Annotated in this window: 117 protein-coding genes (2 of these 117 only partly in view); 95 read left to right on the forward strand and 22 right to left on the reverse strand. The window is 71.6% G+C overall.

Annotated features, from left to right (window positions below):
* The 35 genes from NJC10_RS00815 to ppk2 all read left to right on the forward strand — a co-directional run.
* Positions 1-104: the 3' portion of a hypothetical protein gene (locus NJC10_RS00815; protein ID WP_248116033.1), read on the forward strand. 34 nt of this gene lie to the left of the window's left edge; the window shows 104 of its 138 coding nt (coding positions 35-138); its start codon lies off the left edge, out of view; its stop codon occupies positions 102-104.
* Positions 101-568, forward strand: coding sequence for a DUF3817 domain-containing protein (locus tag NJC10_RS00820; RefSeq protein ID WP_248116031.1), 468 nt, complete (start codon positions 101-103; stop codon positions 566-568). The genes NJC10_RS00815 and NJC10_RS00820 overlap by 4 nt, the downstream gene beginning before the upstream one ends.
* A 352-nt stretch (positions 569-920) precedes the next feature.
* Complete coding sequence (gene rpsJ / locus NJC10_RS00825) at positions 921-1,229, forward strand: 30S ribosomal protein S10 (protein ID WP_002857463.1); 309 nt, start codon at positions 921-923, stop codon at positions 1,227-1,229.
* A gap of 20 nt (positions 1,230-1,249) precedes the next feature.
* The gene (rplC, locus tag NJC10_RS00830) at positions 1,250-1,903 is read left to right on the forward strand and encodes a 50S ribosomal protein L3 (protein WP_248116029.1); all 654 of its coding nucleotides are present in this window, start codon (positions 1,250-1,252) and stop codon (positions 1,901-1,903) included.
* A 4-nt stretch (positions 1,904-1,907) separates the two neighbouring features.
* Positions 1,908-2,543 (forward strand): 50S ribosomal protein L4, encoded by a 636-nt coding sequence (gene rplD / locus NJC10_RS00835; protein ID WP_248116027.1) that lies wholly within the window; start codon positions 1,908-1,910, stop codon positions 2,541-2,543.
* Positions 2,540-2,851 (forward strand): 50S ribosomal protein L23, encoded by a 312-nt coding sequence (rplW, locus tag NJC10_RS00840; protein WP_248116025.1) that lies wholly within the window; start codon positions 2,540-2,542, stop codon positions 2,849-2,851. Before rplD ends, rplW begins: the two co-directional genes overlap by 4 nt.
* 36 nt (positions 2,852-2,887) lie before the next feature.
* Positions 2,888-3,727, forward strand: a complete 840-nt coding sequence (rplB, locus tag NJC10_RS00845) for a 50S ribosomal protein L2 (protein ID WP_248116023.1) — start codon at positions 2,888-2,890, stop codon at positions 3,725-3,727.
* Positions 3,728-3,742: 15 nt separating this feature from the next.
* Positions 3,743-4,024, forward strand: coding sequence for a 30S ribosomal protein S19 (gene rpsS, locus NJC10_RS00850; protein WP_248116020.1), 282 nt, complete (start codon positions 3,743-3,745; stop codon positions 4,022-4,024).
* A 46-nt stretch (positions 4,025-4,070) separates the two neighbouring features.
* Positions 4,071-4,436: a 50S ribosomal protein L22 gene (rplV, locus tag NJC10_RS00855; RefSeq protein ID WP_248116018.1), complete on the forward strand. Its 366-nt coding sequence runs from the start codon at positions 4,071-4,073 to the stop codon at positions 4,434-4,436.
* Positions 4,437-4,439: 3 nt separating this feature from the next.
* Complete coding sequence (gene rpsC / locus NJC10_RS00860; RefSeq protein ID WP_248116016.1) at positions 4,440-5,273, forward strand: 30S ribosomal protein S3; 834 nt, start codon at positions 4,440-4,442, stop codon at positions 5,271-5,273.
* On the forward strand, positions 5,273-5,689 hold the full coding sequence (gene rplP / locus NJC10_RS00865) for a 50S ribosomal protein L16 (protein WP_248116014.1): 417 nt from the start codon (positions 5,273-5,275) through the stop codon (positions 5,687-5,689). Before rpsC ends, rplP begins: the two co-directional genes overlap by 1 nt.
* A gap of 3 nt (positions 5,690-5,692) precedes the next feature.
* Positions 5,693-5,965 (forward strand): 50S ribosomal protein L29, encoded by a 273-nt coding sequence (gene rpmC, locus NJC10_RS00870; RefSeq protein ID WP_248116012.1) that lies wholly within the window; start codon positions 5,693-5,695, stop codon positions 5,963-5,965.
* Entirely contained in the window at positions 5,962-6,243 is a 282-nt protein-coding gene (gene rpsQ / locus NJC10_RS00875) for a 30S ribosomal protein S17 (protein ID WP_298711718.1), read from the forward strand. The genes rpmC and rpsQ overlap by 4 nt, the downstream gene beginning before the upstream one ends.
* Positions 6,244-6,583: 340 nt before the next feature.
* A complete protein-coding gene (gene rplN / locus NJC10_RS00880; protein ID WP_248116010.1) occupies positions 6,584-6,952 on the forward strand; it encodes a 50S ribosomal protein L14 in 369 nt (122 codons plus the stop codon).
* A 5-nt stretch (positions 6,953-6,957) separates the two neighbouring features.
* On the forward strand, positions 6,958-7,299 hold the full coding sequence (gene rplX, locus NJC10_RS00885; RefSeq protein WP_248116008.1) for a 50S ribosomal protein L24: 342 nt from the start codon (positions 6,958-6,960) through the stop codon (positions 7,297-7,299).
* Complete coding sequence (rplE, locus tag NJC10_RS00890) at positions 7,299-7,874, forward strand: 50S ribosomal protein L5 (protein ID WP_248116006.1); 576 nt, start codon at positions 7,299-7,301, stop codon at positions 7,872-7,874. Before rplX ends, rplE begins: the two co-directional genes overlap by 1 nt.
* A gap of 72 nt (positions 7,875-7,946) precedes the next feature.
* Complete coding sequence (gene rpsH, locus NJC10_RS00895; protein WP_248116004.1) at positions 7,947-8,345, forward strand: 30S ribosomal protein S8; 399 nt, start codon at positions 7,947-7,949, stop codon at positions 8,343-8,345.
* Between the two features lie 30 nt (positions 8,346-8,375).
* The gene (gene rplF / locus NJC10_RS00900) at positions 8,376-8,909 is read left to right on the forward strand and encodes a 50S ribosomal protein L6 (protein ID WP_248116002.1); all 534 of its coding nucleotides are present in this window, start codon (positions 8,376-8,378) and stop codon (positions 8,907-8,909) included.
* The gene (gene rplR, locus NJC10_RS00905; protein ID WP_248116000.1) at positions 8,909-9,283 is read left to right on the forward strand and encodes a 50S ribosomal protein L18; all 375 of its coding nucleotides are present in this window, start codon (positions 8,909-8,911) and stop codon (positions 9,281-9,283) included. Before rplF ends, rplR begins: the two co-directional genes overlap by 1 nt.
* Positions 9,280-10,026: a 30S ribosomal protein S5 gene (rpsE, locus tag NJC10_RS00910; RefSeq protein WP_248115998.1), complete on the forward strand. Its 747-nt coding sequence runs from the start codon at positions 9,280-9,282 to the stop codon at positions 10,024-10,026. The genes rplR and rpsE overlap by 4 nt, the downstream gene beginning before the upstream one ends.
* Before the next feature lie 3 nt (positions 10,027-10,029).
* Positions 10,030-10,254, forward strand: a complete 225-nt coding sequence (gene rpmD, locus NJC10_RS00915; RefSeq protein ID WP_248115996.1) for a 50S ribosomal protein L30 — start codon at positions 10,030-10,032, stop codon at positions 10,252-10,254.
* A complete protein-coding gene (gene rplO / locus NJC10_RS00920) occupies positions 10,247-10,699 on the forward strand; it encodes a 50S ribosomal protein L15 (RefSeq protein WP_298987176.1) in 453 nt (150 codons plus the stop codon). Before rpmD ends, rplO begins: the two co-directional genes overlap by 8 nt.
* Positions 10,700-10,861: 162 nt before the next feature.
* On the forward strand, positions 10,862-12,169 hold the full coding sequence (secY, locus tag NJC10_RS00925; protein WP_248115992.1) for a preprotein translocase subunit SecY: 1,308 nt from the start codon (positions 10,862-10,864) through the stop codon (positions 12,167-12,169).
* A gap of 45 nt (positions 12,170-12,214) precedes the next feature.
* Positions 12,215-12,832, forward strand: coding sequence for an adenylate kinase (locus tag NJC10_RS00930; protein WP_248115988.1), 618 nt, complete (start codon positions 12,215-12,217; stop codon positions 12,830-12,832).
* A 4-nt stretch (positions 12,833-12,836) separates the two neighbouring features.
* Positions 12,837-13,679 (forward strand): type I methionyl aminopeptidase, encoded by an 843-nt coding sequence (gene map / locus NJC10_RS00935; RefSeq protein WP_319074050.1) that lies wholly within the window; start codon positions 12,837-12,839, stop codon positions 13,677-13,679.
* Positions 13,680-13,839: 160 nt separating this feature from the next.
* Positions 13,840-14,061: a translation initiation factor IF-1 gene (gene infA / locus NJC10_RS00940; RefSeq protein ID WP_010080397.1), complete on the forward strand. Its 222-nt coding sequence runs from the start codon at positions 13,840-13,842 to the stop codon at positions 14,059-14,061.
* Between the two features lie 37 nt (positions 14,062-14,098).
* A complete protein-coding gene (gene rpmJ, locus NJC10_RS00945) occupies positions 14,099-14,212 on the forward strand; it encodes a 50S ribosomal protein L36 (protein ID WP_002857509.1) in 114 nt (37 codons plus the stop codon).
* 283 nt (positions 14,213-14,495) lie between these two features.
* Positions 14,496-14,864 carry a 30S ribosomal protein S13 gene (gene rpsM, locus NJC10_RS00950; RefSeq protein ID WP_248115979.1) on the forward strand — a complete coding sequence of 123 codons (369 nt, stop codon included), beginning with the start codon at positions 14,496-14,498 and terminating at the stop codon, positions 14,862-14,864.
* Positions 14,865-14,948: 84 nt separating this feature from the next.
* Positions 14,949-15,353, forward strand: coding sequence for a 30S ribosomal protein S11 (gene rpsK / locus NJC10_RS00955; RefSeq protein ID WP_248115977.1), 405 nt, complete (start codon positions 14,949-14,951; stop codon positions 15,351-15,353).
* Between the two features lie 133 nt (positions 15,354-15,486).
* On the forward strand, positions 15,487-16,485 hold the full coding sequence (locus NJC10_RS00960) for a DNA-directed RNA polymerase subunit alpha (RefSeq protein WP_298987195.1): 999 nt from the start codon (positions 15,487-15,489) through the stop codon (positions 16,483-16,485).
* Between the two features lie 72 nt (positions 16,486-16,557).
* On the forward strand, positions 16,558-17,301 hold the full coding sequence (gene rplQ / locus NJC10_RS00965; RefSeq protein WP_248115972.1) for a 50S ribosomal protein L17: 744 nt from the start codon (positions 16,558-16,560) through the stop codon (positions 17,299-17,301).
* Positions 17,302-17,398: 97 nt separating this feature from the next.
* The gene (gene truA / locus NJC10_RS00970) at positions 17,399-18,379 is read left to right on the forward strand and encodes a tRNA pseudouridine(38-40) synthase TruA (protein WP_319074055.1); all 981 of its coding nucleotides are present in this window, start codon (positions 17,399-17,401) and stop codon (positions 18,377-18,379) included.
* Positions 18,380-18,692: 313 nt separating this feature from the next.
* On the forward strand, positions 18,693-19,136 hold the full coding sequence (gene rplM, locus NJC10_RS00975) for a 50S ribosomal protein L13 (protein WP_248115967.1): 444 nt from the start codon (positions 18,693-18,695) through the stop codon (positions 19,134-19,136).
* 37 nt (positions 19,137-19,173) lie between these two features.
* On the forward strand, positions 19,174-19,668 hold the full coding sequence (gene rpsI, locus NJC10_RS00980) for a 30S ribosomal protein S9 (RefSeq protein WP_248115965.1): 495 nt from the start codon (positions 19,174-19,176) through the stop codon (positions 19,666-19,668).
* 188 nt (positions 19,669-19,856) lie between these two features.
* Positions 19,857-20,900 (forward strand): polyphosphate kinase 2, encoded by a 1,044-nt coding sequence (ppk2, locus tag NJC10_RS00985; RefSeq protein ID WP_319074056.1) that lies wholly within the window; start codon positions 19,857-19,859, stop codon positions 20,898-20,900.
* Positions 20,901-21,024: 124 nt separating this feature from the next.
* Here the strand turns inward: ppk2 and NJC10_RS00990 are convergent, their stop codons facing one another.
* A complete protein-coding gene (locus NJC10_RS00990) occupies positions 21,025-21,822 on the reverse strand; it encodes a peptidoglycan recognition family protein (RefSeq protein WP_319074058.1) in 798 nt (265 codons plus the stop codon).
* A gap of 167 nt (positions 21,823-21,989) precedes the next feature.
* Here NJC10_RS00990 and glmM point away from each other — a divergent pair, with 167 nt between their 5' ends.
* Both glmM and NJC10_RS01000 read left to right on the forward strand, forming a co-directional pair.
* Positions 21,990-23,345, forward strand: coding sequence for a phosphoglucosamine mutase (gene glmM, locus NJC10_RS00995; RefSeq protein WP_248115958.1), 1,356 nt, complete (start codon positions 21,990-21,992; stop codon positions 23,343-23,345).
* A gap of 3 nt (positions 23,346-23,348) precedes the next feature.
* On the forward strand, positions 23,349-23,528 hold the full coding sequence (locus NJC10_RS01000) for a hypothetical protein (RefSeq protein WP_319074060.1): 180 nt from the start codon (positions 23,349-23,351) through the stop codon (positions 23,526-23,528).
* Positions 23,529-23,634: 106 nt separating this feature from the next.
* Here the strand turns inward: NJC10_RS01000 and mscL are convergent, their stop codons facing one another.
* Together mscL and coaA are read right to left on the reverse strand one after the other, a co-directional pair.
* Positions 23,635-24,081, reverse strand: coding sequence for a large conductance mechanosensitive channel protein MscL (mscL, locus tag NJC10_RS01005; RefSeq protein ID WP_298987216.1), 447 nt, complete (start codon positions 24,079-24,081; stop codon positions 23,635-23,637).
* Positions 24,082-24,172: 91 nt separating this feature from the next.
* Entirely contained in the window at positions 24,173-25,090 is a 918-nt protein-coding gene (coaA, locus tag NJC10_RS01010) for a type I pantothenate kinase (RefSeq protein WP_248116156.1), read from the reverse strand.
* Between the two features lie 208 nt (positions 25,091-25,298).
* On the opposite strand from coaA, the gene galE reads away from it, so the two are divergent.
* The 13 genes from galE (at position 25,299) to NJC10_RS01075 (ending at position 39,436) form a co-directional block, all read left to right on the forward strand.
* The gene (galE, locus tag NJC10_RS01015) at positions 25,299-26,342 is read left to right on the forward strand and encodes a UDP-glucose 4-epimerase GalE (protein WP_319074062.1); all 1,044 of its coding nucleotides are present in this window, start codon (positions 25,299-25,301) and stop codon (positions 26,340-26,342) included.
* Positions 26,343-26,387: 45 nt separating this feature from the next.
* Positions 26,388-28,259: a glutamine--fructose-6-phosphate transaminase (isomerizing) gene (glmS, locus tag NJC10_RS01020; RefSeq protein ID WP_319074064.1), complete on the forward strand. Its 1,872-nt coding sequence runs from the start codon at positions 26,388-26,390 to the stop codon at positions 28,257-28,259.
* Positions 28,260-28,408: 149 nt separating this feature from the next.
* Positions 28,409-29,644 carry a serine hydrolase domain-containing protein gene (locus NJC10_RS01025; RefSeq protein ID WP_319074065.1) on the forward strand — a complete coding sequence of 412 codons (1,236 nt, stop codon included), beginning with the start codon at positions 28,409-28,411 and terminating at the stop codon, positions 29,642-29,644.
* Between the two features lie 182 nt (positions 29,645-29,826).
* Positions 29,827-31,959, forward strand: coding sequence for a glycogen debranching protein GlgX (gene glgX / locus NJC10_RS01030; RefSeq protein WP_319074066.1), 2,133 nt, complete (start codon positions 29,827-29,829; stop codon positions 31,957-31,959).
* A complete protein-coding gene (locus NJC10_RS01035; protein WP_319074067.1) occupies positions 31,956-32,708 on the forward strand; it encodes a hypothetical protein in 753 nt (250 codons plus the stop codon). Before glgX ends, NJC10_RS01035 begins: the two co-directional genes overlap by 4 nt.
* Entirely contained in the window at positions 32,705-33,082 is a 378-nt protein-coding gene (locus NJC10_RS01040; protein WP_248115940.1) for a holo-ACP synthase, read from the forward strand. The genes NJC10_RS01035 and NJC10_RS01040 overlap by 4 nt, the downstream gene beginning before the upstream one ends.
* Positions 33,079-34,683 (forward strand): NAD(P)H-hydrate dehydratase, encoded by a 1,605-nt coding sequence (locus NJC10_RS01045; protein ID WP_319074069.1) that lies wholly within the window; start codon positions 33,079-33,081, stop codon positions 34,681-34,683. Before NJC10_RS01040 ends, NJC10_RS01045 begins: the two co-directional genes overlap by 4 nt.
* Positions 34,684-35,895: an alanine racemase gene (gene alr, locus NJC10_RS01050; protein WP_413466364.1), complete on the forward strand. Its 1,212-nt coding sequence runs from the start codon at positions 34,684-34,686 to the stop codon at positions 35,893-35,895. It abuts the gene before it with no gap.
* Positions 35,892-36,476 (forward strand): tRNA (adenosine(37)-N6)-threonylcarbamoyltransferase complex ATPase subunit type 1 TsaE, encoded by a 585-nt coding sequence (gene tsaE / locus NJC10_RS01055; RefSeq protein ID WP_248115933.1) that lies wholly within the window; start codon positions 35,892-35,894, stop codon positions 36,474-36,476. The genes alr and tsaE overlap by 4 nt, the downstream gene beginning before the upstream one ends.
* A 10-nt stretch (positions 36,477-36,486) precedes the next feature.
* The gene (gene tsaB / locus NJC10_RS01060) at positions 36,487-37,158 is read left to right on the forward strand and encodes a tRNA (adenosine(37)-N6)-threonylcarbamoyltransferase complex dimerization subunit type 1 TsaB (RefSeq protein ID WP_319074072.1); all 672 of its coding nucleotides are present in this window, start codon (positions 36,487-36,489) and stop codon (positions 37,156-37,158) included.
* The gene (locus tag NJC10_RS01065; RefSeq protein WP_319074074.1) at positions 37,158-37,724 is read left to right on the forward strand and encodes a GNAT family N-acetyltransferase; all 567 of its coding nucleotides are present in this window, start codon (positions 37,158-37,160) and stop codon (positions 37,722-37,724) included. The genes tsaB and NJC10_RS01065 overlap by 1 nt, the downstream gene beginning before the upstream one ends.
* Positions 37,725-37,751: 27 nt before the next feature.
* Entirely contained in the window at positions 37,752-38,843 is a 1,092-nt protein-coding gene (tsaD, locus tag NJC10_RS01070) for a tRNA (adenosine(37)-N6)-threonylcarbamoyltransferase complex transferase subunit TsaD (protein ID WP_319074075.1), read from the forward strand.
* A gap of 41 nt (positions 38,844-38,884) precedes the next feature.
* A complete protein-coding gene (locus tag NJC10_RS01075) occupies positions 38,885-39,436 on the forward strand; it encodes a hypothetical protein (protein ID WP_319074076.1) in 552 nt (183 codons plus the stop codon).
* Between the two features lie 9 nt (positions 39,437-39,445).
* Here NJC10_RS01075 and NJC10_RS01080 read toward each other — a convergent pair whose 3' ends face one another.
* From NJC10_RS01080 to NJC10_RS01100, 5 genes are all read right to left on the reverse strand, one after another.
* Positions 39,446-40,468, reverse strand: coding sequence for a cation transporter (locus NJC10_RS01080; protein WP_319074077.1), 1,023 nt, complete (start codon positions 40,466-40,468; stop codon positions 39,446-39,448).
* Entirely contained in the window at positions 40,465-40,959 is a 495-nt protein-coding gene (locus tag NJC10_RS01085; protein WP_319074079.1) for a transporter substrate-binding domain-containing protein, read from the reverse strand. The genes NJC10_RS01080 and NJC10_RS01085 overlap by 4 nt, the downstream gene beginning before the upstream one ends.
* A 5-nt stretch (positions 40,960-40,964) precedes the next feature.
* Entirely contained in the window at positions 40,965-41,996 is a 1,032-nt protein-coding gene (locus NJC10_RS01090) for an NAD-dependent epimerase/dehydratase family protein (protein ID WP_319074080.1), read from the reverse strand.
* Entirely contained in the window at positions 41,993-43,180 is a 1,188-nt protein-coding gene (locus NJC10_RS01095; RefSeq protein ID WP_319074081.1) for a zinc-dependent alcohol dehydrogenase, read from the reverse strand. The genes NJC10_RS01090 and NJC10_RS01095 overlap by 4 nt, the downstream gene beginning before the upstream one ends.
* Before the next feature lie 72 nt (positions 43,181-43,252).
* Positions 43,253-44,689, reverse strand: a complete 1,437-nt coding sequence (locus NJC10_RS01100) for a polysaccharide biosynthesis tyrosine autokinase (RefSeq protein ID WP_319074082.1) — start codon at positions 44,687-44,689, stop codon at positions 43,253-43,255.
* 248 nt (positions 44,690-44,937) lie between these two features.
* Between NJC10_RS01100 and NJC10_RS01105 the strand changes: the two genes are divergently transcribed.
* From NJC10_RS01105 to NJC10_RS01170, 14 genes are all read left to right on the forward strand, one after another.
* Positions 44,938-45,186 (forward strand): hypothetical protein, encoded by a 249-nt coding sequence (locus tag NJC10_RS01105; RefSeq protein WP_319074083.1) that lies wholly within the window; start codon positions 44,938-44,940, stop codon positions 45,184-45,186.
* 34 nt (positions 45,187-45,220) lie between these two features.
* Entirely contained in the window at positions 45,221-47,032 is a 1,812-nt protein-coding gene (locus tag NJC10_RS01110) for a nucleoside-diphosphate sugar epimerase/dehydratase (protein ID WP_319074084.1), read from the forward strand.
* Between the two features lie 32 nt (positions 47,033-47,064).
* Complete coding sequence (locus NJC10_RS01115; RefSeq protein ID WP_319074085.1) at positions 47,065-48,210, forward strand: DegT/DnrJ/EryC1/StrS family aminotransferase; 1,146 nt, start codon at positions 47,065-47,067, stop codon at positions 48,208-48,210.
* On the forward strand, positions 48,207-49,277 hold the full coding sequence (locus NJC10_RS01120) for a GNAT family N-acetyltransferase (protein WP_319074086.1): 1,071 nt from the start codon (positions 48,207-48,209) through the stop codon (positions 49,275-49,277). The genes NJC10_RS01115 and NJC10_RS01120 overlap by 4 nt, the downstream gene beginning before the upstream one ends.
* Positions 49,277-50,323: an ATP-grasp domain-containing protein gene (locus NJC10_RS01125; RefSeq protein WP_319074087.1), complete on the forward strand. Its 1,047-nt coding sequence runs from the start codon at positions 49,277-49,279 to the stop codon at positions 50,321-50,323. The genes NJC10_RS01120 and NJC10_RS01125 overlap by 1 nt, the downstream gene beginning before the upstream one ends.
* Positions 50,320-51,573: a glycosyltransferase family 4 protein gene (locus tag NJC10_RS01130; RefSeq protein ID WP_319074088.1), complete on the forward strand. Its 1,254-nt coding sequence runs from the start codon at positions 50,320-50,322 to the stop codon at positions 51,571-51,573. Before NJC10_RS01125 ends, NJC10_RS01130 begins: the two co-directional genes overlap by 4 nt.
* On the forward strand, positions 51,570-52,610 hold the full coding sequence (locus NJC10_RS01135) for a polysaccharide biosynthesis protein (RefSeq protein ID WP_319074089.1): 1,041 nt from the start codon (positions 51,570-51,572) through the stop codon (positions 52,608-52,610). Before NJC10_RS01130 ends, NJC10_RS01135 begins: the two co-directional genes overlap by 4 nt.
* A gap of 2 nt (positions 52,611-52,612) precedes the next feature.
* Positions 52,613-53,707, forward strand: a complete 1,095-nt coding sequence (locus NJC10_RS01140) for an NAD-dependent epimerase/dehydratase family protein (RefSeq protein ID WP_319074091.1) — start codon at positions 52,613-52,615, stop codon at positions 53,705-53,707.
* 2 nt (positions 53,708-53,709) lie between these two features.
* On the forward strand, positions 53,710-54,840 hold the full coding sequence (gene wecB, locus NJC10_RS01145) for a non-hydrolyzing UDP-N-acetylglucosamine 2-epimerase (RefSeq protein WP_319074092.1): 1,131 nt from the start codon (positions 53,710-53,712) through the stop codon (positions 54,838-54,840).
* Positions 54,841-54,911: 71 nt separating this feature from the next.
* Positions 54,912-56,000, forward strand: coding sequence for a glycosyltransferase (locus NJC10_RS01150; RefSeq protein WP_319074094.1), 1,089 nt, complete (start codon positions 54,912-54,914; stop codon positions 55,998-56,000).
* A gap of 51 nt (positions 56,001-56,051) precedes the next feature.
* The gene (locus NJC10_RS01155) at positions 56,052-57,254 is read left to right on the forward strand and encodes a hypothetical protein (RefSeq protein WP_319074096.1); all 1,203 of its coding nucleotides are present in this window, start codon (positions 56,052-56,054) and stop codon (positions 57,252-57,254) included.
* A gap of 1 nt (position 57,255) precedes the next feature.
* Complete coding sequence (locus tag NJC10_RS01160; protein WP_319074097.1) at positions 57,256-58,434, forward strand: polysaccharide pyruvyl transferase family protein; 1,179 nt, start codon at positions 57,256-57,258, stop codon at positions 58,432-58,434.
* Positions 58,435-58,540: 106 nt separating this feature from the next.
* Positions 58,541-59,365 (forward strand): hypothetical protein, encoded by an 825-nt coding sequence (locus tag NJC10_RS01165; RefSeq protein ID WP_319074098.1) that lies wholly within the window; start codon positions 58,541-58,543, stop codon positions 59,363-59,365.
* A 259-nt stretch (positions 59,366-59,624) separates the two neighbouring features.
* Entirely contained in the window at positions 59,625-60,803 is a 1,179-nt protein-coding gene (locus NJC10_RS01170) for a hypothetical protein (RefSeq protein WP_319074100.1), read from the forward strand.
* Between the two features lie 43 nt (positions 60,804-60,846).
* Here the strand turns inward: NJC10_RS01170 and NJC10_RS01175 are convergent, their stop codons facing one another.
* On the reverse strand, positions 60,847-62,052 hold the full coding sequence (locus NJC10_RS01175; RefSeq protein ID WP_319074101.1) for a glutamate--cysteine ligase: 1,206 nt from the start codon (positions 62,050-62,052) through the stop codon (positions 60,847-60,849).
* 70 nt (positions 62,053-62,122) lie between these two features.
* Between NJC10_RS01175 and NJC10_RS01180 the strand changes: the two genes are divergently transcribed.
* From NJC10_RS01180 to NJC10_RS01200, 5 genes are all read left to right on the forward strand, one after another.
* Positions 62,123-63,481: a class I SAM-dependent methyltransferase gene (locus NJC10_RS01180; RefSeq protein WP_319074102.1), complete on the forward strand. Its 1,359-nt coding sequence runs from the start codon at positions 62,123-62,125 to the stop codon at positions 63,479-63,481.
* Positions 63,482-63,660: 179 nt separating this feature from the next.
* Positions 63,661-64,710 (forward strand): siderophore ABC transporter substrate-binding protein, encoded by a 1,050-nt coding sequence (locus NJC10_RS01185; protein ID WP_319074103.1) that lies wholly within the window; start codon positions 63,661-63,663, stop codon positions 64,708-64,710.
* A complete protein-coding gene (locus tag NJC10_RS01190) occupies positions 64,707-65,762 on the forward strand; it encodes an ABC transporter permease (protein WP_248115883.1) in 1,056 nt (351 codons plus the stop codon). Before NJC10_RS01185 ends, NJC10_RS01190 begins: the two co-directional genes overlap by 4 nt.
* Positions 65,755-66,825, forward strand: coding sequence for an iron chelate uptake ABC transporter family permease subunit (locus NJC10_RS01195; RefSeq protein ID WP_298711614.1), 1,071 nt, complete (start codon positions 65,755-65,757; stop codon positions 66,823-66,825). Before NJC10_RS01190 ends, NJC10_RS01195 begins: the two co-directional genes overlap by 8 nt.
* On the forward strand, positions 66,822-67,577 hold the full coding sequence (locus tag NJC10_RS01200) for an ABC transporter ATP-binding protein (protein WP_248115879.1): 756 nt from the start codon (positions 66,822-66,824) through the stop codon (positions 67,575-67,577). Before NJC10_RS01195 ends, NJC10_RS01200 begins: the two co-directional genes overlap by 4 nt.
* 141 nt (positions 67,578-67,718) lie before the next feature.
* Here NJC10_RS01200 and NJC10_RS01205 read toward each other — a convergent pair whose 3' ends face one another.
* Complete coding sequence (locus tag NJC10_RS01205) at positions 67,719-68,351, reverse strand: hypothetical protein (protein ID WP_319074107.1); 633 nt, start codon at positions 68,349-68,351, stop codon at positions 67,719-67,721.
* Here NJC10_RS01205 and NJC10_RS01210 point away from each other — a divergent pair.
* The 3 genes from NJC10_RS01210 to groL all read left to right on the forward strand — a co-directional run bounded on the left by NJC10_RS01210 (position 68,337) and on the right by groL (position 71,324).
* Complete coding sequence (locus tag NJC10_RS01210) at positions 68,337-68,591, forward strand: hypothetical protein (protein ID WP_319074108.1); 255 nt, start codon at positions 68,337-68,339, stop codon at positions 68,589-68,591. The two genes, NJC10_RS01205 and NJC10_RS01210, sit on opposite strands and share 15 nt — an antisense overlap.
* Before the next feature lie 718 nt (positions 68,592-69,309).
* Positions 69,310-69,606 carry a co-chaperone GroES gene (gene groES, locus NJC10_RS01215; RefSeq protein WP_248115875.1) on the forward strand — a complete coding sequence of 99 codons (297 nt, stop codon included), beginning with the start codon at positions 69,310-69,312 and terminating at the stop codon, positions 69,604-69,606.
* 110 nt (positions 69,607-69,716) lie between these two features.
* Positions 69,717-71,324 (forward strand): chaperonin GroEL, encoded by a 1,608-nt coding sequence (gene groL, locus NJC10_RS01220; RefSeq protein WP_319074109.1) that lies wholly within the window; start codon positions 69,717-69,719, stop codon positions 71,322-71,324.
* 353 nt (positions 71,325-71,677) lie between these two features.
* Here the strand turns inward: groL and NJC10_RS01225 are convergent, their stop codons facing one another.
* Positions 71,678-73,108 (reverse strand): dicarboxylate/amino acid:cation symporter, encoded by a 1,431-nt coding sequence (locus tag NJC10_RS01225; RefSeq protein WP_319074111.1) that lies wholly within the window; start codon positions 73,106-73,108, stop codon positions 71,678-71,680.
* Between the two features lie 276 nt (positions 73,109-73,384).
* On the opposite strand from NJC10_RS01225, the gene guaB reads away from it, so the two are divergent.
* The 7 genes from guaB (at position 73,385) to NJC10_RS01260 (ending at position 83,495) form a co-directional block, all read left to right on the forward strand.
* On the forward strand, positions 73,385-74,929 hold the full coding sequence (gene guaB, locus NJC10_RS01230; RefSeq protein ID WP_319074112.1) for an IMP dehydrogenase: 1,545 nt from the start codon (positions 73,385-73,387) through the stop codon (positions 74,927-74,929).
* Positions 74,930-74,980: 51 nt separating this feature from the next.
* Positions 74,981-76,117, forward strand: coding sequence for a GuaB3 family IMP dehydrogenase-related protein (locus NJC10_RS01235; RefSeq protein ID WP_319074113.1), 1,137 nt, complete (start codon positions 74,981-74,983; stop codon positions 76,115-76,117).
* Positions 76,118-76,217: 100 nt separating this feature from the next.
* Positions 76,218-77,144 carry an SURF1 family protein gene (locus tag NJC10_RS01240; RefSeq protein WP_319074114.1) on the forward strand — a complete coding sequence of 309 codons (927 nt, stop codon included), beginning with the start codon at positions 76,218-76,220 and terminating at the stop codon, positions 77,142-77,144.
* Entirely contained in the window at positions 77,141-77,704 is a 564-nt protein-coding gene (locus NJC10_RS01245) for a DUF3817 domain-containing protein (RefSeq protein ID WP_248118274.1), read from the forward strand. Before NJC10_RS01240 ends, NJC10_RS01245 begins: the two co-directional genes overlap by 4 nt.
* Positions 77,705-77,749: 45 nt before the next feature.
* A complete protein-coding gene (gene guaA, locus NJC10_RS01250) occupies positions 77,750-79,369 on the forward strand; it encodes a glutamine-hydrolyzing GMP synthase (RefSeq protein ID WP_413466365.1) in 1,620 nt (539 codons plus the stop codon).
* Positions 79,370-79,468: 99 nt separating this feature from the next.
* On the forward strand, positions 79,469-83,227 hold the full coding sequence (locus NJC10_RS01255; RefSeq protein WP_319074116.1) for a DUF4011 domain-containing protein: 3,759 nt from the start codon (positions 79,469-79,471) through the stop codon (positions 83,225-83,227).
* A complete protein-coding gene (locus tag NJC10_RS01260; RefSeq protein WP_319074118.1) occupies positions 83,217-83,495 on the forward strand; it encodes a hypothetical protein in 279 nt (92 codons plus the stop codon). Before NJC10_RS01255 ends, NJC10_RS01260 begins: the two co-directional genes overlap by 11 nt.
* A gap of 44 nt (positions 83,496-83,539) precedes the next feature.
* Here the strand turns inward: NJC10_RS01260 and NJC10_RS01265 are convergent, their stop codons facing one another.
* Positions 83,540-83,851: an FmdB family zinc ribbon protein gene (locus NJC10_RS01265; protein WP_319074120.1), complete on the reverse strand. Its 312-nt coding sequence runs from the start codon at positions 83,849-83,851 to the stop codon at positions 83,540-83,542.
* Between the two features lie 58 nt (positions 83,852-83,909).
* Positions 83,910-84,602 (reverse strand): 5-formyltetrahydrofolate cyclo-ligase, encoded by a 693-nt coding sequence (locus tag NJC10_RS01270; protein ID WP_319074121.1) that lies wholly within the window; start codon positions 84,600-84,602, stop codon positions 83,910-83,912.
* 54 nt (positions 84,603-84,656) lie between these two features.
* Between NJC10_RS01270 and NJC10_RS01275 the strand changes: the two genes are divergently transcribed.
* The 3 genes from NJC10_RS01275 to NJC10_RS01285 are packed head-to-tail and all read left to right on the forward strand — an operon-like array spanning position 84,657 to position 87,598.
* Complete coding sequence (locus NJC10_RS01275) at positions 84,657-85,286, forward strand: GNAT family N-acetyltransferase (RefSeq protein ID WP_319074123.1); 630 nt, start codon at positions 84,657-84,659, stop codon at positions 85,284-85,286.
* A gap of 10 nt (positions 85,287-85,296) precedes the next feature.
* Complete coding sequence (locus NJC10_RS01280; RefSeq protein WP_319074124.1) at positions 85,297-86,271, forward strand: hypothetical protein; 975 nt, start codon at positions 85,297-85,299, stop codon at positions 86,269-86,271.
* A 19-nt stretch (positions 86,272-86,290) separates the two neighbouring features.
* Positions 86,291-87,598: a phosphotransferase gene (locus tag NJC10_RS01285; RefSeq protein ID WP_319074125.1), complete on the forward strand. Its 1,308-nt coding sequence runs from the start codon at positions 86,291-86,293 to the stop codon at positions 87,596-87,598.
* 49 nt (positions 87,599-87,647) lie between these two features.
* On the opposite strand, the gene NJC10_RS01290 is transcribed toward NJC10_RS01285, so the two are convergent.
* Positions 87,648-89,534, reverse strand: a complete 1,887-nt coding sequence (locus NJC10_RS01290) for a hypothetical protein (protein ID WP_319074126.1) — start codon at positions 89,532-89,534, stop codon at positions 87,648-87,650.
* A gap of 147 nt (positions 89,535-89,681) precedes the next feature.
* On the opposite strand from NJC10_RS01290, the gene NJC10_RS01295 reads away from it, so the two are divergent.
* The 5 genes from NJC10_RS01295 (at position 89,682) to NJC10_RS01315 (ending at position 94,281) form a co-directional block, all read left to right on the forward strand.
* Positions 89,682-90,167, forward strand: a complete 486-nt coding sequence (locus NJC10_RS01295) for an NUDIX hydrolase (protein ID WP_319074127.1) — start codon at positions 89,682-89,684, stop codon at positions 90,165-90,167.
* Positions 90,164-91,393 carry a glycine betaine ABC transporter substrate-binding protein gene (locus NJC10_RS01300; protein WP_319074128.1) on the forward strand — a complete coding sequence of 410 codons (1,230 nt, stop codon included), beginning with the start codon at positions 90,164-90,166 and terminating at the stop codon, positions 91,391-91,393. Before NJC10_RS01295 ends, NJC10_RS01300 begins: the two co-directional genes overlap by 4 nt.
* Before the next feature lie 43 nt (positions 91,394-91,436).
* Positions 91,437-92,678, forward strand: a complete 1,242-nt coding sequence (locus NJC10_RS01305) for a pyridoxal phosphate-dependent aminotransferase (protein WP_298987937.1) — start codon at positions 91,437-91,439, stop codon at positions 92,676-92,678.
* The gene (locus NJC10_RS01310) at positions 92,671-93,558 is read left to right on the forward strand and encodes a PPK2 family polyphosphate kinase (protein ID WP_319074129.1); all 888 of its coding nucleotides are present in this window, start codon (positions 92,671-92,673) and stop codon (positions 93,556-93,558) included. The genes NJC10_RS01305 and NJC10_RS01310 overlap by 8 nt, the downstream gene beginning before the upstream one ends.
* 129 nt (positions 93,559-93,687) lie before the next feature.
* Positions 93,688-94,281: a type 1 glutamine amidotransferase domain-containing protein gene (locus NJC10_RS01315; protein ID WP_248118299.1), complete on the forward strand. Its 594-nt coding sequence runs from the start codon at positions 93,688-93,690 to the stop codon at positions 94,279-94,281.
* A 71-nt stretch (positions 94,282-94,352) separates the two neighbouring features.
* Here NJC10_RS01315 and NJC10_RS01320 read toward each other — a convergent pair whose 3' ends face one another.
* Positions 94,353-94,625: an exodeoxyribonuclease VII small subunit gene (locus NJC10_RS01320; protein ID WP_248118301.1), complete on the reverse strand. Its 273-nt coding sequence runs from the start codon at positions 94,623-94,625 to the stop codon at positions 94,353-94,355.
* Positions 94,622-95,923, reverse strand: a complete 1,302-nt coding sequence (gene xseA, locus NJC10_RS01325; protein WP_319074180.1) for an exodeoxyribonuclease VII large subunit — start codon at positions 95,921-95,923, stop codon at positions 94,622-94,624. Before xseA ends, NJC10_RS01320 begins: the two co-directional genes overlap by 4 nt.
* A 222-nt stretch (positions 95,924-96,145) precedes the next feature.
* Here xseA and NJC10_RS01330 point away from each other — a divergent pair, with 222 nt between their 5' ends.
* The 3 genes from NJC10_RS01330 (at position 96,146) to NJC10_RS01340 (ending at position 98,771) form a co-directional block, all read left to right on the forward strand.
* A complete protein-coding gene (locus NJC10_RS01330) occupies positions 96,146-97,168 on the forward strand; it encodes a hypothetical protein (RefSeq protein WP_319074130.1) in 1,023 nt (340 codons plus the stop codon).
* A gap of 108 nt (positions 97,169-97,276) precedes the next feature.
* On the forward strand, positions 97,277-98,389 hold the full coding sequence (locus NJC10_RS01335; RefSeq protein WP_413466366.1) for a 4-hydroxy-3-methylbut-2-enyl diphosphate reductase: 1,113 nt from the start codon (positions 97,277-97,279) through the stop codon (positions 98,387-98,389).
* A 181-nt stretch (positions 98,390-98,570) separates the two neighbouring features.
* On the forward strand, positions 98,571-98,771 hold the full coding sequence (locus NJC10_RS01340) for a hypothetical protein (RefSeq protein WP_319074132.1): 201 nt from the start codon (positions 98,571-98,573) through the stop codon (positions 98,769-98,771).
* A 53-nt stretch (positions 98,772-98,824) separates the two neighbouring features.
* Here the strand turns inward: NJC10_RS01340 and rmuC are convergent, their stop codons facing one another.
* Both rmuC and NJC10_RS01350 read right to left on the reverse strand, forming a co-directional pair.
* A complete protein-coding gene (gene rmuC, locus NJC10_RS01345) occupies positions 98,825-100,087 on the reverse strand; it encodes a DNA recombination protein RmuC (RefSeq protein WP_319074133.1) in 1,263 nt (420 codons plus the stop codon).
* 80 nt (positions 100,088-100,167) lie between these two features.
* Positions 100,168-100,632: a hypothetical protein gene (locus NJC10_RS01350; protein ID WP_319074134.1), complete on the reverse strand. Its 465-nt coding sequence runs from the start codon at positions 100,630-100,632 to the stop codon at positions 100,168-100,170.
* Between the two features lie 56 nt (positions 100,633-100,688).
* Between NJC10_RS01350 and NJC10_RS01355 the strand changes: the two genes are divergently transcribed.
* Entirely contained in the window at positions 100,689-101,219 is a 531-nt protein-coding gene (locus tag NJC10_RS01355) for an O-acetyl-ADP-ribose deacetylase (RefSeq protein WP_319074136.1), read from the forward strand.
* Between the two features lie 81 nt (positions 101,220-101,300).
* On the opposite strand, the gene NJC10_RS01360 is transcribed toward NJC10_RS01355, so the two are convergent.
* On the reverse strand, positions 101,301-102,530 hold the full coding sequence (locus tag NJC10_RS01360; RefSeq protein WP_319074137.1) for an MFS transporter: 1,230 nt from the start codon (positions 102,528-102,530) through the stop codon (positions 101,301-101,303).
* Between the two features lie 176 nt (positions 102,531-102,706).
* On the opposite strand from NJC10_RS01360, the gene NJC10_RS01365 reads away from it, so the two are divergent.
* The 3 genes from NJC10_RS01365 to NJC10_RS01375 all read left to right on the forward strand — a co-directional run bounded on the left by NJC10_RS01365 (position 102,707) and on the right by NJC10_RS01375 (position 108,380).
* The gene (locus NJC10_RS01365; protein ID WP_319074138.1) at positions 102,707-103,180 is read left to right on the forward strand and encodes an Hsp20/alpha crystallin family protein; all 474 of its coding nucleotides are present in this window, start codon (positions 102,707-102,709) and stop codon (positions 103,178-103,180) included.
* 140 nt (positions 103,181-103,320) lie between these two features.
* The gene (ychF, locus tag NJC10_RS01370) at positions 103,321-104,406 is read left to right on the forward strand and encodes a redox-regulated ATPase YchF (protein WP_319074139.1); all 1,086 of its coding nucleotides are present in this window, start codon (positions 103,321-103,323) and stop codon (positions 104,404-104,406) included.
* A gap of 377 nt (positions 104,407-104,783) precedes the next feature.
* Positions 104,784-108,380, forward strand: coding sequence for a hypothetical protein (locus NJC10_RS01375; RefSeq protein ID WP_319074141.1), 3,597 nt, complete (start codon positions 104,784-104,786; stop codon positions 108,378-108,380).
* Between the two features lie 268 nt (positions 108,381-108,648).
* On the opposite strand, the gene NJC10_RS01380 is transcribed toward NJC10_RS01375, so the two are convergent.
* The 3 genes from NJC10_RS01380 to NJC10_RS01390 are packed head-to-tail and all read right to left on the reverse strand — an operon-like array spanning position 108,649 to position 110,728.
* Positions 108,649-109,431 carry an SCO1664 family protein gene (locus NJC10_RS01380; RefSeq protein WP_319074142.1) on the reverse strand — a complete coding sequence of 261 codons (783 nt, stop codon included), beginning with the start codon at positions 109,429-109,431 and terminating at the stop codon, positions 108,649-108,651.
* A complete protein-coding gene (locus NJC10_RS01385; protein ID WP_319074143.1) occupies positions 109,431-109,973 on the reverse strand; it encodes a DUF3090 domain-containing protein in 543 nt (180 codons plus the stop codon). Before NJC10_RS01385 ends, NJC10_RS01380 begins: the two co-directional genes overlap by 1 nt.
* Positions 109,970-110,728: a histidine phosphatase family protein gene (locus NJC10_RS01390; protein ID WP_319074144.1), complete on the reverse strand. Its 759-nt coding sequence runs from the start codon at positions 110,726-110,728 to the stop codon at positions 109,970-109,972. The genes NJC10_RS01385 and NJC10_RS01390 overlap by 4 nt, the downstream gene beginning before the upstream one ends.
* Positions 110,729-110,820: 92 nt before the next feature.
* Between NJC10_RS01390 and NJC10_RS01395 the strand changes: the two genes are divergently transcribed.
* Positions 110,821-111,024, forward strand: partial view of a hypothetical protein gene (locus tag NJC10_RS01395; RefSeq protein WP_319074145.1) — the 5' portion only. 21 nt of this gene lie beyond the right edge of the window; 204 of the gene's 225 nt are visible here — the first part of the coding sequence; it begins with the start codon at positions 110,821-110,823; the stop codon falls past the right edge of the window.

Below are 111,024 nucleotides of genomic sequence, written 5' to 3' on the forward strand. Positions count from 1 at the left end.
CCGTCGTGGCCGCCGTCGTCTGGGGCCTGCGCACCTTCCGCCCCGAGATCGAGCGGGCCCGCCGCATCCGCCGTGCCGAGCGCGGGGGAGAGCTGCGCCGGTGAGCGCTCCCGGCCCGCGCACGCTGTTCCGCCTGGCCGCAGGCGCGGAGATGGTCACGTGGGCGCTGCTCCTCGCGGCCATGGCGCTCAAGTACAGCGGCACCACGGACGCCCTGATGGCGGCCGCCGGCGGCGTGCACGGGTTCGTCTTCCTCTGCTACGCCCTGATCACCGTGGCGGTGTGGATCGACGGCCGCTGGTCCGCGGGCCGGGGGCTGGCCGGCCTGGCCTCCTCCGTGGTGCCGTTCATGACGGTCCCCTTCGAGCGGTCCGCGGCCCGTCGCGGAGAGCCGGCGGAGTCCTGGCGCGCCCCGGCCCGTGCCGAGCACGAGCGCACCGCCCCTGAGCGCCTCGTCGTGGCCGTCCTGCGCCACCCGCTCGTCAGCGCCCTCGCCGCCGTCGTCCTCGTGGCCCTCGTCTTCACCCTGCTCCTGAACGCGGGACCGCCGACCGAGTGGGGCCGCTGAGGCCGTACGACGGGCCGCCCTGCGGCCGCGGGGGAGGGGCTCACCGGCCGATTGGCGCGGTGGGCCCTTCTCTGTCATACTGGATCAGTTGCTCAAGCGCCATTGTGCGGTCGTCGTGTGTCTCGCGGCGTCGCTCGGCCCAGACGCAGCGCATCCACTCCGACCGCGCCTTCAGGGCGCGTGCCTCCTCACCGAGGCGACACGCCCGAGTGCGTGGACCGGAGGCCGGCGGCGGCGAGGAACCCGGTGGAACCGGATTCGCCCCGCGCGGACGATGGACAAGAAGGCGGGCCCCCCGGGGTGCGCCGCACAGGGACAGGAACAGCACACCCGACGAGAGAGGCGTGACGCCATGGCGGGACAGAAGATCCGCATCCGGCTGAAGTCGTACGACCACGAGGTCATCGACGTCTCGGCCCGCAAGATCGTTGACACGGTCACGCGCGCAGGCGCGACGGTGGTGGGCCCCGTGCCCCTGCCGACGGAGAAGAACGTGTACTGCGTTATCCGTTCTCCCCACAAGTACAAGGACAGCCGCGAGCATTTCGAGATGCGCACCCACAAGCGGCTCATCGACATCATCGACCCGACCCCCAAGGCCGTCGACTCGCTCATGCGACTGGACCTGCCCGCGGACGTCAACATCGAGATCAAGCTCTGAGAGGGAGGTGCTGAGAGACTATGACCAACAACACCCAGAACGTGAAGGGCCTGCTGGGCACGAAGCTCGGCATGACCCAGGTCTGGGATGAGGAGAACAACCTCATCCCCGTGACCGTGGTCCAGGCTGACGCGAACGTCGTCACCCAGCTGCGCTCGGCCGAGACGGACGGCTACAGCGCCGTCCAGATCGCCTACGGCCAGATCGACCCCCGCCGCGTGACCAAGCCCCTGGCCGGTCACTTCGAGAAGGCCGGCGTCACGCCGCGCCGCCACCTCGTCGAGCTCCGCACCGCGGACGCCGCCGAGTACACGCTCGGCCAGGACGTGACCGTCGAGGTCTTCCAGGCCGGCCAGAAGGTCGACGTCGTCGGCACCACCAAGGGCAAGGGCTTCGCCGGCGCCATGAAGCGCCACGGCTTCTCCGGCGTGGGCGCCTCGCACGGTGCGCACAAGAACCACCGCAAGCCCGGCTCCGTGGGCGGCGCGTCCACCCCCGGTCGCGTGTTCAAGGGGCAGCGTATGCCCGGTCGCATGGGTGCCGTCCGCCAGACCACCATGAACCTGACGCTCCACGGCATCGACGTGGAGAACAACCTCCTGCTGATCAAGGGCGCCGTGCCCGGCTCCAAGGGCCAGGTCGTTCTCGTCCGCAGCGCCGTGAAGGGAGCCTGAGACCATGGCTGAGAACTCCGTGAAGACCGTCCAGGTCGAGCTGCCCGCCGAGATCTTCGACGTGCAGGCCAACGTCCCGCTGATGCACCAGGTCGTCGTGGCCCAGCTGGCCGCGGCCCGCCAGGGCACGCACAAGGTCAAGCGCCGCGGCGAGGTGTCCGGCGCCGGCCGCAAGCCGTTCAAGCAGAAGGGCACCGGTCGCGCCCGTCAGGGCTCCATCCGCGCCCCGCACATGACCGGCGGCGGCATCGTCCACGGCCCCACGCCGCGTGACTACTCGCAGCGCACCCCCAAGAAGATGAAGGCCGCCGCCCTCCGCGGCGCCCTGTCGGACCGCGCCCGCAACGGCCGCGTCCACGTCGTCGAGGCCCTCGTGTCCGGGACCACCCCGTCCACCAAGGCCGCCAAGGCGGGTCTCGAGTCGCTGAGCACCGGCCGGAAGAACATCCTGCTGGTGATCGATCGCGCCGACGACCTCACCGCCCTGTCCGCACGCAACCTGCCCGCGGTCCACACCCTCTACGCCGACCAGCTGAACACCTATGACGTGCTCGTCTCCGACGACGTCGTGTTCACCCAGGCGGCCTACGAGCAGTACGTGGCCCAGGCCTCCGGTGCCAAGAAGGAGGATGCCCAGTGAGCGGCTCCATCAACAAGGATCCCCGCGACGTGATCATCGCTCCCGTCGTGTCGGAGAAGAGCTACGGTCTGATCGACGAGGGCAAGTACACCTTCCTGGTCGACCCGCGCTCCAACAAGACCGAGATCAAGCAGGCGGTGGAGCGCATCTTCAACGTCGACGTCGCCTCGGTCAACACCCTGAACCGTCCCGGCAAGCGCCGCCGCACCCGCTTCGGGTGGGGTCAGCGCAAGTCGACCAAGCGAGCCATCATCTCGCTCAAGGACGGCGCGACCATCGACATCTTCGGAGGTCCGCTCGCCTCTTGAGGCGACGCGGAGACCACTTAATCGAGGAAGACACCCATGGCTATCCGTAAGTACAAGCCGACCACCCCGGGCCTTCGCGGCTCGTCCGTGGCCGACTTCGCAGAGATCACCCGGTCCACGCCGGAGAAGTCCCTTCTCCGCCCGCTGCACAAGACCGGCGGCCGCAACAACACGGGCCGCATCACGACCCGTCACAAGGGCGGCGGCCACAAGCGCCAGTACCGTCTGGTCGACTTCCGTCGCCACGACAAGGACGGCGTGCCCGCCACTGTCGCGCACATCGAGTACGACCCGAACCGCACCGCCCGCATCGCGCTCCTGCACTATGCGGACGGCGCCAAGCGCTACATCCTGGCCCCGGCCAAGCTGCAGCAGGGCGACACGGTGGAGGCCGGCCCGAACGCCGACATCAAGCCCGGCAACAACCTGCCGCTGCGCAACATCCCCGTGGGCACCACGATCCACGCGGTGGAGCTGCGTCCCGGCGGCGGTGCCAAGATGGCCCGCTCCGCCGGCGCCTCCGTGCAGCTCGTCGCCCGTGAGGGCAAGTACGCGCAGCTGCGCCTGCCCTCCGGCGAGATCCGCAACGTCGACGTCCGCTGCCGCGCGACGATCGGCGAGGTCGGCAATGCCGAGCAGTCGAACATCAACTGGGGCAAGGCCGGCCGCATGCGCTGGAAGGGCGTCCGCCCGACCGTCCGCGGCGTCGTCATGAACCCCGTCGACCACCCGCACGGCGGTGGCGAGGGCAAGACCTCCGGTGGTCGCCACCCGGTCAACCCCAACGGCAAGCCCGAGGGTCGCACCCGCCGCCCGAACAAGGAAAGCGACAAGCTCATCGTGCGTCGCCGCCGTACCGGCAAGAACAAGCGATAAGGGAGCTGAGAAGACATGCCTCGTAGCCTGAAGAAGGGCCCCTTCGTGGATCAGCACCTTTACCTCAAGGTTCTGGCCGAGAACGACAAGGGCAGCAAGAACGTCATCAAGACCTGGTCCCGCCGGTCGATGATCATCCCGGACATGCTGGGTCACACCATCGCCGTCCATGACGGCCGCAAGCACGTCCCGGTGTTCGTCACCGAGTCGATGGTGGGTCACAAGCTGGGCGAGTTCGCCCCCACCCGCACGTTCCGCGGCCACGTGAAGGACGACAAGAAGGGCAAGCGTCGCTGAGCCTCACGGCTCGCGGTGCTTGACCTTCGAGAGAAAGAGAGAAGCAATGGAAGCCAAGGCAATTGCGCGCCACCTGCGCGTGACGCCGATGAAGGCCCGGCGCGTCGTCGACCTGGTCCGTGGCAAGCAGGCCACCGAAGCGCTCGCCATCCTGAAGTTCGCCCAGCAGGGCGCTTCGGAGCCGGTGTTCAAGCTCGTGACCTCCGCGGTGGCGAACGCCCGAGTCAAGGCCGATCGCGAGGGCGTCGCCTTCAACGAGGACGCCCTGTACATCACGGAGGCCTTCGTGGACGAGGGCCCGACGATGAAGCGGTTCCAGCCCCGTGCTCAGGGCCGCGCGTTCCGCATCAACAAGCGCACCAGCCACGTCACCGTGGTGGTCGCATCCAAGGACGAGAAGGGTGGGAACTGACCAATGGGACAGAAGATCAACCCCAACGGGTTCCGCCTCGGCATCACCACCGACCACGTCTCGCACTGGTTCGCGGACTCCCACAAGGAGGGCCAGCGCTACGCTGACTTCCTCAAGGAGGACATCAAGATCCGCGAGCTGATGACCCACGGCATGGAGCGCGCCGGCATCTCCAAGGTGGAGATCGAGCGCACCCGTGACCGCGTGCGGGTGGACATCCACACCGCCCGCCCGGGCATCGTGATCGGTCGCCGCGGCGCAGAGGCCGACCGCATCCGCGGTGAGCTCGAGAAGCTCACCCGCAAGCAGATCCAGCTGAACATCCTCGAGGTCAAGAACCCCGAGACCGATGCGCAGCTCGTCGCCCAGGGCGTCGCGGAGCAGCTCGCCTCGCGCGTGGCCTTCCGCCGCGCGATGAAGAAGGCCATCCAGTCCGCCATGCGGGCCGGGGCCCAGGGCATCCGCATCCAGTGCGCCGGCCGTCTCGGCGGCGCCGAGATGAGCCGTTCGGAGTTCTACCGCGAGGGCCGCGTGCCGCTGCACACCCTCCGCGCGAACATCGACTTCGGCAAGTTCGAGGCGAAGACCACCTTCGGCCGCATCGGCGTGAAGGTCTGGATCTACAAGGGCGACCTGACCGCCAAGGAGCTCGCGGCCAAGGAGGCGGCCCAGCCGTCCGGCCGCGGCCGTGGCCGTGACGACCGTCGCGGCGGCGCCCCCGCCGGCGGCGAGCGCCGCCGTCGCAATGACCGTGCCGAGCGTGCTCCCCGCCAGGAGAACGCCGGCGCCGGCGCCGAGACCCCGGCCGCCGCTCCCGCTGAAGGAGGCAACGCCTGATGCTGATCCCCCGTCGCGTCAAGCACCGCAAGCAGCACCACCCCAAGCGTTCCGGCGCCGCCAAGGGCGGCACCACCGTGACGTTCGGCGAGTGGGGCATCCAGGCGCTCACGCCGGCCTATGTGACCAACCGTCAGATCGAGGCCGCCCGTATCGCCATGACCCGCTACATCAAGCGTGGCGGCAAGGTCTGGATCAACATCTACCCGGACCGCCCGCTGACCAAGAAGCCCGCCGAGACCCGCATGGGCTCCGGCAAGGGCTCCACGGAGTGGTGGGTCGCCAACGTCAAGCCCGGACGCGTGCTGTTCGAGCTCTCGGGCGTCTCCGAGGACGTGGCCCGCGAGGCGCTGCGTCTGGCCATCCACAAGCTGCCGCTGAAGGCCCGAATCATCCGTCGAGAGGGTGGTGAGTGATCCATGGCCATCGGTACCAAGGATCTGAACGTCGAGTCCCTGGACGGACAGGACAACGCGAGCCTGCTGGAGGCCCTCAAGGCCTCCAAGGAGGAGCTGTTCAACCTGCGCTTCCAGGCCGCCACCGGCCAGCTGGACAACGCCAGCCGGCTGAAGACCGTCAAGCGTGACATCGCGCGCATCTACACGATCCTGCGCGAGCGCGAGCTGGGCATCCGTGGCGATGTCCCCGCCGCGGCGCAGGCTGAGCCGAAGAACGAGGAGGCTGCCCAGTGACCGAGCAGACCGCTGCCAGCACCGAGGAGCGCGGCTACCGCAAGGCGCTCCGCGGCGTCGTCGTGTCCGACAAGATGGACAAGACCATCGTCGTCGAGGTCGAGGACCGCAAGAAGCACGCCCTGTACGGCAAGGTGCTCAAGTCGTCGAAGCGCGTGAAGGCGCACGACGAGGAGAACACCGCCGGCGTGGGCGACCGCGTCCGCATCGCCGAGACCCGCCCGCTGTCCGCCTCCAAGCGGTGGCGCCTGGTGGAGATCGTCGAGCGCGCCAAGTGATGCCCGCGGTCCGGTGAGTCCGGACCGCACCACAGAGCCGCCCCGTGCATCAGCACGGGGCGGCTCTGTGCTAGAGTGGAGTGTTCGTGCGCCCTTTGTTGGCAGGACCATCCATCCTGCGTGCCGAGGGTGTCGCACGCCGATCCCGGATCCGCCTCGGCCCTGCCCCGCGCATCGATCCGCGTCCATGAGCCCGCAGCTGTCTGAAAACGCTGTGCGGCCCGTGCCGCGGAGACGTCCGCCACGGGGGCAGGGGTAAGCGTCCCGGGATGACCGTTCAACCGTTCCGCAAGGCTCGCCCAACAGTGGGGGAGAACCGGCGCGACGCTAGGAGAGACAAGTGATCCAGCAGGAGTCGCGGCTCAAGGTCGCCGACAACACCGGTGCGAAGGAGATCCTGACCATCCGTGTTCTCGGTGGCTCAGGACGCCGCTACGCAGGAATCGGCGACACGATTGTCGCCACCGTCAAGGACGCCATCCCCGGCGGCAACGTCAAGAAGGGCGATGTCGTCAAGGCCGTGGTGGTGCGGACCCGCAAGGAGTCCCGCCGTCCCGACGGCTCGTACATCCGCTTCGATGAGAACGCGGCCGTGATCCTCAAGACCGACGGCGAGCCCCGTGGCACGCGCATCTTCGGTCCCGTGGGGCGCGAGCTGCGCGACAAGCGCTTCATGAAGATCGTGTCGCTCGCCCCGGAGGTGATCTGACCCTCATGGCCAAGATCAAGAAGGATGACCTCGTGCAGGTCATCGCAGGCAAGGACAAGGGCAAGCAGGGCAAGGTCCTGCGCGTCTTCCCCGCCGACGAGCGAGTGCTGGTGGAGGGCGTCAACCGCGTCACCAAGCACCTGCGCGCCGGCCAGAACAACAACGGCTCCACCGAGGGCGGCCTGCAGGTCGTCGAGGCCCCGATCCACATCTCGAACGTGGCCGTCGTGGACCCCGAGACCCAGAAGCCGACCCGTGTGGGCTACCGCTTCGAGACCGTCCAGAAGGGCGGCGAGGACGTCACCGTGAAGGTGCGCTTCGCCAAGTCCTCGGGGAAGGAGCTGTGATGACCGAGGTGCAGCAGACCGAGAAGGTCACCCCGCGTCTGAAGGCCAAGTACCGCGACGAGATCCGCGGCGGCCTCCAGGAGCAGTTCCAGTACGCGAACGTCATGCAGGTGCCGGGCCTCGTGAAGGTCGTCGTGAACATGGGTGTCGGCGAGGCCGCCAAGGACTCCAAGATCATCGACGGCGCCGTCACGGACCTCACCGCGATCACCGGCCAGAAGCCGATGGTCACCAAGGCCCGCAAGTCCATCGCGCAGTTCAAGCTGCGTGAGGGCATGCCGATCGGCACGCACGCCACCCTCCGTGGCGACCGCATGTGGGAGTTCCTGGACCGCCTCGTCACGCTCGCGCTCCCGCGCATCCGTGACTTCCGCGGCCTGTCCGACCGCCAGTTCGACGGCAACGGCAACTACACCTTCGGCCTGTCCGAGCAGACCGTGTTCCACGAGATCGATCAGGACAAGATCGACCGCGTGCGCGGCATGGACATCACCGTGGTGACCACCGCCAAGAACGACGACGAGGGCCGCGCGCTGCTGAAGGCGCTGGGCTTCCCGTTCAAGACCGACCAGTAAGACCTCCGCGCCACAGGTCCCCCACCGGTGAACCGGTGCGGGAAACCACGGCGAGAAAGGGCGGAAGCCCACATGACCATGACCGATCCCGTCGCAGACATGCTCACCCGTCTGCGCAACGCCAATTCGGCCTACCACGACACCGTGTCCATGCCGTCCTCCAAGCTGAAGACCCGCCTCGCGGAGATCCTCAAGGCAGAGGGCTACATCCAGGACTGGCGTGAAGAGGAGGCCGAGGTCGGCAAGAAGCTGACCATCGACCTGAAGTTCGGCCCGCAGCGTGAGCGCGCGATCGCCGGCCTGCGTCGTATCTCCAAGCCGGGCCTTCGCGTGTACGCGAAGTCCACCACCCTGCCCCACGTGCTGGGCGGCCTCGGCATCGCCATCCTGTCCACCTCCTCGGGTCTGCTCACGGACCGCCAGGCCGCCAAGAAGGGCGTGGGTGGGGAAGTCCTCGCCTACGTCTGGTGACGGGCGAGACGGAAGAAAGGCTGAACTGATATGTCGCGAATCGGACGTCTGCCGATCACCATCCCGAGCGGCGTCGATGTCACCATCGACGGCGCCCGCGTCTCCGTGAAGGGCCCCAAGGGCCAGCTGGAGCACACGCTGCCCACGCCCATCACGGCCACCCTCGAGGAGGGGCAGGTCATCGTGGCCCGTCCCGACGACGAGCGCGAGTCCCGCTCCCTCCACGGCCTGTCCCGCACCCTGATCAGCAACATGGTCGAGGGCGTGACCAACGGCTTCTCCAAGCAGCTCGAGGTCGTCGGCACCGGCTACCGCGTGCAGGCCAAGGGTCAGGACCTCGAGTTCGCCCTGGGCTACTCCCACCCCGTCCCGGTGAAGTGCCCCGAGGGCATCGCGTTCACCGTCGCGGGCAACACGGTGACCGTCGCCGGCATCGACAAGCAGAAGGTCGGCGAGACCGCCGCCAACATCCGCAAGCTGCGTCGCCCTGACCCGTACAAGGGCAAGGGCGTCCGCTATGCGGGCGAGCAGATCCGCCGCAAGGCCGGAAAGGCAGGTAAGTGATGTCTACTCTGAAGGTGAAGGGCAAGGGCAAGTTCAACGCCCGCACCCGCCGCCACCTCCGGGTGCGCAAGCGGATCTCCGGCACCACCGTCCGTCCCCGCCTCGTCGTCAACCGCTCCGCGCGCCACATGTTCGTGCAGATCGTGGACGACACGCAGAGCCGCACGCTCGCCTCTGCCTCCACCATGGAGGCTGACGTGCGCGCGCTCGAGGGCGACAAGACGGCCAAGGCCAAGCGCGTCGGCGAGCTCGTCGCCCAGCGTGCCCAGGCCGCCGGCATCGACGCCGTGGTCTTCGACCGCGGCGGCAACAAGTACCACGGGCGCGTTGCGGCCGTGGCCGACGGTGCGCGAGAGGGTGGGCTGAAGCTGTGAGCGAGAACAACAACGAGAAGGGCACCCAGGTGACCGAGACCACCGAGACCCCCGTGTCCGAGACCGCCTCGGGCTCGGCCAGCCACACCACCGAGCGTTCCGCCGGCGGCCGTGGCGGTCGCGACGGCGGTCGCGGCGGGCGTGACGGAGACCGTCGCGGTCGTCGTGACGACCGCAACGGTCGCGGCAACGACGAGGAGAAGGACGCGTTCCTCGAGCGCGTCGTCGCCATCAACCGCGTGTCCAAGGTCGTCAAGGGCGGCCGCCGCTTCTCCTTCACCGCCCTCGTGGTGGTGGGTGACGGCGACGGCACCGTCGGTGTGGGCTACGGCAAGGCGAAGGAGGTCCCCGCCGCGATCCAGAAGGCCGTGGAGGAGGCCAAGAAGTCCTTCTTCCGCGTGCCCCGCGTGGGCTCCACCATCCCGCACCTCGTGCAGGGTGAGGACGCCGCCGGCGTCGTGCTGCTGCGTCCGGCGTCCCCGGGTACCGGCGTGATCGCCGGCGGTCCGGTGCGTGCCGTGCTGGAGTGCGCCGGCATCCACGACGTGCTCTCCAAGTCCATGGGCTCCGTGAACGCCATCAACATCGTCCGCGGCACCGTGGACGCGCTGAAGCGCCTCGAGGAGCCCCAGGCCGTCGCGGCCCGCCGCGGCAAGTCCCTGGACGAGATCGCGCCCCACGCGATGCTGCGCACCATGGAGAACGACCGCGCCAAGAAGAGCGCGCAGAAGGCAGGTGTGTGAGCTGTGTCTGAGCCCACTCGCAAGAACGTCCAGCCCTCGGACGCCACTCTGGTGATCACCCAGACCCGTGGCGTGACGGGGACCAAGCAGAACCAGCGGGACACCCTCCGCTCGCTCGGCCTCAAGCGGATCGGCCACCAGGTCACCCGCAAGGCCGACGCGGCGACCGTGGGCATGGTCAACACCGTGCCGCACCTGGTGTCCGTGGAGGAGGTCAACCATGGCTGAGAACGACGCCATCAAGATCCACGACCTGCGTCCTGCCCCCGGAGCCAAGACCGCCAAGACCCGCGTGGGTCGAGGCGAGGGCTCCAAGGGCAAGACCGCCGGCCGTGGCACCAAGGGCACGAAGTCCCGCTACCAGGTCCGTGTGGGCTTCGAGGGCGGCCAGCTGCCCCTGCACATGCGCCTGCCGAAGCTTCGCGGCTTCAAGAACCCGTTCCGCACCGAGTACCAGGTGGTCAACCTGGACAAGCTCTCGGCGCACTTCCCGCAGGGCGGTGAGGTGTCCGTGGACGCCCTCGTCGCCGCGGGCCTCGTCCGCAAGAACCAGCCCGTGAAGGTGCTGGGGACCGGCGAGATCACCGTTCCGGTGCAGGTCACCGCGAACGCCTTCTCCGCCTCCGCCGTCGAGAAGATCGCGGCGGCCGGCGGCTCGACGCAGACCGTCTGATCCGCTGATCGACCACACGGGCCCCGGGCCCGGGGCCATCCGCCCCGGCCCGGGGCCTTCGTGCTCCGTGTAGACTCGCACGGTGGCCCGCCCGGTGCGGCGGGCCCTCGTGCGTCCCCCGCGTGGGGGAGCGCCGAACCCCCACCCCCCGCAGGAGGACATGTGTTCAAGGCCATCGCGCGGATCGCCCGGACGCCAGACCTGAGGCGGAAGATCTTCTTCACGCTCGGTCTCATCGCGGTCTACCGGCTCGGCGCCTTCGTGCCCTCCCCGGGTGTGGACTACGCGGCGGTGCAGACCTGCCTGGCCTCCGGCAGCACCACCGGGGGCCTCTACTCGTTCGTGAACATGTTCTCGGGCGGGGCGCTGCTCCAGGTCTCGGTCTTCGCGCTGGGGATCATGCCGTACATCACGGCCTCCATCATCGTCCAGCTGCTGCGCGTGGTGATCCCGCGCTTCGAGCAGCTCCACCAGGAGGGGCCGCAGGGCCAGGCCACCCTGACGCAGTACACCCGGTACCTCACCATCGCGCTCGCCCTCCTCCAGGCCACCACCATGACGTCGCTGGCCCGTTCCGGCGCGCTGCTCAACTGCAGCATCCCCCTCCTGCGGGACGACTCGCTGCTCACCGTCCTCCTCGTGGTGATCGTCCTGGCCACCGGCTGCGTCGTCGTGATGTGGCTGGGCGAGCGGATCACGGAGAACGGGGTCGGCAATGGCATCTCCCTGCTGATCTTCGCCTCGATCGCGGCGAGCTTCCCGTCCGGCATCGCACAGGTGCTGCAGACCCAGGGGTGGCGCACGTTCGCCGTCGTGATGGTGGTCGGTCTCCTGACGATGCTGGCCATCGTGTTCGTGGAGGAGTCCCAGCGCCGGATCCCGGTGCAGTACGCGAAGCGGCAGATCGGCTCGCGCACCGTGGGCGGCTCGAGCACGTTCATCCCGATCAAGGTCAACATGGCCAACGTGATCCCGGTGATCTTCGCGTCCTCCGTGCTGATGCTCCCGGGCATCCTGATCCAGTTCAACACCCCGCAGGACGGCTCCGCACCGCCCGCATGGGTGGGCTTCCTCAGCACGTACTTCTCCGGGGGGGACCACCCCGTCTACATGGCGCTGTACCTGCTGCTGATCATCGGCTTCACCTACTTCTACGTCTCCATCACGTTCAACCCGCAGGAGATCTCGGACAACATGAAGCGGTACGGCGGCTTCATCCCGGGTGTGCGGGCGGGGCGCCCCACGGAGCGCTACCTCCAGTACGTCATCAGCCGGATCACGCTCCCCGGTGCCCTGTATCTGGGTATCGTGGCCATGATCCCGCTGATCGCCTTCGTGCTGATCGGCGCCAACCAGAACTTCCCGTTCGGCGGCACGTCCATCCTCATCATGGTGGGCGTGGGCCTCCAGACGGTGAAGCAGATCAACGCGCAGATGGAGCAGCGCCACTATGAGGGCCTGCTGCGCTGAGCGGCCGCCACGGACGTCCACCATCTCGAGAGTGAGGAACACACGATGACCCGCATGCTGATCATGGGCCCTCCCGGATCCGGTAAGGGCACCCAGGCCTCCCGGATCGCCGACAAGCTGGGGATCGTCCCCATCTCCACCGGCGACATCTTCCGCCACAACGTCAAGGCCATGACCCCGCTCGGCGTCGAGGCCAAGCGCTACATCGACAACGGCGACTTCGTGCCCGACGACGTCACCAACCGCATGGTGGCCGACCGCATCGCCCAGCCCGACGCGGAGCACGGCTTCCTCCTGGACGGCTACCCCCGCACCGCGGGCCAGGTCGAGGCGCTCGACGCCATGCTGCGCGAGGCCGGCCAGGCCCTGTCCGCCGTCGTCGAGCTCGAGGTGCCGGACGCCGAGCTCGTGGAGCGTCTGCTCAAGCGCGCCGAGATCGAGGGCCGCGCCGACGACACCCAGGACGTCATCCAGCACCGCCTCGACCTCTATCACCGCGAGACGGAGGTCGTGATCGAGAACTACGTGGACCGCGGCATCGTGGCGCGCGTGGACGGCACGGGCCAGATCGACGACGTCACGGAGCGCCTGCTCCAGGCCGTCTACTCGGTGCGCGCGGCGACCGGCACCCTGCCCGTCATCACCCCGCGGACCGAGGCCTGACCGCGTGATCGGACGTCGCTCCCTCGAGCTCAAGACCACCCCCCAGCTGCAGGCCATGCAGCGTGCGGGGGTGGTCCTGTCCGCGGCCCTCGATGCCGCCGTGGACGCCGCCGCCCCCGGTGTGACCACCGCGGAGCTGGACGCCGTGTTCCGCGGCGTCCTCGCCGAGCACGGCGCAACCTCGAACTTCCTGGGCTACCACGGCTTCCCCGCCACGATCTGCGCGTCGGTGAACGAGGAGGTGGTCCACGGCATCCCCGGGGAGCGCGTCCTGCAGGCCGGCGACGTCCTGAAGATCGACGGCGGCGCGATCGTGGACGGCTGGCATGCCGACTCCGCGCGCACCGTGATCCTGGGGTCCTCCGCGGCCGGCACGGCGGACCCCGCGGACGAGCGCCTCTCCGCCATCACCCGCGAGGCCATGTGGGCGGGGATCGCCGCCTTCGCGTCCGCCACGCACGTGGGGGAGATCGGCGACGCCATCGACGACCACGTCTCGGCGCAGGACGGCCCCGAGCTCGGCATCCTCGAGGACTACGTGGGCCACGGCATCGGCTCGGCCATGCACCTGCCCCCGGACGTGTTCAACTACCGCACCGGGCACCAGGGCCCGCGCGTGCGCCCCGGCCTGGCGCTCGCGATCGAGCCCATGCTCGTGCGCGGCGGCATCGAGACCCGCACCCTCGAGGACGACTGGACCGTGGTGACGGAGGACGGGGCCCGGGCGAGCCAGTGGGAGCACTCGGTGTGCCGCCACGCCGGCGGCCTGTGGGTCCTCACCGCCCCCGACGGCGGCGCGTCCGAGCTGGCCCGCTTCGGCGTCACCCCGGTCCCGCCGGGGGAGTGACCCCGCACGCCCGGGCGTGGTGGTCAACCGGCTCCGGATGCGGTATCATCGAATGTTGATCGTGTCCGTTCGCCGTCGGCGTGCCGCCGCGATCCACCCCGTTCCCGCCCCGTGGGCGGCGCCACCGCGCCGCTGTCGGAGCATGACGATAGTGGAGGACATGGCTAAGAAGGAAGGTGTCATCGAGGTCGAGGGCACGGTGTCGGAGGCGTTGCCCAACGCGATGTTCCGCGTCCGTCTGCAGAACGAGCACGTCGTGCTCGCCACGATCTCCGGAAAGATGCGTCAGCACTACATCCGCATCCTCCCCGAGGATCGCGTCGTGGTGGAGCTTAGCCCGTACGACCTCAATCGAGGTCGCATCGTCTACCGCTACAAGTAAGACCCAACCCGTCCAAGCGAGCGCAGGAGGAAGAGCCGTGAAGGTTCAGCCGAGCGTGAAGCGGATTTGTGACAAGTGCCAGGTCGTGCGCCGTAAGGGCCGCGTTCTGGTGATCTGCTCGAACCCGCGCCACAAGCAGCGCCAGGGCTGATCGCCTCCCCCGTCTCGCGGGGGAGCGACGCCGTGCGCTGACGAGAACACCCAACCGGCCATGATGGCCGAACAGCAGGGACAACGGTCGCCCCCGTCACACGGGACGCGGCCGACACCTCCGGTGGCAGGGGCCGGAGACCGACGACGGCGGACGACCGCCGCGGAGCACGCCGAGCACTCGCTGGGCGCCGCGGCTCGAGGGTCCGCTTGGCCGTGAGCCGCGTCGTCCGGGCGTCCCTGGTGCAGACCTCTGCTGCTTCAAGGAACAGGAGGACGGCCGCATGGCTCGTCTTGCAGGCGTTGACATTCCGCGCGAGAAGCGCGTGATCATCGCACTCACCTACATCTACGGCGTGGGCAAGACCCGCGCCGAGGAGACCCTCGCCGCCACCGGGATCGACCCGAACATCCGCGTGAAGGACCTCTCCGACGAACAGCTGGTGCAGCTGCGCGACCACATCGAGGGCACCTACAAGGTGGAGGGCGACCTCCGCCGCGAGGTCGCCGCCGACATCCGTCGCAAGGTGGAGATCGGCTCCTACGAGGGCCTGCGCCACCGTCGCGGCCTTCCGGTGCGCGGTCAGCGCACGAAGACCAACGCCCGCACCCGCAAGGGCCCCAAGAAGACGGTCGCCGGCCGCAAGAAGTGATCCTGCCGGCGAGGCCGAGCCCGGACCCGTCCGGCCGCCCCGCCGCAGCACCTGCACCGTCAGCCTTTTCGTCAGGAGAACCACATGCCCCCCAAGACCCGCGCCGCAGCGGCCCGCAAGCCGCGCCGCAAGGACAAGAAGAACATCACCGTGGGCCAGGCCCACATCAAGAGCACGTTCAACAACACCATCGTGTCCATCACGGACACCACGGGTGCCGTCATCTCGTGGGCCTCGTCCGGCGAGGTGGGCTTCAAGGGCTCGCGCAAGTCGACCCCCTACGCCGCGCAGCTGGCCGCCGAGCAGGCCGCCAAGCGCGCCCAGGAGCACGGCATGAAGAAGGTGGACGTCTTCGTGAAGGGCCCGGGCTCGGGTCGCGAGACCGCCATCCGCTCCCTGCAGGCCGCCGGCCTCGAGGTGGGGTCCATCCAGGACGTCACCCCCATGGCCCACAACGGTGCTCGCCCCGCGAAGCGCCGCCGCGTCTGACCTGAGCGTCTTCTCCGCACCCGCCCCGTCCCCCGGGGCGGGTGCGGACAGGTCTGCGACCTGATCCCATCCCGTCCTCGTTTCCACCCCCCGCGTGCGTCATATGGCGGACGCTCGCCGAAAGGAAATGTTCGTGCTCATTGCACAGCGCCCCACGCTGACCGAAGAGGTCGTGTCCGACCGTCGGTCCCGGTTCGTGATCGAGCCGCTGGAGCCCGGCTTCGGCTACACCCTCGGCAACTCCCTGCGCCGCACTCTGCTCTCCTCCATCCCCGGTGCTGCCGTGACCAGCATCCGCGTGGACGGCGTCCTGCACGAGTTCAGCACCGTCAACGGCGTCAAGGAGGATCTCACCGAGATCATCCTCAACATCAAGCAGCTGTCCGTCTCCTCCGAGAACGACGAGCCCGTCGTCGCCTACCTGCGCAAGCAGGGGGCCGGCGTCGTGACCGCCGCGGACATCACCGCCCCCGCCGGTGTGGAGATCCACAACAAGGACCTCCACATCGCGACGCTCAACGCGAAGGGCAAGTTCGACATGGAGCTGACGGTCGAGCGCGGCCGCGGCTACGTGACGGCGGCCCAGAACAAGTCCGCGGACGCGGAGATCGGCCGCATCCCGGTCGACTCCATCTACTCGCCCGTGCTCAAGGTGACCTTCAAGGTCGAGGCCACCCGTGTGGAGCAGCGGACGGACTTCGACCGCCTGATCCTGGACGTGGAGACCAAGGAGTCCATGCTGCCGCGCGACGCCGTGGCCTCTGCCGGCTCCACGCTCGTCGAGCTGTTCGGCCTGGCCCGCGCGCTCAACGTCGAGGCCGAGGGCATCGACCTGGGCGAGACGCCGGCGGAGGGCGACGTGTCCGCCGACCTGGCCCAGCCGATCGAGGAGCTCGAGCTGACCGTGCGCTCCTACAACTGCCTCAAGCGCGAGGGCATCCACTCCGTGGGTGAGCTCGTGGCCCGCTCCGAGGCCGACCTGATGGACATCCGCAACTTCGGCGCGAAGTCGATCGACGAGGTCAAGGAGAAGCTGGAGGAGCTGGGCCTGTCCCTCAAGGACTCGCCGGCCGGCTACGACCCGCAGCTCCACGCGCGCCAGATGGACGACGATCCGTTCTCGGATTTCTGAGCCGCACCGCACCCCTGAATCTTTGACCCCGAGGCCGACGCCGGCACCGGGGACCACCTGAGGAGAAACACCATGCCTACCCCCACCAAGGGTCCGCGCCTGGGCGGCAGCCCGGCCCACGAGCGCATCATGCTGGCCAACATGTCGGCCCAGCTCTTCGAGCACAAGTCGATCACCACGACGCTCACCCGCGCCAAGCGCCTCCGCCCCCACGCGGAGCGCCTCATCACCTTCGCGAAGAAGGGCGACCTGCCCTCCCGTCGCAAGGTGCAGGGCATCATCGCGGCGAAGAACCGCACCAACAAGTCCATCGTGCACGAGCTGTTCACGGTGATCGCCCCGGCCATGGCCGAGCGCAACGGCGGCTACACCCGCATCACCAAGATCGGCAACCGCCACGGCGACAACGCGCCCATGGCCGTGATCGAGCTCATCATGGATCCGGTCTCCCCGAAGCAGGCCGTCGTCCGTGAGGCCGAGCGCGCCGTCGAGACGGCTCCGGCCGCCCCGGTCGAGGCCGAGGCCGTCCCCGTGGAGGCCGTGGACCCGGCCGCCACCGAGGACGTCACCGTGGCCGAGTCCGAGGAGACCGCCGCCGAGATCGACGGCGCCGTCGCCACGACCGAGGACGGCTCCGCTCCCGAGGGCGCGACCATCAAGGGCAACGCCAGCTCGAAGAAGTACCACGTCCCCGGCTCCCGCTGGTACGACCAGACCACCGCCGAGGTCTGGTTCACCACCGTCGAGGAGGCCGTGGCCGCCGGCTTCGAGCCCGCCGGCGGCGCTGCGGCGCAGAAGATGCCCGCCTCCGAGTAAGGCCGTGCGCACCCCCTCGGCGGGGAGCGCATCCCCTGAGCGAAGGGCCGTCCACCTCGGTGGGCGGCCCTTCGTCGCGTCGACCCCCAGGAGCACCATGACCGAGCACCGCTCTGCCGAGCACATCCGCCCGCGCGGGGACGCGTCCGCCGAGGCCGACGCCACCCCGTCCGCCGCCGCGGACCTCGCCGCGCCCGCCGCAGACGCCGCCGCGGACCTCGCCGTCCCCGACGCGCGCCTCCGGGTGCGGCTCGATCTCGCCTATGACGGCTCGGCGTTCTCCGGCTGGGCCTCCCAGCCGGGGCTGCCCACCGTCCAGGGCGCGCTCGAGGAGGCGCTGGAGCGGATCCTGCGCCGCCCCGTGGCCACGGTGGTGGCCGGGCGCACCGACGCCGGCGTCCACGCGCGTGGCCAGGTGGTCCATCTGGACCTCTCCGCCGCCGAGTGGGAGGGCCTCTCCCGGGGCCGGCCGGGCGATGACCCGGGGCAGGCCCTGCTGCGCCGCCTCGCGGGCGTGCTCTCCGGCTGGGGCGGCGCCGTCGTGGTGCACGGCGCGGCCCGTGCACCGGAGGGCTTCGACGCGCGGTTCGGCGCCCTGTGGCGCGAGTACGAGTACCGCATCAGCGACCGCCGAGCGACGCAGGACCCGCTCACCCGCCGGGGCACGCACTGGCACGGCGCCGCCCTGGATGTGGGGCGCATGCAGACGGAGGCCCACGCCCTCCTCGGCCTGCACGACTTCCTCTCCTTCTGCAGGCCGCGCGAGGGTGCCACCACCATCCGCGAGGTCCAGGATCTGCGGGTCGAGCGGGACCCGGAGGGGATCGTCCGTGTCCAGATCCGCGCGGACGCGTTCTGCCACCACATGGTGCGCTCCATCGTGGGGGCGCTCCTGGAGGTGGGGGAGGGGCGTCGCGCTCCCGGCTGGGCGGGCGAGCGGCTGGCGGCCCGCGTGCGGGACTCCCATGTGCGCCTCGCGCCGCCGGGTGGGCTGACCCTGGCCCGCGTCGCCTACCCGGCGAACCCGGACGTGCTGCGGGCCCGCGCCGCGGGGACACGGGCCCGACGCTCCCTGTGAGTCCGGGCGTCGACGTCGGGGGCGCCCCCGAAGGGCGCCGCGGGACGTGGGCCCGCGCTTTTGCCGCGGGGACGCGGACCCGGTAGCATGGGGAGACGTTGCGCATGTCCGCACCCGGATGCGTCGTGCCGCGAGTGGCTCAGTTGCATGGCCTTCAGCTCGCGCCGCACCCCCGGGATCCTCGGGCCCGGTCGCCTTCCAGTCCTCACCTGGAGCCCCGGCGCGCACGGAGAACTGACAGTGCGCCCCACGCCGGAATCACGCCCCAGCGCGCGGCCACTGTGACCGATCACCGACCCTGAAGGCAGACAACGTGCGTACGTACTCTCCCAAGCCTGGCGACGCCGACCGCCAGTGGCACATCATCGATGCCACCGACGTCGTCCTCGGCCGCCTGGCCACCCACACCGCCACCCTGCTGCGCGGAAAGCACAAGCCGACGTTCGCCCCCCACATGGACATGGGCGACTTCGTCATCATCGTGAACGCCGAGAAGGTGGCCCTCACCGGCGCCAAGCTCGAGAAGAAGCGCGCCTACCGCCACTCGGGCTACCCGGGCGGCCTGAAGTCGCAGAGCTACGCCGAGCTCCTCGAGACCAACCCGGTCCGCGCCGTGGAGAAGGCCGTCCGCGGCATGCTCCCCAAGAACTCGCTGGCCGACCAGCAGATGGGCAAGCTCAAGGTGTACCGCGGTGCCGAGCACCCGCACGCCGCCCAGCAGCCCGCCACCTTCGAGATCGGCCAGGTCGCCCAGTGACCCTGGCGACCGCCTGAGACTTTTCCTGAGGAGAACCATGAGCATCAATGAGCATGAGGACGTGGAGCTGACCAGCTACACCTCCGAGTCGTCCGCCACCGCCTCCACCGACGAGGCCGCCGTGTCCGAGCGTCCCGCCCTGACCGTCCCCGGTGCAGCCGTCGGCCGCCGCAAGGAGGCCGTGGCGCGCGTCCGCCTCATCCCCGGCTCCGGCCAGTGGACCGTGAACGGCCGCACCCTGGAGAACTACTTCCCCAACAAGCTGCACCAGCAGGAGGTCAACGACCCCTTCACGCTGCTGGAGCTCGCCGGCGCGTACGACGTGATCGCCCGCATCCACGGCGGCGGCCCCTCCGGCCAGGCCGGTGCGCTGCGCCTGGGCATCTCCCGCGCCCTGAACGAGATCGACCGCGAGCACAACCGCGCCGCCCTCAAGAAGGCCGGCTTCCTCACCCGTGACGCCCGCGTCATCGAGCGCAAGAAGGCCGGCCTCAAGAAGGCCCGCAAGGCCTCGCAGTTCTCGAAGCGCTGATCCGCGCCTCGGCTCCGGCCGAGCGGATCCGCCCCGCAGACCCCGTGTCACCGTTCCCCGGTGGCGCGGGGTCTGCCGCGTCCGGCGCCTAGACTGTGAGGGTCCCCGCAGTGCGGCGGGGGCTCGCCCGGGGCGTGAGGGCTCCCGCCGGTGGCGCGAGACGTGTGAGAGCCACGAGGAGATCCGCCATGGCAGATTCATCCCACCGCCCGGAGGACGCCCCCCAGGAGGCCCAGGGCCAGGCGCAGACCGACGCGCCGGCGTCGCCGGAGAGCACCCCCGTCCACGTGCTGGAGGCGGGGGATTCCGATCTCCCGTTCGCCGTGACCCACGACTACGCCGCGGAGGTCGACGAGATCCACGAGCTCGGCCGCAAGCTGCGCGGGGACAAGGCCCTGCCGACCCCGGACCCGCTCGCGTGGCGCGAGGGCTACCCCTACGAGACGAAGATCAGCCGACGCCTCTACGAGCGCCGCAAGCGCGAGCTCCAGATCGAGCTGCTGAAGATGCAGCTGTGGGTCAAGGAGACGGGCCAGAAGGTCCTGATCATCTTCGAGGGGCGCGACGCGGCCGGCAAGGGCGGCGCGATCAAGCGCTTCAACGAGCACCTCAACCCGCGCGGCGCCCGCACCGTGGCCCTCGAGAAGCCCACCGAGGCCGAGGCCTCGCAGTGGTACTTCCAGCGCTACATCCAGCACCTGCCCTCCGGCGGGGAGATCGTGATGTTCGACCGGTCCTGGTACAACCGGGCCGGCGTCGAGCGCGTCATGGGCTACTGCACGCCGCCGCAGTACCTCGAGTTCATGCGGGAGACCCCGGAGCTCGAGCGCATGCTGGTCAACTCCGGCATCCACCTCGTGAAGTTCTGGTTCTCCGTCTCCCAGCGCGAGCAGCTCAACCGCTTCGCCTCCCGCGAGACCGATCCCGTCCGCCGCTGGAAGCTCTCGCCCACCGACATGGCCTCCCTCGACAAGTGGGACGACTACACGAACGCCAAGGAGGCCATGTTCTTCTACACGCACACGGCCGACGCGCCGTGGACCGTGGTGAAGTCCAACGACAAGAAGCGCGCGCGCCTCGAGGCCATCCGGCACGTGCTGCACACGCTCCCGTACCCGGACAAGGACGCGCGGATCGTGCACGCCCCGGACCCGCTCATCTGCGCACCCGCGACGGACCTGTTCGAGATGGGCGAGGACCACGACAGCGGCTCCTTCCCGCGCGTGCGCTGAGCACGTCCGGGACGCGGCGCCCCGCCGAGGCCCCCGCATGACGACGGCGGCCCGCCGAGGCCCCCGCATGACGACGGCGCCCCCGCCCGCTCGGGTGGGGCGCCGTCGTCGGCGGTGCGGATGCTCAGGGGTTGCGCTTGACCCACTCCGCGTTGACGTGGGCGTCGTCGAGGAGGTTCTCCGCCCCGAACCCCTCGCTGATGCGGTACTCGCCGGCCTCCAGGGAGGCGCGCACGTCCTCGCGCAGGATCGGGAGCTTCGCGTAGAACGCGTCGCCGCAGCAGCTGGTGGCCACCACGTCGCGGTGGCCGATGATGCGCGAGGGCGGCATCTCGTACTGCTGGCAGATGTAGGCGGAGAGCCGCACGAGCCCCGCGTAGAGGCTCTGCGGCGGCGGATTCACCATGTAGAAGCCCTCGCACTCGATGCCCAGGGCGTAGGCGTTGAAGCCGAGGGCGTGGATGCCCAGCATGAAGGTCTCCCCGCCCTCGAGGGCGTGGCGGGAGCCGTGCCGGGCCTCCATGGGGAAGCCGCCGCGGGACAACGTGAACTGCTGGCCGGAGTCACCCCAGCCCTGGGCGATGTGGCCCTTCTGCACCATGCGGGCGAGGTCCATGGCGGCCTGGCGGGACCCGTCGGAGGTGTTCGGCGTCGTCGTGTGGTGGATGACGAGGTACGAGGGGCGCTCGTAGAGGGTCTGGAGGTAGTTGGCGGGCGTGACCGCGCCCCAGTCGTCCGTCGTGAGGATCTCCGGCGCGGGCAGGCGGGGGCGGTCGTCGCCGCCGGCGGAGGCGGACGCCTCGGGGGCCTCGTCGCCGGATCCGCAGGCGACGGCGGCGGAGGCGAGCGCGATGCCGGTGCCGCCCAGGACGGCGCGGCGCGGCCAGCGTCGTCGTGGGGTGGTCTCGGGGAGATCGGCCATGGAGGGGTCCTTCGTGTCGGGGCGGCGGGGGGCCGCGAGGCCGCCCGTCCGGGAGCCGGACGGGCGCACGGGCGCGGGCCCACCGGCTCGATGGTACCGGCCGCGCGGCGCGCTCGAGACCCCGGGGGTGGTGCTCCGGGCCACTCAGGCTCGTAGACTCACTGATCATGTCGAGATTGTTCGGAACCGATGGCGTCCGTGGCCTGGCCAACGAGACCCTCACTGTGGAGCTGTCCCTCCAGCTGGCCCAGGCGGCCGCCCCCGTGCTCGGGGCCGAGGCCCTCGAGGCGGGCAGGCGGCCCGTGGCCGTCGTCGCGCGGGACCCGCGGATCAGCGGCCAGTTCATCGGCGCGGCCGTGGTGGCCGGCCTCGCCTCGTCCGGCGTGGACGTCTGGGACGCGGGCGTGCTGCCCACGCCGGCGGCCGCGTTCCTCGTGGCGGACCTGGGCGCGGACTTCGGCGTGATGATCTCCGCCTCCCACAACCCCGCGCCGGACAACGGCATCAAGTTCCTCGCCCGCGGTGGCCAGAAGCTCACCGACGGGCAGGAGGACGAGATCATCCAGCACCTGGAGGGCGCCGACCCGCTGCGCCCCACGGGTGCCGACGTGGGCCGCGTGCGCGTCTTCTCCGACGCCGAGGACCGCTATGTCCTCCACCTCCTCCAGTCCCTGCCCCACCGCCTGGACGGCCTCACCGTGGTGCTGGACTGCGCCCACGGCGCGGCCGCCGGCTGCTCACCGGAGGCGTTCCGCGCCGCCGGCGCGCAGGTGGTCGTCATCGGCGCCTCCCCAGACGGGCTGAACATCAACGAGGGCTGCGGCTCGACGCACCTGGAGATGCTCCAGGCGGCGGTCAAGGAGCACGGCGCGGACCTGGGCATCGCCCACGACGGCGACGCCGACCGCTGCCTCGCGGTGGACGAGCACGGCGAGGTCGTGGACGGCGACCAGATCATGGGCGTCATGGCGCTGGCCCTGAAGGACCGCGGCGCCCTGCGCGACGACACCCTCGTGGTCACCGTCATGTCCAACCTCGGCCTCAAGCTGGCCATGGGCCGCGAGGGGGTCCAGCTGGTGGAGACCCAGGTCGGCGACCGCTACGTCCTGGCCGGCATGAAGCTGGGGGACTACTCGCTGGGCGGCGAGCAGTCCGGCCACGTGATCTTCGCGGACCACGCCACCACGGGCGACGGCGTGCTGACCGGCCTGCAGCTCGCCTCCCGCGTGGCCCAGACCGGCACCCCGCTCTCCGAGCTCGCCGGCGTGATGCAGCGCCTCCCGCAGGTGCTCGTGAACGTGCGCGGTGTGGACAAGGCCCGCGCCGGGACGGACGAGGCCGTGCAGGCCGCCGTGGCCGAGGCCGAGGCGCGCCTCGGGGAGACGGGGCGGGTGCTGCTGCGCCCGTCCGGAACGGAGCCGGTGGTGCGCGTGATGGTGGAGGCCCCGGACGAGGACACCGCCCGCGGCGAGGCCGAGTCCCTGGCCGCCGTCGTGCAGCGCGAGCTCGCGCTCCACGCCTGAACCGTGCGCCCGGACCAGCCGCCTGGCAGGGCGGTGCTGCTCGGCGCACTGACGGCCGGGCTGGCGCTGCTGTGGGGTGTGGCCTACGCGGCCGTGGACGCCCCGGTGTGCGGCCGCGGCGTGGCGCTCGAATGGCTGCCGTGCCTGGACGCGGAGACCGGCGGCGCGGCCACCGCACCGTAGGGGGCGGCCCCGTGCCCCCGGCGGGTGAGCCCCGTGACAGGACGGGCCCCGGACGCCTCCGTTGGGGAGGTGTCCGGGGCCCGTCGGGGTCGGGGAGCCGGGAGGCTCAGAGGCGGGGGTCGGTCCCGGTGGGGGTGCCGGTGACGGTGCCCGCGGCGCCGCCGCGCTGGGCGGCGAGCAGGTCGCGGATCTCGGAGAGCAGGGCGACGTCCTCCGGCACCTCCTCGTCCTTCGGGGTGATGCCGAGGCGCCGGTTGCGGCGCTCGATCATGGCGTTCATCGGCAGGATGATCACGAAGTAGACCGCCGCGGCGATGAGCAGGAAGTTGACGATCGCGGTGAGGAGGACGCCGAACTGGATGGCGTTGCCATTGAGCATCACGACGCCGAACTGGTCGAAGTCCGGCGCCTTCACGAGCCCGGAGATGAACGGCATGAGCACGTTCTCCACGACCGCGTTGATCACCTTGCTGAAGGCGGCGCCGATGACGACGGCCACGGCGAGGTCGATGACGTTTCCCTTGAGGATGAATTCCTTGAATCCTTGAAGCATGGGGCAAGTCTATGGCCATTCGAGGCCGGCGCCGACCGTGCCCGGGGCTCGGCCGGGCCGGGGCGACGAGGGTCCGGCCACGAGGCGGGCGTCAGACCTTGCGCAGCAGGACCCGCGTGACCTCGTGCCGCTCGTTCTTGGTGAGCACGAGTCGCGCCCGCCCCCGGGTGGGATGCACGTTCTGCTGGAGGTTGGGCCCGTTGATGGTGTCCCAGATGTGCTCCGCGGTGGCCTGCGCCTCGGCGTCGGAGAGGTGGGCGTAGCGGTGGAAGTAGCTGCGCGGATCGCGGAAGGCGCCCGAGCGCAGGTCCATGAAGCGCTCGATGTACCAGCGGCGGATCCAGTCGGCACGGGCGTCCACGTACACGGAGAAGTCGAAGAAGTCGGAGACGCTGAGGCCGGCCGTGCCGTCGGTGCGGGTGCGTGGCGGGGCGAGCACGTTCAGGCCCTCCACGATCAGCACGTCCGGGCGGTGCACCGCCTGCTCCTCGCCGGGGACGATGTCGTAGGTCATGTGCGAGTACACGGGCGCACGCACCTCCTCCGCCCCGGACTTCACGTCGGCCATGAAGCGGAGCAGAGCGCGCCGGTCGTAGGACTCCGGGAAGCCCTTGCGCTTCATGAGCCCGCGTTCGGCGAGGACGGCGTTCGGATGGAGGAAGCCGTCCGTGGTGATGAGCTCCACGCGGGGGGTGGTGGGCCAGCGGCGCAGCATCTCCTGGAGGACGCGCGCGGTGGTCGACTTGCCCACGGCCACCGAGCCCGCCACGCCGATCACGTAGGGGGTCCGGCCGGTGTGCTCGCCCAGGAAGGCATTGGTCGCGCTGCGCAGCGCACCGGACGCCTCGACGTTGATGCCCAGGAGCCGGGAGAGGGGGAGGTACACCTCGGCCACCTCGGTGAGGGAGAGGGTGTCGCCGATGCCGCGCAGCCGCTCCACGTCCGCCTGGTCGAAGGGCTGGGCCATCTCCGCGGCGAGGCGGGACCAGGTCTGCCGCTCGAGCTCCACGAAGGGAGAGCGGTGGTGGTCGGCCGCCCGGGCGGGCTCGCGGGGCCGGGCCGGGAGGGCAGGGCTCGCGGGGAGCGCGTCGGTGTCCGTCACCGCACCATTATGACGGTCGCCCTGCGGCGGGTCGGAGCCCGCCGTTCCGTGGCGCGTCCCGGGCCCCCTGCGGCGCGCCCCCGGGCCCCGACCCGCCGCCGCTAGGATCGGACCCATGCGCGTTCTCGTGACCGGTGGTGCCGGATACCTCGGGTCACACACGGTGACCACCCTGCTCGACGCCGGCCATGACGTCCTGGTGCTGGACAGCCTCGTCAGCTCGTCCCGGGCAGCCCTCGAGCGGGCCGCCGAGGTGTGCGGCGTCGAGCTCGGCGGCCCCCGCCTCGACCTGCTCCAGGCCGACGTCTGCCGTCCCGAGCACTACGCCGACGCGGTGGTGCGCTACGCGCCGGACGGCGTCGTGCACTTCGCGGGCCTGAAGTCGCCGACGGAGTCGATGCGGGAGCCTGCCGCCTACTACAGCGTCAACGTGGCCGGGACCGCACAGGTCGCGCGCGTGGCCGCCGAGGCCGGCGCGCGTGTCCTGCTCTTCTCCTCCTCCGCCACGGTCTACGGCGACGACGCCCCCGTGCCCGTCGCCGAGGACGCGCCCACCGCGCCCGTGAACCCGTACGGCCACTCCAAGCTGATGGCCGAGCAGGTCCTGCGCGACGTCCACGGGTCCGTGCCCGCGCTCTCCGTGGCGGTGCTGCGCTACTTCAACCCTGTGGGCGCCCACCCGTCCGGCCGCCTGGGGGAGGATCCGCAGGGCACGCCCGCCAACCTCATGCCGTTCGTGGCGCGCGTGGCCACCGGGCAGTGTCCCGAGCTGCAGGTGTTCGGGGCGGACTTCGCCACGCGGGACGGCAGCGCCATCCGCGACTTCATCCACGTGATGGACCTCGCCGAGGCCCACGTGGCCGCCCTCGAGTGGATGACGGAGCACACGCGGGACGCGCCGGCCGTGAAGGTCTGGAACATCGGGCGCGGGGAGGGCGTCACGGTGTTCGAGATGGTCCGCGCCGTCGAGGCCGTCACCGGCCGCGCCGTCCCGTACCGGGTCGTGGGCCGCCGCGCGGGGGACATCGGGGAGTCCCGCGCGGCCGTCGACGCGATCGGCGGGGAGGTCGGCTGGCGCGCCCGGCGCAGTGTCGAGGCGATGGTCCGGGACATGTGGGCCTGGCAGGAGGCCAACCCCCACGGCTACCGCGAGTCCTGAGCGCGGCGGCGCGCGCCCGGGGCCGCGGCCGGTATCCTCATCCGCATGTGCGGAATCGTCGGATACATCGGCCACCCCTCCACCACTCGGGACCACGGCGCCCTCGAGGTCCTCATGGAGGGCCTGCGCCGTCTCGAATACCGCGGATACGACTCCGCCGGCGTCGCCGTCGTGGCGGACGGCGAGCTGTACCACCGCAAGAAGGCGGGCAAGCTGGCCAACCTGGCCGCCGAGCTCGAGGCGCACCCGGTGCCCGCGGCGCAGGTGGGCATCGGCCATACGCGCTGGGCCACCCACGGCGGCCCCACGGACGTCAACGCGCACCCGCACGTCGCGGACGAGGGCCGTCTGGCCATGATCCACAACGGCATCATCGAGAACTACGCCGAGCTCCGCGAGGAGCTGCTGGCCAAGGGGGTGAGCTTCCTCTCGGAGACCGACACCGAGGTGGCCGCCCACCTGCTGGGCGACATCTACCGCAACGGGGCCGCCGGGGACCTGACCCGCGCGATGCAGATGGCCTCCCAGCGCCTCGAGGGCGCCTTCACCCTGCTGGCCGTCCACGTGGACCACCCGGACCGCGTGGTCGCCTCCCGCCGCAACTCCCCGCTCGTGGTGGGCGTGGGCGAGGGGGAGAACTTCCTCGGCTCGGACGTCTCGGGCTTCATCGACTTCACGCGGAACGCCATCGAGCTCGAGCAGGACCAGGTGGTGACCATCACCGCCGACGCCGTCGAGATCACCGACTTCGCGGGCGCGCCCGCGCAGGGCAAGGCGTTCTCCGTGGACTGGGACGCCTCCGCCGCGGAGAAGGGCGGCTTCGCCACCTTCATGGAGAAGGAGATCCACGACCAGCCGCAGGCCGTGCAGGACACCCTGCTGGGCCGCACGGACGCCTCGGGCGCGCTCGTGCTGGACGAGCTGCGGATCGAGCCCGAGGAGCTGCGCAGCATCACCAAGATCATCGTGCTCGCGTGCGGCACCTCGGCCTACGCCGGGATGGTGGCCAAGTACGCGATCGAGCACTGGTGCCGCATCCCGGTGGAGGTGGAGCTCTCCCACGAGTTCCGCTACCGGGACCCCATCATCGACGACGGCACGCTCGTGGTCTCCATCTCCCAGTCCGGCGAGACCATGGACACGCTCATGGCCGTCCGGTACGCGAAGGAGCAGGGCGCCCGCACGGTGTCCATCTGCAACACCAACGGCTCCACCATCCCGCGCGAGTCCGACGCCGTGCTGTACACGCACGCCGGCCCCGAGATCGCCGTGGCCTCCACGAAGGCGTTCCTCGCCCAGATCACGGCGGCCTACCTCCTCGGCCTCTACCTCGCGCAGCTGAACAAGAAGCTCTTCAGCGGCCAGATCAGCGACATCATGGCGGACCTCGCCGACATCCCCGCGAAGATCGGCGAGATCCTCGAGAACGCGGACCAGGTCAAGGAGCTCGCCCGCTCGATGGCGGACGCCACCTCCGTGCTGTTCCTCGGACGCAACGTCGGCTACCCCGTGGCCATGGAGGGCGCGTTGAAGCTCAAGGAGCTCGCGTACATCCACGCGGAGGGCTTCGCCGCCGGCGAGCTCAAGCACGGGCCGATCGCGCTGATCGACGAGGGCCAGCCGGTGTTCGTGGTCATGCCCTCCCCGATGGACCGCCACTCCCTGCACGCCAAGGTGGTCTCCAACATCCAGGAGGTCCGCGCCCGCGGGGCCCGCACCTTCGCGGTGGCCGAGCGGGGCGACGCCGCGGTGCGCTCGCAGGCCGAGGTCGTCTTCGAGGTCCCGGAGACGCAGCCCATGCTCATGCCGCTGCTCACCACCGTCCCGCTGCAGATCTTCGCGCTCGAGCTCGCCTCGGCGAAGGGCTACGACGTGGACCAGCCGCGCAACCTGGCGAAGTCCGTCACGGTGGAGTGACCTTCCGCGCCGTCAGGCGCGCAGCGGCGGGCCGGGTCTCCCCCGGGGACCCCCCCCCCCGCCGCCGTCGTGGAGGGCGCCGCGGCGCACGAGCCGCTAGGGTGATCTCGGTCACACATCGGTGACCCCGACCCCGAGGAGGCCCACCCATGCATCCGTCCCGCCGCACCGTCACGCAGGGGCTCGCCGCCGGCCTGGCCGGCCTCGCCCTTCCCGCCGCGCTGGCCGAGTCTGCCCTCGCCGCGCCCCGGACCGCCGGGGCGGACGCCGACATCCTCCAGCGCTCGCTGGACGCCCTGGTCGCGTGGCCCGTCGTCGGCGCCGTGTGCGCCGTGGCCTCCCCGGCCGGCCGCCTCGAGCTCGCCGCCGGTCGGCGCTCCGCGACCACCCCGGCGCCGGCCCGCCCCCAGTCGGTCGCCCGCGTCGCCAGCGTCACCAAGGCCATGACCGCGACACTCGCGTTCCAGGAGATCGAGCGCGGCACCCTGCGCCTCGACTCCACGATCGGGGAGGTCCTCCCCGGCCTGTGGCCGGGCCGCGAGGAGGTCACCCTGGGCCAGCTGCTCAACCACACCTCGGGCATGCCGGATGCCGTCTGGGTGATCATGGAGCACCTGGGCCTGTGGGACCTGCCGCTCACGCACGTCCGCGACGTCGTCTCCCGCCCCTACACGACGCTGGAGCTCGTGGAGCTGGCGAAGCAGGACGGCTGGTGGTTCGAGCCCGGGACCGACTGGGGCTATTCCAACACCGGGTACGTGGTGGCACAGCTGATGGTGGAGGCCGTCACGGGCCGCCCGCTCTCCCGCCTGATCCGCGAGCGCGTGTTCCGCCCCGCGGGCATGCACCGCGCCCGCCTCGAGGAGGGCACGCTCGTGCGCGGCGCCGAGATGGAGGACGCCGCGGTGCGTCCCGCCGAGACGATGCGCCTCGAGGTCATCGACCAGTCGGTCTTCGCGGGAGCGGCCGCGGTCATCGCGACGGCGGGCGACGTCGTCCGCTTCTACCAGGCGCTCCTGCAGGGCCGCCTCGTCAGCCAGTCGTCGGTGGACGCCATGATCACCCCCGTCGGAGCGGCCGCCCCGTACGGCTACGGGTACGGGATCTTCCAGATGCCGGACCCGGCGGTGCCCGGCGGCACGCTGTACGGGCACGACGGCGGCGGGTTCGGCTCCGCGTCCCTCGCCCTGGCCAGCCGCGACGGCTCGCGCGCGATGGCGTTCACGTTCGTCGGCCGCCCGTACTGGGCGGAGGGAGCCGCCCAGGTGTGGGAACGCCAGACGGCCGTCCTGCGCGCCGCCTTCGCCCTGCCCCGGGGCGTCGACGCCGAGGCCCAGGCCCGTGCCGCCCACGGCGCCGCCGCCGGACGCCTGCGCATCGGCTGACGCACCGGCGGGCAGCCCGCCCGGTCCTGGCGCACCCCCACGGGAGGGTGCGCCGGGGCCGTCCGCCGTCCGGACCCGGCGGCGGGGCAGACCTTCGCCACCGCGAGGGTCTGCGGACCGCCCAGTAGACTCGCTGACGATGCGCGTCGGCTCCGGCGCGCCCTGCCTGACCTCGGAGAGACATGCGCACAGTGGACATCGGCCAGCCGTACCCCCTCGGGGCCACGGTGGACGACACCGGCACCAACTTCGCCATCGCCGTCGGCCGGGAGGTCGAGGCCGTGGAGCTGTGCCTCGTGGGGGAGGACGGCACGGAGGAGCGCATCCCGATCGAGGAGCGCCACGACACCACATGGCACGTGCACGTGGCCGACGTCGGCCCGGGCCAGCGCTACGGGTACCGGGTGCGCGGTCCCTGGGAGCCTGCCCGCGGGCTGTGGCACAACCCCGCCAAGGTCCTGGTGGACCCCTACGCGCGCGCCTTCACGGGCGAGTACGCGTGGGGCCAGCAGCACCACTCGTACGACTTCGACGAGCCGGACCGCATGGACACCACCGACAACCTGGGTTCGACCATGCTCGGCGTGGTGGTGGCCGACGACTTCGACTGGGGCGAGGACGCCCCGCCGCACACCGAGCTCACGGACACCGTGGTCTACGAGACGCACGTGAAGGGCATGAGCCGGCTGCACCCGGACGTGCCGGAGGAGCTGCGCGGCACCTACGCCGGCATGGCCCACCCCGCCGTGGTCGGGCACCTGACGCACCTGGGCGTGACCGCGGTCGAGCTCATGCCGGTGCACCAGTTCGTCAACGACGCGACGCTCCAGGAGAAGGGGCTGGACAACTACTGGGGCTATAACACGATCGGGTTCTTCGCCCCGCACGCCGCCTACGCGGCGGCGGACGACCTCGGCGGCCAGGTGCGCGAGTTCAAGCAGATGGTCAAGGACCTCCACGCGGCCGGCCTCGAGGTCATCCTGGACGTGGTCTACAACCACACCGCCGAGGGCAACGACAAGGGCCCCATGCTCTCCCTGCGCGGCTTCGACAACGCCGGGTACTACCACCTCGTGGAGGGCGACGAGCGCCACTACATGGACTACACGGGCACGGGGAACTCGGTGGACCTCTCCAGCCCCAAGGCCCTCCAGCTCGTCATGGACTCGCTGCGGTACTGGGTGACCGAGATGCACGTGGACGGCTTCCGGTTCGACCTCGCCACCACCCTCACACGCGTGGAGGGGGAGAAGGGCCCGGACATGTTCTCCGGCTTCTTCGACGTGGTGCGCCAGGACCCGGTGCTGCGCATGGTCAAGCTCATCGCCGAGCCCTGGGACGTGGGGTGGGGCGGCTACCAGGTGGGCAACTTCCCCGGCATCTGGAGCGAGTGGAACGGCATGTACCGGGACACGGTGCGCGACTTCTGGCGCGGTGAGCCGGGCACCCTCGGCGAGTTCGCCACCCGCCTCACCGGCTCAGCGGACCTGTACGAGGGCGACGGCCGCAGCCCCGGCGCGTCCGTGAACTTCGTCACCGCGCACGACGGCTTCACCCTGCGCGACCTCGTCTCCTACAACGAGAAGCACAACGCCGCCAACGGCGAGGACAACAAGGACGGCGACTCGCACAACCGCTCCTGGAACTGTGGCGTCGAGGGGCAGACGGACGATCCGGAGGTCCTCACCCTCCGTGCCCGGCAGCAGCGCAACTTCCTCGCCACGCTCCTGCTCAGCCAGGGCGTGCCGATGATCAGCCACGGCGACGAGCTCGGCCGGACGCAGGGCGGCAACAACAACGCCTACTGCCAGGACAACGAGATCGCCTGGATCGACTGGTCCACGGTGGACGCGAACCTCGTGGAGTTCACGCGCACGCTCATCCGGCTGCGCTGTGAGCACGCGGTGTTCCGCCGGCGCCAGCACTTCGACGGCCGCCCCGCCGCCCGCGACGTGGACGCGCCCCTGCCGGACATCGTGTGGCTCGAGCCGGACGCCTCGCCCAAGACGGAGGACGACTGGGGCATCGAGGCCCGCTCGATCGGGTTCTACCTCAACGGCCATGCGCTGCCGCGCCGAGACGGGGAGGAGGAGCCCTACCGGGACTTCTACGTGCTGATGAACGCGTGGTGGGAGCCGGTGCCGTACACCCTGCCCGGCCCCACGTTCCCCGCGGCCTGGGAGATCGTCCTGGACACGTCCTCGCACGTGGCGCCCCAGGGCACCCATCCGATCGTGCGCGCCGGCGAGGTGGTCGAGCTGCCGCCGCGCTCCACCATGATCCTGCGCCAGACCCCCGAGGACGCCTCGGCGTGAGCCGCCCGGCCGAGGGGCGCGTCCCGGCGCGCCCGCGGCGTGCGGGGCCCCGGGCCCCGCGGTGGATGCTCGCGGCGCTCGCGGTCCTGGCGATCGCGGCCCTCGCGTACGGCGCGGCATGGGCCGCCCGCCAGACGCTCGAGCCCCACGCGGAGAACCCTGAGCACGTGGACGCGCTGCTCGTGCTCTACAGCCAGCCGGCGGTCTACGACGCGGCGCTCGACCTGCTCGGCGCGGGCGTGGCCGACCGCGTGTTCGTCTCCGCGCACCTCGGGCCGGACGGCCATGAGAAGCTGTGCGGAGAGCCGGCGAAGGCCGACCCCCGCCTGCACGGCGTCACCGTGGAGTGCTTCTCCCCGGATCCGGTGACCACCCAGGGGGAGGTCATGTACGCGGGCGAGCGCATGCGGGCCCTCGGCCTGCAGGACCTGGGGGTGCTCACCTTCGGCGAACACCTCGAACGCGCCCGCCTGCTCGCGCAGCGGTGCTGGCCGGAGGAGGAGGGCACGGTGTCCATGTACGAGTTCGACGCCGGATACGACGACGGCGTCCGCGCACGACAGGCGGCCTACGCGGTCCTCGCGTACGGGAAGGCGGGCCTCACGCCCGGCTGCGGCGACGAGCTGCCCGGCGTGGTGCGCTGGCCGCTCGACCTCGCCAAGCGAGCCCTGGGCATGCCCGTCGAGGCCGCCGTGCGCACGGCTGGCGTCCGGCCGGTCGGCGTCACGCTCGCGGAGACGTCGGCGTGATCGTCGGCGTCGGCGTGGACGTGGTGGACGTGCCGCGGTTCCGCGCGCAGCTGGAGCGGGCGCCCGCCCTGCGGGAGCGTCTCTTCACCGTGGACGAGCGGGACCTCCCGCTGCGCTCGCTCGCCGCGCGGTTCGCCGCGAAGGAGGCCATCGCCAAGGCGATGGGCGCCCCGCCCGGCATGATGTGGCACCACTGCTGGATCCCTCGCCCCGAGCACGGCGACGGCCGCCCCGAGGTGCGGCTGACCGGCACGGTCGAGGCGCAGGCCCGAGCCCTCGGCATCACCCACTGGCACCTCTCGCTCAGTCACGACGGCGACGTCGCCGCCGCCTACGTCGTGGCCGAGCGGCGAGCGGAGGAGGACACCCCGTGACCGCATCCCCGACCCCGTTCGCCGTCACCGGCTCCGCCGTGCGCGCCGCCGAGGAGCCCCTCCTGGCCGCCGGCCAGGGCGCCGCGCTCATGCGCTGCGCCGCCTGGGGGCTCGCCCAGCACGTGCTCCGGGTCCTGCGCGGGCGCGGCCCGGTGGCCGGCGCGACCGTCGCCGCGCTCGTGGGCACGGGCAACAACGGCGGCGACGCGCTGTGGGCCCTGGCCCTCCTGCGCCGCCGCGGGGTGGCGGCCGTCGCCGTGCCGATCGCGCGGGACGAGCACGGCGCGCCCCGCTGGCACGCCGAGGGCTGGGCTGCCCTGCGCGCGGCCGGCGGCACGGCCGCGGACGTGGTGCCGGCCCGGGCCGACGTCGTGGTGGATGGGATGCTCGGGACCGGATTCCGGGGGGAGTTCGCCGTGCCGGACGCGGCGCGCTGCCTGCCCGCGGGCGCCGCCGTGGTGGCGTGCGACGTCCCCTCCGGCGTGAACGCGGACACGGGCGAGGTGCGCGGCGGGGGCGTGCGCGCGGAGGTCACCGTCACCTTCGGCGCGCTCAAGACGGGCCTGCTGCTCGGCGACGGAGCGGACCTCGCCGGGGACGTCCGCCTCCTGGACATCGGCCTCGGGCCCCACTTGCCGAGCGCGCCGGCGGCCCGGCTGCGCGTCATGGACGGCCCGACGGCGGCCCGGCTGCACCCCGCCCCCGCGGCGGACGGCCACAAGTACACGCGCGGCGTCGTCGGGGTGGTGGCGGGCTCCGCGCGGTACCCGGGCGCGGCCGTGCTCGGCACCTCCGGGGCGCTCGAGGCGGGCGCCGGGCTGGCGCACCACGCCGGCCCCGCGACGACGCGGTCCGCGGTCATCGCGGCGCACCCGGAGGCGCTCGTCTCGGCGGAGGGGCCCGCGCCGGAGCGCACGGACGCCTGGGTCGTCGGGCCCGGGCTGGACACCGAGGACGACGCGCGGGAGCGCTTCATCCGGGTGCGCGACGCCGTCCTGGCGAACCCGCGGGCGGCGCTCGTGGTGGACGCCTCCGCCCTCACCCTCGTGACAGCGGAGGACCTCGCCGCCCTGCGCGACGCCGGGGCCCGCGTGGTCCTCACGCCGCACGCGGGGGAGTGGGCGCGCCTCACCGAGCGGATCCCCGTGCCGGGGGCCGACGGCGCCGGCCACGCCCCGGACGAGCTCGCCCGCCTACGGGCGTGGTCCGCCGCCCACGGCGCCGCCGTGCTGCTGAAGGGGCCGCGCACGCTCGTCGTGGCGCCCGACGGCGAGGCGTGGCTCATGGGCGAGGGCGGCCCCGAGCTCGGGGTCGGCGGGACGGGAGACGTCCTCTCCGGCGTGCTCGGCGCGGTGCTGGCCGCCGATGCGGCGCGCCGGGCCCGCGCGGCCGAGGAGGAGGGCGCGACGTGCGGGGCCGGGGAGGTCGAGCACGTCCCGACCCTCGCGTCCCTCGCCGCCGCGGCCGCGTGGCTGCACGCCCGCGCCGGCGCCGACCAGGCCCGTGCGGGCCGCATGACCGCCGGGACCCTGCCGGCCGCGGTCGGGGGGACGGTGGCGCGGATGTGGTGGGGCGAGGCACGCGGAACCCGGGCTGATTGAATGGGATCCGTGACCGACCACCCCCTCGAACGCCGCGCCCGCATCGACCTCGCCGCCGTCCGCCACAACGTGCGGACGCTGAAGGAGCGCACCCGCCGTCCCGACGGCACGGCCCCCGCGCTCATGGCCGTCGTCAAGGCGGACGCCTACGGCCACGGCGCCGTCCCCGTGGCCCGCGCCGCGCTCGCGGCCGGTGCCGACCGCCTGGGCGTCGCGCACGTGACCGAGGCGCTCAGCCTGCGGGCCGCCGGCGTCGACGCCCCGGTCCTGGCGTGGCTGCACACGCGGGACACCCCGTTCGCTCAGGCGCTCGCGGCCGACGTCGCCCTCGGCGTCTCGGGGTGGGAGATCGAGCCCGTCGCCGACGCGGCCCGCGCCGCCGGACGTCCCGCCACGGTCCACCTCAAGCTGGACACCGGCCTGGGGCGCAACGGCTGCCCGCCCGCCGCGCTGCCGGACCTCGCCGCGCGCGCCGCGGCGCTCGAGGCCGAGGGCGTGCTGCGGGTCGAGGGCGTCTTCTCCCACCTCGCGGTCGCAGACGAGCCCGAGCGCGCCGCGGAGACCGACGCGCAGCTCGCGGCGTTCGAGGCGGGTGTCCGGGTCCTGCGGGAGGCGGGCCTGACGCCCTCCGTCCGCCACATCGCCAACACGCCCGCCACGCTCACCCGCCCGGACGTGCACCTGGACATGGTCCGCGTGGGCCTCGGCCTCTACGGCCTCAGCCCTTTCCCGGATCGCCCCGCGCCGGAGTTCGGGCTGCGCCCCGCGATGTCGCTGCGGACGTCGCTCGCGAGCGTCAAGGCGGCACCCGCCGGCCAGGGCGTGTCCTACGGCTACCGGCACCGCACCGCCGCGCCCACCGTGCTCGGCCTCGTGCCGCTGGGCTACGCCGACGGCGTCCCGCGCGTGGCGGAGGACGCCCCCCTCGACGTCGCCGGACGCCGGCTCACCGTGGCCGGACGCATCGCGATGGACCAGTTCGTGGTGGACCTCGGCCCGGACGCCGCGGAGCGCGTGGGCGACCCCGTCGAGCTGTTCGGCCCGACGTCGGGCATCCCCGCGGACGCCTGGGCCGAGGCCGCGGGAACCATCAACTACGAGCTCGTCACCCGCATCGGGAGCCGCGTGCCGCGCGAGCACGTGGACTCGGACCACGGGCTCGAGGCGAGCGCCGGGGACGCCGCGGCGACGACGGGGGAGGCCCGCGCATGACCACCCTGCCTGCGCCCACGCTCACCACCGCCGTCGAGCTCGACGGGGCCGTCGGCACCCGCGCCGTCGGGCGCGCCCTGGCGCGGGTGCTCGGCCCCGGCGACGTCGTCATCCTCACGGGCGACCTCGGCGCCGGGAAGACGACGCTGACGCAGGGGCTCGGGGAGGGCCTCGGCGTGCGCGAGGGCGTCATCTCGCCCACGTTCGTGCTCGCCCGCATCCACCCGGGACCCGCCGACGGGCCGGACCTCGTGCACGTGGACGCCTACCGCCTGCGCTCCGGGGCGGAGCTGACCGACCTCGACCTCGAGGAGAGCCTCGACCGCTCCGTCACGGTGGTGGAGTGGGGCCGCGGGCTCGCGGAGTCGCTCGCGGGGTTCCCCGAGGACCCGGACGCCTCGTGGCTCGACGTGGAGATCGTCCGCGCCCGCGGCGGGGAGTCGGCCGGCCCGACGTCGGACGGCCGGCCTGCCGTGATCGTCACCGACTTCTCCGACGAGGAGGGCGAGTCGGCCGAAGAAGTGCGCACCGCCGTCGTGACCGGCTACGGGCCGCGGTGGCGCGGGGTGCGCCTTCCGTAGACTGGCGGGCATGCCGCTGCTCCTCGCCCTGGACTCGTCCGCCGCCGCCTCCGTGGCCGTGCTCGCCGACGGGGAGGTCCGCGCGGCCTGGGCCACGGAGCGCACCACGACGCACGCCGAGGTGCTCGCCCCCGCCGTCACCCGTGTCCTCGCCGAGGCCGGCGTGCGCGGAACGGACCTGGACGGGATCGCCGTCGGCGTGGGCCCGGGGCCCTTCACGGGCCTGCGCGCCGGCCTCGCGACGGCGGCCATGCTCGGCTTCGCGTGGGACGTGCCCGTGCACGGCGTGCGCAGCCTCGACGCGCTCGCCCACCGCGCCGGCGTCGACGCCTTCCGCCGGGGCGCCGAGGAGTTCGTCGTCGCCACCGACGCGCGCCGGCGCGAGGTCTACTGGGCGCACTACGTGCAGGTGGGCGGCCAGCCGACCCTCCTGCACGGCCCGTTCGTCACGCCGCCCGCCGAGGTCACCCCGCTGCCCGCCTACGGCGCCGGCGCCGGCCTCTACCCGGAGGCGCTCGCGGGCGTGGACGGGTGGACCGCCGCCGTGCCGGACGCGGAGGGCCTCGGCGCCGTCGCGGAGCTGGCCCTGCGGCGCGGGCGCGGCCTGCTGCCGCCCGTCCCGCTCTACCTGCGCGAGTCGGACGCCAAGGTGCCCGCCCCTCGCAAGCGCGCGGGGGCCTGATGGCGGCGCACGACGACGCCGCCGCGCCCGCGGGCGCCGGCGTGGACCTCCCGACCGGCCTCCTGCTGCGGCCCATGACCGTGTGGGACATCCCCGAGGTGCTGATGCACGAGCACGCGCTCTTCCCCCTCGACGCGTGGCCGGCCCGCTTCTATGAGGAGGAGCTCGCCCAGGTGGGACCGGCCGGCGGCGCGGACGCGCACGGGCGCCCCGCGACCCGCGACTACCGCGTGGTCGTGCGCGACGAGACCGCGGACGTCGACGCCGGCGAGCACCCGGGGGACATCGTCGGCTACGGCGGGATCATGGTGGCCGGAGACGTCGCCGACGTGCAGACGATCGGCACCGTGGCCTCGGCCCAGGGACGTGGGATCGGCGGCGCGCAGCTGCGGTGGATGGTCGCCGAGGCCGCGGCGCGCGGCGCCCGCGGCCTCATGCTCGAGGTGCGCGCGTCCAACGACCCCGCCCGCCGCCTCTACACGCGTCATGGCTTCGCCGACGTCCGCGTGCGGCGCCGCTACTACCCGGGCGGCGAGGACGCCGTCGTGATGCTGAAGGAGCTGTGAGCCGGGCGCGTCCCTAGAATGGAGCCCATGCCCACCGCCACCGCCGCCCCCCTCGTCCTCGGCATCGAGTCCTCGTGCGACGAGACCGGCGTCGGGATCGTGCGCGGCACGACCCTGCTCGCCCACGAGGTCGCGTCCTCCGTCGAGGAGCACGTGCGCTTCGGCGGTGTCATCCCCGAGATCGCGGCGCGCGCCCACCTCGAGGCCCTCGTTCCGACGGTGCGCCGGGCCCTCGAGGCCGCGGACGTCACCCTCGAGGACCTCGACGCGATCGCCGTGACGTCCGGGCCGGGCCTGGCCGGCGCGCTCATGGTGGGCGTGTCGGGAGCCAAGGCCCTCGCGGCCGCCCTGGGCAAGCCCCTCTACGGGATCAACCACCTCGTGGCCCACGTGGGCGTCGGCATGCTGGACGGCGTGCGCCCGACCGCGTGGGACGACCTCCCCGCCGATCTCGGCGCCCTGCTCGTCTCCGGCGGGCACACGGAGATCCTCCGCGTGGACCGCATCAGCGCGGACGTCACCCTGCTCGGCTCCACGATCGACGACGCCGCCGGTGAGGCCTACGACAAGGTCGCCCGCCTCATCGGCGCCGGCTACCCGGGCGGCCCCGTCATCGACCGGATGGCCGCCGAGGGCGATCCGAAGGCCTTCCGCTTCCCGCGCGGGCTCACGGCGGGCAAGTTCGTCGGCTCGGCGGAGGAGCCCGGCGCGCACCGCCACGACTGGTCGTTCTCCGGCCTGAAGACCGCCGTCTCCCGCGCCGTGGAGCAGTTCGAGGCCCGCGGCCTCGAGGTGCCCCGGGCGGACATCGCCGCGTCCTTCCAGGAGGCCGTGGCCGACGTGATCACGGCCAAGGCCGTGCGCGCGTGCCGCGAGCACGGGCTCACCCACCTCCTGCTGGGCGGCGGCGTGGCGGCCAACTCCCGCCTGCGCGCGCTGCTGGCCGACCGCTGCCGCTCCGCCGGGATCGAGCTCACGGTCCCGCCGGTGAACCTCTGCACGGACAACGGCGCCATGGTCGCAGCCCTCGGCGCCCGTCTCGTGCGCGACGGCGTCGCCCCCTCCGACCTGGCGTTCGGGGCGGATCCGGGCCAGCCGGTGGCCACGGTGAGCGTCTGACCCCTTGATGACGGAGCGGGATCTGCCGTAGACACGAGGGCATGTCCGAGACCCCCCTGACTTCCGACCCCTCCGCCCCCCAGCCCGCCGCGGCCCCCCAGCCCTCCGCCCTCGACCGGGAGATGCTGGAGGACTACCTCAACCAGCACCTGCTCGGGTCCCGCCCGGGCGTGCCCGCGTTCCGGGCCGCCGCCGACACCTGGGAGGGCACGCCCCAGCACGCGGTGCTCGCCCGCCTGGCAGACGGCGTCGAGGCCAGCCAGGAGCGGCTCGAGGAGATCATCGCCCGCCTCGGCTTCCGCACGCCCGTGCGGGACCGGGCCGCCGGGGCCGTGGCGGCCGCGGGCGGGCGGCTGAACCCCGTCAACGCCGTGCGCGCGAAGGGCTCGGGGTGGACGCAGGTGGAGCTGGACGTGCTGACCGGCGCCCTGCAGGGCCAGTCCGAGATGTGGCGCATCCTGGAGCGCCTGGCCCCCCACGTGCCGGGGCTCGACGCCGAGGAGGCGCGGGGCCTGCTGGAGCAGACCCGGGAGTACCTGGCCGAGGTCCAGCGCGTCACCGACGAGACCCTGCTCCGCCGCTTCCTGGGCTGAGGCCCGCCCCTACTCGCTGCCCTTGGACTGCTCGTCCCCGGAGCGGCCGCCGTGGACCTCCTCCGGCAGCTCGGCCACCGGGATCACCAGGACGTCCTCGAGCTTCCAGTCCAGCTCCTCGATCTGCTCGCGCAAGTCCGCGCAGCGGCCAACGGTGACGTCGGCCCCGTGCTGGGGCACCACGAACATCTCGACGTGGAACACGTGGCCCTCGTCCCGGACGCGGGCGCCGGCGTGGCGGACCCAGGGCTGCGCCCAGGCCACCCGCTCGGCGTGGTCGATGAGCGGGTGCGGCTTCTTTCCCTCGATCTCGGTGGCGCGCCGGTCGGCGAGGACGCCGATCGCCTGGCTGAGGTTGGACCAGCCGTCCTTGAGGATGCTGACCGCCACGAAGATCGCGGCCGCCGAGTCGAACCACCACAGGCCGAGCCCCACGCCGGCCACGCCGACGATGGTGGCCACGCCCGTCTGCCAGTCGGCCTTGTTCATGTCCGCGTCGGCGTAGAGCACGCGGTCGTGGAGCTGCTCGGCGAGCTTGAGCTTCTTGTGGCCGAGGATCACGGGCGCCGGGATGGACAGGGCCATCACGACCATCATGAGCCACCCCTGCCACACGGTGTGGCCGAAGAGCTGCAGGGTGCCGATCGCCGGGTGCTCGCCGGTGATCAGGGTCATCGCGGAGTCCACGATGAGAATCAGGCCCATGGCGGTCAGGGCGACGGCGGCCACGAGATGGCCCACGCCCACGGAGCGGTGGTCGCCGTAAGGCCGCTCCCGCCGCGGACGCCGACGCGAGACGCGCAGCGCGATGAGGAAGGCGATCGGCGGGACGAGGGAGAGCAGGTCCTCGATCCAGGCCGCCTTCATCGCCTGCGAGGATCCCATGACGAGCACCACGAGGCCGATGGTGACCGAGAGCGAGGCGAGGGTCAGCCATTCGAGGACCACGGCCTGATGGGCCGCGCGCTGGATCTCGGGGGGCAGCTCGGTGCGTCCGAATCGGCGCCCGGCGGGGGAGTCGGTGCGGCTCATCCTCGGTCCTCCTGCGGCTGCTCGTCGAGGAACCTCTCCAGGGCCCCGAGCATCTGGTTCTCCCCGAGCGGGACCGCCATCACGAGCTTCGCGTCCTCTCCGTCTGGCCCGGTGACCTCGGCGTAGGGTCGGGTGAGGCTCGCGTGGGTGGTCCACGGGGACCTCTCCGTGAAGCCGCCGACGGCGATGTCCAGGTCGCCCTTCTCGAGGGCCGTCATGAGCGCCTCCTCGCCGGAGGGCGTCCACTCGACTGTCGCGCCGCGCGACTTTGCGAAGCGGCGCACGAGGTCCGCCTCGGAGCCCGTGGGCTCCGCTCCGGTGATGTCGACGTAGGGCGGGTGGTGGGCCGCGCCGGCGCGGAGGACGCCGCCCGTGATGCGGTCGAGGGTGCCCTCCGGGTCGGCCGGGTAGCCGGAGGAGGTGCAGCCGGTGAGGCCGAGGCCCGCGGTGGCGAGCAGACCGGACAGCACGAGACGTCGCGTGATCCCCATCGCGCTCACTCCGCGGGGGAGTGGGAACGGTGCCCGGCGTTGCCGAGCCCCTCCCGCCCGTCGAGGTGGTCCAGGACGAGGCGGACGGCCTCCCGCGCGTCCGTGGTGGGCCGCCAGTCGGTGGCCCGGCGCAGGGCGGAGGTGTCCATGACCGGCACGGCGGCGGCCATGTCGATCCATCCCGGATCGGTCGGCTGCAGCCGGGCGCTGTAGGTCGCGGCCGCGAGGGCACGGAACACGCCCACGGGCAGCTCGAGGATGCGGCGCGCGCCGAGCACGGTCCCCATCGTGTGGGCGTCAAGCACGGGCTCGGCGGCGACGTTGAAGGCCCCGCCCGCCCGGTGCAGGATGACCTGCCAGTAGGCCTCGGCCACGTCCTGCGCGGTGAGCGCCTGGAAGCGCAGGCCCGCCGGGAAGGGAAGCAGCGGCGTCCGCAGCCGGGCGACCAGCCGGCCGGGGACGAGGTCCCCGAGGAAGTAGTCCTTGATCTCCGGACCGGCGGCGGCCTGGAAAATGAGGCCTGGCCGCAGCCGGGTCACGAGCATCCGGGGGTTCTCTGCCTGCACGCGGTCGAGGACCGTCTCAACTTCCGCCTTCTGGGCGGCGTAGTGCGAGGTCGGCACGCCCGTCGTCGGGTGCGACTCGTCGACGGCGACGTGCTTCGGACCCGGTCCGTACGCGCCCACCGAGGACGCGTAGACGAGGTGGGGGACGCCCGCGGCGGCCGCGGCCCGGAAGACCCGCTCGTTCCCCACCACGTTCACGGCCCGCAGGTGCGCGCGGTCCCGGTTGGGGCGGATCACCCACACGAGGTCGACGACGGCGTCGGCGCCCCGCAGAACCTCCTCCAGCTCAGGGGCGGAGGCGGGGTCGGCGATGTCGAGACGGTGCCACTCCACGCCGTCGTAGGGGGGCCCCGCCCTGTCCGGGCCCCGGCGGCTCACACCGACGACGCGGGTGACCTCCGGGGCCCGGTGGAGGCGTTCGAGCAGGGCGGTGCCCACATTGCCCGTCGCGCCGAGGACGACGATCCTCACGGCTGCAGGACCACCTTGATGCAGCCGTCCTCCTTCTTCTGGAACATGTCGTACATGCGGGGGGCGTCCTCGAGCGCGGCCGTGTGGGTGGTGAGGTCCAGCACGCCGAGCGGGTCGGACGGGTCGTCCACGAGCGGCAGCAGGTCGTCGATCCAGCGCTTCACGTTGCACTGGCCCTCGGTGAGGGTGATCTGCTTGTCGAACATGGTCAACATGGGCATCGGGTCCTGCATGCCCCCGTACACGCCGGAGAGGGACACCGTGCCGCCGCGGCGGACGGCCTCGATGGCCGTGTGGAGGGCGTTGAGGCGGTCCACACCGGAGGTCTTCATGGCCGCCCGGCCCACAGGGCCGGGCAGGATCCCCACGGCCTGGTGCGCGGCCTTGGCCACGGGGGAGCCGTGGGCCTCCATGCCGACGGCGTCCACCACGCCGTCCGGACCGCGCCCGCCGGTGGCCTCGCGCAGCAGCTCCGGGACCTCGCGGCCGCCCCAGCCCTGCATGTCCATGACCTCGACGCCATGACGCGCGGCCATGTGGCGACGCTCGGCCACCGGGTCCACGCCGATCACCCGGTACCCCAGGTGCACGCCGATGCGGGAGGCCAGCTGGCCGATGGGGCCGAGGCCCAGCACGGCGAGCGTGCCGCCGGCGGGGACGTTCGCGTACTGCACGCCCTGCCACGCGGTGGGGACCACGTCGGAAAGGAACAGCCACTGCTCGTCGGGGCCGGTGTGGGGGACCTTGATGGGCCCGTAGTCGGCGTGGGGGACCCGCAAGTACTGGGCCTGGCCGCCGGGCACGGAGCCGTAGAGGCGGGAGTAGCCCAGCAGGGCCGCGCCGGAGCCCTGGGAGCGGACCTGAGTGGTCTCGCACTGGGACTGCAGCCCGCGCTCGCACATCCAGCAGTGCCCGCAGGCGATGATGAAGGGGATGACCACGCGGTCGCCGGGCTTGATGTGGGTGACGGCCGAGCCGACCTCCTCCACGATGCCCATGGGCTCGTGCCCGATCACGTCGCCCGCGTCCATGAACGGGCCCAGCACCTCGTAGAGGTGCAGGTCCGATCCGCAGATGCCCGTGGAGGTGACCTTGATGATGGCGTCCGTGGGCTCCTGGATCCGCGGATCCGGGACGTCCTCGACGGCGACGTTGCGCTTTCCCTGCCATGTGAGTGCTCGCATGGTGCAGACACTACAGGCCCGCCACCGGGGCGAGTACCCCTCACCCGCGCAGGTCGTGCGGGTCGGCCCAGGTCAGGCGGTGGATGCGGGGGATGTGTAGTCCGAGCGGTAGTAGGCGTACCGGCCGGATCGGTCCTTGAAGTCCACGCGGTTGAGCACGGCGCCCAGGATCGGGGCGTGGACACGTTGGAGCGCCTGCACGGCGTGGCGCAGCTCATCACGCGTGGTGGACTCGGCGTCCAGGACGAGCAGTGCCCCGTCCAGCCGAGTGGCCACCACGGACGCGTCCGGGACGGCGAGCAGCGGGGGAGCGTCCACGATCACCATGTGCGTCTCGGCGAGTGCCTCGATGGCCTCCTTGAACCGGGCCGAGGTGAGCAGCTCGGTGGGGTTTGGGGGGAGCTGACCGGCAGGCAGGATCACGAGGCCCTGCGGGTCCGCGGACTCATGGAGCACGTCCACGAAGCTGGCCCGCCCCACCACCACATCGCTCAGGCCGGCGCCCGCGGGCAGGCCGAAAGTCGTGGCCACCGTGGGCCGGCGCAGGTCCGCATCCACCAAGACGACCGGTACGCCTGCGCGGGCCAGGGCGATGGCGAGGTTCGCGGCCACCGTGCTCTTGCCGTCGGCAGGGCCGGTGGAGGTGACGGTGATGATACGGGGCGGGTCGTCCGGGTTCATGTACTGCAGGTTGATCCGCAGCTCGTTGAAGGCCTCGCGGATCCGGAAGTGACCGGCGTCCTGCCTGCCGGCCGCCTCCAGGACGCGCTGACCTTTCGCGAGGCTGGTGGACTTGGGGATGGCGCCGATGGGCGTCACGCCGGCGCGCTGAAGATCCTCCGTGCTGCGGATGCGGCGGTCCAGTGCCTCCAGGGCCAGGGCAAGCGCGGCTCCCGCAGCGAGGCCCAGGACGGCCCCCACCACGAGGTTCAGAGGCGGGTTGGGTGACGTGGGGGAGGCGGGCGCTGTAGCCGGGAGCAGGCGGTCGATCTGTACCTGCGGATCTCGCCCGTCCGCCGCGTCGAGCTCGCCCACCTGGTCCTGCAGTGCCTGCACCCAGGCGTCGGCGAGCTGGGCGGCCTGGGCGGGGTCGGACCACTCGGCACGGACCTTGATCAGGGCCGTGTTGGTGGGCACGGACGTGGTCACCGCGGACAACGCCTGACCGGTCGAGACGGGGAAGTCCACCATGGCAGCTGCCCGCTCGGCCACGAGGGCTGAGCCGGCCAGCTCGTCGAACTGCACCGCCCGGGACTTGGCCACCGAGTCCTGGCTCAGTGCGGCCGCCGGATTGTCCGTGACGGTTGGATTGACCACGGCTGTGGCCGACGCCGTGTAAGTGAGCGGCTGGAGTGCGGTGAGGACCGCGGCGACGGCCAGGCCCAGGAGTGTGAGCGCCGTGATGGCCTTCCAGCGGCGGCGCAGGAGCTGCAACACGTCCCGCAGCGAGAACCCGTCCGGGTCCTCCTCCATGGGCACCGTCTCATCTACCGTCTGATCCTGGTGCATCCGTCTCCCTGTCTGCCGTCCCGATCGGATAGGACCCTGCCAGCGGGGCCGGCAGGGTCACCGACCCCGTTGTCTTGCAGGTCAGCGTAGCGCCGCCGCGGCCCGCCATTGGCGTCCACCTGATATTCAAGTGGAATCAAGGTCAGGTTGTCGAGGTCATCGCTTTGATGAGGCAACTGCAGGCCGCATTTCGGGTGTGATGTACGCTCGCTTCAGCGAGGCTGAGCGGTCATCACAGATCCCGCGAGATGCCCTTGTCGGTCGTCAGAGTCGATGTGCAGCGCACGGGAAAGCGGGGTCATGCGGTGAAACTGGTGGTCATCGGCCCGGGATATGTTCGGCTGCCCGTCTGCATGCGAGCGGTCGAGGCGGGCTATGACGTGGTAGTGACCCCCGACCGTGCCGACGTGGACCACTCGGCCGTTGCAGCACTCCGCGTACCCGTGTACGGCACCCGCAATATGTTCTCCGCCGGGGATAACGTGACCGTTCTGTGATGTCGAGGGGTGCGGAAAGAGAAGGAGTACGGCGATGACAACCAAGGCGTGGACGGCAGCGAGACGCCACGATTGGGTGATCACCCTCGTGTGCGATGTCGGGGTGTGGGCGGTGGCGCTGGCCGCTGCCACGCTGTTCCGTTTTGAGTTCGCCGTGGGCCCGGTCCGATGGGCGGGCGTGCTCAGCGTCGTCGTGCTCACCGCGGTGGTGCAACTGGTGGCTGGGTACCTCGTAGGCTTCTACCGCGGGCGGTACGGCTACGGCACGTTTGAAGAGGTCCGCGGCCTGACGGCACTTGTCATCGGCGTGTCGGCCCTGGTCACTGCCGTGTTGCTGGTGGTGGGGGACGCATGGCAGGTCCCGCGGAGCCTACTGCTCATCGCGGGGCCCATTGCGCTGGTCCTCATGCTGGGGCTGCGCTACATCCATCGCCTGCGGCGGGAGGCGAGGATTGGCCCCGGCGAGGACGCCGCCCCCACCCTCATCTACGGGGCAGGCATGCTGGGCGAGGTTCTTGCGCGCCGGATGCAGATTGACTCGGAGTCCGAGTACCGGCCCGTCGGGTTCCTGGACGACGACCCCGACCTGCGGCGGCGTGTGGTGCGGGGTGTCCCCGTGGTGGGGGCTCTCAAGGATCTGCGCAGGGCAGTGGACCGCACGGGTGCCACCGAGCTGATCGTGGCCATCGCGGCCGCCGACAACCGCCTCATCCGCGCGGTGGCGGATGCCGCCGCCCCGTTGAGCCTCCATGTGCGGGTGCTGCCGGTGCTGGACCGCCAGCTGACGTCCGCCGTGGGTCTGGAGGACCTGCGGAACCTGTCCATCGAGGACCTGATCGGCCGCGAGCCGGTGGACACTCAGGTGGACACCGCGGCCGAGTACCTTGTGGGGAAGCGGGTGCTCGTCACTGGCGCCGGCGGGTCGATCGGCTCGGAGCTGTGCCGTCAGATCGTGAAGTACGCCCCGGCGGAGCTGATCATGGTGGACCGGGATGAGACCGCCCTGCAGGACGCCCAGCTGGCGACCGTGGGCCACGGGCTTCTGGACACCGAGGATGTGGTTTTGGCGGATATCCGTGACGTGGCTGCTCTGAACCGCATCTTCCAGGACCGCCGCCCGGAGGTGGTGTATCACGCCGCAGCCCTGAAGCATCTGCCCATGCTGGAGCAGTACCCCGAGGAGGCGTGGAAGTCCAACGTCCTCGGCACGTTGAACGTGCTTGAGGCGGCCCGGGCGGTGGGCGTCGATGTGTTCATCAACATCTCCACGGACAAGGCGGCCAACCCCACGTCCGCCCTCGGGCACTCCAAGCGGGTGGCTGAGAAGCTCACGGCCTGGATGGCGCGGGAGACGGGGCGGCCCTACCTCTCCGTGAGGTTTGGCAATGTGATCGGCAGCCGCGGATCCATGTTGCCCACGTTCCGGCGGCTGATTGAACAGGGCGGCCCGGTGACCGTCACCCACCCGGAGGTGACCCGATACTTCATGACCATCCCGGAGGCCGGCCATCTGGTCATCCAGGCCGGAGCCATCGGCCGGCCAGGTGAGGTGATGATCCTGGATATGGGGGAGCCGGTGCGGATTCTGGACATCGCCCAGCGGATGATCGCCATGTCCGGGAAGGACGTCCCTATCACGTTCACAGGACTCCGCCACGGGGAGAAGCTCCACGAGGAGCTCATCGGGCAGGGCGAGACGGATGACCGTCCCTTCCACCCGAAGATCTCCCACGCCGCGGTGGACGTGCTCGCGCCAGACGCCCTGGACTACGACGAGTGGCTGAGGCGGACGCGGGCCAGCACCCCACGAGTGGCCTCGTCCGACGTACCGGCTCGCAACGCATGAACCTGACCAGCTCTACGAGGGAGAACGGCGAGATGACCACCCACACGCGCATCCTCATGTCTTCGCCGGATGTGGGCCAAGCCGAAGAAGACGCCGTGGTGGCCGCGATCCGCTCCGGATGGATCGCTCCGCTCGGCCCGGACGTGGACGCCTTTGAAGCGGAGATGGCCGAGCGCATCGGCGTCGGCCACGCCGTGGCATTGTCCTCGGGGACGGCCGCCCTGCACCTGGGACTGCTCACCATGGGCATCGGGCCGGGGGACATCGTGGTGACGTCGACCATGACGTTCGCGGCCACCGCGAATGCCATCGTCTATACCGGAGCCACCCCCTACTTCGTCGACAGTGTCGAGGCGACCGGGAACATGGACCCTGACCTGCTCGAAGAGGCGCTGACGGCCCTGGAGTCGGCGGGTACCCCCGCCCGTGCCGTGGTGCCCGTGGACTTGCTCGGCAAGGCCTGCGACTACACCCGCCTGATGGAGATCGCCGAGCGCCATCAGGTCCCGGTCTTCGCGGACGCTGCCGAGTCCCTCGGTGCTTCGCATGCGGGCACGCCTGCCGGCAGGTTCGGACGGGCCTCCGCGTTCTCTTTCAACGGGAACAAGATCATGACCACATCGGGGGGCGGCATGCTCCTCACGGACGACGCCGACATGGCGGGTCGTGTGCGCTACCTCGCCACGCAGGCCCGTCAGCCGGTCACCCACTACGAGCACACGGACATTGGCTACAACTACCGCCTGAGCAACCTCCTGGCTGCGCTGGGCCGCGCTCAGCTGGGTCGGCTCGACGCGATGATCGCACGGCGCCGCGAGTGGCGCGAACGCTATCGGGATCTCGTGGCTCAGGTGCCAGGTGTGGAGATCTTCGGAGGCGCGGACGACACAGGGGACAACTGCTGGCTCACCTCTTTGGTGATTGACCCGGATGTCGCTCCCCTGCCGGTGAGCGATCTGCGGCTGCGGCTGGACGAGGCCGCGATCGAGTCCCGTCCTCTGTGGAAGCCCATGCACCTGCAGCCGGTCTTCGCCGACGCCCCCAGACTGGTCAACGGCGCCAGCCAGCGGCTCTTCGAAACCGGTCTGACCCTGCCCAGCGGCAGCGCGCTGTCCACCGAGGCCATCGATCGGGTCCTCTCCGCACTCGCGGCGGCGTGGGGGGTGGACCCATCGTGACCCTCTACCCCCGAGTCAAACGTGTCGGTGATGCCACGCTGGCAGGGCTGGGGCTGGTCGTGACGGCTCCTCTCATGGCCGGCACCGCCGCTGCGGTGGCGGTGAAGCTGGGCCGCCCGGTGCTGTTCGCTCAACCGCGGCCCGGCCGCGACGGCCGGGTGTTCACGATGTACAAGTTCCGTTCGATGCTCACCCTGGACGCGGAAGCCGGACGGATCACCAATGAGGACAGGATGACGCCGTTCGGTGCTCTCCTCCGATCGACGAGCCTGGATGAGCTCCCGTCACTGTGGAATGTTGTGAAAGGGGACATGAGCCTCGTCGGGCCGCGCCCTCTGAGGCAGAAGTATCTCGGGCGCTATTCCGACACCCAGCGCACTCGGCACAGCGTCCGTCCCGGCCTGACGGGACTTGCTCAGGTCTCGGGCCGGAACGCTCTCAGTTGGGACGATCGATTCGACCTCGACGTCCAGTACGTGGCGTCCATGAGCGCGCTTCTGGATCTGAAGATCATTGCCAGGACCGTCTCCAAGGTGCTGCGTCGAGATGGCGTCCAAGAGGAGGGCCAAGCCACGATGAGTGAGTTCTTCGGCCCAACGCGAGTGGATGCGCTGACGCTGCGGCGCTTGGCCTCGGACGACCTGTCCGACAGGGTCGAGTGGCTGCGGGATCCTTCAGTGCGCGCAGGCATCACGATCGACTTCTGGCCCACTCTCGACGGCATGCGCAGCTGGTATCAGCGGGCCAGCCGGAACGAGCACCGAGAGGACTTCGTGTGTGTCGAGATCGAGGAGGGCACCCCGCTGGCCATGACCGGGTGGACCGACGAGGCTGACGGAGTGGCGGAACTGTACATCTACGTCCGACCGCAGGCGCAGGGCCGGGGAGTCGGTCGCCGGACCCTGCAGATGCTCGAAGCGCGAGCGCGTCAAGCCGGGCTGACGCAGCTGCTTCTGGAGACCAAAAGGGCCAACGCGGCCGCGTACCGGCTCTACGAAGGGCTCGGGTATGTCGTCGACCCGGGGCGGTCGACGGAGACCAAGATCGCTATGAAGAAGGAACTGTGATGACACCGGTGAAGCCGACAGTCATCCTGGGATCCGCGGGGCGCCGTCTGTACCTGATCGAGTGGTTCCGTGACGCCTTCGCGGAAGCCGGGGTTCGCGGCCAAGTGGTCATTGCTGAAGGGGATCCCTCCAGCGCTGCGTTCTCCGCAGGAGACCGCGGATGTCTCCTTCCCCGCTATGACGACCCGGACTTCGAGCAGGCATTCTGGGCCATGATCGACGACGTGGCCCCGGACCTCTACGTGCCGCTCAACGACTACGAGATTGAGCGTCTGGGCAAGGGCATCGCTGCACGCCTCCGGACCCGGGGTGTCTTGGTGCCCGGTGTGGGGACGCGGTGGACCTCGGCGTCATCGGATAAGCACCAGATGTACGAGGAGCTCTCGTCGCATGGAATCCCCACTCCATGGACGGTCCTTGGGGACGACGAGGACGCCATCCGCGTGCTCGCCCGGGACGAGGAGCCGGTGGTCGTCAAGCATCGCTTTGGTTCGGGCTCGTCGGGGGTCGAGTTCGCCGTGGGGGAGGGCATCCATCAGGCCGTGGAACGCAGCGCCCGGACTTCACCAGGGCCGTCAGGGGACGGTGACCCTCGTCGGCGGGTCGTCGTCCAGCCTCGCCTCGACGGACACGAGTATGGCGTCGACCTGGTCTGTGACCTGAAGGCTCCCGGGGTCCTCCACGGTGTCCTGGCTCGACGCAAATATCGAATGCGTGCGGGCGAGACGGACAAGGCCGTGTCGGCGAACGCTGAACCTTTCCAGAGGGTAGCCGCTGACTTGGCACGGCTGATGGAGGTGCGAGGGATCGTCGACACCGACATGTTCGTAACCTCCAACGGGACGGTGTCGGTCATCGACATCAACCCCCGGTTTGGGGGTGGCTACCCGTTCGTCCATCTGGCTGGGGCCGACGTCCCCCTGCTCTACGTCCAGCAGGCCCTGGGACTGGAGCCCAGCCCCGAAGCGCTCGCATACGACGTCGGAGTCGTCTCAGCGAAGTTCGAGTCCGTCCGCATCACGACGAAGGAGCAAGACGCCGGATGAGGATCGTCATCGTCAGTCAGTTCTTCCATCCTGAGCCCGCGATCACGGTGAACGAGCTGTGCCGGAGGCTCGTCGCCGACGGTCACGATGTCCACGTGGTCACCGGGTATCCCAACCGTCCCGGGGGCAGGCTCTATGACGGCTACCGGCAGCGACTCCGTCACACGGAGACGTGGGAGGGAGCAGTTGTCCACCGTGTGCCCCTCCTGATCAATCACGACCGTCATGCCGCCCGACGCATCGGAAACTTCGTGTCGTTCGCTCTTGCCAGCCTGCTGAAGACACGCATCGGCGGCTCGGCCGATGTCGTGTACGTGTACGCGACACCCATGACAGCGGCGGTCGCCCCCCTTGTCTGGAGGAAACTCTTCGACACCCCCTACGTCCTGCATGTCCAGGACCTCTGGCCGGAGTCGGTGACGGAATCCGGGATGCTCGGACGCGGCGTCGTCGTCCGCGCTGCCGACCTGATCCTTCGGCAGTTCGTCGGACGGCTCTATCGAGAGGCCTCCCACGTGGTGGCCATCGCCCCGAGGATGGCCGGCACCCTGGCTGCCCGCGGGGTGCCCGCTGACCGTCTGCACACCTCGTTGAACTGGGCGGACGAGAGGTCGGTGTCGCCGGTGGATCGCGTCCCTGAAGAAGGCGGACCCGTGCGGTTCGTCTATGCCGGCAACATCGGAGTCTTCCAGGACGTGGGGACGATCCTCGAGGCGGCCGCGATGCTGCAGGACCTGCCTGGGGTGCACATCGACGTCTTCGGAGATGGGACGGAGCTGCCCGGCTTGCTCGAGCGCTCACGCGCACTGACCAACATCACCTTCCATGGACGAGTGCCGAGGACTGAGATGGCGGAGGTGTATCGCAGGTCTGACTTCCAACTCATCACGCTGCGCGATCTGCCCCTGTTCCGAGGGACCATCCCCTCGAAGTTCCAGGGAGCCATGGCAGCCGGCATTCCCGTCGTGACGTCCGTCCCTGGGGACGTCAACGCATTGGTCTCCAATCACGGCGTCGGGCTGACCGCTCGCCCCGAGGACCCGAAGGACCTGGCGGCCGCCATCCGGCGTGCTGCAGAACTGACCGACGAGGAGCGTAAGAGCATGCGTGACCAGGCCAGGAACTTCTATCGTGCCCGCATGTCAGTCGACCAAGGGTACGCGCGTCTCAGAACCCTCCTGGAGCGGGCTGGCACCAGCCGAGTCCGCTCTGCTCGTCACCGACTGCAGAAGAATGGAGATCCCCGATGACCTCTCCCGCACTCAAGATCCTGATCACCGGTGGCACCGGATCGTTCGGGCACACCGTGACCCAGAAGCTGCTGGAACGTGAGGACGTGGCGGAGATCCGTATTCTCAGCCGCGACGAAGCCAAGCAGGACCAGATGCGCCATGACCTCGGCGACGACCGTCTGCGCTTCTATCTGGGCGACATCCGGGACTACACCAGCGTGTGCCGCGCGGTCAGGGAAGTGGACTACGTGTTCCACGCGGCCGCCCTCAAGCAGGTGCCCTCCTGTGAGTTCTTCCCGATGGAGGCCGTCCGGACCAACATCCACGGGTCGGGCAATGTGGTCCGCGCCTCCGATGAGGCCGGCGTCCGCTCGCTGGTGTGCCTGTCGACGGACAAGGCCGTCTACCCGGTGAACGCGATGGGCATGTCCAAGGCTCTGATGGAGAAGGTGGCACTGTCCCACGGGCTCAACAATCCGACCGCCGCGACCACCGTCTCCTGCGTGCGCTACGGCAACGTCATGTATTCGCGCGGTTCCGTGATCCCCCTCTTCATCCGTCAGCTCAAGTCCGGCAAGAACCTCACGGTGACAAATCCAGAGATGACGCGGTTCATGATGTCCCTGGCAGACTCCGTGTCTCTCGTGGAGTTCGCCTGGGAGAACGCCAGGCAGGGCGACCTCTTCATCCGCAAGGCACCCTCCTGCACCATCGGCACCCTGGCCCAGGCCGTCATCAACCTGTTCCAGTCGGACGCTCAGGTGGACGTCATTGGTACTCGGCACGCCGAGAAGCTCTCGGAGGCCCTGGCCAGCCGGGAGGAGCTGTCCCGCGCGGAGGACATGGGCGAGTATTTCAGGATCCGTGCCGACGCGCGGGATCTGAACTACAAGGTCTACGTGGACGAGGGGGACAAGGCGCTCACGCAATACGACGACTATGACTCCAACACGGTGGAGCTGCTGTCAGTGACCGAAGTCGAGGACCTTCTTCTGACTTTGCCTGACGTTCGCAGGGAGCTCGACCTGGCGGGCATTCGAGTGGAGGAACGCTGAGCATGGCGCGATACGTGATGACCGGCGGACATGGATTCCTGGGGCTCCATACCCGTGCTGCCCTGCAGGACCACGGCCATGAGGTCCGCTTCATTCCGATGGGGGAGCGATTCGACGCGTCCCAGGCTCGCGCGGCTCTCGACGGCGCCGACCAGCTGCTTCACCTGGCGGGGGTCAACAGAGGGACGGACGGAGAAGTCGCAGACGGCAACAGGCTGTTCGCGCAGCAGGTGTGTGACGTGCTCCTCGAAGTCGACCGCGCGCCAGCCCGGGTGGTCTTCGCCAACAGCGTCCAAGCGTCCAACGGCTCTGTGTACGGTGAGGCCAAGTCGGCGGCGGGGGAGATGCTGTCCCGTGCTGCAACCTCCCGGGGTGCCTCGTACGACGACGTCCGCCTGCCCAACCTGTTCGGCGAGTTCGGCCGCCCCTTCTACAACGCGGTCACAGCGACGTTCTGTCATCTGATCGCCGCTGGAGAGGAGCCTCAGGTCCACCAGGATCGGGAACTGACCCTCCTGCATGCGCAGAACGCGGTGGACGTCCTGATCGGGACCGTGCCGGTGTCAGCGATGGCGGACCTAGCGGTGAACGAGACGGTAGGCGGTCTCGCCCGGCGGCTGACCGCGATGGCACGGGTCTATGAGCGTACGGAGATCCCCGATCTGGCGTCTCCCTTCGATCGTGACCTGTTCAACACCTACCGGTCCTACCTGTACCCCGGCGGGCTGCCGCTCGACATCATTCGCCATGCCGACGCCCGCGGCTCGTTCTTCGAGATCGTTCGCGCGCACGGGGGATCGGGTCAGACGTCGTTCTCCACCACTGCCCCCGGGGTCACGCGCGGCGACCACTACCATCGCCGCAAGGTGGAGAGATTCACGGTCCTCGCAGGGGAGGCCGAGATCTCGCTGCGCAAGCTGGGGACGTCCGACGTGCACACTTTCCGGGTAAACGGCGAGACCCCGGTCTCCGTTGACATGCCCACGCTCGTGTCGCACAACATCACCAACGTGGGCGACGACACGCTGTACACCGCGTTCTGGACCAACGACATCTTCGACCCCAAGAACCCCGACACGATTCCTGAGGTGGTGTGACCATGAGCGGTCGCCTGAAAGTTATGACCGTGGTGGGCACGCGCCCGGAGATCATCCGCCTGGCGTGTGTCATCCGCCGGCTGGAGAAGCACACGGACCACGTGCTGGTCCATACCGGGCAGAACTACGACTACAACCTCAACGGCGTCTTCTTCGAGGATCTCCGTCTGCGCGCCCCGGACCACTTCCTCGAGGCGGACACCTCGTCTCTGGGCAGTGTCCTAGGCGACGTCCTGAAGGGGACGGAGAGGGTGATCCTGGAGGAGAAGCCGGACGCGATGGTTGTCCTGGGGGACACCAACAGCTGCGTATCCGCCATCATGGGCAAGCGCATGAAGGTGCCGGTGTTCCACCTGGAGGCGGGCAACCGCTCCTTCGATCCCAACGTGCCAGAAGAGATCAACCGACACCTGGTGGACCATGTCAGCGACTACAACCTGGTCTACACGGAGCACTCCCGGCGCAATCTTCTCGCCGAGGGCCTTCACCCCGCCTCGCTGCTGGTGATGGGTTCCCCGATGCTGGAGGTCCTGACCTCGTACCGTGACCGGATCGAGGCCTCTGATGTGCTCGAGCGTCTGGGACTCACCCCCGGGGAGTACCTCCTGGCCAGTGTGCACAGGGAGGAGAACGTGGACCGCCAGGACCGGCTGGAGAAGGTCCTGGCGTCCCTGGCCGCGGTAGCGGAGGACCAGGGCGTGCCGTTCTTGGTCTCCACCCATCCACGAACGCGCAAGCGGATCGAGGCCTTCCACCTGAATGCCGACAGCAACCTGCGGCTGCACGAGCCCCTGGGCTTCCACGACTACAACAAGCTGCAGCTCAATGCGCGGTGTGTGATCTCGGATTCCGGCACCATCTCCGAAGAGTCATCCATGCTTGGCTTCCCAGCGGTCACCTTGAGGGACGCCATCGAGCGCCCGGAGGCGATCGACACCGGTGCCATCATCGCCACCGGGCTGGATCCCGAGGATGTCGTGGACGCGGTCCGCATGACCATCGAGGACTTCACCGTCGACGGGCGCCCCACGATCCCCGACGACTACACGATCACGGACTCGTCCCGCCGCGTGGTGAACTTCATCCGCACCAATGCGGCCACGCACCACCTGAGAAAGGGGGTGCGGCGGTGAGAGTGCTCCTCACGACGGCGGGTTTTCCCCCCGCCTATCTGGGCGGCGGGCCCATCCGCACGATCTCCGCGATGCTCTCCGCCGCCCCGGCCTCCCATGAGACGTTTGTCCTGACCTCCAACCACGATCTGGGCCGGCTGGAGCGACTGGTGGAGGAGAACAGCACATGGCAACGCGTGGGCACGGCGCGTGTCCTCTACGTGGATCGCGGGCCTGCGGCTTGGATCCGCGCCGTGCGCCGTGGTCTGCGGGAGGACCCGGACGTGGTCTATGTCAACAGCCTCTTCAGTCCGCAGTTCTCCCTCGCGACCATAGCCCTGGTCCGGCTGTCTCGATACAGGCCTGCACTTGTCATCGCGCCCCGTGGTGAGCTGAGCCCCGGGGCGCTGGCCATCAAGAGCCGCAAGAAAGCCACCTTCTTGGCAATGCTCCGACGAACGCGGGCCTTCTCCAGAGTCCTGTGGCACGCGTCCACACCGATCGAGGCCGGGCACATCCGGGATGTGTTCGGACCGGGGGCCAGGATCATCGTCCGCGAGGACGACACGGGTCTGCCCCTGCGCGCCGATCGTCCTGGACCCGTCGCCCGTGAGGGCCGACGGCCCCTGAATATAGTCTTCATGTCCCGCCTCGCTCGGAAGAAGGGCCTGCACGTCCTGTTGCGGGCGCTGGCCTCTGTAGATGAGGCCGTCGACCTCTGCGTCGTCGGCCCCGAGGAGGACCCGGACTACGCGCGCGAATGCCATGACCTCGCCTCCCACCTGCCGGCGCACATCCGCGTGCGTTTCCTGGGCGCCGTGCCGCACGAGCGCATCCGCGCCACCCTGGGGGAGTTCGACGTCATGGCGCTCCCCACGGCTGGCGAGAACTTCGGGCACGTGATCCCCGAGGCCCTCTCGGTGGGGTGCCCCCTGATCCTGACGGATACGACGCCCTGGACACCCGTCATCCGCTCCCACGGCGCCGGCGTCATATTAGTTAACCAGGAACCGTCCCGGTGGGCGGCAGCGATCGCGGACTATGCGCGCCGCGGTTCGGACGAGTGGTCGGCCAAGCGGCAGGCCGCGGCCGGAGCATACGACGCGTGGCGGGCCACGCAGGTCCAGCCGCACTTCTTCGACATGCTGGATCGGGCGTTGGAGGATGCACGTGCGGACTGACCCGGCGCCGACGGACAGGCCGATGCCCCGCATTCTCGCGACGGGGGTATGGTGAACGGCTTCGCGGGCTTCCTCCGGAGGGTTCTCACCTACGCCCGGATGTACTCAGCACTGCTGACGGCGCTCTTGACCAGTATCTCTGGCCTAGCCGTGTCCATTACCGTGGCCCGTAACGCCTCGGTCGACGAGATGGCTCGCTTCGCCGTCGCTTTCGCCGTGTATCTGTTGGTGACGGGCATGACAAAGGCCATGGTGGCCGAGCCGCTCTCCGCCGCCCTACCCGACGCCCGTGGTGTTCGGGCGGGAGGCGGGGTCAACGCGTCCTGGTCTCTGCTCTTCGGGGGGCTGGCGATCGGCACAGGGCTCCTGGTCAGTTCTCCCTATCTGCTGCTCGTCGGTCTCACCGCCCATGGCGTGTGCCTGGGAGAGTTCTCCAAGTCCGTGTCGACGGCTTTCTTGAATCCCTGGACGGCGGTGTGGCAGGAGGCAGGTCGGCTCGTGCTGTTCCTGGCGATGCTGCTCTCCTTAGGAAGCGGGAGCAACCCGGTGGTAACGTTCGGTGCCTGGCTAGTCGCCGGCGCCGTGGCCGGCTACGCCGGGGCCCTCGCTCAGCGGCTTGCCCTGCGGCCGGCGCGGCGTCATCCCTTGATTCCCACCCGCATGTCGCTCTCCTACGCCGCGGACCATCTGCTGGGGGACGGGACCACGCAGTTGGGGACCTTCGGCATCGCGGTATGGGCGCCCCCCAGCACCAACGCCGGCATGCGGGGCGTGGGCACGCTCCTTGGCCCGGTCGCCACCCTGGTGGCCGCGGGCCGGCCCCTCATCATCCCGTTCCTGTCGCGGGGACGCAGACGGGGTGTGGCTGCAGGATCCACCCGTCATCTGGTGCTGGCGATGGTCCTGATGGCGGTGCCGATGCTTGTGGTGGTGAACTGGATCCCCGATACTCTCGGCGAGGCCATCCTGGGAGACACCTGGGGCGTTGCCAAGCCCCTCCTGCCCATCATGTCTGTCGAGGCTGTCCTCGCGATGCTGAGCACGATCGCCTATGCCGGTCACCGCAGCTATGCGGCCCAGGGCCGCACTCTTCGCATCCGCTGCGCGGTCTCACCGGTCCGCCTCGCCTTCATAGTAGGGGGTGGTGCGTGGGCGGGGCTACTGGGTGCGGCTTGGGGGACACTGATCGCCACGATGACCTCCTCCGCCGTGTGGTGGATGAGCTATAGCAACCTCATGAAGAAGGAGGACTGACATGAAGATCGGCGCCGTGCTTCTGGGAGAGGCAGGCAATTACGGGGACGACCTGATTCTCGTAGCCGTCCTATCCGCGATTCGCGATGCGGACCCCACCGCGGAGGTCGCGTTCCTTTCATTCGGTAACCCGCTCCCGCTCGCGGAATTGATGGAGGTCTTCGCACTCCCCCCGGTCCTCGAACGCCGGCGGCACGGGGCTGCAACGGTGTGGCCGCTGCGCCACACGCTGTTCGCCGACAGGGACCTGGTCATCTTCGGAGGGGGGGGACTGCTGGAGACATCGCACCATCCCCGACGGCCCTACCACTGGCTTGGTTCCTTGCCCCCGCGCGGTTCCCAGGCCCCGGTGGTGGGGGTTGGACTGGGCATTGGTCCGGTCAGCGAACACTGGCAACGATTCTTCAGGCGGACCCCCTCTCCGTTCTCCCACCTCCACGTCCGCGACGCCGAGTCGGCACAGCTGAGCCGCTCATGGGGCTGGGACACACAGGTCTGCGAAGACTTCATCCACGGCGCGTTCCTGCGGCAGTGGCTCGAAGCAGCGGGAGTCAGCCCAGGCGTGGCCGGCACGGACTCCGGTCCGCGTCGGCTCGGAGTGAGCTTGCGGGAATGGCCGGGCGCGGACGAGCGGCGCATGGCGCGGTTCATCATGGAGGTTGCCAAGGCTGAGTCCTGCACCGCCGTGGACTTCTACACCCTGGAGTCGAAGAACGGCCGCGGAGTGGATGTCGAGTACGTCCACCGTGTGGGAGCACTCGTGGACGGCCTCGACAGCTCCTTCCAGGTCTACGACTCGCATAACCTCCTTGGCTTCACCCGGTCCATGGCGTCGGTGGATGTGGCCATCTCCATGAAGCTGCACTCCAGCGCCATCTGGGCCGCGGCCGAGATCCCCATGTACCCGGTCATCTACGCGCCGAAGATGGCGGCGTTCTTCGACCGTCCCTACCGTGGGCTGGAGCTCATCGCCCAGCGCGTCGCGCCCGGGGCGCCGGGGGAGCGCGTCTCGGCGCAGGACGTGGTACGGGCCGCCCTCCGTTCCGCGGAGGCGGGAGAGCTGCCCAGACCGGAATGGCGGCCGTCGACGGTATGGTCGGCGGCTCAGCAGGCGCGATCATTGGCGGTCGGCGCCATCAACAAGTGTCGGGAGATGAGGAGAGACAACCGTGCGCGTTAGAGATGTCAGAGGAGGGTTCCGCCTCACGCCGCATCGCGTCGCCGCCGCGTTAGCGCGGCGAGCAATGTTGCCCGCCAACTACGCGCGCCTTGTCACTCTGTCCCAAATGTCGCGCGCTGCCGTGGTGAATCCTGAGTCGGATGTGATCGTGACGCTCACCACTCACGGGCCGCGGCTCAAGACCGTCCATCTGACGATCGAGTCAATAGCGCGGGGGACGTATCTGCCCGGCCGCATCATCCTCTACCTGGACGCGCCCATGCCCAGAGAGCTGCCCCCCGGCCTGACCCGTCTGATGAGGCGCGGACTCGAGATCCGAGAGTCCGCGGGACGATTCGGACCCCACACGAAGTATTTTCCGTATGTTTCGGACGCCCCCGAAGGGTCAGGACGCCACGTCACCGCGGATGATGACATCGTCTACCCGAGGGAATGGCTGGAGGAACTCGTCACCGTGTCCGACGCCCATCCACAGGACATCGTGTGCCATCGTGCGCACCGCATCACGCTGGACGATACGGGTGAGCGTCTGCTGCCCTATGCCCAGTGGGAGTGGGCCGGCGTGCCAGGCGCGTCCCACCGCAACTTCCTCACTGGCGTATCAGGTGTGCTCTATCCGGAAGAGATGCAGAGCAGTCTGCGTATGCGGGGCAGCGCCTTCATGGAGGTGTGTCCTCGCGCTGACGATATCTGGCTCAACTGGGTGGCCTTGCGCAGCGGGATCAAGGTGCGTCAGGTGGCGGACCGACCCCACGACTACCCCACGTTGATGTCGACGCAGGCCGTGAGCCTGCTCTCCAGCAATGTGGACGATGGGGCGAACAACGCACAGTTTGACGCCACGTACTCCGCGGAGGACGTGCGACTCCTCCGAGCTTTGGGCGACCCCCGGTCCGGCTCCGGGTCCGAGGGTAGCGGTTCGCCGCGGTGAACCGTCCGGACCTTCCGTATGCCTGCCGACGGACGCAGGCACCGGGCCGATGCAGGGAGGGTGAAAAGTGAGAGGCGCACGCGATGGAAGGCTGATGAGGACTGTGAGGACGCGGACCGATCACGCGCACCCGGCGGGGAATGGCACACCCGGGTCTCGCGTCCAGCAGCGCGCCGCCGCAACCTCGACAACTCGACGACGTTTGGGCGTCGTCGGCAACGCCGCCGTCACATTTGTTCAGGAGTTCCCGGCGACCTTCATGGTGATCGCCCCCTTCCTGATCCTCATCCTGCCGCCGGCTTTCTTGAATCAGAATCCCCGGACCGGATTCATCGTCCTGCTGGCCGCAGCCGCTGGAGGAACCACGTTTGTCTCAGAATGGTTCTCTCGCACCGTGGCGCGCAGCCGACATGGACTACGACATCGACGCACGGTGATCCGCCGCAGCGTCGAGGGCACGTCCTACAGATCCGCCCGCGCCTCGTTCATGGTCGGTGCCGCATTGGTCGTCCTGACGGTTGCGGCCAAGGTGTCCGCTGCCCAGCTCGGCATCGGAGCCATCGACGCGCAGGTTCAAGGCAAGACCGGCGTCACCGGTACCATCGGGGCCGTCGTCTCCCTTCTCACAGGTTTCGACGTCATCGGGGTCGCGCTCTTGGTCTGGGGGCGCCTCTGTAGGGGCGGAGCGCGCGTCACCTTCTGGCTGCTCATCGGAGGCTCCGTGGTGGCCGCATTCGGCCAGGCCCTGATGCTCGGCATCACCGCGCCCGCCTTTCGCTACACCATCTTTGTGGCGGTGATGTTGCTGCTCACAGGTCTCCTGACGCCCCGGGCGGGCCTGATGCTCGCGCTGCTGCTCGTCGTCCTCTGGCCCGCCCTCTATCTGGTGCGTAACGCCATCCGCATGGACCTCGGTGTGTGGGTCTCGCAGGATCTCGGGGCATACGACCGGTTGGGCTATGACCGGCAAGTCGCGAGGGCGGCGGGCTTCGAACCTGGGGTGGACATCGGTCAGATCGGGGCAGGGGACATCTTCCGCTTCGGACTTATTCCCCGCATTCTCGACCCGGATCGCCCGCCGCTGAACACGGCATTCCTCATCAATTCAGAGCTCCTTGGCGGTACGAGCACGTCCGCGAGTACCTTTCTCGCTGCGGGGACGGCATTGGTGCTTCTGGGGGTGGGCGGATTCCTCATCCTATACCTCGTTATCGGTGCTCTGCCGAGCGCCGTGTTCGACGGGCCGCGCCGTCCTGGCGCGTACTCGTTCTGCTTACTGGCGGTGGTGGTAGCCGGACCCCTCGACTGGTTCTCTTACTATCCGGACTCCATCGTCGGATCGCTGCAGCAGGTGGTATATCTGATCCCCGTAATCTTGATGCGTGAGATCGCGCAACGTTACCGCTGGCGTCGTCCTCCACGGGGCGGATGGACATAGTTCCTGGAGAACAACCCGCCGAGAGGCGCGCACGAGATGTCTGCTACGAGCCTGACCAAGGGCGCAGCGACTCACGAGTCCGTGCCGCCGCGTCGCGAACCACGGCGCGCAGCGGGGCCACCGTGTCGCCCGCGTCCGCGCCCTCGGCGGGGGGCGCGGCGGCCGCCTCGCGCTCCACCCTGCGCTGACGCTCGGCGGCGGTGCCCTCGGCCATCATCGTGCGCACGTGGGCCAACTCGGCCTCGCACTCCAGCTCGCGGGCCACCGGGGCCAGCCGGTCCAGTTCGTCGGAAAGGTGCTCGGCCACCGGCACCGTGGTGCCCGCGGCGTCCATGACGACCTCGGCCTGCATGCCGTAGCGCGCCGCCCGCCACTTGTTCTCCGCCACGTACCAGGGCGGGAGGATCGCCGGCGGCTCCTGGCCGCGCTCGAGACCGGCGGAGAGGTCGTGCACGAGGCACTGCGTGAGGGCGGTGACGGCGGCGATCTCCTCGATCGTGGCCATGCCGTCGCACGCGCGCATCTCCACCGTGCCCAGGCGGGGCACGGCGCGCACGTCCCAGCGGCACTCGGTCGCGTCGTTCACCATCCCCACCTGCACCATCTGCTCGAGGCACCGCTCGAAGTCCCGGTAGTCCTCGAACTGGTGGGGCAGCCCCGCCGTGGGCAGCTGCTGGAACACCTGCGTGCGCTGGGACTGGTAGCCGGTGTCCCCGCCGGCCCAGAAGGGGGACGAGGCGGACAGCGCCAGGAAGTGCGGGAAGCGGTTGACCAGGCCGTTCACCACCGGCATGGCCTTGGAGACGTCGTCCAGGCCCACGTGCACGTGCACGCCGAAGATCAGCATCTGCCGCCCCCAGTACTGGGCGATCTCCACCACCTGGTTGTAGCGGTCCTTGTCTGTCACGGGCTGCAGGTTCGGATCCTCGAACGGGTGGGATCCCTGGCAGTACAGGTGCATCCCGCGCCGCTCGGCGGCGTCCAGGATCCCGGAGGCGATGCCCCGCAGCTCCTCGGCGGCCGAGCCCACGGTCCGGTGCACCCCCGTGACCAGCTCCACGGTGTTCTGCAGCATCTCCGCGGTGACGTGCGGATGCTCCTCCTCGGGCCCCAGCCCTGCGGTCTGCAGCGCCTCGGCGATGACCTCCGGGGCCTCGGCACGCAGGTCGCCGGTGACGGCGTCCACGAGTGCGAGCTCCCACTCGATGCCGAGGGTGGACTGCGCCGACTGCTGGAACGGGAGGCTCATGCAGACATCTTAGAGGCGCGGGCGAGCCCGGCGGGGCGGCGCTGCCCGACCCGGGCCCTAGCCTGGATCCATGGCCGACGACCGCGACCCCCGCCCCTCCGCCGAGGACTCCTCCCCGGACGCCACGCACCTGGCCCCCGCACTGACCGGGGCCGGCCGGGAGCTGTTGGACTCGCTGACCGACGCGGACGTCGCCGACCCGCTGGCCTCCACCACGCGGCTGCGGGCCGCCGGCCACGCCCCCGAGCTCGTGGCCGCGGTGCTCACCCAGGCCGCGCTGCGCCGGGCGGCCCGCACCAAGCTGGGCGACCTCGCCGATCGGATGCTCTTCACTCGCGACGGGCTCGAGCAGGCCACCCGCCGGGTCGTGGCCGAACGCCGCGCTGAGCGGTTCACGGCGGCCGGGCTGCGCTCGGTGGCGGACCTGGGCTGCGGGATCGGGGCCGATGCCCTCGGCCTTGCGCGCGCCGGGCTGTCCGTCGTCGCCGTGGAGCGGGACCCCGTGGTGGCCGCCGTGGCCGCCGCCAACATGGCCGCGCTGGCGCCCGGGGCGCGGGTGGAGGAGGGGGACGCGCTCGCGTGGGCGGGCGCCCACGCCGACGATGTGGACGCCCTGTGGTTCGATCCGGCCCGACGCCGGATCTCCAGCTCGGGCTCGGCGCGCGTGTTCGACCCGGAGGCATTCTCCCCGCCGCTGTCCTTCGTCCTGGGGCTGGCCGCCGAGGGGCGCGCGGTGGGCGCCAAGCTCGGCCCGGGGCTGCCGCACGAGCACGTCCCCGCGGAGGCCGAGGCGGAATGGGTCTCCGTGGACGGCGACGTCGTCGAGGTGGTGCTGTGGTTCAACGCGCTGACGACGGCCCCGGGGGTCCGCGCGGCCGCCGTCATCGACACGCGGAGACCCCGGCCGTCCGTCGCCGTGCTGCGCGATCGTCCCGGCGGCTCGCCCGCCCTCGAGTCCGTGGGGGAGGCGGGACTGGACGCCCTGCCGGGCTGCGTCCTCCACGAGCCCGACGGCGCCGTGATCCGCGCGGGCCTCGTCGCGGACCTCGGCGCCGCATGGGAGGAGGGCGGCGCGGTGGCCCGGCTGCTCGACCCGCACCTGGCCTACCTCGTGACCGAGGCCCCCGTGCCCTCCCCGCTGGCGCGCGGATACCGGGTGGAGGCCGTCCACCCCCTCGACGTGAAGGCGCTGCGCCGCTGGGTGCGCGAGCGCGGCATCACCCGCCTGGACGTGAAGAAGCGCGGCGTGGACGTGCGCCCGGAGGAGCTGCGGGCCCGCCTGCTCGCGGGGGCGGGGAAGGGCGCGGGGAAGAAGGGCCGCCGGGCCGGCGGCGTGGCAGCGGCGGGCGCGCACGGGACCCTCGTCCTCGCCCGCGTCGGCGGACGCCGCGTGGCCCTCGAGGTGACGCCCCTGGACGGGGTGGGCTGAGGGTCTCGATGTCGCCGTCCGACATCGGATCCGCGGAGTCGGGGCCCCGGTTTGTTGATTAGCGCACTCATATGTACTCTAATCCACTGAGGCAAGCCTCACCTGAGGGTGGGCCCTGCCGACCCTGACGAGACACCCCAGACCTCGGCCCGCCTCGAGCGGCGCCCGGGAGGAGAACCATGCAGCGCGCCCCCCACTCCCCTCGCCTGTCGGCGATCGCCCTGACCTCGGTCGCCGCCCTCGCCCTCGTCGGCTGCTCCGCGGGAGGCTCCAACGGCTCCGCGGGGATGAGCTCGGCCGCCGACGGCGCCGGCGTCTCCTCGTCGGCCGGCTCCGCGCAGGGCGTCGCCGCGGGCGCCACCGTGACCGACATGTCCGGTGCGCAGATCACCCTCCCGCAGGAGGTGGACTCCGTGATCGCGACCGACAACCGGACCTTCCGCACGCTGGACGAGTGGGGAGTGGAGCTGAGCGCCGCCCCGAAGCAGATCATGTACAAGGGCGAGGGCGGCCCGTCGTACCTCGACGACGCGGACGTGAAGGACATCGGCAACCACCGCGAGCCGGACATGGAGGCCTTCGTCACCGCCGAGCCGGACGTGGTCCTCAACGGCCAGCGCTTCCGGGACCGCAAGGCCGAGATCGACGAGCTCACCGGCGACGCCGCGATCGTGGACACCGACTTCGACCCCGTGAAGACCCCGCTGGACGAGGGCCTCAAGGAGCTGACCACGCTCCTGGGCGACACCACCGGCCACCAGGAGGAGGCGAAGCAGCTCAACGCCGACTTCGACGCCGCCGTCGAGCGGGCCAAGGAGGCGTACGACCCGGAGCAGACGGTCATGGGCCTGATCGCCACCGGCGGCGACCTCGCCTACGTCGCGCCGTCGACGGGCCGCTCGATCGGCCCCCTCTTCGACATCCTGGGCTTGACCCCCGCCCTCGAGCAGTCCGGCTCCGACAACCACCAGGGCGACGACATCTCCGTGGAGGCCATCGCCTCCTCCAACCCGGACTGGATCATCGTCATGGACCGCGACGCCGCGATCGGCGAGGAGAACGCCACCGCCAAGGAGCTCATCGAGCAGTCCGAGGCGCTGAAGGACGTGCCGGCCGTCAAGGAGGGCCACATCGTCCACCTGCCCGCGGACCTGTACGTGGCCGAGGACATCCAGAACTACACGACGATCATGGAGGATCTCGCGGACGCCTTCGAGGGCGCCCGGTGACCCAGTCGCCCACCGGCACCGTCGACGCCCGGACCCAGCCCCTCGCGGCGGGTCCGGGCGAACGCGTGTGCTGGGTCCCTCCCGCCGTCCTGCGCCCCGAGCGTTCGCGCTGGCAGCGCACGTGGCCCCTGCTCGCCGGCGCCGCGATCACCGTGGCGCTCACCGTCCTCTCCCTCTTCGTGGGGGTCTACGACCTCGGCGCGGAGGGCGGGGCGGAGATGTTCGGCATCACGCGCGTGCCCCGCACGATCGCGCTGATCCTGGCCGGCGCCGCCATGGCCATGTGCGGGCTGATCATGCAGCTCATGACGCAGAACCGGTTCGTCGAGCCCAGCACGACCGGCACCACCGAGTGGGCGGGGCTGGGGCTGCTGGTCACCATGCTCCTCATCCCGGGCGCCGGGATCATGACCCGCATGGTCGGCGCCGTGCTGTTCGCCTTCGTGGGCACCATGGTCTTCTTCCTGTTCCTGCGCCGCGTGCGGCTCTCCTCCTCCCTGATCGTGCCGATCGTGGGCATCATGATGGGCGCCGTCGTGGGCTCGGCCTCGACGTTCCTCGCGCTGCAGACCGACATGCTCCAGCAGATGGGCGCGTGGTTCGCCGGCTCCTTCACCTCCGTGGTGCGCGGCCGCTACGAGCTGCTGTTCATCGTGCTGGCCGTGTGCGTGGCGGTCTTCGTGATCGCTGACCGCTTCACCGTGGCCGGGCTGGGCAAGGACATCGCCACGAACGTGGGGCTGAACTACGAGGCGGTCGTCTTCACCGGCGTCGCCATGGTGTCCGTGGCCACGGGCGTGGTCACCGTGGTGATCGGGGCCCTGCCCTTCCTGGGGCTCGTGGTCCCGAACATCGTCTCCATGGTGCGCGGGGACAACCTGCGCACCAACCTGCCGTGGGTGGTCATGGTGGGCATCTGGGTGGTCATCGTGTGCGACGTCATCGGGCGCACCGTGATCATGCCCTTCGAGGTGCCGATCTCCCTGATCCTCGGCGTCGTGGGGGCCGTGGTGTTCCTCGCCCTGCTCCTGAGGCAGGCCAAGCATGGCTGAGGCCCGCACCGTCCCGGGACTGCGCCGCGGCTCCACCGCCGCCGGTCCCCTCGCCGACCGCGCTCGCGCGTCCGGCCCGTTCGTCACCCGCGCCGAGCGCACCCGGTACCTCGTGACCGTGGCGGTGCTCGCCGTCGTCGGGCTGGCCGCGACGGCCGGCATCCTGCTGTGGGGCAATGAGGCGACGCCGGGCTCCCGCGCGTTCTGGCTCATCGCCGGGATGCGCGTGGACGCGATCGGGGTGATCGCCCTCGTGGCCCTGTGCCACGCGTTCGCCACGGTCAGCTTCCACACCGCCACCGGCAACCGGATCATCACTCCCTCGATCATGGGCTTCGAGGCCCTCTACGTGGCGGTGCAGACCGCCGCCGTATACGCGCTGGGGGCTGCCGGCGTCGCCGTGGTGAGCGGGACCGGGCCCTTCCTGGCCCAGGCTGCGCTCATGGTGGTGCTGGCCACCGCCCTGTACTCGTGGCTGCTCTCCCGGCCGTACGGGAGCATGCACCTGATGCTGCTCGTGGGCGTGGTCCTGGGCGGGGGACTGGCGGCGCTGAGCACCTTCATGCAGCGCCTGCTGGACCCCAACTCGTTCGACGTGCTCTCGGCCCGCCTGTTCGGCAACATCTCCAACGCGCGCACCGAGTACGTGGCGGTGGCCGCGCCGATCGTCGTCGTGGTGTGCCTCCTGCTGTGGCTGCGCTCGCGGCGAATGAACGTGGTGGCCCTCGGCGCCGACGTGTCCACCAACCTGGGGCTGAGCCACCGTCGGGAGCTCATGGGGACGCTGCTGCTCGTCTCCGTGCTCATGGCCATGACCACCGCCCTGGTGGGGCCGATGACGTTCCTCGGCTTCCTCGTGGCCACACTGGCGTACTCCATCACGGACACGTACGACCACCGTCTCGTGCTGCCCGTGGCCGCACTGGCCGGCTACGCCGTGCTCGCGAGCGCCTACTTCGTGCTGCGGCACGTCTTCTACGCGGGGGGTGCGGTCACCGTGGTCATCGAGCTCGTGGGCGGCATCACCTTCTTGATCGTCGTGATGAGAAAGGGTCGGCTGTGATCGAACTGCGGGGCGTCACCAAGCGCCACAGTGACGAGGTGTGCATCGGTCCGGTGGACCTGCAGATCCCCGCCGGGGGCATCACCGCCCTCGTGGGACCCAACGGCGCGGGCAAGTCCACCGTGCTGACGATGATCGGGCGGCTTCAGGACGCGGACGCCGGGACGATCGCCGTGGGCGGCCAGGACATCACCGCGACCCCGTCGCGGCGGATCGCGCAGACCCTGTCCATCCTGCGCCAGGAGAACCACTTCATCACGCGCCTGACGGTGCGGCAGCTCGTGGGCTTCGGGCGGTACCCGTACTCCCGCGGGCGGCTGACCCTCGACGACGAGCGCCACATCTCCGAGGCCGTGGACTTCCTGGGCCTGGGGCCGTTCGAGAACCGCTACCTCGACCAGCTCTCCGGCGGCCAGCGTCAGCGTGCCTACGTGGCCATGGTGCTCGCGCAGAACACCGAGTACGTGCTGCTCGACGAGCCGCTGAACAACCTGGACATGCAGCACTCGGTGCAGATGATGCAGCAGCTGCGCCGCGCCGCCGACGAGCTGGGCCGCACCGTGGTGATCGTGCTGCACGACATCAACTTCGCCGCGCACTACGCCGACCACATCGTGGCCATGGGCGACGGCCAGGTGGTGGAGACGGGCTCGCCCCACGAGATCATGCGCCCCGAGGTCCTCGAGCGGATCTTCAAGACGCCGTGCCACGTGGTGGAGGGGCCGGCCGGCCCGCTCGCCGTCTACTACTGAGCGGGGCTGGGCGGGGCTGGAGCTGCCGTCGGCCGCCCGTGTGGTCTCCGGTCCCTCCATCCGACGCCCACACCCTCCGAGAGACGCCCACACCCTCCCAGAGACGCCCACACCCTCCCAGAGTGGTCACAACACGCCGTCTCAACTCTCTGCAGGCGGCGCGTCGTGACCACTCTGCGAGGTGGACTCCGCGCGCGGGTCGATGCGATGCCCCGCTGCCCGCCGTTCGAGAATGACCTCGACCAGCCGTCGGCAGGCCTCACGGTGATCCTCGACCGTCACCCGCAGGGGAGCGACCCCCCGCGCGAGGAGCCAGCGGTCCCGCCGGGCGTCCCGGGCCTGCTGCTCCCGCGCGAGGTGATGCGCGCCGTCGTACTCGAGGGCGACGGCGCCGTCGGCGTAGTACAGGTCCACCTCGGGACACTGGGGATCGGCGGCGTCGAGGCGGAACTGCAGGATGGGTTCGCCCAGCCCCGCAGCGATCAGATCGAGCCGCACACGCGTCTCCAGGGGAGAGTCCGACCCCACGCGCACCTGCGCCAGCGCCCGTCGCGCCGCATCGATGCCCGGTACACCACCCAGCGCCTCCACGACGGCGGCCAGCCCCTCCGGAGTCGACGCCGGCTTGCCTCGTCCTCGCCGCGACCAGGGCCGGGCGAGCAGGTGGTCGCCGGCGGCGATGAGGTCCTCCGGCGTCCACGGAGCGCCGCGCGTGCACAGGTCCGCCCACGTCCGCTCCGGCGTGGTGGCCCGCAGCCCGTGGACGGCACCCACGTGGTGCGCTGGAAGATCCCGACGGTGCGGGGCGACGCCCTCGCGCCGCAGCCGCTGCCCCGGCGGGAGCGTGACGTGGACGAGGCTGGAGGGGGCCGCGGCGTGCGGGGTCGGCATGCCGTGCAGATGAGCCGCGGTGTCGTGGGAGAGCACCGCCGCACCGCGTCGGCGCAGCAGGGCGGCGAGGACAGCACCGCTCCATCCGTGGCCCGGTTCGGCCAGGCCGACGTCCGCCCATGACGGGCCGGGAGACTCCGCGCGGACCCGCACGCCGTGCAGGGGAGTGGAGAGGTCAGCGCGTCGCAGCCGTTGAGGGGGCACCCCCGCTGTCCGCGCTTCAGCTGTGGTGAACGCAGGAGGCAGGGGAGGAAGGCCCGAGGGCGTCGTCGGCGACATGGCCGAAGCCTCGGCGCAGCGGGACCGTGCGACGCTCGCGGCGAGCACATCTGGGGATGGGGCAGCCCGCCGTCGGTCGCTGTGCAGGGGGCGTTGCGTGTCCGCTCCGGGGGAGGGTGGCCCCGCCTCCCTCCCGACGACCCCTATGGCCCTCCCGCCCCGTCCCGGCCCCGGCCCTGCCGCCCCGCCCCGCCCCGGCCCCCCGCAGGCTGGTCGCAACACGCCGCCTGAACTTCTTGCAGACGGCGTGTTGTGACCACCCTGGAACCGGGTTCATACGGCAAGGGGCAGGAGTGGGCGCTGACGACTCGAGCCGCGCGGCGAGTCGGCGAGCGGACCCCGCCCCCGGACGCGGCTGGCACTCGTGTTGAAGGAGTGCCAAGGCCCGGAGTAGAGTCGACACTGGCACTCGGGGGTACCGGGTGCCAACGCCCGAGGATGGACCCTGCGGCACCGCGACGACGGAGGGTCTCCACGCCCGTGGCACCCCCTGAGACCACGTCAACGCAGACTCGGCGGCCCTGTCGCCGGCCCGCACGTCGAACAAGAAGGAGTGTGCAGCATGTCCGTTGCCATCAAGCCCCTCGAGGACCGCATCGTCGTCCGCCCGCTGGAGGCCGAGCAGACCACCGCCTCCGGCCTCGTCATCCCGGACACCGCCAAGGAGAAGCCCCAGGAGGGCCAGGTCGTGGCCGTGGGCCCGGGCCGCGTCGCCGAGAACGGCAGCCGCGTGCCGGTGGACGTCGCCGAGGGCGACGTCGTCCTGTACTCCAAGTACGGCGGCACCGAGGTCAAGGTCGGCGGCGAGGAGTACCTCGTCCTCTCCGCCCGCGACGTGCTGGCCATCGTCACCAAGTGACCCCCGCGCGTCGGGCCCGGTGAGCGGAGCGCACCCCACCGGTGCGCCGCCCCGGGCCCGACGCGTCCCGCACTCCCCGAAGACTTCCTGAACCGAAAGGAGCGTCCGTCATGGCCAAGCAGCTGGCATTCAACGACGACGCACGCCGCGCCCTCCAGGCCGGCATCGACAAGCTCGCCGACACCGTCAAGGTGACGCTCGGCCCCAAGGGCCGCAACGTGGTGCTTGACAAGGCGTGGGGCGCACCCACCATCACCAACGACGGCGTCACGATCGCCCGTGAGATCGAGCTGGACGACCCCTACGAGAACATGGGCGCCCAGCTCGCCAAGGAGGTCGCCACCAAGACCAACGACATCGCGGGCGACGGCACCACCACCGCCACCGTGCTGGCCCAGGCCCTCGTGAACGAGGGCATGCGCCAGGTCGCCGCCGGCGCCGCGCCGAACGACGTCAAGAAGGGCATCGAGGCGGCCGTGTCTGCCGTCGAGAAGCGCCTGCTGGAGAACGCCCGCCCGGTCGAGGGCAAGAACGTGGCCCACGTGGCCGCCATCTCCGCGCAGTCGGACGAGGTCGGCGAGCTGCTGGCCCGCGCCTTCGACACCGTGGGCACCGACGGCGTCATCACCATCGAGGAGTCCTCCACCACCTCGACGGAGCTGGACGTCACCGAGGGCATGCAGTTCGACAAGGGCTACCTGTCCCCGTACATGGTCACCGACGCCGAGCGTCAGGAGGCCGTGCTCGAGGACCCGTACATCCTCATCAACTCCGGCAAGATCTCCAACGTGCAGGAGCTGCTGCCCCTGCTGGAGAAGGTCCTGCAGTCCAACCGGCCGCTGTTCGTGATCGCGGAGGACGTCGAGGGCGAGGCCCTGTCCACCCTCGTGGTCAACAAGATCCGCGGCACCCTGAACGTCGTGGCCGTGAAGGCCCCGGGCTTCGGCGACCGCCGCAAGGCCATGATGCAGGACATCGCGATCCTCACCGGCGCCCAGGTGGTCTCCCCGGACCTCGGCATGAAGCTCGAGCAGGCCGACCTCGACGTGCTCGGCACCGCCCGCCGCATCACCGTGTCCAAGGACAACACCACGATCGTGGACGGCGGCGGTGAGAAGGCCGACGTGGACGCCCGCGTCTCCCAGATCAAGGCCGAGGTCGCCGCGACCGACTCCGACTGGGACCGCGAGAAGCTGCAGGAGCGCCTCGCCAAGCTCGCCGGCGGCATCGGCGTGATCCGCGTGGGCGCCGCCACCGAGGTGGAGCTCAAGGAGCGCAAGCACCGCATCGAGGACGCCGTGTCCTCCACGCGTGCCGCGCTCGAGGAGGGCATCGTCGCCGGCGGCGGCACCGCCCTCATCAACGCCCTCTCCGTCCTGGACGAGGACGCCGACGTGCAGGCCCTCACCGGGGACGCCGCCGCGGGCGTGGAGATCGTGCGCAAGGCGCTCAAGCAGCCGCTGCGCTGGATCGCCCAGAACGCGGGCGAGGACGGCTACGTCGTCGTCTCCAAGGTCGCCGAGCTGGAGCCGAACCACGGCTACAACGCGAAGACGGGCGTGTACGGCGACCTCCTCGCCGACGGCGTGATCGACCCCGTGAAGGTCACCCGCTCCGCGCTGGCCAACGCGGCGTCCATCGCGGCGCTCGTGCTCACCACCGAGACCCTCGTGGCGGACAAGCCCGAGGACGAGGGCGAGCACGGCCACCAGCACTGAGCTGAGTGACGTCGCCGGCAGGGCCGGCTCCCTCACGACGACGGCCCGTCATCTGCGCGCGCAGATGACGGGCCGTTTCGCGCCTCCGCACCTGTGCCCGCTTCCGTTGGCGCACCGGGGCGCTCCGCGGCCGCGTCCCTTGACGCAACGGGATCGATGGCGGTCCGGGACGTCGGACCCGGCGCCGTGACGGACCGCCGCGTGATGAGGTCCTGCGCCAGGGGGGGTCGCGGGGGAGAGGGCTCGGGACCACCGGGCAGCGCGCCGAGGGAGTCGCCGACGTGGGGATAGGCCAGGGGAGGAGGGGCCATGGCCCCTCCTCCCCTGATCAGCGCGTCGAGCGAGGGGCCGCGTCAGGGACGCGTGTCGACCCCGACCATCGGCGCCTGCGTGTCGGCGCGGTCCTGCGCCCGGGCTTCGACGATCTCGGCGTCGTCGTCGGCCATCACGTCGCCGCGCTCGGCGTCGTAGCGGGCCTGGTCCAGGATGCCCTCCTGCTTGGCCACGAGGGCCGGGATGAGCGCCTGGCCGGAGACGTTCAGGGCGGTGCGCCCCATGTCCACGATCGGGTCGACGGCGAGCAGCAGCGCCATGCCCTCGAGGGGCAGGCCCGCGGTGGAGAGGGTGAGCGTGAGCATCACGGTGGCGCCGGTGGTGCCGGCCGTGGCCGCGGAGCCCAGCACGGAGACGAGCACGATCAGCGCGTACTGGCCGAGGCTCAGGTCGATGCCGTAGAACTGCGCCACGAACACGGCCGCGATGGCGGGGTAGATGGCGGCGCAGCCGTCCATCTTGGTGGTGGCGCCCAGCGGGACGGCGAAGGAGGCGTAGCCGGTGGGCACGCCGAAGTTCCGCTCGGCCACGCGCTGGGTCACGGGCAGGGTGCCCAGCGAGGAGCGGGAGACGAAGCCCAGCTGGAACGCCGGCCACACGCCGGAGAAGAACTGCCGCACGGAGAGGCCGTGCGCTCGGGCCAGCAGCGGGTAGACCACGAGCATGATGAGGGCGAGGCCGATGTAGATGGCGATCACGAACTTCACGAGCGTGCCCATGGTGGACCAGCCGTAGGAGGCCACGGCGGTGCCCAGCAGGCCGATGGTGCCGATCGGTGCGAGGCGGATGATCCACCACAGGACCTTCTGGATGATGGCCAGCATCGAGCGGGAGAACGCGAGGAACGGCTCGGCCTTCTCACCCACCTTGAGGGCGGCGACGCCCACCGCGATCGAGATGACGAGCACCTGGAGCACGTTGAAGGTGGGGGAGGCGACGACGGCGCCGGCGTCGTTGGTGGACGCCTTCACGGTGAGGCCGAGGAAGTTGACCGGGACCATGGAGGTCACGAAGTCGAGCCAGCCCACGTCGCGGGCGTTGTATGAGTCCGGGGCGGTCTGCCCGGTGCCGACGCCGGGCTGCAGCATCACGCCCACGGCGAGGCCCACCAGCACGGCGATGAGGCTCGTGATCGCGAACCACAGCAGGGTCTTCGCGGCCAGGCGGGCCGCGTTGGTCACCTGGGCGAGGTTGGCGATGGAGGCGACGACGGCGAAGAAGACCAGCGGGACGACCGCGGCCTTCAGGAGGGTCACGTAGATGCCGCCGATCAGGTCGAGCATCTCTCCGAGCCAGGTCGGGTTCTCCTCGGTGTGGCCCATGCCGCGGGCGAGGAGGCCGAGGACGAGGCCGAGGACGAGGGCGGCCACGATCTGCCAGCCGAAGTTGGTCATCCAGGCGGGGAGCCGGCGTCGCGCGGCCGGTGCGGGGGAGGTCTGTGCTGTGCTCACCGGGAGAGGCTAGGAGGGCGCTTAGCACGACGACGAAACGGGTTGCGTTCTGTGACTCGGGCGTGACGTCGGTCTCGCCGGCGGCCCGTGCGCGAATCATGGCGGACCTCACGGGACCGCCCCGACCGTCACAGCATCGGGGCGCCCCCATGCCGACCTCCGTCTCCGGTCCTCCACCCGGACCCGCCCGACCCTGTGACCGCCGACGCACCCATCCCCGGCGCACCACCCCGTGGGCATAGAATCACGGAAACCCCCGTCTCGAAAGGCCCCTTCGTGACCACCACCAGCACCGGCCCGTCCTCGGACCCCGTCCACTCCGCCGCCGATCCGTTCGGATTCTTCGGCCTGACGTACGACGACGTCCTCCTCCTGCCCAGCCACACGGACGTCATCCCGGCGGACGCGGACACCGGGACGCAGGTGACCAAGCGGATCCGCCTGAACATCCCCGTCATCTCGGCCGCCATGGACACCGTGACCGAGGCACCGCTCGCCATCGCGATGGCGCGCCAGGGCGGCATGGGCATCATCCACCGCAACCTCTCCATCGAGGACCAGGCCTCGCACGTGGACACGGTGAAGCGCTCCGAGTCCGGCATGATCACGGACCCCGTCACCGTCGGCCCGGACGCCACCCTCGAGGAGCTCGACGAGCTGTGCGCGCAGTACCGCGTCTCCGGCCTGCCCGTGGTGGACACGGACGGCGTCCTGGTCGGCATCATCACCAACCGCGACGTCCGCTTCGTGGACCACGAGGACTTCGCCACCCGCACGGTGCGCTCGGCCATGACGCCGATGCCGCTCATCACGGGCCCCGTGGGCATCTCCCGCGAGGAGACGGTCGCGCTCTTCTCCCGCCACCGCATCGAGAAGCTCCCCCTCGTGGACGATCAGAACCGGCTGCAGGGCCTGATCACCGTCAAGGACTTCGACAAGGCGGAGAAGTACCCGGACGCCGCGAAGGACGAGGAGGGCCGCCTGCGCGTGGGCGGCGCCGTCGGCTTCTTCGGCGACGGCTGGGAGCGGGCCATGGCGCTCGTCGAGGCGGGGGTGGACGCCCTCGTGGTGGACACCGCCAACGGCCACACCCACGGCGTGCTGGACATGATCGCCCGCCTGAAGAAGGAGAAGGCCGCGGCGCACGTGGACATCATCGGCGGCCAGGCCGCCACGTACGCGGGCGCCAAGGCGATCGTCGACGCCGGCGCGGACGCCGTGAAGGTCGGCGTCGGCCCGGGCTCCATCTGCACCACGCGCGTGGTGGCCGGCGTCGGTGTCCCCCAGATCACCGCGATCTACGAGGCGGCCAAGGCCACGCGCCCCGCGGGCGTGCCGCTGATCGCCGACGGCGGCCTGCAGCACTCCGGCGACATCGGCAAGGCGCTCGTGGCCGGCGCCGACTCCGTGATGCTCGGCTCCCTGCTGGCCGGCACCGCCGAGTCCCCGGGCGACCTGGTGTTCTACCAGGGCAAGCAGTTCAAGGCCTACCGCGGCATGGGCTCCCTGGGCGCCATGCAGACCCGCAACGGCAAGCGCTCCTACTCCAAGGACCGCTACTTCCAGGCGGACGTGCCGGCCGAGGACAAGCTGATCCCGGAGGGCATCGAGGGCCAGGTGCCCTACCGCGGCCACGTCGCCAACGTGGTGCACCAGCTCGTGGGCGGCCTGCGCCAGACCATGTTCTACACGGGCGCGCCCACCATCGCGGACCTCAAGGAGAACGGACGCTTCGTGCGCATCACCTCCGCGGGCCTCAAGGAGTCCCATCCGCACGACATCATGATGACCGTGGAGGCGCCGAACTACAGCTCCCGCTGAGCCCGGCGCCCTCCCCGGTGGCGCCCAGGATCCCTGGGATAGGCTGGGGAGGTGACGAATCAGATTGAGATCGGCCGTGGAAAGCGCGGCCGCCGCGCCTTCTCCCTCGACGACGTCTCCGTGGTGCCGGCCCGCCGGACCCGGGACCCGGGGGATGTGAACCTGTCCTGGCGGATCGACGCCTACACGTTCGACATGCCCGTGATCGGCGCCCCCATGGACTCCGTGATGAGCCCGGACACGGCCATCGCGCTGGGCCGCCTGGGCGGCCTCGGCGTGCTGAACCTCGAGGGCCTGTGGACCCGGCACGAGGATCCCGCGCCGCTGCTGGAGGAGATCGCCGCGCTCGAGGCGGCCCCCGGCAGCCCCGAGGTCACCCGCCGCCTCCAGGAGATCTACGACGCGCCGATCCAGGCCGAGCTGATCACGGAGCGCCTCGCACAGATCCGCGAGGCCGGCGTCGTGGTGGCCGGCTCCCTCACTCCGCAGAACACGCAGCAGTTCTACAAGACCGTGCTCGCCGCGGGCGTGGACCTCTTCGTCATCCGCGGCACCACCGTCTCCGCCGAGCACGTGTCCTCCACGCACGAGCCGCTGGACCTCAAGCAGTTCATCTACGAGCTCGACGTCCCCGTGATCGTGGGCGGCGCCGCGGGCTACACCCCGGCGCTGCACCTCATGCGCACCGGCGCGGCCGGCGTGCTCGTGGGCTTCGGCGGCGGCGCCTCGACGACGACGCGCCGCGCCCTCGGCATCCGCGTCCCCATGGCCACGGCCATCTCGGACATCGCCGAGGCCCGGCGCGACTACATGGACGAGTCCGGCGGCCGCTACGTGCAGGTGATCGCCGACGGCGGCCTGGGCACGTCCGGCCAGATCGTCAAGGCGCTCGCGATGGGCGCCGACGCCGTCATGCTCGGCACCGCGCTCGCCCGCGCCGCCGAGGCGCCCGGAGCCGGCTGGCACTGGGGCCTCGAGGCCGCCCACCCGGACCTGCCGCGCGGCCACCGCACGCACGTCGGCACCGTCGCCCCGCTCGAGGAGCTCCTGTGGGGCCCCGGCCACCAGACGGACGGCACCTCCAACCTCATGGGCGCGCTCAAGCGCGCCATGGCGACCACGGGCTACACCGAGCTCAAGGACTTCCAGAAGGTGGAGGTCATCGTCGCGCCCACGCACGTGATGTGACCACCGGCGCCGGGGCGGGCCACCGCCAGCCCCGGCCGACCGCCCCTCGGCCCGCCGTCGCTGCGGCCCGCCCGTCCCGTTCCGGAAGAAGTGATCTCGGGTGCTCCGTACCGCCCTGAAGCCCGTGTGGCTGGCCACGCTCGTGCTGGCCCTCGTGGCGGCCGGCCTGTTCGTGGCCCTCTCGCGCTGGCAGTTCCAGTCCGCGGAGACGGCGGCCCCACCGCCCCGCACGCAGACGGAGAACGCCGTCCCGTTCACGGACCACGTCCGCCCCTCCGAGCCGCTCCTGGCCTCGCAGGCGGACCAGGTCGTCACCGCGTCCGGGGCGTTCCTCCCGGGCACGGACGCACTCATCGCCCGGCGCCTGCACGAGGGGCGGCAGGGCTTCTGGACCGTGACGGCCTTCCGGGTGGCCGGCGCCCCGGACGGCGAGGTCGTCCCCGTCGTGCGGGGCTGGTCGGAGGACGCCGCCCTCGTGGACCCGGCGCCCACGGGCGAGGTGACCCTGACCGGGCGCCTCCTGCCCCCGGACGGCCCCCTGCCCCGTTCCACGGAGCCCGCGGAGACCTCCGGACGCCCCGTGTACACCACGCTCGCCCCCGGCCAGCTGGTCAACATCTGGGACGAGCCCTCCTACGCCGCCTACGTGGCCGCGTTCGCGGTGACGGACGCGGTGGGCGCGGACGTCTCGGCGGGGGCCGCCCCGGGAGGCCTCGAGCCCGTGTGGGTGCCGCCGCAGCCGGAGGAGACGCAGGTCGTCTGGCTGAACGTGTTCTACGCGATCGAGTGGATCCTCTTCGCGGGCTTCGCCCTCTTCCTGTGGTGGCGGTTCGTGCGCGACGACCACGAGCGCGAGCTGCAGGAGGCCCGCCTGGACGAGGAGTGGGCCGCCCAGTGGCGGGCCGAGGAGCTCGCCCGGCGCCGGGCCGCCGCGCGCGAGGCCAAGGAGCGGGCGCTCGCGGCGCAGGCCGCGCGCACCCCGCATGACGACGGACCCGCGGGTCCCCCGAAGGAGCAGACACGATGAGCCATCCCGACCCCCAGTCCCGACCGGACGCGCACGCCGCCGTGGACCCGACGAGCCTGCCGGACCCCGAGGACATCACCGAGGCCGACCTCCCCGAGCCGCCGCCACGCCCGGGCCGGGAGAGCCGCCGGTTCGCCGGCACGCAGCAGCAGATCCGCTCGGCCACCCGGTTCTACGTGGTGTGCGCGTGGATCACGGGCGTCATGCTCCTGCTGCTCGTGGCGGAGATGGTGTTCAAGTACGGCCTCCACCAGGAGCTGTTCGCGGGCGGCACCACGGTGGACGGCGAGCCCAACGTGCTGGGCCTGCATCCGGAGGACTCGGTGACCGGGGGAGTGAACCTCTCCCTCCTCATCCTCATCGCCCACGGCTGGATGTACGTGGTCTACCTCCTCGCGTGCTTCCGCCTGTGGTCCCTCATGCGCTGGGAGCCGGTGCGCCTGCTGGCGATGGCGGGCGGCGGCGTCGTGCCCTTCCTCTCCTTCATCGTGGAGAAGCGCATGACCCGCGTGGTGCGCGACGAGGTCCACCGGTACCCGTCCGCCGCCCGCCGCTACTGAGGCGCGGGCGCGGCGCCCCGGGACGCCTGGACTATCCTTGGTCGGGTGACGCAGAACCCCCCCACCCCCGAGAAGCCCGCCCCGCTGAGCGACGTGATGCCCACCGTCCTGGTGATGGACTTCGGTGCGCAGTACGCCCAGCTCATCGCCCGTCGCGTGCGTGAGGCCAACGTGTACTCCGAGGTGGTGCCGGCGTCCACGCCCGCCGCCGAGGTGCTCGCCCGTGAGCCCGCGGCGCTGATCCTCTCGGGCGGCCCCTCGTCCGTGTACGAGCCCGGCGCCCCCCGGCTCGACCCCGCGCTGCTCGAGGCCGGCGTGCCCGTGCTGGGCCTCTGCTACGGCTTCCAGTCCATCGCCCACGCGCTCGGCGGCGAGGTCGCCCGCACCGGGACCCGCGAGTACGGCTCCACGCGCCTCACCGAGGTGGATCCCGAGTCGGTGCTCTTCGCGGGCCAGGACGAGGAGCAGGTCGTGTGGATGTCCCACGGGGACGCCGTGACAGCGGCGCCCGAGGGCTTCGCGGTCACCGCCACCACCGTCGGCGCCCCCGTGGCCGCGTTCGAGGACCGCGAGCGGCGCATCTACGGCGTGCAGTGGCACCCCGAGGTGGGCCACTCCTCCCGCGGCCAGGAGGTGCTCGAGCACTTCCTGCACGACGGCGCCGGGCTCGCCTCCGACTGGACGGCCAGCAACGTGATCGAGGAGCAGGTCGAGCGCATCCGCGAGCAGATCGGCGACGCCCGCGCGATCTGCGGCCTCTCCGGAGGCGTGGACTCCGCCGTGGCCGCGGCCCTCGTGCAGCGCGCCATCGGCGACCGCCTGACCTGCGTGTACGTGGACCACGGCCTCATGCGCGAGGGCGAGTCCGCCGAGATCGAGAAGGCCTTCGGCGAGGCCCACGGCGGCGCGAAGCTCGTCATGGTGGACGCCCGCGAGGACTTCCTGGCCGCCCTGGCCGGCGTGATCGACCCCGAGCAGAAGCGCAAGACCATCGGCGAGCGCTTCATCCGCACGTTCGAGAAGGCCCAGGCGGACATCGTGCTCGAGTCCGCGCACGACCCGAACGCCCCCGAGGTCCGCTTCCTCGTGCAGGGCACGCTCTACCCGGACGTCGTGGAGTCCGGCGGCGGCGACGGCGCCGCCAACATCAAGTCCCACCACAACGTGGGCGGCCTGCCGGAGGACATCGAGTTCGAGCTGTGCGAGCCGCTGCGCGAGCTGTTCAAGGACGAGGTGCGCGCCGTGGGCGCCGAGCTCGGCCTGCCCGAGGGGATCGTGCACCGCCAGCCGTTCCCCGGCCCCGGCCTGGGCATCCGCATCATCGGCGAGGTCACGCAGGAGCGCCTGGACCTGCTGCGCCGCGCGGACGCCATCGTGCGCGCCGAGCTGACCGCGGCCGGTCTGGACCGGCAGATCTGGCAGTGCCCCGTGGTGCTGCTCGCGGACGTGCGCTCCGTGGGGGTGCAGGGCGACGGCCGCACCTACGGCCACCCCGTGGTGCTGCGCCCCGTCACCTCCGAGGACGCCATGACGGCGGACTGGGCCCGCATCCCGGAGGACGTGCTCTCCCGGATCTCCAACCGCATCACCAACGAGGTGGACGGCGTCAACCGCGTGGTCCTGGACGTCACGTCCAAGCCCCCGGGCACCATCGAGTGGGAGTGAGCGGCGCCCTGCGCGCCGCGTGAGGGCCGCCCCGATCCGGGGCGGCATCAGGCTCGAATCCCGCCCGCCCGGGGCGGGCAGAGGAAGGACCGCACCGAAGTGACCGAGCAGGAGTTCCCCCGCCTGGCCCGCGCCCGCGCGGCCGCCCGCCCCGACGAGGGCGCCGCCCGTCCCGACCCGGCCACGTGGGTGGCCTCGCTCGGCTCGGGGGCGGAGAACGACACGATGCTGCGCTTCGCGCCCTCGGCGGCCAACAGCATCGACGTGACGGACGCCAACTCCTCCGGCGTCTCGCAGCTGCTGCTGGGGCGCCGCACGCGCCTGTCCACGCTGCTGCCGGCCGGCCCCGTGCTCGAGTCCGCCCACCAGGTCTCCCTCGGCCTGCGCGCCAAGGTGCGCGAGCTCTCGGAGGAGCGCGGCATCGACGTCGCGGCCCTCGCCGTGGGCGTGGCCACGTGGACAGCGCAGGAGGACGGCCGCCGGGAGCGCCGCTCCGCCCCCGTCCTGCTGGCCCGCGTGGCGCTCACCGTGCGCCGCGGCGCGCAGGACCGGGACGAGCTCGAGGTGCAGATCACCGAGCCGGCGCGGCTCAACCCCGCCCTGGTCCGCAACCTCCGCCGGCACCACGGGATCCGCCTGGACCCGGAGGCGTACCAGCACGCCGCCTACGCCACCGCGCGCATGGAGCCGGGCCCCGCCCTGGCGCTGCTGCGGGAGCAGGCCGGGTCCCTGGACGGCCTGCAGGTCTCGGAGCGCATGCTGCTCTCCACGTTCGCGGACCTCGGGGAGACGGCGAGCCTGCCGGACTCCCTCGAGCACCTGCCCGTGGTCCAGGCCCTCTACGACGCCGGCACCGGCATGGTGCCCCGTCCCGCCCAGCTGGGACCCGTGGACGGGCCGGACGGGGACGACCGGGCGCCGCAGGACGAGCGGCTCGTGCTCGACCTCGACCCCTCCCAGCAGGCGGTGCTGGACCACGCCTCCGCGGGCCGCTCGCTCGTGGTGCACGCCGCGCCCGGCACGGGCCAGACGCAGACCGCCGTCGCGCTGGCCGCCCGCCTGGCCTGGGAGGGCCGGCGCGTGCTGGTGGTGGCTGAGCGCTCCGCGGCCCTGGCCGACGTGCACGACCGCCTCGAGGAGGCCGGCCTGCGTGCCGCGGCCCTCGACGTGCCCGCCAACGCGGACCCGGAGTGGCTGCGGCGTCAGCTCGTGGCCGCCGTGCTGCGGACGGAACGCGCCGAGCAGCCGGACCGCCGCCGCGCCGATGCCGAGCTCGTGGAGCGGCGCCGTCGCCTGCGCGAGCACGTGGGCTCGCTGCACCACGTGCGCCCCCGGTGGGGCTGCTCGCCGTTCCAGGCCATGCAGGCGCTCGCGGCCCTGACCGGCCTCGAGACCCCGCCCGCCACCACCGTGCGCCTGAAGCGCTCCGTGCTGGACTCCACCGTGAACCGCCACGCCGTGGCCGAGCAGCTCGAGCGGGCCGGCGAGCTGGGCGCGTTCTCGCCCCAGGCCACGCAGAGCCGCTGGTTCGGCGCGCGCGTGCGCAACGTGCAGGAGACCGAATCCGCCGCCGAGCTCGTGCAGGAGCTCGCGGCCACGCTCCACACCACGCGTCGCGCGGTGGACACCGCCGCGGCGCAGGCCGGGCTGCGCCCCGCGCGCACCGTGGCCGGCTGGCGTGAGCAGGTGGACCTGTACGAGCGGGTCGCCCGCTGCCTCGAGACCTTCACCCCCGAGGTGTTCGCGCAGGACCTCTCTCAGCTCGTGGCGGCCACCGCCTCCAGCGGGTGGCGTCGCCAGAACATGGTGGAGATGTCCTCCGTCGCCCGCTCCCGCGTGCGCCGCCTGGCCAAGGACGTGGTGCGTCCCGGCGTCCAGCCGCACGACCTGCACGCGGCGCTGCTGGAGGCGGAGGCCGTCGTCGAGGACTGGCGCCGCCATGCCGCCGAGCCCGGCTCCGTGCCGATGGTCCCGGACCAGGCCGCCCGCGGACTGGGCGCCGTGGCCGGCGTCGAGGACCGCCTCGAGCGGCTCACGGCCGTGCTGGCGCCGGAGGCCACCGCCGAGACCGCGCTCGCGGAGCGGGACGCCGACGACCTCGCCGCCGCGGTGGACGGCCTCGTGGCCGACCGCGAGACCCTCTCCTCCCTGCCCGAGCGCACGCTCGTGCTCGACCAGCTGCGCGACCACGGCCTCTCCGAGCTCCTCGCGGACCTCCACGACCGGGAGGTGCCGCCCGAACGGCTCAGCGCCGAGCTCGAGCTGGCCTGGTGGCAGTCCGCGCTCGAGGCCATGATCTCCGGCGACGACTTCCTGGCCATGATGAGCGGCACCGACCTGACCGAGGTCGAGCGCGGCTTCCGCGCGGCGGACCGGGACCTGCTGGCCTCCGGTGCCGACCGGCTCTCCGCCGCACTGTCCGAGCGCTGGCGCGCCGCGCTGGGCACCTACCGCGCCGACGCCGCCGTGCTGCGGAACCTCCTCAAGCAGGGCCGCCCGAGCGTGGAGTCGCTCGCCACGCTCACACCGGAGGTCCTGCAGCCCCTCGTGCCGATCATGACCACCTCGCCCTTGGCGCTCGCGGAGTTCCCCGCCGACTGGTCCGCCGACGTCGTGGTGCTGCTGGACGCGGACGCCACCGCGCTGGCCACCGTGATGGGCGCGCTCGTGCGCGCCCCCCAGGTGGTCTCGTTCGGCGACCCCGTGATCGGCCGGCCGCAGTCCTTCCAGGTGTCCGTGGACCCCACGGCCACCGCCGGCCCGCTGCGTCCGCTGCGCTCCGCGCACGAGGCGCTCGCCGAGGTGCTGCCCGTGCTGCCGCTGCGCACGGTGCACCGCGGGATGGAGCGGCGCCTCGTCCGCCTGATCTCCACGCTGGCCTACGACGGCGAGCTCGAGGCCGTGCCCACGGCCGGCGAGCTGACGGGGCACGGCCGCACCGTGACCGCCGAGTACGTGGCCGAGGGCACCGGCATCCCCATGACGGGGGGAGACGTGGTGGAGTCCACCGACGCCGAGGTGGCCCGCACCGTCCAGCGCGTGTTCGAGCACATCCGGGACCACGCCGACGAGTCGCTCGCCGTGGTCACCGTGTCCGAGCAGCACGCCCGCCGCGTGGCCGCCGCCGTGCAGGCCACCGCCGCGCGCGCGCCGTGGGCGCGGGACTTCCTGGCCCGCGGGCGGGGCGAGGACGAGTCGACCCGCGAGCCCTTCGTGATCGTCCCGGTCACGCGGGCCGCCGCCGTGGTGCGCGACGCCGTGATCCTCACCCCGGGCTACGGCCGCACCCCCCACGGCCGCGTGGTGCACCACTTCGGGGCCGTCTCGGAGCCGGACGGCGAGCGCATGATGGCGATCGCGGTGAGCCGGGCGCGCCGGCGCCTGCACCTGGTCTCCGCGGTGCGCGCCTCGGACCTCGAGGCGGAGCGACTGGACGGCGGCGCCCGCTGGTTCCTCACGCTGCTGGAGGCCTACCTCGGCTCGGGGGAGGAGCCCACGGGCGGCCAGGTGGACGATCCGCTCATGGCGGACCTGCGCGACCGCCTCGCGGAGCACGGCGCGCAGGTGCGCCCGCGGCTCGGCGGCGTCATGGACCTCGCGGCCGCCGGGCGGGGCGGGGCCGTGCGGCCGCTGGCCCTCGTGAGCGACGGCGGCCTGACGTACCGCTCGATGACCGTGCGCGAGCGCTCGCGGCGCCTGCCGGAGCAGCTCGAGGCGCGCGGCTGGGACACCGACACCCTCTGGGCGATCGACGTGTTCGCCGATCCCGAGTCCCTCGCGGACCGGCTGGCCGAGCGGCTCGGCCTGGACGAGCCGGTGGAGGAGTCGGAGGACGAGACCGACGCCGATGAGCGCTGAGCAGGGGCCCCCAGCCCACGGGCGTGCGGCGCGGGGGAGCGGTCCTCGGCGCGGCCGGTCCCGGCGCGCGGACGCCCCGGGCACGGGGCCGACGGCCGCCGACGGCCCGGAGCCGCGCGTCGTGGGGCTCGACGGGGCCGATGCCCGCGCGCCCCGCTCCTCGCCCCGCCCCGGTGCCGCCGGTCAGGCGCCCGCGGGGCAGCCCGTGGCGGCGATGGACGAGCACGATCGCTGGCTGCTCGAGCAGCGCCCGCCGCACTGGGGCTGACGACGCCCCCGCCCCGGGGTCAGGGACCACGGGGGCGGCGGAGGTCAGTCGGCCTTGGGCGCCGAGGTCGGGGTGCCGGAGGACGAGCCGCCGTCGCCCGCGCCGGAGCCGGACGTGCCGGAGGAGGCCGTGCCGCCCGTCGACCCCTCGGAGCCGCTCGCCGGGACGCCGGCCGATCCGCCGCGCGAGTCGGTGCGGTAGAAGCCGGACCCCTTGAAGCTCACGCCCACGGAGCCGTACTGCTTGCGCAGGGTGCCGCCGCACTCGGGGCACTCGGTGAGGGCGTCGTCCGTGAAGGACTGGACGGCGTCGAAGGCGTGGCCGCAGTCCTTGCAGCGGTAGGCGTACGTGGGCATGGGTCCCCTCGGGTCGGGCGCGCCGTGGCGCGGGGCGGATGGTCCGGGCCCTGCGATGCTACTCCGCCGCGCCCCGCGGACCCGCCGGTCCGAGCCACCGCAGCCCGGACGCCGTGACCACCCCGTCCACGGGCCGGTCCGTGGGCTCGGCGGGCACCTCTGTGGCCGGGAGCACCTCGTGGGCGAACAGCAGGGCCACGGTGGGCACGGCGGCCGGCAGATCCGCGAGGAAGCGGTCGTAGTACCCGCCGCCCTGGCCCAGGCGCATGCCGTCCTCGCCCACCGCGAGCCCCGGCAGCACCACCGCCGTGGCGTCGGCGAGGGCGTCCGCGCGGAGTCGCGGCCCGATCGGCTCGTCGATCGGGGCCGCCGTCGCCCGGGCCATGCCCACCCCGGGGTGCCACGCGGCCCAGCTCAGCCGCCGCCCCGGCTCGATCACGGGCACCAGGATGCGCGCCCCGGCAGCGTGGAGGCGCTCGCGCAGCGGACCGGTGTCCGGCTCCGTGGGCATCGGCAGCACCGTGGCGACGACGGGCGTGGCGCCCCGCCCGCGCGTCGCCGCGACGCGCGGACCGAGCCACTCCCACAGGTGCGCGGCCGCCGCCTCGGCCTCGGCGGCGCGGCGCGCCGGATCCAGGGCCCGGCGTGCGGCGCGCACGCGGGCGCGCAGGGCGGCCTTCGCCAGGGCCGTCGCGCCGGACTCGTCGAGCGTCGACGCGGGGGAGGGCAGGGGTGCGTCGGGGGAGGCCATGGAGCCATTGTGCCCGCGCCCTGTGACTCCGGCCCACGCCCTAGGATCGAGGGCATGTCGAGCTCGTCCTGGCCCGTGGCGCTGCGCCACGACTCCCTCACCCTGCGCCCGCTGCGTCGGCGCGACGAGCGGGCGTGGCGGGAGCAGCGGACCGCCAACGAGCAGTGGCTGACGCCGTGGGACGCCACGAGCCCCGAGCCCGGCGCCGGCCCGGCCACGTTCGGGCAGATGGTCCGCTGGCACGGCCGCCATGCCCGCGCGGGCACCTCCTTCACGTGGGGCGTGGCCCTCGACGACGACGCCCCGGGGCGGGACCGCCTGATCGGGCTGCTGAGCCTCAGCGGGGTGCAGTACGGCTCCGTGCTCTCGGGCGCGATCGGCTACTGGATCGACCAGCGCCACGCGGGCCGGGGACTCACGCCGACCGCCGTGGCGATGGCCGCGGACTGGGCCTTCTTCACCCTCGGGCTGCACCGCGTGGAGGTCAACATCCGTCCCGAGAACGCGGCGAGCCTGCGCGTGGTGGAGAAGCTCGGACTGCGGGAGGAGGGCCTGCGCCGGAGCTACCTGCACGTGGACGGCGACTGGCGCGACCACCGCAGCTTCGCGGTCACCGTCGACGAGGTGCCGCAGGGCCTCCTCGCGCGCTGGCTCGACGCGCGGCGTGCCCCCGACGGCCGGTAGGCTGGCCCCCATGGACGAGTGGAACACCCTGGTGGCGGAGCTCGACTCCGCCCTCGGCGTGTTCGCGGGCCTCAAGGTCAGCGCCTCCGTGGTCATGCTGGTCCTCGTGGCGGTCGGGGTGGGGCGGCTCGTGCACCGCCGCCGAGCCCGCGCCGCCGCCGCCCGCCCGAACCGCTGGAGGACCTTCATGACGACCCGTGTGCAGAGCTCCCCGGCGGCCCGCGCCCTGGCCCGGCGGCTCTCCGCCGCCCGCCGCGCGGCCGCGCAGTTCTCCGCCGCCCGCCTCGCCGAGGTCTCGCCCGAGCTCTCGCGCCTCCACGTGCGCCGGGACCGTGCCGCCGTCGCCCTGGTGGGAGCCCTCGCCCTCGTGGTCTTCCTCGTCACCGGCATGGGCGCGCTCTTCGGGGCCTCCAGCGCGGCCGCCGCCGGGTGGTCCCTGCTGATCGCCGCGGCCTCGCTGGGCGGCCTCCGGGCCCTCGCCCTGCGCGATCGCGCCGCGGATCGTCCCGCCGCCCCCGCCGACGACGCCCTCACCGGCGCCGCACCGGCCGAGGACGCGGACGCCACGGCTCCGCACGCCGATCCCGCGCGCGACCGCCGCACGCTCGAGACCGTCTTCGCCTTCGGCGCCCCCGCCGCCGCGCCGGCCGCGGAGGAGACCGGGACGGCCGGCGTCGTCGACGGCCGGGAAGCTGAGGCCCGCCCGGTGCCGGAGGCGCTCCGGAGCGCCGCGCCCGCCGTCCCGTCCGGCCACGGCTCCGTGGTCATCCCCGCCGTGCCGCGCCCCACCTACCTGGACGCACCGGAGATGGAGCGCCCCGCGCCGGCGCCGCTCGAGGCCGCGCCGGTGCCCGCGACCTCCGGGCGCATCAAGGACTCCCTGAGCCCCGAGACCGCCCGCGCGGAGGACATCAGCCCCACCGCCGAGCGGGACATCGCCGCACTGGACCTGGACAACGTCCTGGCCCGCCGCCGCGCCTCCTGAGCCCTCTCCGGCCCCACGCATGACGGCGGTCCCCCGCGCGGCCCTGGCCGCCCTCGAGGCGTCGGGGCTGCGCCCGCTGCGCGCCGCTCCGCCCCGCCTGCACCTGAGGCTCGGCCGGCGGGTCGCCCACGAGATCGACCTCGTGGTGGTGGCCGGGGCGGTGGGTGCCGGCGAGGCGTTCGCCCGCACCCTCGTGCTCGACGGCCCGCCCGCCGCCGCGGCTGAACACCCCGCCGTCATCTCCGTGGCCGACGACGACCCCGCGAACGACGATCCCGTGGCCGACGATGATCCCGCCGACGGCCCACTCTCCGGGCACCTCCCCGACGGGACCGCGTGGTGGTGGCTGCCCCACGACCCCGCCCTGCCGGGCCTGCCCCTCGCCGTCGACCGCGAGCACGTGGGCAGATGGCTCGGCGGACTGGGCGTGCTGCGCTCCCTCGAGCAGGTGGCCTACCGGCCCGGAGAGCGGGCCGTCCTCGCCACCGCATGGGAGCCCCGGGAGGACGAGGCCCGCCCGGACCGCACCGTGTTCCTCAAGGTGCTCCCACCGGAGGCCGTCCACCCGCTGCACCGCCGCCTGCGCGCGGCCCTGGAGGCCGGCGTCCCGGTCCCACCGCTCGTGGCCCCGCCCCACCTCGGCGTCCTCGCGCTCGGCCGGGTCCCCGGCGTCCCGTGGCGCGGACTCCTCACCGGCCCGCGGGCGGACGCGCTGGATCCCCGCGCGGTCGAGGACGTGCTGGACCGCCTCCCCGCCGCGCTGGCCGCCGAGGACCCCGACGACGTCGGAGCCTCCGGCACGGCCGGCCGGGTCCCCGCGCCCGACGCCGCGGCCGCGGGCACCGGTGCATGGCGCGAGCTGCTCGACCACGCGACGTGGGCCGCCGCCGTGCTGGACCCGGCGACGGGCGCGCAGACGGGGCGCGCCGCGGACGCCGCCCGGACGCTGCTGGACTCCGCCGATCCGGGGCCCGTGGTCCCCGTGCACGGAGACCTTCACCCCGGCAACCTCCACGTGGGCCCCGCCGGCACGCGCGTGACGGGACTCCTGGACGCCGACACCCTCGGACCCGGCCACCGCGTGGACGACTGGGCCGCCCTGATCGGCCACCTGCGTGCCGCGCGCGCCGACCTCGGCGCGGGCGGGACCGCCCTCGACGGCGTGATCGCACGCTTCACCCGCCGGGCGGGGACGAGCGCGGACCCGGAGGCCCTCGCGGCGCGGACGGCCGCCACCCTGCTCGCGCTCGCGGCCCAGCCCGAGGCACCCCCGGCGGCACGCGAGGCACGTCGGGCGGCGGCGGCGGAGGTGCTGCACGGCCGGTGAGGGCCCTGGTCGGTCCGCGGTGCCCCCGGACAGCCCCCGTTGACCCCGGTCAGTCTCCGCTGACCCCGAGCCGCGCGCGGACGCTCTCGAGGTCGTCGCGCACGCGGGCCGCGCCCGCGTGGTCGCCCAGCGCGTCGAGGCACTGGTGCAGCCCCGTCAGCGCGCCGAGTCGCACGAGGTCCGATCCGGTGGAGTCCCCGACCAGCCGGAACAGGGTGGCGGCCTGCTCGGGGCGCCCGTCCTCGGCCACCACGTACGCGGCGAACAGCTCGGCCTGCGCGGCGCCGTTCGGGTCTCCCGCGGCCGTGAAGCGGTCGGCGGAGGTCAGCGCGGTGGACACGGCCTCCGGCCCGTTCTCCAGGGCCCACAGGGCGCGGGCCCGCGTGTCCAGGAAGTCGGCGGCCTGCCACGGCGCCGGGGCCTGCTCCGCGAGCGCGATCGCCTCGTCCAGCAGGGCCAGCCCCTCCGGGCGGCCGGACTCGCACAGCAGGTACCCCAGCGCGTGGAGCGCGGCGGGCAGCACGTCGCCGTCGTCCTCCTCGCCGGCCTCGTCCGCGGCGCGGCGGGCCGCCGTCGCCGCGCGCTCGAAGAGGTCGAGGGCGAGCGGGCGGGAGGCCGCGTCGCGCTCGCGGTTCACGAGGGCTCCGGCGGCCAGCAGCACGCGCGCGGCGTCCTCGGCCTGCCCGTGGGCCTCGAACAGGTCCGCGGCCTCGCGCCACAGCGGCAGGGCCTCGACGGAGCGGTCCTGGTCGTGGAGGGCGTGGCCGAGGTCCACGAGCGCGCGGGCCTGCTCCACGGCCTGCCCGCCCGCGGCGGCGCGGCGCACGAGCCCCTCGAGCACGGGCTCGGCCTCCTGCGGCCTGCCGGCCAGCACCAGCTGGTGGGCCCACCAGTAGGTCAGGACGGCCGCCTCCGGGGCTTCCGCCTTCTCGGCGTGGACGGCGGCCAGCCGCCACGCGAGGACGGCGGCCTCCTGCCGGTCGCCGTCGTCGGCCGCCCGGGCCACGAGCGCAGCGGCCGAGGCGGCCCCGCGCCGGAGCCCGGCCTCGCCCATGCCCGCGGTCGCGTCGAGCGCGAACCGCAGGGCGTCGTCGGGCCGTCCCTGCTCGTGGGCGGCGATGGCGCGCACCAGCAGCGCGGAGGCCCGGACGGCGCGGGCCGCTGGAAGGGAGAGGACGGTCAGGGCCTCCACCTCCGCCTCCGCGTGCTCGCCCCGCCACAGGTGGAGGCGGGCGAGCACGAGGTGGGCGCTGGCCCACGTGCCGGAGGGGAGCGCCGCGCCGGCGGCCCGCAGCTCGCGCAGCAGCGCGATCGCCTCGCGCAGGTGCACCAGCGCCCCGTCCAGGTCGGACTCGTGGATGCGCTGGACGGCCAGGCCGAGCAGAGCCTCCGGGAGGACGGTGTCCGCCGGGTCGCCGCCGGATCCCTGCGCGCGGCGCCGCCGCTCGTCCTCCACGACGCCGGCCAGCACCGCGGCCTCGAACCCGTCCGGCTCGCGCACGAGGGCCGCGCCGAGCTGCGTCTCCAGGGCCGCCTGATGTGGCCGCCCCAGGGCCCGCAGCACGTCGGCCCGCTCCTCCACGCGCCGGGCGAGGGCGTCCTCGTCGTCGGCCTGATCGGCGGCGAGCGCGAGCTGGCGCAGCAGGGTCAGGCGCGTGCCGGGCTGATCCCCGCCGGGGGCGAGGAGACCGGACTCCGCGCACCGGACGACGTCGGCCGGCTCCTCCCGGAGGGCGGCCTCGAGGGCGAGGTCGGACCACCCGTGCGCGTCGAGCGCGGCGCCCTGCGGGCCGGTGACGCCGGCCGGGTCGTCGGTGCCGGTCAGGTCGAGGCCGCCGGGCGCGGCCTGGGCCCGGGCGAGCAGCGTGGTGAGGCGGCCGAGGGCGTCGTCGCCGGCGGGGGCCGGGTCCTCGGGGGTGGGAGCCGCGGGGGCCATGGGCGGACTCCTTCCTCGGGCGGCGGGTGGTCCACCCACCCTAGCCAGGGTGCGTGCGGGCCGAGCCCCTGTTCGCGGCGGGCGGTGCTCGTAGACTGGGCCCGCCGGTCCGCCCCACCCCCATCCCCGTCCGGCAGGAGCCCGCCCGTGACCACCCGCCCCGCCGCCCCCGCCGCCGCGCCCGAGCCCGGGCAGTTCCAGACGCGCGCGGGCGCCTACGCCCTGATCGTGTCCGAGGGACGGATCCTGCTCTCCTCGTGGGAGGGTCCCGGCGAGGTGGTCTGGACGCTGCCCGGCGGCGGGCTGGAGCCGGGGGAGAGCCCCGAGGAGGCCTGCCGCCGCGAGGTGTGGGAGGAGACCGGCCACACGAGCGAGCTCACGGGCCTGCTGGGGGTCACCACGGGCCTCATCCCCGCCGAACGACGCCTGCGGGGCGAGGGCGTCCCTCTCCTCACCGTGCAGATCCTCTACACCGCGCGCCTCACGGGCGGGGTCCTCCGGCCCGAGGTGGGGGGATCCTCCACCGACGCCCGCTGGTTCGACCTGACCGCGCTCGACGAGGTCCGCACCGCCACGTGGGTGGCCCGCGCCCTGGAGCTCGCCGCGCAGCGCTCCGTCGGGGACGCCGCGTGAACGGCCGCCGCGTGAAGGACCGCCGCCCGGCGCGCCGCTCGCTCGTCCCCGCCGTCGCCCTCGGCCTGGCCGTGGCCCTCGGTGCGTGCTCGCCCGCCGGCCCTCCGGAGCCGTCGTCGGGCCCCACGGGGGCGCCCGTCACGGTGACCCACTCGAACACCCCGCTCCAGACGGCCGTGGCCGCCGTCGTGGAGCGCAACCTGCGCCGCCGCGGCCACGCCGTCGCCCCCCAGCCCGAGGGTGCGCCCGTCCCGGCCCAGCCCTGGGACGCCGCGGGCGGCCGCACCGTGGCCGTCGTGGACACGCTCACCCTCGCCCTGACGGAGGACCCCGCCTCCCTGCTGCCCTCGGTGCCCGAGCCGAGTCCGCGCCCGACGACAGCCCCCACGGCGGCGGGCGCGGCGTCCACGAGCCTGCCCCCGCTCGACCCGGCGGCCCCGCCCCGCGTGCCCGCCGACCCCGCGGCCGCAGCTTCGCCCACGCCCCTGCCGCGCGGGGAGTCGGCCCCGGACGCGGCCGCCACGCGGGGCATCGTGGAGGAGCTGCTGGCCGCCGGCGGCGCCGTGTCCTCCGGCGTCACGCCGGCCAGCGGCTCCTCCACCGCGGCAGCGGCCTCGGCCTTCCCGGGGGTGGCGCGCCCCCACGTGCTCTCCGCCTCCCGCGAGCCGCTGCGCCTGGCCGCCGTGGTCACGGCCACCACCGCGACGCGGCTCGAGCTCGACTCCCTGGACGACCTCAACGGCCGCTGTGAAGAGCTGCGCGCCGCCACCCCTGCGGTGCTGGGCGGCGCCGAGCCCGGCGTCGCCACGGTCCTGCTGCGCGAGCGGCTCGACCGCCTCGCCGGCTGCCGGATCGGGGAGTGGCTGCCGCCCGCGCAGGAGGCGATCCCCGCCGTCGTGCAGGACGAGGCCCAGGTCGGCCTGGTCTACCGCTTCGACCCGGAGATCGAGGCGAGCGCGCTCGTGCCCCTGGGGGACGGGGAGCGGGTCCTCCCGGAGGGCAGCATCGCGGTGCTGGGAGATCCGGACGCGCTCGACGACGACGCCGAGGCCGCGATCCGCGAGGTCATGGACGGCCTCGACGAGGAGGGGCTGCGCCAGCTGGCCCGCCTCACCACCGGGGACGACGCGCTGAGCCCGGAGGACGCCGCGCAGTACTGGCTCGTGACACGAGGGCTCGAGGAGGCGCCCGAGGACTGGTTCGTCCCGCGAGGCTCCTGGTTCTGACACGGTGTTCCGGCCCGGTCGGCCGAGTGCCATCATGGAGCGCATGGCTTCCTCCGGCGACCCGCGACAGATCCGTCAGTCCTCCAAGCTGCTCAACGTCCGCTACGACGTGCGCGGCCCCATCCTGGAGGAGGCGCAGCGCATGGAGGCCGCCGGGCACCGGATCATGAAGCTGAACATCGGCAATCCGGCGCCGTTCGGCTTCGAGGCCCCGGACACGATCCTGCAGGGCATGTACCAGCACCTGCCGCACGCGCAGGGCTACTCCGACTCCAAGGGCGTCTACTCGGCGCGCACCGCGGTGTCCCAGTACTACGAGTCCCGCGGCATCCGGGACATCGGCGTCGAGGACGTCTACATCGGCAACGGCGTGTCCGAGATGATCTCCATGGTCCTCCAGGCCCTCGTGGACGACGGCGACGAGATCCTCATCCCCTCGCCCGACTACCCGCTGTGGACGGGGGCGACGACCCTGGCCGGCGGCCGCGCGGTGCACTACCGCTGCATCGAGGAGCAGGGCTGGGAGCCGGACCTGGAGCACATCGAGTCGCTCATCACGGAGCGCACCAAGGGCATCGTGGTCATCAACCCCAACAACCCGACGGGCGCGGTCTACTCCCGCGCCGTGCTGAACGGGCTGATCGACGTGGCCCGCCGCCACCACCTCGTGCTCATGGCGGACGAGATCTACGAGAAGATCACCTATGACGGCGCCCGCCACATCAACGCGGCCGGCCTCTCCGACGACGTCCTCACCCTCACCTTCTCCGGCCTGTCCAAGGCGTACCGCGTGGCCGGGTTCCGCTCCGGCTGGGTGGCCGTCTCCGGGCCCAAGCACCGCGCCCGCGACTTCCTCGAGGGCCTGACGCTCCTGGCGAACATGCGCATGTGCGCCAACGTGCCGGCGCAGCACGCCATCCAGGTGGCGCTCGGCGGCTACCAGTCCATCAACGACCTCGTGCTGCCCGGCGGCCGCCTGCTGGAGCAGCGCAACCTCGCGCAGAAGCGGCTCAACGAGATCCCCGGCGTCTCGGTGCAGCCCGCGCACGGCGCGCTCTACCTGTTCCCGCGCCTGGACCCGGAGGTCTACCGGATCGACGACGACGAGAGGTTCGTCATCGAGCTGCTGCGGGCGAAGAAGATCCTCGTCTCCCACGGCGGCGCCTTCAACTACCCGCACACCGACCACTTCCGGCTCGTCACGCTCCCGAGCGTGGAGGACCTGGAGGTGGCCCTGGACCGCCTGGAGGACTTCCTCGAGGAGTGGAGGGAGAGCCATGCCTGATCACGCCATCCTGAGCCCCTTCGCCGAGCCGCTGCGGCGTGCCCTGCGCGCCCGCGCCGCGGACGGGGCGGTGCCGCCCCTGGCCGACGTCGACCCCCACGCCACGCCCGGATTCGACGGGGACAAGGCGGACGGCAAGGCGGCGCTGGCCACCCGCTCCGAGGAGCTGACCCGGCTCCAGGAGCTCCTCTTCGCGCAGTCCACGCGCGCGGACGCGGCGGGGCCGGCGCCGTCCGTGCTGCTCGTGGTGCAGGCCATGGACACCGCGGGCAAGGGCGGCATCATGCGGCACGTGGTGGGCGCGATGGACCCGCAGGGCGTGGACGTCGCGGCCTTCAAGGCGCCCACGCAGGAGGAGCGCGCGCACGACTTCCTGTGGCGCATCCGCCCGCACCTGCCCGAGCCGGGCTTCCTCGCGGTCTTCGACCGCTCCCACTACGAGGACGTGCTGGTCCACCGCGTCCGCGGACTCTCGCCCCTGGCCACGGTGGAGGAGCGCTACGGGCTCATCCGCGCGTTCGAGGAGGAGATCACGGCCGGCGGCACGCGGATCGTCAAGGTGATGCTGCACATCTCGAAGGAGGAGCAGCGCGAGCGGCTCGAGGCGCGCCTGGACGAGCCCGAGAAGCACTGGAAGTTCAACCCCGGGGACGTCGACGAGCGCGCGCACTGGGACGCCTACATGGACGCCTACCGCATCGCGATGGAGCGGACGGACACCGAGGCGGCCCCGTGGTTCGTGGTGCCGGCGGACCGCAAGTGGTACGCCCGCCTCGCGGTGCAGGAGCTGCTCATCGAGACGCTCCAGGGCCTCGAGCTGACCTGGCCCGAGGCTGACTTCGACGTCGAGGAGCAGCGCCGCCGCCTCGCCGCAGGCTGACACCGCCCGCGGTCGGCTGATCCCCGCCCGCGGGGCGGCGCCCCTTGCCACCACCCCCGGGGAGCGTGCCTATGGTGGACCAGGCGCCATTCCGACGGCGCGCCACCGCAGAACGAAGGGATGCAGACCATGACGGACACCACCCAGCAGACCGAGACCACGGCGCCGCTCACCGGCAAGAAGGTCGCCTTCCTCGCCACCAAGGGCGTCGAGCAGGTCGAGCTCACCTCCCCGTGGGAGGCAGTGCTGGCCGCCGGCGGCACCCCCAGCCTCGTCTCGCTCGAGAAGGAGACGGTCACCGCGATGAAGCAGGACTGGGAGCACGGCGATTCCTTCCCCGTGGACCTCCACGTCTCCGAGGCCAAGGCCGAGGACTTCGCCGGCCTCGTCATGCCCGGCGGCACCCTGAACGCCGACGCCCTGCGCGGCGACGAGGACGTGCTGGCGTTCGTGCGCGACTTCTTCGCCCAGCACAAGCCCGTGGCCGCCATCTGCCACGCGCCCTGGACGCTGATCGACGCCGGCGTCGTCGAGGGCCGCGAGCTGACCAGCTACGCCTCCCTCAAGACGGACCTGAAGAACGCCGGCGCCACGTGGGTGGACAAGGAGGTCGTGGTCGACTCCGGCCTGACCACCTCCCGCAACCCGGGCGACCTGGACGCCTTCAACGCCAAGCTCGTCGAGGAGCTCGCCGAGGGCAGGCACGAGGGCCAGTCCGTCTGAGCCCGCCCCGCTGAGCACACCGACGGCGCCGCGCACCCTCCCGGTGCGGGGCGCCGTCGTCCGTGGCCGGCTCAGTCCTGGGCGGCGTCCGCGGTGCCGCGCACCTGGTCGAGCCGCGCGCGGGCGCCGTCGAGCCAGGCCTGGCAGCGCGCGGCCAGGGCCTCGCCGCGCTCCCAGAGGGCGAGGGACTCCTCGAGCCCGGCGCCGCCGGCCTCGAGCCGGGACACGGTCTCCACGAGCTCGGCGCGGGCGCGCTCGTAGCTCATGGCGGCCACGTCCGAGGTGTCCGCTCCGGCGAAGCCCTCCACCGGGGCGGCGTGGGGGGTGCTGCTCTGCTCCGTCATGACTGCTCCTGGGGGGTGGGGGCGGGGCCTGCGGCAGGCGCCGCCGGTGTGGTGTGCGTGACCTCGGCGGCCATGCGGCCCGCGGCCACGAGGACGTCGAGGGTGTCTCCGGGGGCCACCTGTGCGGCGTCGCGCACCAGGTGGCCGGCGTGCTGGACCACGGCGTACCCGCGGTCCAGGGTCTGCTGCGGGGAGAGGGAGCGCACCCGGGCCACCAGGTGCGCCACGGCGTCCCGCTCCAGCGTGAGGCGGTGCCCGGTGGAGCGCCGGGCGCGCTCCCGCCACGTGTGCAGGTCCTCCTCGCGCCGGTCCACCATCACCCTGGGATCGGCGAGGACGGGACGGGAGCGCAGCTGCGCCAGGCCCTCGCCCTCCCGCACCACGCGGCGCTCGACGGCGGCGGCCAGCCGGTGCCGTGCGTCCGCCACGCCGGCCGACTCCACGGCCGCGTCCGGCACGATCCGCTTCGCGGCGTCCGTGGGCGTGGAGGCGCGCAGGTCTGCGACGTCGTCCAGCACCGGGCGGTCCGCCTCATGGCCGATCGCGGAGACCACCGGGGTGCGGGCCGCCGCGACGGCGCGCACGAGGGCCTCGTCCGAGAACGGCAGGATGACCTCCTCGAGGGCGCCGCCGCCGCGGGCGATCACGATGACGTCCACGTCCGGACGGGCGTCCAGCTCCGCCAGGGCCGCCGCCACCTGGCGGGGCGCCTCCGGGCCCTGGACCGCCACCTCGCGGACCTCGAACCGCGCGGCGGGCCAGCGCAGCTGGGTGTTGCGCAGCACGTCCTTCTTCGCGTCCGAGTCCCGGCCGGTGATGAGCCCGATGACGCCGGGCAGCAGGGGGAGGGCCCGCTTGCGGGAGGCGTCCAGCAGCCCCTCCTCGCCCAGGCGGCGGCGCAGCAGCTCCACGCGGGCCAGCAGGTCTCCCAGGCCGACCGGGCGCATCTCCTGCACCACCATGGAGAGCCGGCCGCCCTTCGTCCAGAAGCTCGGCTTCACCCGGGCGACGACGCGCGAGCCCTGCTGCACCGTGCCCTCGAACCCCATGGCCACCGTGCGCCACGCGGTGACCGGCAGGGAGTACTCCTCCTCGAGGTCCCGCATGGTCATGTACACGTTGCCGCGGTTGTTCTTGTACTCGATCAGCTGGCCCTCGATCCACGTGGCCGGGGCCCGCTCGATGTGGATCTTCAGGTTCTCCGAGAGCCGGCGCAGCGGCCAGGGCCGCTCGGCGGAGGTCTCCGAAGCGAGCGCGGGCACGTCCACCGGGCCGGGCGCGCCGGACGCTGCGGTCAGGGCGGGGCCGGTCTCGGGGCGCTGGGGTTCCACGGGATCTCCTGTCTCGGGCCGCTGGGGTGCCGGCGCGGCGGGACGACGGCGGCGGACGCCTCGGGCGGGCGGGCCCGCCGGGGACACGTCCCGAGTGTGTCAGTACCCTCGGACACAGTAACGCCCGGCCCGTCCGTGCCGCCGCACGCCGCCGTCGGTCGTCCTCGCCCGCACCGGAAGGTCCCGCCCATGCGCTCGCTCCTCGCCCTCCTCCTGGCCCTCCTCGCCGGACTGTCCGCCGTGCTCGCCACCGCCGGTGCGCTGGTGGACGAGGCCGCCCACCGGCCCGAGCTGGTCCGGGGCGTCGCCGAGCAGGTGGCCTCGGACGAGCAGGTGCGCGCCGCGATCCCCGGCGCCGTCACCGGGGCGGTGGAGGACCTGGTGCCGGAGGAGGTCCCGGACCCGCTCACGCAGGCCGTGGAGGACCTGATCCGGCCCGTGGCGCAGAACGTGGCGCAGGATCCCAGCGTGGTGCAGGGCTGGTCCGACACCGCGGACGAGGCGCGACGCGCATGGCTGCTGGACCTCAAGGACGCCCGGGGGACCGAGGGCTTCGTGCCCGGAGGGGACTTCACCGTCCCCTTCGGCCCGGTGGCGCAGTCCGGCGTCGCGGCGGCGCTCGGCGACATCGAGACGCGCCTGCGCCGCAACGAGCTCGACGTGCCCGGCCAGGGGATCCTCGAGGCCGTGACGGGCACGGACTTCGGGGACTGGGCCGCGGACACCGTGATCGCCCCCATGTACGACCGCGCCGCCGAGCTGAGGGACAGCACCGACCTCACCATGACCGTCACGGTCGACTCCCTGAAGGACGTGGACCGCTCCACCGTCGCGTGGTGGGCCGCCGCCTCCGCGCACTGGAGGTGGGCCGCGGTGGCGGCCGGGCTCCTCCTCCTCGCGGCCCTCGTGCTGGCCCGGCCGCGGTGGCGGGGCCCCTCGATCGCGCTCGCGGGCGCCGTGATGCTCGTCGGCGGGATGCTGCTGGGCAACGCGACCCGCTCCGACGCGTTCTCCGTGGTGGCGCCCGACGGCGTCGCCGACGGCGTCGCCCACCTCGCGGTGGAGGCCCAGCGTGCCCTGCGCCCGGCGATCGACACGGCCCTGACCCCCTACGCGGCGACCCTCACGACGGCGGCCTGGATCACGCTCGGGGTCGGCGTGGTGGTGTTCCTCCTCGAGCTGGCCCTCACGCGTGGTCGCACCCGCCGGTGAGCCAGGACGGCCCTGAGCGGCCGCGGGGCGCGGTCCGGACGGCGTCGCCGCCTTCGCGCTGAGCGGACGCCCCGCCCACCCGGAGGGGCCGGGCCACGGGCCGATACCATGGGGGGCATGTCCGTCACCGCTGCCGCCACCCGCCCGTCCGCCGTCGGCCTCGGCATGCCGCAGGTGCCGCGCACGCGCCGCTCCCGCGCCGAGGTGGAGGCCGCCGCGCCCGTCACCGGCCCGAAGCGCGTGATGCTCGCCGCCCCGCGCGGCTACTGCGCCGGCGTGGACCGCGCCGTCGTCGCCGTGGAGAAGGCCCTGGAGCACCACGGCGCCCCCGTGTACGTGCGCAAGGAGATCGTGCACAACCGCCACGTGGTGGACACCCTGACCGAGCGCGGCGTGGTGTTCGTGGACGAGCTGGACCAGGTGCCGGACGGCGCCCTCACCGTGTTCTCCGCGCACGGCGTCTCCCCGGCCGTGGTGGCCGAGGCCGCCGAGCGCAACCTGGAGACCATCGACGCCACGTGCCCGCTGGTCACGAAGGTGCACCGCGAGGCGGTGCGCTTCGCCCGTCAGGACAAGCACATCCTGCTGATCGGCCACGAGGGCCACGAAGAGGTCGAGGGCACGTACGGCGAGGCACCCGAGCACACCACGGTGATCAACGACGTCGCGGAGGCCCGCACCGTCCAGGTGGACGACCCGGACAACCTCATCTGGCTCTCGCAGACCACGCTCTCCGTGGACGAGGCCCTCGAGATCGTCGCGGTGCTGCGCGAGCGCTTCCCGAACCTGCAGGACCCGCCCTCGGACGACATCTGCTACGCCACGTCCAACCGGCAGGCGGCGATCAAGCTGATCTCCCCGGAGTGCGACCTGGTCATCATCGTGGGATCGGCCAACTCCTCGAACTCGGTGCGCCTGAAGGAGGTCGCCTTCGAGTACGGCGCTTCGCGCGCCGAGCGCGTGGACTTCGCCAGCCAGATCGACGAGGCGTGGTTCGAGGGAGTGGCGACGGTGGGGCTGTCCTCCGGCGCGTCCGTGCCCGAGGTGCTCGTGCAGGACGTGCTCGCGCTCCTCGCGGACTACGGCTACGCGCAGGTGGACGAGGTGGTCACGGCCGAGGAGGACATCATCTTCTCCCTGCCCAAGGAGCTGCGTGCCGAGCTGAAGAAGGCCGGGGACGAGTCCCGCTCCCTCGGCGGGCATCGCCGTGGGGATGCCTGAACCGCTCGCCGGGACGGCCGTGGTGGTCATGGGCGTCTCCGGCTCGGGGAAGACGGCCCTGGCGACGCGGCTCGCGCAGCGCCTGGGGGGCCCCGTTCGAGGAGGCCGACGACCTGCATTCACCGGAGGCGAAGGCCCTCATGGCCGCCGGGACGCCGCTGACGGACGCGGACCGGCACCCGTGGCCACGCGGATGCGCGGCCGTCGCGGCCACTTCATGCCGGCCGCCCTGCTGGACGCGCAGATCGCCACCCTGGAGCCGCTCGGTCCGGACGAGGAGGGCGTGGTGCTGGCCAACGACGGCACGCTCGACCAGCTCACCACCCGGGGCCTGACTGCCCTGCGAGCGCTGCTGGCGGCGGGGCCGGCGACGGGGCACTGACGCGGCGCCGATTGCCCACGGGCCGAGGGGTCTGCCCGGCACGCTCCGACGCCTCACCCGGCGCGGCGGCCGCCGAATCCGTCGTCCTCGCTGAGCCCCTCCATGCCCAGCCCTTCCACCAGCTCCGGGGCGGAGAGCACCCGGGGCGCCGACTCGAGCGTGCGGATGCCTGCGGTGGGTGGCAGCCCCGGGTCGGCCTCCCGCAGCTTGCGCGCCGAGGGGAGGACCCGGGACTCGACCGTGCCGACGAGCTGGTTGTACCGGTCCACCGTGGTCTTCAGCGACCCGCCCATGCGGTCCAGGTGGGAGCCGAGGGTGCCGAGCCGGTCGTAGAGCTCGCGTGCGCTCGTGACGATGAACTGGGCGTTCTCCGCGAGCCGATCCTGCCGCCACGCGTACGCCACGGACTTCAGCGCGGTCAGCAGGGACACCGGCGCCACGAGCGCCACGTTCTTGGAGAAGGCGTGGTCCAGCAGGCCGCCGTCCGCGTCCAGGGCCGCGGCGAGCAAGGACTCGGCCGGCAGGAAGCACAGCACGAGCTCGGGTGAGTGGCTGAGACCGGACCAGTACGACTTCGCGGCCAGCTGGTCCACGTGCCGGCGCACGGCGGCGGCGTGCTGTGCGGCCAATGCCCGGCGACGCTCGGCGGCCTCCTCTCCCGGCTCGTCCGCGAGGGCCTCGGCGGCGAGCGCGTCCCCGAGCGGGGCCTTGGCGTCCACGGCCAGGGACTTGCCTCCGGGCAGGGACACCACGAGGTCCGGCCGCAGCCGCTCGCCCTCGGTGCCGACGATGGTGGTCTGCTCGGAGAAGTCCACGTGGTGCAGCATGCCCGCCGCCTCCACCACGCGGCGCAGCTGCGCCTCTCCCCAGTGCCCGCGTGCCGAGGTGGACTTCAGCGTGGCCATGAGCGAGGTGGTCTGGTTGAGCAGGTCCCGGTCCGTGGCGGCGGCCACGCGCAGCTGCTCGCCGAGCTGGCCGAACTGCTCCACGCGGTCCCGCTCGAGCACGCTCACCTGCTTCTGCAGGGAGGCCAGCTGCTGGCCGAGCGGGGCGAGGGTGCTCAGCACGCGGGACTCGGCCTGGGCGCGTTCCGCGTCCTCACTGCGCTGGGCGGTGACGGCGCGGTTCTCCGCGCGCACGGCGGCCAGCTCCTCGCGTGCGCTCTGGTGCTCGGTGCGCAGCGCGTCCAGCTCTCGCCGCACGTGCGCCGCCTCGCCGGTGCCGCCGCTCAGACGGCGCCACACGAGCCATGCGCCCAGCAGGGCGCCCAGGACGAGGCCGAGCAGCAGGGCCAGCAGGAGACTCAGGTTTTCCATGCGGACCACTGTCCCAGGTGGAGCGGACACGGTAAGGCCGCCACGCGGCGCGGCGGCCCCAGATCCCCGCGGCAGGGCCCTCAGAACGCGCCGAACAGGGGGTTCGGGCCGTTGGCGGCCACCTCCGGATCGCCCTCGACCTGCGCGTCCAGACCCGCCGCGGGCACGCCGGGGAGGTAGCGGACGATCACGCGCACCGAGGTCAGCGACCCCGCCTCGAACGCCTCGACGGCGACGGCGGGCCGCGGCCCGTCCGGCGTCTCCACCTCGCCGTCGAACACGGCGACGGCGCGCTCGGGGCGCGGCACGAGCTCGGCCACGGCCTGCGCCGCCCCCTCAGGCGTGAGGTCCGGGTGGGTCCACATCCCCTGCATCCCCTCGGCCGTCACGGCCAGGATGGTGGGGTGGAAGACGGGCTGCGAGGAGAGCGTGTCGAAGACGTGCTCCACGCCCAGCGTGATGAGGGGAAGCATCGCCGCGGACGGCGGGGTGGGCGGGGCGGCGGCGGGGGACTGGGCGGCGGGGTTCTGATCGGCGGAGCTCACCGGCCCGAGGCTACCGGCCCTGTCCGGGGCTCGCCCAGGCCCCTACGGTGGCACGCATGAAGCTGGTCATCGCCCCCGGGGACATCACCGCCACCGCAGCCGACGCCGTCGTGAACGCGGCCAACTCCCGCCTCCTCGGCGGGGGCGGCGTGGACGGCGCCATCCACCGCCGGGGCGGCCCGGAGATCCTCGCCGAGTGCCGCCGCCTGCGGGAGACCACGCTGAAGGACGGGCTGCCCGCCGGTCAGGCCGTGGCGACGACGGCGGGGCGCCTGCCCGCGCGCTGGGTCATCCACACGGTGGGGCCCACGTGGGCGAAGACCATCGACAAGTCGGACACGCTGGCCTCCTGCTACCGCGAGTCGCTGCGGGTGGCGAGGGAACTGGGGGCGGAGACCGTGGCGTTCCCCGCCATCTCCGCGGGCGTCTACGGCTGGCCCATGGACGACGCCGCGCGCATCGCCGTCGAGACCTCCGATGCCATGGCGGACGAGGTGGGACACACCGTGCGCGAGGTGATCTTCGTGCCGTACGGCGAGAAGGCGGAGCAGGCCTTCCGCACGGCGCTCGCCGTGGTCCGCCCCTAGAGCCCGCCGCGGTCCCGCGCGACGACGGCCACCTGCCCGTGCGTCGTCGTCGCCGCCGCCAGGAGGTGGGCATGACGGATGTCATGGGTGCGCGGGAGCGGGGCGGCGCGGAGCGAGCCCGCGCCAGGAGGCCGCCCCGAACGCCAGTCCGAGCGCACCGATCCCGACCAGCACCAGGCCCACCGCGGCCAGGCCGAGGGACGCGCCGAGGATCCCCGCGAGCGGATAGGTCAGCAGGAAGCACGCGTGGGAGAGGGAGAACTGCGCGGCGAAGACGGCGGGGCGGTCCTGCTCCGTGCTGCCTCGGCGCAGCAGTCGGGCGGACGGGGTGAGCACGGCAGAGGTGGCCGCGCCCAGCAGGGCCCAGACCGTGAGCAGCGCGGCCCACCGTGCCGTGCCCTCCATCCCCACGAGCGCACCGACGCCGGCCAGCAAGAGCAGGGGCAGGGCAGCGGCGCCGGCGAGCATGACACGGCGGTCGGGAACACGGTCGAGCCAGGACGGCAGGGTCAGGGCCACGAGCATGGAGCCGACGCCGTGCGCGGTCAGCAGCAGCGCGACGTCCTCCTGCGGCCGGCCCAGCTCGGCCTGCACGAGGACGACGGTGTTGACGATGACCATGGCCGTCGTCGTGGCGACCACGAGGTTGAGGCCGAGCAGCCCCCGCAGCTCGGGGGAGGCCAGGAAGAGGCGCGTGCCCCGGGTGAGCCGGTCCAGGAAGGGCGCGGGGGCGGGGGCCTGCACCGCGGGGAAGCGGGCTGAGGCCACGAGCGCCGCTGAGGCGAGGAAGCCGACCACGGTGCCCACGAAGAGGCTGTGGTAGCTCATCGCTGTCAGGAGGGCGGCGGCGAGCAGGGGGCTGACGAGGGACTCGACGTCGTAGGCGAGGCGGGAGAGGGAGAGCGCGCGGGTGTACTCCCGCTCCTCGGGGAGCACGGTGGGGATCACGGCCTGGAACGTGGGGGTGAACGTGGCCGAGGCGGACTGCAGCAGGAACACCAGCGCGTACGTCTGCCACGCCTCGGTGACGAACGGCAGGGAGAGCGCGACGGCGGCCCGCACCAAGTCCGCGCCGATCAGGACGGGGCGCGCAGGCAGGCGGGCGACGAGCGCCGTGGTGACAGGGGAGATGAGCACATACGCGATCATCTTGACGGCCATGACGGTGCCCATCACGACGCCGGCGTCCGCGCCCGCGATGTCGTAGGCGAGCAGGCCCAGCGCCACGGTGAGCAGGCCGGTTCCGAGCAGCGCGATGACCTGCGCGCCGAACAGCCGCGCGTAGGTGGGCTGGCGCAGGACGCTGAGCATGGGAGGGACCTCTCCGGCGGCGGGGCGGGTACGCCGTCAGGGTAGACCGTGGGTGCGGCGTGAGGACCTGAGCGAGAGTGACTCAGGTTCGCGGAATACCCGCGGGGGGACGAGCGTTGCACCGGGCGGACGCCGCTCACCGGGAGCGGCCGCACCACACTGACGAGGAGTGAATGATGGCTCGTACTGTTGATCCCTTCCGTGAGATGGACCGCTTCATGAACGGCATCGCGCGCGTGGCCGGCCAGGGCTCGATGCCCATGAACCTCTACCGGGAGGGCGACCGGTTCGTCGCCGAGGTGGAGCTGCCGGGCGTGGACCCGAGCTCGATCGACGTGGACGTGGAGGAGCGCACGCTCACCATCCGCGCCGAGCGCAAGGAGAAGTCCGACGGCGAGGGTCGCCAGTGGCTGACCCGTGAGCGTTCCGCCGGCGCCTTCGCCCGCCAGCTGACCCTGGGCCGCGGCCTCGCCCTGGACCAGGTGGAGGCGGACTACGCCGACGGCGTGCTGACGCTGACCATTCCGGTGGCCGAGCAGGCCAAGCCGCGCAAGATCGACGTGAAGCACTCCGGTGCCGCCACCCAGATCTCCGGGGAGACCGTGGAGAACGAGCCCGGCGCGGGGGAGCAGGAGACCTCCGGCGAGTGACGCACCGGCGGCGGTGAACCGCCCGCGCGAGGCGACACGACGGCGTCGTGCCGCGCGACCACGTGGACGGGGCCGTTCCCTTCGGGGAGCGGCCCCGTTGCCATGCCGATGGGAGACGGAGCCGCCGGTAGACTCGATGCGTGGCTTTGACTATCGGATTCGTGGGACTGCCCAACGTGGGCAAGTCGACCCTGTTCAACGCGCTGACGCGCCAGACCGTGCTCGCGGCGAACTACCCGTTCGCGACGATCGAGCCGAACGTGGGCGTGGTGAACCTGCCGGACGAGCGGCTGCCCCAGCTGGCCGAGATCTTCGGCTCCGAGCGCATCCTGCCGGCGACGGTGTCCTTCGTGGACATCGCCGGCATCGTGAAGGGCGCCTCCGAGGGGGAGGGCCTGGGCAACCAGTTCCTGGCGAACATCCGCGAGGCCCACGCGATCGCCCAGGTGGTGCGCGCGTTCGACGACGGCGACGTCGTCCACGTGGACGGCAAGGTGGACCCGGCCTCGGACATGGAGACCATCAACACCGAGCTGATCATCGCGGACATGCAGACCGTGGAGAAGGCGATCCCGCGCGTCGAGAAGGAGGTCAAGGGCAAGAAGAAGGAGCCCGCCGACCTCGAGGCGCTCAAGGCCGCGCTCGCGGTGCTGGAGCGGGGCGAGACGATCTTCGCGGCGAAGGACAAGGACAAGCTGGACATGGACCGGCTGCGGGAGCTGAGCCTGCTCACCGCCAAGCCGTTCATCTACGTGTTCAACTCGGACGACGGCGTGCTGGGGGACGAGGCCAGGCAGCAGGAGCTGCGCGACCTGGTGGCTCCCGCTCAGGCCGTGTTCCTGGACGCCAAGCTGGAGTCCGACCTCGTGGAGCTCTCCGAGGACGAGGCCCGCGAGATGCTGGAGATGAACGGCCAGGACGAGTCCGGGCTGGACCAGCTGGCTCGCGTCGGCTTCTCAACGCTCGGCCTGCAGACGTATCTGACGGCGGGGCCGAAGGAGACGCGCGCGTGGACCATCCCCGTCGGCGCGACGGCGCCCGAGGCCGCCGGCGTGATCCACACCGACTTCCAGCGCGGCTTCATCAAGGCCGAGATCGTCTCCTTCGACGACCTCGTGGCCGCCGGCTCCATGGCCGAGGCGAAGGCCGCGGGCAAGGTGCGCATGGAGGGCAAGGAGTACGTGATGAAGGACGGGGACGTGGTGGAGTTCCGGTTCAACGTGTAAAATTCTCCTATAGGAGAGTATTTGCCGATTTATTTAAGCCGGAGCACTCGATTGATTAGTGGGAGTCTTCCTGGCGCAATATTCGCCTAGGTCGGACCTGGGCTGCCCACTGAGTGTGAGGACCAGGTTGTACTCGATCGGAGATCGTAGCCATGAAGAACAAAGTGGGATACGTCGACCGAAACCAGCTGCGGAGCTGGGCTGACACACGCTCCTCGCAGTCCGAGTTCCCACGTCTAGTGCGACGCCTCATCCTGGAAACCACGCCAGGCCTGGTCGAACTTGGGATGCCCGCGGGCGACGGGGTGGCGGCTGGCGATTGGGACGGTTCAGTCCGGACGGCGAAAGCGACGGCTTGGGTTCCGGACGGCTTGTCCGTGTGGGAACTGTCAGTCGATTCCAGCCCCAACTCCAAGGCCGACAAGGACTACACCAAGCGAATAGACGCTCCATATGCGACTTCGACATCAGACTGCACTTATGTGGAAGCGATCCTGCGTCCTTGGACGACACGGGCCAGATGGGCTGCAAGCAAGCGGAGCGACAACGTCTGGAGAGACGTCAAGGCCCTTGGACTAGACGACGTGGAGTCCTGGCTTGAGGCGGCGCCAATCACGTGGGCGTGGTTCTCGGAGGAACTCGGGCTCTCGCCATATGGTCTTCGTACCGGCCTGTCATGGTGGCGCGACTGGGCAGCACAAACCAATCCGGCATTGACGCCGGAAATCGTACTTGCTGGTCGGTCTGACGCTGCAAAGGCCCTCGAAGGACGGCTAGCTTCATCCGGTTCCGTCACGACGGTTGCTGGCGCATCCATGGAGGAGGCATGCGCCTTTATCGCTGCGATCGCCGTCCACCACGAAGAACAAGGCAAGGGGCAGATGCTAGCGCGGCTGGCATTCGTTGACGATGTATCCACATGGAGGCAGTTGACGGGCTCGTCCCAACCGCTGATCCTGGTCCCGTGCACACCCGAGCTGGCAAGGGCGATACCCGCTGGTACTGTACACAATTTTTGCGTGCCGGTTATATTCACTGAAGGCTCCGATATCACGCTTCCGGCGCTAGGCGCCGCCGAGGTGGCAGCCGCACTGACAAGTGCCGGGGTCACGGACAGAGACAAGGCCGACGCACTCGGTAGACTCGCACGTCGAAGCTTGACCGGGTTGCGTCGAAACCTGGCCGTCAAGGCCGTCCTGCATCGACCTGCCTGGGCCGACGCGAGTCCATCCCGAAGCTTCCGCTCAATCCTGTTGGCTGGCTCTTGGGGGGACAACGTAGAAGGGGATCGCTCGATCCTCGAGGCGCTCGCGGGAACCGACTACGAATCCTTTAGAGAAGATATCGCCGGGATTGCCGACGGTCCCATCGACCCTCTGGCGATCCATACTGACGGAGCCTGGCATCTTGTCTCGCCAGTAGACGCGTGGATGCTGTTGGTGTCGAAGCTGACCCACGACGACATGAAGCGATTCGAGGCCATCGTCGAGATGGTTCTCGCAGAGGGCGATCCGGCCCTCGAGCTTCCACGTGAAGAACGGTGGCGAGCAACGATCGAAGGCAGGACTCGCCGCTATTCGGGCGACCTTCGCCGTGGTATTGCTCAGTCTCTGGCCCTTTTGGCAATTTACGGCGGAACCGTCACTTTGTCGGCCGGGGCAACGGGTTCAGACTTCGCAAATCACTTAGTCGCTAAGTTGCTCGAATGGGCCTCAGGAGACGACACCGGGCAAGCGTGGCAGTCGATCGCGGACCTTTTGCCACTGCTCGCTGAGGCCGCGCCCGACGCCTTCCTTGATGCGGTCGGCGCAGCAGCAGCCGGCGACGATCCTTTGTTATCGACCATGTTCCAGGACGCCGCGGAAGAATTAGGGTTGTTATCGGGCGGCACTCCCCACTGCCATTTGCTATGGGCGCTTGAGTGTGTATCCTGGTCCCCTGGTCACTTCGGCCGTGCCGTCGATCTCCTGGCCCGTTTGGACGAGATAGATCCAGGTGGCCGGATAATAAACCGTCCCGCCGCCTCGCTGGCTGCGCTATTCCGCCCGTGGCATCCTAATAACTCCGTTGATCCCGGCCGGCGAATTGCAGCCCTTGATGCGCTGCGCCATAGGCATCCCGGCGCCGCTTGGAAGCTGGAGACCAGCATGCTTCCGGAGCGTCATGGGATGCACGTTCCGATCAGCTCACCAGCGTTCCGACCCTGGAAGCCGGACAAGCAGTCGGTGACATACGGCGAGATTTGGAGGATGACGACCGCCGCGGTTGAGCGCTGCATCGAGGATGCTGGTGAAGATGCACAGCGCTGGTCAACGATCCTTGCTCACACTTCAGATTTGTCATCCGCAGATCGAGAACGTGTGGTGGCTGCGCTTAGTTCGATGGCCGACCAGCCGGAGTGTGCGACTGACTTCCAGGACGCTGTGTGGCGAGCACTCGTGAACCTTATCGGCCGCCATCGCGAGTTTCCGGACGCTGCGTGGGCGCTCCCCGACGAGGAGCTGGTCAAGCTTGATGCGCTGGCCGCGCGTTATGAGCCTAAATCCGCATACCTCCGATTGGTTGGACTTTTCCAGTCGTGGACCCCGTATGTAGGCGCTCGCAGAAGTGATGACTACCAAGGCTTTGAGCGAGAGCTTGGACATCGACGCAGCGCAGCTGTTAAGGAGATCGAAGCCGAGGGGGGATTCGACGCCATCGAGAGACTGGCACGCGACGCATCTGTAGCCGGGGCCGTTGGCAGCGCGCTCGCGAATGCGGGCTTGTTCCGCGACGCTGAAATTCTGCTTTGGCTTGCGTCTGAGGACGACGATCTCGTCAGCACGGCGATGTCGTACTTCTCAGGTCGCTATGTCCTCGAAGGTTTCGAACTCATCACAGGCTTGCTTGAACGGGACGACCTCACCGTTAATCAGCGTGTTCGACTCCTGCTTGTTGCCCGTGGCAACCTACCGGAGGCATGGGCTTTGGCGGCTGAGGATCCGGAGGTTGAGACCGGGTACTGGGCGGCCTTCCAACCATTCGGCTTGGGCCAAGACTTCGACAAGATTGACGAGGTGGCCGATCGATTGATCCAAGCTGGCCGACACGCCGACGCCCTACATCTGATGTGCACTTACGCGCACATCGAAAAGGACGGACCGCGCCCGCAGGCAGCGCAGCTCATGGTGGACGCCTTAGATGGACTCTTGTCAAACCAAGATCAATCTGCTGACGCTCGGGGCCTATCGACCTACGATTTTCAACAGTTATTTGCCTATCTCGAGGCCATGCAGGAGCATCTCGAGCCCGGCGACCTCGTCCGGCTCGAGTGGGCGTATCTTCCAGCGCTTGGATACGATGCTAAAGTGCCTGCGCTCTCTGAAAGTTTGGCTGCGGATCCGGCGAAATTTGTCGGAGTTGTGTGCGCCGTCTACCGTGCTCGGCCGAAGCATGAGGACGAGGAAGTGGCCGATGACAAAGCTCACGAAGGGCAGCGGGACGCTTCCATGGCAGCCAATGCGTACCGACTGCTCAATGCGTGGGACTCACCGCCTGGGCTAGTCAATGGCGTTATGAATGCCCAAGTACTTCGAACCTGGATTGACAGCGCAACGGAGGGCCTTGTGGAGGGTGGCCGGGTCGAAGCGGGCCTGCAGCATATTGGGCAGGTTCTCGGGCACACCCCTCCAGATGCTGACGGTACCTGGCCGGGCTGCGTCGTGCGGGATCTCATCGAAGAGGTGCAACTCGATTACATCGAGAATGGCCTCTACCTCCACATCGTCAATAGCCGCGGCGTCTCCAGTCGAGGCCTAGAGGACGGTGGTCAGCAAGAGCTCGAAATTGCTGAGAGATATCGTGTGCAGGCGGAAGCGCTCGCTGACGAAGCGCCTCGAGTGGCCAGACTTTTTAGACGCGTAGCTGGCTCGTACGAGCGCGAGGCAAGACGCCATGAGGAGAGCGCGGAACGCGTCCGGCGCGGACTCTATTGAACCATTACGCGAGGGTCGCGCCCGAGGAGGTGTAGTGAAGTGTGAGATTTCTGTGCTAAATACTCGACAAGTGTGGCAGCACCCGTCATTGCGCATTGGAGGAGGAATCGCGGCGGCTTAAGAACGACGATCAGAGCGGGGTTGCCGCATTGTGACCACGGCGCGGAGACCTACCTTGCGCCGTCCCCATGGTGCCTCGCGATCCCCGGTCCCGGTGACTAGGCGACGACGTTGGCCAATGGGACAGTTACTGCCTCAACAGCCATTTTTAGAGCAGCGGCCAGGGGAATGCGAAAGCTTGGCCGCTAGGGGCGGGGAAGCGGCCCTCCTCGAGCAGGTGGGCGCAGCGCTCGACGAGCGCGTCGACCTCCTCCAAGCTGACTAGGCCCCCTAACTCTGGCGCGAGCTTGCCGCCGAGTGCCTCAAGCACCCGACCGACGCCGTCGCGCTCCTCTGAGTTCAGCTCCTCGCCCAGCCACCCCCAGAGGACCGTCCGGAGCTTGTCCTCTGTATGGAAGGTGATGCCGTGGTCCACGCCGTGGCGGTGGCCGCCGGGCATGGCCAGGATGTGGGCGCCTTTGCGGTCCGCGTTGTTGACGATCACGTCGAACACCGCCATGCGGCGCAGCGCCGGCGTGTCCTCGTGGGCGAGCACCAGGCGGCGCCCGTCCTCGTCCTCACCCTCCAACACGGGCAACCGGCCCGACGCCGGCACCTCCTCCATGGGGAACAGGTCCACCGCGTCCTGGGCGGGGTCCTCCTCCTGCCAGAGCTGCACCATCCCCTCGCCGAAGGGGCCGTCTCGCAGCCAGGTGCGCGGAACGATGTCCCACCCCAGTGCCTCGGACACCAGGGACGCGGCCACTTCGCGGCGGGCCAGGGTTCCGGCGGGGAAGTCCCAGAGCGGGGCCTCGCCGGCCACCGGCTTGTAGACCACCGGGGTGTCACCGATCGCGCCGAGGAACGTGGCGTTGGACGCGGTCGTGATGCGGCCGGTGAGCGTCAGCTCCCCGGACAACAGCTCGCCGGCGGGCACGTCCGCGGCGCTCATCAGGAGTCGGGGAGAGTGCAGTCGTGGCCGTCGGGGTCGATGGGCTGGCCGCAGTCCGAGCAGAACGGACGCCCGGCGTCCACGACCTCCCGGGTGCGCCGGGCGAACGCCCGGGCGGCGCCGACGGGCATCCGCACGCGCACGGCCTCGGCGTCCGCCTCGAGCGCCGGGTCGGCGTCGTCGTCAGAGAGCGGGTGCGCGTCGATGAGCACCTGCGCGGTGGTGGGGTCCCAGCCCAGGCCGATGGCCCCCACCCGGAACCACTCCTGCACCGGGTCCAGCGGATCGTTGTCCACGAGCTCCACGGGCGTGCTGGCCGGGACGCTGTGCGGATTGCCCTCCAGCGCCATCAGATCGTCGAGGATCTCGTCGAGCATCTCCGCCATCAGGGCCGACTGCTGCTTCTCCAGGGCCAGGCTCACCAGCCGGGGCCCGGTGCGCACCTGCAGGTAGAACGTGCGGGCTCCGGGACGCCCGACGGTCCCGATGACCACTCGATCCGGCCAGTCGAACTCATGGACATGGGCAGGCGTCTCGGTCATGCGCCGATCCTAGGCGTCGGCTGCTCGCCCGCCGCGCCGGTGCCCGCGCCAGCGGTCGTGCCCGCCGTCGTCGGTGCGCCCGCGCCGCCGCCCACCGGGGCCTCGTCGGACGGGCCGAGCTTCGCAAGCCAGGAGAGGTCCCCGGCGTCGGTGTTCATCGCCCAGACCCGTGGCCGGCTCGGGCCGTAGCTGACGATGGACACGGATGCGGGGCCCACCTCGATCCGCTGGAACAGGTCCAGGTGCGTGCCGAGCGCATCGGCCAGGATCGACTTGATGACGTCCCCGTGGCTCACCGCCACCCACACCGCCCCCGGTCCGTGCTCGGCCTCGGTGGCGGCGTCGTGCCGGCGGATCGCCGCCACCGCCCGGGCCTGCATCCCCGCCATGGACTCGCCGCCCGGGAAGACGACGGCGGACGGCTGGGTCTGCACCGTCGCCCACAGGGGCTCGGTGGCCAGGTCGCTGAGCGTCCGGCCCTGCCACTGGCCGTAGTCGCACTCGGTGAGGTCGTCGTCGACCAGCGAGGGCACCGCGCCCGGCTGGCGTTCGAGGATCGCGTGCGCGGTCTGCACGCACCGCTCCAGGGGGCTGGCCACCACCGCGGCCACGGGGACGGCCGCGATCCGCTCCCCGGTGCGGGCCGCCTGCTCCCGCCCGTGCTCGTCCAGGCTGACCCCGGGGGTCCGGCCCGCCAGCAGTCCCGTCGCATTGGCCGTGGTGCGGCCGTGCCGCACGAGGAGAACCGTCGCCATGGCCTCAGCGTAGCGAGGGGATGCCCGCCTCTCGCGGACAATGCCTCGCGGCCATGACGCAAAGGGTCAGTGACGCAACGCGGAGGACGCCTATGCCCGGCAAGGCTGACGCCCGTCTGCAGGACTCGGACATCGTCCTCAACCTGGCCGCGTTCCTCGCCGCCGTCGCCTCCTCCGTGCTCCTGGGGCACGTGCTGCCCGCGGTGTTCGCCGCGCTGGCCGTGCTCGCCTGGCTGATCCTGGCCGTCCGCACGGTGCGCGCCCGCCGCGCGGGGCACGAGCCCGTCGGCCAGCGC

Source organism: Micrococcus sp. M4NT, from assembly GCF_033790745.1.
Taxonomy (GTDB): Bacteria; Actinomycetota; Actinomycetes; order Actinomycetales; family Micrococcaceae; genus Micrococcus.

What these genes read in the sequence shown, in the direction of transcription:
- rpsJ (WP_002857463.1), top strand. Translation starts at nt 921, where the DNA reads ATGGCGGGACAGAAGATCCGCATCCGGCTGAAGTCGTACGACCACGAG.
- rplC (WP_248116029.1), top strand. Translation starts at nt 1,250, where the DNA reads ATGACCAACAACACCCAGAACGTGAAGGGCCTGCTGGGCACGAAGCTC.
- rplD (WP_248116027.1), top strand. Translation starts at nt 1,908, where the DNA reads ATGGCTGAGAACTCCGTGAAGACCGTCCAGGTCGAGCTGCCCGCCGAG.
- rplB (WP_248116023.1), top strand. Translation starts at nt 2,888, where the DNA reads ATGGCTATCCGTAAGTACAAGCCGACCACCCCGGGCCTTCGCGGCTCG.
- rpsS (WP_248116020.1), top strand. Translation starts at nt 3,743, where the DNA reads ATGCCTCGTAGCCTGAAGAAGGGCCCCTTCGTGGATCAGCACCTTTAC.
- rplV (WP_248116018.1), top strand. Translation starts at nt 4,071, where the DNA reads ATGGAAGCCAAGGCAATTGCGCGCCACCTGCGCGTGACGCCGATGAAG.
- rpsC (WP_248116016.1), top strand. Translation starts at nt 4,440, where the DNA reads ATGGGACAGAAGATCAACCCCAACGGGTTCCGCCTCGGCATCACCACC.
- rplP (WP_248116014.1), top strand. Translation starts at nt 5,273, where the DNA reads ATGCTGATCCCCCGTCGCGTCAAGCACCGCAAGCAGCACCACCCCAAG.
- rpmC (WP_248116012.1), top strand. Translation starts at nt 5,693, where the DNA reads ATGGCCATCGGTACCAAGGATCTGAACGTCGAGTCCCTGGACGGACAG.
- rplX (WP_248116008.1), top strand. Translation starts at nt 6,958, where the DNA reads ATGGCCAAGATCAAGAAGGATGACCTCGTGCAGGTCATCGCAGGCAAG.
- rplE (WP_248116006.1), top strand. Translation starts at nt 7,299, where the DNA reads ATGACCGAGGTGCAGCAGACCGAGAAGGTCACCCCGCGTCTGAAGGCC.
- rpsH (WP_248116004.1), top strand. Translation starts at nt 7,947, where the DNA reads ATGACCATGACCGATCCCGTCGCAGACATGCTCACCCGTCTGCGCAAC.
- rplF (WP_248116002.1), top strand. Translation starts at nt 8,376, where the DNA reads ATGTCGCGAATCGGACGTCTGCCGATCACCATCCCGAGCGGCGTCGAT.
- rplR (WP_248116000.1), top strand. Translation starts at nt 8,909, where the DNA reads ATGTCTACTCTGAAGGTGAAGGGCAAGGGCAAGTTCAACGCCCGCACC.
- rplO (WP_298987176.1), top strand. Translation starts at nt 10,247, where the DNA reads ATGGCTGAGAACGACGCCATCAAGATCCACGACCTGCGTCCTGCCCCC.
- NJC10_RS00930 (WP_248115988.1), top strand. Translation starts at nt 12,215, where the DNA reads ATGACCCGCATGCTGATCATGGGCCCTCCCGGATCCGGTAAGGGCACC.
- infA (WP_010080397.1), top strand. Translation starts at nt 13,840, where the DNA reads ATGGCTAAGAAGGAAGGTGTCATCGAGGTCGAGGGCACGGTGTCGGAG.
- rpsM (WP_248115979.1), top strand. Translation starts at nt 14,496, where the DNA reads ATGGCTCGTCTTGCAGGCGTTGACATTCCGCGCGAGAAGCGCGTGATC.
- rpsK (WP_248115977.1), top strand. Translation starts at nt 14,949, where the DNA reads ATGCCCCCCAAGACCCGCGCCGCAGCGGCCCGCAAGCCGCGCCGCAAG.
- rplQ (WP_248115972.1), top strand. Translation starts at nt 16,558, where the DNA reads ATGCCTACCCCCACCAAGGGTCCGCGCCTGGGCGGCAGCCCGGCCCAC.
- truA (WP_319074055.1), top strand. Translation starts at nt 17,399, where the DNA reads ATGACCGAGCACCGCTCTGCCGAGCACATCCGCCCGCGCGGGGACGCG.
- rpsI (WP_248115965.1), top strand. Translation starts at nt 19,174, where the DNA reads ATGAGCATCAATGAGCATGAGGACGTGGAGCTGACCAGCTACACCTCC.
- ppk2 (WP_319074056.1), top strand. Translation starts at nt 19,857, where the DNA reads ATGGCAGATTCATCCCACCGCCCGGAGGACGCCCCCCAGGAGGCCCAG.
- NJC10_RS00990 (WP_319074058.1), bottom strand. Translation starts at nt 21,822, where the DNA reads ATGGCCGATCTCCCCGAGACCACCCCACGACGACGCTGGCCGCGCCGC.
- glmM (WP_248115958.1), top strand. Translation starts at nt 21,990, where the DNA reads ATGTCGAGATTGTTCGGAACCGATGGCGTCCGTGGCCTGGCCAACGAG.
- mscL (WP_298987216.1), bottom strand. Translation starts at nt 24,081, where the DNA reads ATGCTTCAAGGATTCAAGGAATTCATCCTCAAGGGAAACGTCATCGAC.
- galE (WP_319074062.1), top strand. Translation starts at nt 25,299, where the DNA reads ATGCGCGTTCTCGTGACCGGTGGTGCCGGATACCTCGGGTCACACACG.
- glmS (WP_319074064.1), top strand. Translation starts at nt 26,388, where the DNA reads ATGTGCGGAATCGTCGGATACATCGGCCACCCCTCCACCACTCGGGAC.
- NJC10_RS01025 (WP_319074065.1), top strand. Translation starts at nt 28,409, where the DNA reads ATGCATCCGTCCCGCCGCACCGTCACGCAGGGGCTCGCCGCCGGCCTG.
- glgX (WP_319074066.1), top strand. Translation starts at nt 29,827, where the DNA reads ATGCGCACAGTGGACATCGGCCAGCCGTACCCCCTCGGGGCCACGGTG.
- alr (WP_413466364.1), top strand. Translation starts at nt 34,684, where the DNA reads ATGGGATCCGTGACCGACCACCCCCTCGAACGCCGCGCCCGCATCGAC.
- tsaE (WP_248115933.1), top strand. Translation starts at nt 35,892, where the DNA reads ATGACCACCCTGCCTGCGCCCACGCTCACCACCGCCGTCGAGCTCGAC.
- tsaB (WP_319074072.1), top strand. Translation starts at nt 36,487, where the DNA reads ATGCCGCTGCTCCTCGCCCTGGACTCGTCCGCCGCCGCCTCCGTGGCC.
- NJC10_RS01065 (WP_319074074.1), top strand. Translation starts at nt 37,158, where the DNA reads ATGGCGGCGCACGACGACGCCGCCGCGCCCGCGGGCGCCGGCGTGGAC.
- tsaD (WP_319074075.1), top strand. Translation starts at nt 37,752, where the DNA reads ATGCCCACCGCCACCGCCGCCCCCCTCGTCCTCGGCATCGAGTCCTCG.
- NJC10_RS01075 (WP_319074076.1), top strand. Translation starts at nt 38,885, where the DNA reads ATGTCCGAGACCCCCCTGACTTCCGACCCCTCCGCCCCCCAGCCCGCC.
- NJC10_RS01080 (WP_319074077.1), bottom strand. Translation starts at nt 40,468, where the DNA reads ATGAGCCGCACCGACTCCCCCGCCGGGCGCCGATTCGGACGCACCGAG.
- NJC10_RS01085 (WP_319074079.1), bottom strand. Translation starts at nt 40,959, where the DNA reads ATGGGGATCACGCGACGTCTCGTGCTGTCCGGTCTGCTCGCCACCGCG.
- NJC10_RS01095 (WP_319074081.1), bottom strand. Translation starts at nt 43,180, where the DNA reads ATGCGAGCACTCACATGGCAGGGAAAGCGCAACGTCGCCGTCGAGGAC.
- NJC10_RS01100 (WP_319074082.1), bottom strand. Translation starts at nt 44,689, where the DNA reads ATGCACCAGGATCAGACGGTAGATGAGACGGTGCCCATGGAGGAGGAC.
- NJC10_RS01105 (WP_319074083.1), top strand. Translation starts at nt 44,938, where the DNA reads ATGCCCTTGTCGGTCGTCAGAGTCGATGTGCAGCGCACGGGAAAGCGG.
- NJC10_RS01110 (WP_319074084.1), top strand. Translation starts at nt 45,221, where the DNA reads ATGACAACCAAGGCGTGGACGGCAGCGAGACGCCACGATTGGGTGATC.
- NJC10_RS01115 (WP_319074085.1), top strand. Translation starts at nt 47,065, where the DNA reads ATGACCACCCACACGCGCATCCTCATGTCTTCGCCGGATGTGGGCCAA.
- NJC10_RS01125 (WP_319074087.1), top strand. Translation starts at nt 49,277, where the DNA reads ATGACACCGGTGAAGCCGACAGTCATCCTGGGATCCGCGGGGCGCCGT.
- NJC10_RS01130 (WP_319074088.1), top strand. Translation starts at nt 50,320, where the DNA reads ATGAGGATCGTCATCGTCAGTCAGTTCTTCCATCCTGAGCCCGCGATC.
- NJC10_RS01135 (WP_319074089.1), top strand. Translation starts at nt 51,570, where the DNA reads ATGACCTCTCCCGCACTCAAGATCCTGATCACCGGTGGCACCGGATCG.
- NJC10_RS01140 (WP_319074091.1), top strand. Translation starts at nt 52,613, where the DNA reads ATGGCGCGATACGTGATGACCGGCGGACATGGATTCCTGGGGCTCCAT.
- wecB (WP_319074092.1), top strand. Translation starts at nt 53,710, where the DNA reads ATGAGCGGTCGCCTGAAAGTTATGACCGTGGTGGGCACGCGCCCGGAG.
- NJC10_RS01150 (WP_319074094.1), top strand. Translation starts at nt 54,912, where the DNA reads ATGCTCTCCGCCGCCCCGGCCTCCCATGAGACGTTTGTCCTGACCTCC.
- NJC10_RS01160 (WP_319074097.1), top strand. Translation starts at nt 57,256, where the DNA reads ATGAAGATCGGCGCCGTGCTTCTGGGAGAGGCAGGCAATTACGGGGAC.
- NJC10_RS01165 (WP_319074098.1), top strand. Translation starts at nt 58,541, where the DNA reads ATGTCGCGCGCTGCCGTGGTGAATCCTGAGTCGGATGTGATCGTGACG.
- NJC10_RS01170 (WP_319074100.1), top strand. Translation starts at nt 59,625, where the DNA reads ATGGTGATCGCCCCCTTCCTGATCCTCATCCTGCCGCCGGCTTTCTTG.
- NJC10_RS01175 (WP_319074101.1), bottom strand. Translation starts at nt 62,052, where the DNA reads ATGAGCCTCCCGTTCCAGCAGTCGGCGCAGTCCACCCTCGGCATCGAG.
- NJC10_RS01180 (WP_319074102.1), top strand. Translation starts at nt 62,123, where the DNA reads ATGGCCGACGACCGCGACCCCCGCCCCTCCGCCGAGGACTCCTCCCCG.
- NJC10_RS01185 (WP_319074103.1), top strand. Translation starts at nt 63,661, where the DNA reads ATGCAGCGCGCCCCCCACTCCCCTCGCCTGTCGGCGATCGCCCTGACC.
- NJC10_RS01195 (WP_298711614.1), top strand. Translation starts at nt 65,755, where the DNA reads ATGGCTGAGGCCCGCACCGTCCCGGGACTGCGCCGCGGCTCCACCGCC.
- groES (WP_248115875.1), top strand. Translation starts at nt 69,310, where the DNA reads ATGTCCGTTGCCATCAAGCCCCTCGAGGACCGCATCGTCGTCCGCCCG.
- groL (WP_319074109.1), top strand. Translation starts at nt 69,717, where the DNA reads ATGGCCAAGCAGCTGGCATTCAACGACGACGCACGCCGCGCCCTCCAG.
- NJC10_RS01245 (WP_248118274.1), top strand. Translation starts at nt 77,141, where the DNA reads ATGAGCCATCCCGACCCCCAGTCCCGACCGGACGCGCACGCCGCCGTG.
- NJC10_RS01260 (WP_319074118.1), top strand. Translation starts at nt 83,217, where the DNA reads ATGAGCGCTGAGCAGGGGCCCCCAGCCCACGGGCGTGCGGCGCGGGGG.
- NJC10_RS01265 (WP_319074120.1), bottom strand. Translation starts at nt 83,851, where the DNA reads ATGCCCACGTACGCCTACCGCTGCAAGGACTGCGGCCACGCCTTCGAC.
- NJC10_RS01270 (WP_319074121.1), bottom strand. Translation starts at nt 84,602, where the DNA reads ATGGCCTCCCCCGACGCACCCCTGCCCTCCCCCGCGTCGACGCTCGAC.
- NJC10_RS01275 (WP_319074123.1), top strand. Translation starts at nt 84,657, where the DNA reads ATGTCGAGCTCGTCCTGGCCCGTGGCGCTGCGCCACGACTCCCTCACC.
- NJC10_RS01280 (WP_319074124.1), top strand. Translation starts at nt 85,297, where the DNA reads ATGGACGAGTGGAACACCCTGGTGGCGGAGCTCGACTCCGCCCTCGGC.
- NJC10_RS01285 (WP_319074125.1), top strand. Translation starts at nt 86,291, where the DNA reads ATGACGGCGGTCCCCCGCGCGGCCCTGGCCGCCCTCGAGGCGTCGGGG.
- NJC10_RS01290 (WP_319074126.1), bottom strand. Translation starts at nt 89,534, where the DNA reads ATGGCCCCCGCGGCTCCCACCCCCGAGGACCCGGCCCCCGCCGGCGAC.
- NJC10_RS01305 (WP_298987937.1), top strand. Translation starts at nt 91,437, where the DNA reads ATGGCTTCCTCCGGCGACCCGCGACAGATCCGTCAGTCCTCCAAGCTG.
- NJC10_RS01310 (WP_319074129.1), top strand. Translation starts at nt 92,671, where the DNA reads ATGCCTGATCACGCCATCCTGAGCCCCTTCGCCGAGCCGCTGCGGCGT.
- NJC10_RS01315 (WP_248118299.1), top strand. Translation starts at nt 93,688, where the DNA reads ATGACGGACACCACCCAGCAGACCGAGACCACGGCGCCGCTCACCGGC.
- NJC10_RS01320 (WP_248118301.1), bottom strand. Translation starts at nt 94,625, where the DNA reads ATGACGGAGCAGAGCAGCACCCCCCACGCCGCCCCGGTGGAGGGCTTC.
- NJC10_RS01330 (WP_319074130.1), top strand. Translation starts at nt 96,146, where the DNA reads ATGCGCTCGCTCCTCGCCCTCCTCCTGGCCCTCCTCGCCGGACTGTCC.
- NJC10_RS01335 (WP_413466366.1), top strand. Translation starts at nt 97,277, where the DNA reads ATGGGGGGCATGTCCGTCACCGCTGCCGCCACCCGCCCGTCCGCCGTC.
- rmuC (WP_319074133.1), bottom strand. Translation starts at nt 100,087, where the DNA reads ATGGAAAACCTGAGTCTCCTGCTGGCCCTGCTGCTCGGCCTCGTCCTG.
- NJC10_RS01355 (WP_319074136.1), top strand. Translation starts at nt 100,689, where the DNA reads ATGAAGCTGGTCATCGCCCCCGGGGACATCACCGCCACCGCAGCCGAC.
- NJC10_RS01360 (WP_319074137.1), bottom strand. Translation starts at nt 102,530, where the DNA reads ATGCTCAGCGTCCTGCGCCAGCCCACCTACGCGCGGCTGTTCGGCGCG.
- NJC10_RS01365 (WP_319074138.1), top strand. Translation starts at nt 102,707, where the DNA reads ATGGCTCGTACTGTTGATCCCTTCCGTGAGATGGACCGCTTCATGAAC.
- NJC10_RS01380 (WP_319074142.1), bottom strand. Translation starts at nt 109,431, where the DNA reads ATGAGCGCCGCGGACGTGCCCGCCGGCGAGCTGTTGTCCGGGGAGCTG.
- NJC10_RS01385 (WP_319074143.1), bottom strand. Translation starts at nt 109,973, where the DNA reads ATGACCGAGACGCCTGCCCATGTCCATGAGTTCGACTGGCCGGATCGA.
- NJC10_RS01390 (WP_319074144.1), bottom strand. Translation starts at nt 110,728, where the DNA reads ATGGCGACGGTTCTCCTCGTGCGGCACGGCCGCACCACGGCCAATGCG.